We start from the raw sequence: 109,505 nt of genomic DNA on the forward strand, positions 1-109,505 counted from the left end.
CGGGTTCAGCACCTCGCCCCAATAGTTCGTGGGGATGCCGCCCATGTTGTAGTGCACGGTGGGCAGCACCGGGATCGGCTCTTTCGTGAGGTCCACACCGGCAAAGATGCGTGCGGATTCCGAGATGCCCGGCAGGCGCAGGTCCAGCGTCTCCGGCGGCAGGTGGTTGAGGTGCAGATGGATGTGGTCCTTGTTCTCGCCCACGCCACGGCCTTCGCGGATCTCCATCGTCATGCAGCGCGAAACAACGTCGCGCGAGGCGAGGTCTTTATAGGTCGGCGCATAGCGCTCCATGAAGCGCTCGCCCTCGGAGTTGGTGAGGTACCCGCCCTCGCCGCGCGCGCCTTCTGTGATCAGACAGCCCGCGCCGTAGATGCCGGTGGGGTGGAACTGGACGAATTCCATGTCTTGCAACGGCAGACCCGCACGGGCCGCCATGCCGCCGCCGTCGCCGGTGCAGGTATGTGCGGAGGTGGCCGAGAAATAGGCACGGCCATAGCCGCCGGTCGCCAGCACGACCATCTTGGCGCTGAACAGATGCATGGTGCCGTCGTCGAGTTTCCAGCAGAGCACACCTTGGCAGACACCGTCGTCCGACATGATCAGATCGATGGCGAAATATTCGATAAAGAATTCCGCGCTCTGCTTCAGCGACTGGCCGTAGAGCGTGTGCAGGATCGCGTGACCAGTCCGGTCAGCGGCGGCGCAGGTGCGCTGCACGGGCGGGCCTTCGCCGAATTCCGTGGTGTGGCCGCCGAAGGGGCGCTGATAGATCTTGCCCTCTTCGGTGCGCGAGAAGGGCACGCCGTAATGCTCAAGCTCGTAAACCGCCTTGGGCGCTTCGCGGGCGAGGTATTCCATCGCGTCGGTATCGCCCAGCCAGTCCGAGCCCTTGACCGTGTCATACATATGCCACTGCCAGTTGTCGGGGCCCATGTTGCTCAAGGACGCGGCGATGCCACCCTGCGCCGCCACGGTGTGGCTGCGGGTCGGAAATACCTTAGAGATACAGGCCGTGCGCAGCCCCTGCTCCGCCATGCCCAAAGTCGCGCGCAGGCCAGCACCGCCTGCCCCCACCACGACAACGTCATATTCGTGGGTTTCGTATTCATATGCTGCCATTTAATCGGTCTCCCGTTTGGGCGTATTGTTACAGGGCGAGCTTGGCGATGGCGAAAACGCCAACCGCTGCTGCGCCGTAGCTGATGATGGTCATCACGATAAGGGCGACTTTGTTGGCCAGCCCATGGACATAGTCCTCGATCAGCACCTGCACGCCGTCATTGAAATGTTTAAAGCCCACGATCAGCGTCAGCGCCGCCACGATGGCCGGGAAGGGACGCGCGTAATAGGCAAGGATCTCTTCATAGCTGCCGCCGAGCGCACTGCCGAAGGTAAAGACGAACAGCGGGATCAGGACCAACAGCGCCAGCGAGGAGACTTTCATCGCCCAGAAATGCGCGGTGCCGGTTTTCGCCGAGCCAAGGCCGCGGGCGCGTTTGCGATCTGTCATGTATGCCATGGTGTCGCTCCTCAAACGATGATGATGGTCAGGATGGTCAGCACGACCGATCCGATCAGCACGGTCCAGCCCAGCTTTTCCGCGGTGGGGATATCAAGCATGCGGCCCGTGTCCCAGATCAGGTGACGCACGCCAGCCAGCGTGTGATACCACAGGCCCAAGAGCGACAGGGTAAAGACCAGATCACCGAACCAGCTGGTCATGATCCCGTTCACCGTGTCGAAATACTCAAGCGACGTGGCCGCGGCGAGGAACCACCACACGATCAGCAGCGCGGTGATCAGCATCGCGTTGCCGGTGATCCGGGTGAGAATCGACGTCATGGAGGTCAATTGAGGGCGGTAGATCGTCAAATGCGGGGAAAGCGGGCGGTTACCCCGGTTCACATCGGCCATGGCGCGGTCCTTTGTCCTGTGCTTTGTCCTGTGCTTTGCATCTTGATAGCGGTTTTTACAGGACTGTCACGGGGAACTGCGGGGAATCTGCGGGGTTTGGCCGGTGTTTCGGTGGAAAAATGACAGAGTGAGGTGGTCCTGCCCGTTTTTGTGATCACAGCAGATTATCGTGTGATCACAAAACTCCCCCCCCGAACGAAAAAGCGCGCCCCGTTTGGGACGCGCTCCAAAACTCGTATGCCGTGAGGCTTAGGCGAGGCTCTCGTCGATGCCTTTGCAGGCTTCGACCAGACCTTTGACCGCGTTGACGGAGTTGTCGAACATCGCCTGCTCGTCTTTGTTCATCGAAATCTCGACGACACGCTCAACACCGCCTGCGCCGATCACGGTGGGCACGCCCACGTAGAAGCCGTTCAAGCCGTAGGCCCCATCGACATGCGCCGCCGCGGGCAGCACGCGTTTCTGGTCCTTGAGATAGGCTTCGGCCATCTCGATCGCGGAAGTGGCAGGCGCGTAGAAGGCCGAACCGGTCTTCAGCAGGCCCACGATCTCGGCGCCGCCGTCACGGGTGCGCTGCACGATGGCGTCGAGCTTGTCCTGCGTGGTCCAGCCCATCTTGACCAGATCGGGCAGCGGGATACCGGCGACGGTGGAGTAACGCACCAGCGGCACCATCGTGTCGCCGTGGCCGCCCAGAACGAAGGCGGTGACGTCTTTCATCGAGACGTTGAATTCGGTCGCGAGAAAGTGGCGGAAACGCGCGGAGTCGAGCACGCCAGCCATGCCGCAAACCTTGTTGTGCGGCAGGCCCGAGAATTCGCGCAGCGCCCAGACCATCGCATCAAGCGGGTTGGTGATGCAGATCACGAAGGCGTCGGGGGCGTGCTTGGCAATGCCCTCACCCACGGATTTCATAACCTTGAGGTTGATGCCCAGCAGGTCGTCGCGGCTCATGCCCGGCTTGCGGGCGACACCGGCGGTGACGATGCAGACGTCCGCGCCCGCGATGTCGGCGTAGTCTTGCGTGCCCGACATGGTGGCGTCGAACTTGCCCGAGGGGCCCGACGACGCGATATCGAGAGCTTTGCCCTCAGGGGTGCCCTCGGCAATGTCGAACAGGACGACATCGCCCAATTCTTTCAACGCTGCGAGATGGGCGAGAGTGCCGCCGATTTGCCCCGCGCCGATAAGCGCGATTTTGGGTCTGGCCATGGTCATGTCTCCGACAGAGGTTTCATTTGCGCCGGAGATACCGAAATGCACGGTCCCGTGCAAGTTGCAGCATTGGCGGGCGGCTAACCCCTGCCCTCACCACGAAAAAGGCCGCCCCGAAGGGCGGCCAATTGCTGAACCTTTAGGCGAAGAATTAGTCGCCTTGGTACTCAGGCTGCGATTCCAGACGCTCTTCGGTGCTGTCGATGTAGATGCGCACGTCGTCACCTTCCACATTTTGCAGAACCTGAAGTTCGTCAAATGTTACGGCCACCGGCTTTTCACCCAGACCAAGGAAACCGCCCACGTTGATAACAACACGGTCAATCTGGCCGTTGTCGCCGATCAGCAGGGTGTCGATCTCACCCACGGTTTCGTCGTTGGCACCATAGACATAGGAGCCTTCAAGGTCTTCGGCGCTCATCTGCTCAATCATCTCGGCTTCGGCGTTGGCATAGCCTTCACGCTCAACTTCGGGGCGCGGCAGCAGTTCACGCTCAACGGTTTCATCGCCTGTGATCACGGTGGTGTTGGCTTCGGCTTCGTTGACAGCTTCTTCTGTCTCGGCTTCGGCGTTCTCCATCATGGTTTCGGCTTCTTGCGCCATTTCCTCGGATTCGGCCTCTACGTCATTGGCCATCTCTTCGGTCTCGGCTTCAAGGTTCTCGGCCGCGTTCTCGGTGTCTTGCGCCAGTTCCTCGGTCTCGGCCTCTACGTCATTGGCCATTTCCTCGGTCTCGACTTCGACATCGTTCGCCATCTCTTCGGCTTCGGTCTCGCCATTGATGACGGTGACGTTCGCGTCAGTCTCGCTCATGGCGTCGCCTTCCATCCGCTCGCCATCCATCATGGGGCGTTCGAACTCAGGCGCCTGCTCCAACATCTCTTTCGACGTGTTCACAACGAGGAAGCGCTCGCCGCCTTCGTCGTTCAGGATGCGAATCTTGTCCATGGAAATGGAAACGTCACGTTCGCCCATACCAAGGAAGCCGCCGATGCCGAGGATCACGGCAGTCACTTCGCCGTCCTGCGACACGATGATGTCGTTAATCTCGCCAATATCATCCCACTCCTGCTCGGCGCCATCGGCAACGGGGGTGGCCGCGTCAACTTCGGCTTCGGAGTTGTAGATGCGCATGCCGATCAGGTCGGATGCAAGGAAATCAGTCTGCTCTACGGCAACGTTGCCAAAGCCTTCGGAATGCGCGTCAGCAAAGGCTGCGCCGGTCATGGTCAATACGATGGCCGTCGTGCTCAGAAAACGTTTCATTGTAGGTCTCCTTCCAAAAATGAGCGTTGCTTGCTCTTCTGGAACCACAACCCGGATGGCCCTCTCCAGTTCCACGGCGGCACAAATAAATGGCGGGACTTCGCCCAAGCATCGGCAGGCCCCAAACATAGAAAAGGCGGCCCTAGGCCGCCCGCGCTTTCCCGATATAATCCACTCTCAGGCGTCTTCGCCCTTGGCGGGCAACTCCTCCGCCAGCGCCTCGAACCCTTGGCCCGAGGCGACAAGACAGGTGATGCCGTTGACCCCGGTGACCGTGATCGTCCAACTGCCCGTCTGGTCAGAGGCGAAAACCTCAACCACCGCATTATCGCCGCCCAGCCCCATGGACTGGCGCGTCTCGCCATAGCCATCGGCCAGCCGCAGCACCACATGATCGCGCGGCGCGCAATTGCGCGGCGTCTGCGCCTCGGTCGTGGTGGCCAGCACAATCGCCGAAGCGGCGGTGAGCGCCGCGAGGTGAAGAAATTTAACGAAACCTGTCATAGCATCTGCCTTCGCATCGAAAGGCGTGATCCTTGGGGGATGGCAATGCGCCGTCTTTCGCACCGGCCCCAAAGCAGCCTTGGTTGAAATGACTGCATCCGCTGCGCTGAAAACTGCCGCAGATGCGATGCAACGGACAGTGCGCCTCAAGGCTGAAAGACTGGTTAATCCGCCGCGCGGAAATCACCGCAACAGCTTCGCTGCGTCGCGGCATGTTTTGCCTTGAAGTTTTCGCACAAAAATGCCCCTCTGTGCGCAACAATGTTAGGCGGCCAGCGCGCCGCCCTGCCCGAGGAGCCTCTCATGACCGCCACAACCCGCCCCCTGCGTTCCGTTCTCTACATTCCCGGCTCCAAGCCCCGTGCCTTGGACAAGGCCCGCGGATTGGCCTGCGACGCGGTGATCTTCGACCTCGAAGATGCCGTCTCCCCCGACGAAAAGATCGCTGCACGTGAAACATTGGCCGAGGCACTGGCCGAGGGCGGCTACGGCACGCGGATGCGGGTGGTGCGGATCAACGGGCTCGATACCGAATGGGGCGCCGATGACGCCCGCGCCGCCGCCGCAATGAACCCCGATGCGATTCTCTTGCCCAAAGTCGGCTCGCCCGCCGATCTCGAAGCGCTGGCCGAGATCGTGGGCGACATTCCCCTCTGGGCGATGATGGAGACCCCGGGCGCCATGCTGAACGCCGCCGCCATCGCCGGGCACCGCCAGTTGCAGGCCATGGTCATGGGCACCAACGATCTGGCGAAAGACCTGCAAACCCGCTTCCGCCCCGACCGCCTGCCGCTGATCACCGGCCTCGGGCTTTGCCTGCTGGCCGCCAAAGCGCATGGCGTGGCGATCATCGACGGGGTGTATAACGCGTTCAAAGACGAAGACGGGCTGCGCGACGAATGCGCACAGGGCCGCGACATGGGGTTCGACGGCAAAACGCTGATCCACCCCGCACAGCTCGACATCGCCAATGCGGCCTTTACCCCATCAGAGGAAGAAGCCGCCCTCGCCCGCCGCCAGATCGACGCCTATGAAGAGGCGCAGGCCGCAGGTCAGGGCGTGGCGGTCGTCGATGGTAAAATCGTGGAAAATCTCCATGTTGCCACCGCCCGCGAAACACTGGCAAAACTGGCGGCAATTGCAGCCATGAGCCCGGAGCCTTCGCCATGACAATCCTCATCCTCGGCCTGATCCTTTGGATCGGGGCCCATCTCTTCAAACGCCTGATGCCTGCCCAACGGGCGCAGATGGGCACCGCAGGCCGGGGCGCGGTGGCCGCCGCATTGGTCGTGGCGCTGGCCCTCATCATCTGGGGCTATCGCGCAGCGGAATTCATTCCGGTCTGGACCCCGCCCAGCTTCTTCATCCACATCAACAACCTGTTGATGGTACTGGCCTTTTGGGTCTTCGGCTCCAGCGCTGCTAAGGGCGCCAAGGCATGGCCCGCCTATAAAACCCGTCACCCGCAACTGCTGGCGGTGAAAATCTGGGCCACGGCACACCTTCTAGTCAACGGCGATCTCGCCTCCATCCTGCTCTTTGGCACCATGCTCGGCTGGGCGGTGAGCGAGGTGATCCTGATCAACCGCGCCGAGCCGGGCTGGACACCCCGCCCCACGCAGGCCGCGCCACCTATATCCGCCTCATCGTGATCTCCACGATCCTCTTCGTTCTCGTCGCCGGCATTCACACATGGCTCGGCGTCATCCCCTTCCCCATTGATCCCGGAGCCTTCCATGAAAGTTTACCGCTTCCTCTCCGAAGAAGACACATCCGCCTTTTGCCACAAGGTCACCGATGCGCTGAACAAAGGCTGGGAGCTTTACGGCTCCCCCACCCAAACATGGGACCACAAGGCCGGGGTCATGCGCTGCGGCCAGGCCGTGGTGAAAGACGCCCCGGCACCTATTCGCCCGACACCAAATTGGGCGAGCAGTGATGAGCAAGACCAACCGGGGCCGCTTTTTCGAAGACTACAAGCTGGGCGAGGTGCTGCATCACGCGGTGCCCCGCACGGTCGGTGCGGGCGAACGCGCGCTTTATCACGCGCTCTACCCCGCCCGGCACGCGCTCTATTCCGCCGACAGTTTCGCCCAGTCCTGCGGGCTGAAGGCCAGCCCGCTCGACGATATGATCGCCTTTCACATCGTCTTTGGCAAAACCGTGCCGGATGTCTCGCTCAATGCCGTGGCCAATCTGGGCTATGCCCAAGGCCGCTGGCTGCGCTCCGTCTGGCCCGGCGACACGCTGCGCGCGGAAAGCGAGGTCATCGGCCTCAAGCAAAACTCCAACGGCAAGACCGGCGTCGTTTGGGTCCGCACCACAGGGCTGAACCAGAATGACGAAAAGGTGCTCGACTATGTCCGCTGGGTCATGGTCCGCAAAGGCGACCTCGACGCCCCCGCGCCCGAGACCACCCTGCCGGATCTGCCCGATGCGCTGACCGTGGATCAATTGCACATCCCGCAGGGCCTCGACTTTACCAATTACGACTTCGCCCGCGCCGGGGAGCCGCACCGCTGGGGCGACTATGTGGTCGGCGAAAAGATCGACCATGTCGACGGCGTCACGATTGAGGAGGCCGAACACATGATGGCCACGCGCCTGTGGCAGAACACCGCCAAGGTGCATTTCGACACCTCCGCCCGCCCCGATGGCTCGCGGCTGATCTATGGCGGTCATGTGATCTCCATGGCCCGCGCGCTGTCCTTCAACGGGCTGGCCAATGCGCAAATGGTCGTGGGGCTGAACGGCGGCGCCCATGCCAACCCCTGCCTTGCGGGCGATACCGTGCGTGCCTGGACCGAAGTGCTCGACAAGGCCGAGACTGCGGCCCCCGGTGTCGGCGCGCTGCGTCTGCGCCTTGTGGCGACCAAGGGCGGCGCCCCCTTCGAGCTGCGCGATGAGGCCGGAAAATACCGCCCCGAGGTTTTGCTTGACCTCGATTACTGGGCGCTCATGCCGCGCTAAACAGCCGGTCCGCCCCTTCGGTGGGGCGGCCTATCCCCCCTTATTCAAGCAAAAATCAGCCGATTCGGAGCCGCTGAGCGGAAATGTGATCACACGTATTTATCGTGTGATCACAAAACTCATTTTTAGCTGGTCAAACCCGGCTTTCTCCGAAAAAACCCTTACAGGAACGAAAGTCATCCCCATACTACGGGGCAACTGGAACAGAAACGGGACCGTTTTCATGAACATCCACGAATATCAGGCAAAAGCCCTCCTGCGCAGCTATGGCGCCCCTGTCTCCGACGGCCGCGTTGTGCTGAAGGCAGAAGACGCCAAGAACGCAGCCGGCGAAATGGACGGGCCCCTCTGGGTTGTCAAAGCGCAGATTCACGCAGGCGGTCGCGGCAAGGGCAGCTTCAAAGAAGCCGCTGCTGGCGAAAAGGGCGGCGTGCGCCTTGCCAAATCCGTGGAAGAAGCGGCCGAAGAAGCCAAGAAGATGCTGGGCAAAACACTGGTCACGCACCAGACCGGCCCGGCTGGCAAGCAGGTCAACCGCATCTACATCGAAGACGGCTCCGACATTGAGCGTGAGCTGTACCTCGCGCTGCTGGTCGACCGTCAGACCAGCCGCATCTCCTTTGTCTGCTCCACCGAAGGCGGCATGGACATCGAGGAAGTGGCCGAAGCCACGCCCGAGAAGATCCTGAGCTTCTCCGTCGACCCGGCCACCGGCTACCAGCCCTATCACGGCCGCCGCGTTGCCTTCTCGCTGGGTCTTGAGGGCGCCGCCGTCAAGCAATGCGTCAAGCTGATGGGTCAGCTCTACAAAGCCTTCATCGAGAAGGACATGGAGATGCTGGAGATCAACCCGCTGATCGTCATGCCCGGCAACGAGCTCAAGGTGCTCGACGCCAAGGTCGGTTTCGACGGCAACGCCATGTACCGCCAGCCCGACATCGCCAACCTGCGCGACGAGACCGAGGAAGACGCCAAGGAACTCGAAGCCTCCAAGTATGACCTGAACTACATCGCGCTCGACGGTGAGATCGGCTGCATGGTGAACGGCGCGGGCCTTGCGATGGCGACCATGGACATCATCAAGCTTTACGGTGCGGAGCCTGCCAACTTCCTCGACGTGGGCGGTGGTGCGACCAAGGAGAAAGTGACCGAAGCCTTCAAGATCATCACCTCCGATGAGAACGTCAAAGGCATCCTCGTGAACATCTTCGGCGGCATCATGCGCTGTGACGTCATCGCCGAGGGCGTTGTCGCCGCGGTGAAAGAGGTCGGGCTGCAAGTGCCGCTGGTTGTCCGTCTCGAAGGCACCAATGTCGAAGAAGGCAAGGCGATCATCAACAACTCCGGTCTCGACGTCATCGCCGCCGACGACCTGAAAGATGGCGCGCAGAAGATCGTGAAAGCGGTCAAAGGCTAAGCCTTTTTGGCCAATCCCGCAGGGCTTCGCGCCCGCGGGCATGGCCGATACCACCGTTCCCGCCGCCCTGCGGCGGCGGGGGCAGATGCGACGACACCGCGCCGCGCCCACCCGATCACGCAATGAGGTCAGTATGGATCAATCTCCCAAATCCTCCCCCGTTTTGACGGGTATTGCGCTATTGGGGGCGGGCATTCTGATCCGCCAATGGCAACCCGGCGCCCTGCGCCTGCCCGAACCGGTCAACCACCGGCGCCACGACCGCGGGTTCCGCCGCGCCGCGCGGAAATCCCGTGACGGGCTGGCGATGATCCTGCCGTCGAACCTCACCGGCTCCATTGGCCGCAGCCTGATGATCATGGGCGCGGGTCTGCTGACCCTGCGGGTGCTGGACCTGCTGGTCGATCAAGATGAGCAGCTTTACTGATGCCCGTGCTGTCACTCGCCCCTTTACTCAACATGCGGCCAAGCGCGACAGCGCCCCGCGAAAGGCGGGCCTATGACACAGGCGCTTTCCTCTCCCCGCGCGGGCTGGTGGGTGATCCTTGCCCTGATCCTGGCCTTTGCCGCGCAGATGGTCGTTGTGAACGGCCTGCCCGCCGCCACCCAAACCACCCTGCTGGCCGAAGGCGGCTTTTACGAAAGCCTCTCCGTCGTGGGTTACCTCCTTTGCATTCTCGCATTGGTCTGGACCCTGCGCGGCGCGGTGTTGCGGGTCTGGTATCTGCCGCTGGTGCTGGCGGTCATGGCGGCGCGTGAGTTGGACCTCGACAAAATCCTGTTCACCCGCGGCCTGTTCAAAGCCCGGCAGTATACTGGTGAGGGCGTCCCGCTCGGCGAAAGGCTGATCGCCGGGTTGGTCCTTGCGCTGATCGTCACTGCCATCCTGCTGATGCTCTGGCGTCACGCCCGGCCCTATCTCACGGCCCTGTTTCGGGGCCGCGCTTGGGCGGGGGCTGTCCTGCTGGGGATCGGTTTCACCGTCGCTTACAAACTGCTCGACGGCATCGCGCGCAAACTCGCCCCCTTGGGGATCGAGGTCAGCGCCGATGCCGAACGCACCGCCTTCGTCGTCGAGGAGATCGGGGAGCTTGGCATCCCGGTCATGTTCCTCGTCGCCATCCTGCTGTGGCCCGGCCCTGCGCCTGCCACGGCCCATCCCACCAACCGGGCGCACCGCGTCTGACGCCCCCGGGGCCTGCCCCGGGATTAAACATCACCGACCAAGGAAGAAATCATGGCCGTACTAGTCAACGAAAACACCAAAGTCATCTGTCAGGGTCTGACCGGCTCGCAGGGGACGTTCCACACCGAACAGGCCATCGCCTATGGCACCAAGATGGTCGGCGGCGTGACACCGGGCAAAGGCGGTCAAACGCATCTCGACCTGCCGGTCTTCAACTCCGTGCATGAAGCCAAACACGCGACCGAGGCCAATGCCTCCGTGATCTACGTCCCGCCCCCTTCGCCGCCGACTCGATCCTTGAGGCGATCGACGCCGAGATGGAGCTGATCGTCTGCATCACCGAAGGCATCCCGGTGCTCGACATGGCCCGCGTGGCCCGCGCGCTCGAAGGCTCCAAGTCGCGCCTGATCGGGCCGAACTGCCCCGGCGTCATCACGCCCGACGCCTGCAAGATCGGCATCATGCCGGGCCACATCCACCGCCGCGGCTCCGTCGGCGTCGTGTCGCGCTCGGGCACGCTGACCTATGAGGCCGTCAAGCAGACCACCGACATGGGCCTCGGCCAATCCTCTGCCGTGGGCATCGGCGGCGACCCGATCAAAGGGACCGAGCATATCGACGTGCTGGAGATGTTCCTTGCCGATGACGAAACACAGTCGATCATCATGATCGGCGAAATCGGCGGCTCCGCCGAAGAGGAAGCGGCACAGTTCCTCGCCGATGAGAAGAAGAAGGGCCGTTGGAAGCCTACCGCCGGTTTCATCGCGGGCCGCACCGCCCCTCCCGGACGCCGCATGGGCCACGCAGGCGCGATCGTCGCCGGTGGCAAGGGCGACGCGGAGAGCAAGATCGAAGCGATGAAAGAAGCCGGGATCGTGGTCGCCGACAGCCCCGCGACACTGGGCGAAGCGGTCAAAGAAGCGATCGACAAGGGCTGATGCCTGCCGGGCGGGCCACGGCCCGTCCATTGACCCACTCCGCAAAGCACTATGTTTTGCGGGGTCTTGATAAAAACCACCCGGCGCCGCCGACAGCGAAGGAGGGCAAGATGCACATTCAGACCGCGGTCAATCTCTGCCCGTTTTCGCCCGGCGCCGGCCCGCGGGCAAGCGCCCGATCCGGCGGCCCCGCAGGGCCCTGCACCTCCGCCTCCGATACCTATGGCCCCCCGCCCCGGGCCTGACTATAGACCGACCCTGATTCTGACCCTGTCCCGTCTGCCCCGCCGAACAAAGGTGACCCAATGACCGACCAACCCGCCAACGAACAATTCCACGCCTCGTCCTTTATGGAAGGCGACAACGCGGAATATCTTGAGGCGATGTACGCCCGCTATGCCAACGATCCCAACGCGGTTGATGAAGCATGGCAAACGTTCTTTGCGGCGATGGGCGATGACGCCGAAACCGCGCAGGCCGAAGCCGCTGGCCCCTCTTGGGCGCGCCCCGATTGGCCCCCCGCCCCGCAGAGCGAGGTGATGGGCGCGCTGACCGGCGTCTGGCCCGAACCGACCGAGGCGAAAGCCGCAGGCGAGAAGATCAAGAAGAAGGCCGAGGAAAAGGGCGTTCCCGTTTCCGACGATCAAATCCGCGCCGCCGTGCTCGACAGCATCCGCGCGCTCATGCTGATCCGCGCCTACCGCATCCGTGGCCACCTCGCCGCGACGCTCGACCCTCTGGGCATGCGCGACATGGGCGAACAGCCCGAGCTTGACCCCAAGTCCTACGGTTTCACCGATGCCGACATGGACCGCCCGATCTTCATCGACAATGTGCTCGGCCTCGAAGTGGCCACCATGAAGCAGATCGTCGGCATCGTCCGCTCGACCTACTGCGGCACCTTCGCGCTGCAATATATGCATATCTCCGACCCCGAGCAGGCCGGTTGGCTGAAAGAGCGGATCGAAGGCTACGGCAAGGAAATCGCCTTTACCAAGGAAGGCCGCAAGGCGATCCTGAGCAAGCTGGTCGAAGCCGAGGGTTTCGAAAAGTTCTTGCACGTCAAATACATGGGCACCAAGCGTTTCGGCCTTGATGGCGGCGAAAGCCTTGTTCCGGCGATGGAGCAGATCATCAAGCGCGGCGGCCAGTTGGGCGTCAAGGACATCGTCATCGGCATGCCGCACCGGGGCCGCCTCTCGGTCCTTGCTAATGTGATGCAGAAGCCCTACCGCGCGATCTTTAACGAATTCCAAGGCGGCAGCTTCAAGCCTGACGATGTGGATGGCTCGGGCGATGTGAAATACCACCTCGGCGCCTCCTCCGACCGTGAGTTTGACGGCAACTCCGTGCACCTGTCGCTCACCGCGAACCCCTCCCACCTTGAGGCGGTGAACCCCGTGGTGCTGGGCAAGGTCCGCGCCAAGCAGGACCAGCTCAACGACGAGGACCGCACCGCCGTCATGCCCGTGCTGCTGCACGGTGACGCGGCCTTCGCGGGTCAAGGCGTCGTGGCCGAATGTTTCGCGCTTTCGGGCCTCAAGGGCCACAAGACCGGCGGCACCATGCATATCGTGGTGAACAACCAGATCGGCTTTACCACCGCGCCGCATTTCTCGCGCTCCTCCCCCTATCCGACCGACAACGCGCTTGTGGTCGAGGCGCCGATCTTCCACGTCAACGGCGATGACCCCGAAGCCGTGGTCCATGCCGCCCGCGTCGCGACCGAGTTCCGCCAGAAGTTCCACAAGGACGTGGTCATCGACATCTTCTGCTACCGCCGCTTTGGTCACAACGAAGGCGATGAGCCGATGTTCACCAACCCGGTGATGTACAAGAGCGTCAAGAAACAGAAAACCACGCTGAGCCTCTATACCTCGCGTCTGGTGGCCGACGGTCTGATCCCCGAGGGGGAGATCGAAGACATGAAGACCGCCTTCCAGAACCATCTCAATGATGAGTTCGAGGCCGGGAAAGACTACCGTCCGAACAAGGCTGACTGGCTCGACGGCAAATGGTCCGGCATGGACAAAAAGAACAAGTCCTACCAACGCGGCAAAACCGCCATCGCCCCCGAAACGCTGCAAGACGTCGGCAAGGCGATCACCACCGCGCCCGAAGGCTTCCCGCTGCACAAGACCATCGGCCGTCTGCTCGACGCGAAGAAGAAGATGTTCGAAAGCGGTGAGGGCTTCGACTGGGCCACGGCAGAGGCGCTCGCCTTCGGCTCGCTGCTGACCGAGGGCTACAAGGTCCGTCTGTCGGGTCAGGACAGCACCCGCGGCACCTTCAGCCAGCGCCACTCGGCCTTCATCAACCAAGAGAACGAAGACCGCTACTATCCGCTGAACCACATCCGCGAGGGCCAAGCCGACTATGAGGTCATCGACTCGATGCTCAGCGAATATGCGGTGCTGGGTTTCGAGTATGGCTACAGCCTTGCCGAACCCAACGCGCTGACGCTCTGGGAAGCGCAGTTCGGCGACTTCGCCAATGGCGCGCAGATCATGTTCGATCAGTTCATCTCGAGCGGGGAGAGCAAATGGCTGCGGATGTCGGGCCTCGTCTGCCTGATGCCGCATGGCTACGAAGGTCAGGGGCCCGAGCACTCCTCGGCCCGTCTGGAGCGTTTCCTCACCATGTGCGGCGGCGACAACTGGATCGTGGCGAACTGCACCACGCCCGCCAACTACTTCCACATCCTGCGCCGCCAGCTGCACCGCAGCTACCGCAAGCCGCTGATGTTGATGACGCCCAAGTCGCTGCTGCGCCACAAGCTGGCCATCAGCAAGGCCGATGAATTCACCACTGGGTCGAGCTTCCACCGCGTGCTCTGGGATGACGCCGAAAAGGGCAACTCCGACACCAAACTGGTCGCGGATGACAAGATCAAGCGCGTGGTAATGTGTTCGGGCAAGGTCTATTACGACCTGCTGGAAGAGCGTGACGCCCGCGGCATCGACGACATCTACCTCCTGCGCTTTGAGCAGTTCTACCCCTTCCCCGCGCAATCCGCCGTGAAGGAGCTGGAACGTTTCAAAGGGGCCGAGATGATCTGGTGTCAGGAAGAGCCCAAGAACCAAGGTGCATGGTCCTTCATCGAGCCCAATATCGAATGGGTTCTGGGCCGCATCGACGCGAAACATGGCCGCGCCTCCTATGTGGGCCGCGCCACCTCGGCCTCGCCCGCCACGGGTCTGGCCAGCCAGCACAAAGCACAACAAGCCGCCCTCGTTGACGAGGCGCTGACCATCAAAGGAAAGTAAACCATGACAAGCGAAGTACGCGTCCCAACGCTGGGCGAATCCGTCACAGAAGCCACCGTTGCCACATGGTTCAAGAAACCCGGCGATACCGTCGCGGTGGATGAAATGCTCTGCGAGCTGGAAACCGACAAGGTGACGGTCGAGGTGCCCTCCTCCGTCGCCGGCACCCTGAGCGAGATCGTGGCCCAAGAAGGCGACACCGTGGGCGTCGACGCCCTGCTGGCCAATGTCAGCGAAGGCGACAGCGGTTCTGCCGCTGCGCCCAAGGCCAAGGAAGCCGCCGAAGACTCTGGCGCCGCCTCCCAGTCCGACCGTGGCGGCGATGCGCCCAAAGCCATCGACGCAGGCGCTACCGAAGTCGCCGCGCGCGAAGGTCAAAGCATTGACGTGCTGGTGCCCACCTTGGGCGAGTCGGTGACCGAAGCGACCGTGAGCACTTGGTTCAAAAAGGTCGGCGACAAGGTCGAAGCCGATGAGATGCTCTGCGAGTTGGAGACCGACAAAGTTAGCGTCGAAGTCCCCGCCCCCGCCGCAGGCGTGCTGGCCGAGATCTTTGCCGAAGAAGGCAGCACCGTCGAAGCGTCCGCCACGCTGGCCGCGCTGACCACCGGCGCGGGCGCTGCCGCCCCCAAGGGTGAAGACGCGCAATCCGGCGCCGGTGCCGCGCCTGAGACCAAGCCCGCCGATGGCAAGGATGTCGAAGACGCGCCTTCCGCCAAAAAGGCGATGGCCGAAGCGGGCATCAGCCGCGATCAGGTCACAGCTTCGGGCCGTGACGGTCGAGTGATGAAGGAAGACGTGGCCAAAGCCGTGGCCGCAGGCGCCTCCGCGCCGAAAGCCGAGGCGAAGCCGACCGCGCCGCGCGCTGCCTCCGCCCCCGATGACGCCGCCCGCGAAGAGCGCGTCAAGATGACCCGCCTCAAGCAGACCATGGCGCGCCGCCTGAAAGAAGCGCAGAACACCGCCGCGATCCTGACGACCTTCAACGAGGTCGACATGACCGAGGTCATGGCCCTGCGCAACGCCTACAAGGCCGACTTCGAGAAGAAGCACGGCGTGCGGATGGGCTTCATGTCCTTTTTCACCAAGGCCTGCTGCCACGCGCTGAAAGAGATCCCCGAGGTCAACGCCGAGATCGACGGCACCGACGTGATCTACAAGAACTACGTCCATATCGGCGTCGCCGCGGGCACGCCCACGGGCCTCGTGGTGCCGGTGATCAAGGACGCCGACGCGATGTCCTTCGCCGAGATCGAGAAGGCCGTGAACGCCATGGGCAAGAAGGCCCGTGACGGCAAGCTCACCATGGCCGACATGACCGGCGGCACCTTCACCATCTCCAACGGCGGCGTCTACGGCTCGCTGATGACCGCGCCGATCCTGAACCCGCCGCAGTCCGGCATCCTCGGCATGGCGAAGATTCAGGACCGCCCGATGGCGATCAACGGTGAGGTCGTGATCCGTCCGATGATGTATATCTCGCTCAGCTACGACCACCGCCTGATCGACGGCAAGGGCGCTGTGACCTTCCTCGTCCGCGTCAAAGAGATGCTCGAAGATCCGCGCCGCCTGCTGATGGATCTGTGATACTATGGGCGGGGGGCGACCCCCGCCCTATCTACCTGTGGACCCGTGGATTTTCCCACAAAGCGAAAGGACACAGACCATGAGTGAAACCACCCTCCTCGCCGCCTATGGCCTTCTGGTGATGCTGACGATCCTCTTGCAGGTGCTTGGCGCGACCCGGCAACTCTCGATGGGCTACCTGATGTCCTCGCGCGATGAGACGCGCACCACCACCGGCATGACCGCCCGTCTGGGCCGCGCGCTCGACAATTCCGTCGTGGCCATGGCGGTCTTCGCCCCCGCCGTGCTGCTGGTCGAGATCATGGGCCGCAACAACAGCGCCACCTTGCTCGCCGCGCAGGTCTTTCTGCTGGCGCGGATCATCTATCTGATCGTCTATGCACTCGGTGTGCCGACGATCCGCACGCTGGCGTGGCTCGCAGGCTATGCCGCCACCGCCGTTCTCTATTTCCACGCGCTCTGAAAGGCATTCCCATGCAGATGATCTGCCACTTCGACGTCACCGATTTCGCCGCTTGGAAAAACGCATTCGACGCCGATGCCGAGGCGCGGCGCAATGCCGGGCTCTCGGTGCTGCAAATCTGGAAACACGCCGACAGCAGCACCAAAGCCTCTGTCCTGTTGGATGTGAACGACCGCAAAAAGGCCGATGACTGGCTCGCCCGCTCCGATGCGCTGAGCAGCGATGACAAGGGCACCGTGACCAGCTCCACCGCCTATTTCGTGAAATCCGCATGAGCGCCGAGCTGACCGTCCTGACCCTCGCGGCCCTGCTGCAAGGGCTGCAATTCGTGCTCTACGCCGTGCCCGCCAACCGTGAGCTTGGCCCCGGCTACACCATGTCGGCGCGTGACCGTGAGCCGTCGCGCGCGATGAGCGACCGCACCGCCCGTCTGGGCCGCGCATTGGACAACCATTTCGAAGGGCTGATCCTTTTCGGCATCGCCGTGGGCGTGGTGCAGATGTCGGCCCAGAACACCGCCTTCACCGCCGCCTGCGCTTGGGTCTATCTCATCGCCCGGCTGCTTTATGTTCCCGCCTATGCGCTTGGCCTGCGCCCGCATCGGTCGTTCATCTGGATCGTCGGTTTCGCCGCGACCATGCTGATGCTGCTGGCGGCCCTCATTTAACCCTATCCCCAAACACCCGCAGGCAGCGGCGCTTGCACCTGAAACCCGCGCCTCATACCTTGCCTGCACCACCCGACTGCTAAGGAGACCCCCATGTCGAGCTATGATGTCATCGTGATCGGCTCCGGCCCCGGCGGCTATGTCGCCGCCATCCGTTGCGCGCAACTGGGCCTGAAAACCGCCTGTGTCGAAGGCCGTGAGACCCTCGGCGGCACCTGCCTCAACGTGGGCTGCATCCCCTCCAAGGCGCTGCTCCACGCCACGCATATGCTGCATGAGGCCGAGCATAATTTCGAAGAGATGGGTCTGAAGGCGAAAGCGCCGACCGTCGATTGGAAGCAGATGCTGACCTACAAAGACAAGACCATCGAGACCAACACCAAGGGCATCGAATTTCTGTTCAAGAAGAACAAGATCGACTGGCTGAAGGGCTGGGGGTCGATCCCCGAAGCGGGCAAGGTCAAGGTCGGTGATGAGGTCCATGAGGCCAAGAACATCATCATCGCCAGCGGGTCCGAGCCTGCAGGGCTGCCGGGCGTCGAGGTCGATGAGAAAACCGTCGTGACCTCCACCGGCGCGCTGGAACTGGGCAAGATCCCCAAGAAGATGGTGGTAATCGGCGCAGGCGTAATCGGGCTGGAACTGGGCAGCGTCTATGCCCGTCTCGGCACCGAGATTACGGTCGTCGAATATCTCGACGTGATCACCCCCGGCATGGACCCCGAGGTGCAAAAGACCTTCCAGCGCATGCTGAAAAAGCAGGGGCTGAACTTCGTCATGGGCGCTGCCGTGCAGAAGACCGAAGTCGCCAAGGGCAAGGCCACGGTCAGCTACAAGCTGCGCAAGGACGACAGCGAACATGAGATCGAAGCCGATGCCGTGCTCGTCGCCACAGGCCGCAAGCCGGTGGTCAAGGGCATGGGGCTCGACGATCTGGGCATCAAGATGACCGAGCGCGGCCAGATCGCTGTCAACGAGCATTGGGAGACCTCCGTCAAAGGCGTCTATGCCATCGGCGACGTGATCGAAGGCCCGATGCTGGCCCATAAGGCCGAGGACGAAGGCATGGCCGCCGCCGAAGTCATCGCGGGCAAGCATGGCCATGTGAACTACGGCGTGATCCCCGGCGTGATCTACACCCACCCGGAAGTCGCCAGCGTGGGCGAAACCGAGGCGACGCTGAAGGAAGCGGGCCGCGCCTACAAGGTCGGCAAGTTCTCCTTCATGGGCAACGCACGGGCCAAGGCGGTCTTTGCCGGCGACGGTTTCGTCAAGCTCATCGCCGATAAGGAGACCGACCGCATCCTCGGCTGCCACATCATCGGCCCCGGCGCGGGCGATCTGATCCACGAGGTCTGCGTGGCGATGGAATTCGGCGCCTCGGCGCAGGATCTGGCGATGACCTGCCACGCGCACCCGACCTATTCTGAAGCCGTGCGCGAAGCCGCACTGGCCTGCGGCGACGGGCCGATCCACATGTAAGACGACGGGGCGGGCCAAGGGTCCGCCCCTTTTCGTTGCGCAGGCGGCGCTCGCTGCGGCTATCGCGCGTTAACATCCCTGCCCTACAACCTCCCCCGTCGCGACATTCACGGAAGACGAGGCCCCTCGCGGGTCATGTCGATACGTAGAGACATGCAGGGTGACGCCTGCTCTTTCCACCACCCTCGGCGGCGCCGCCACTTTCGAACGGCTTCCTAAATATCCAAGATTGCATCCCGCGAAACCATCGTTTCAGCGGGCACTACAGCATGCCGATAAATTGCGAAGGGCAGCGCCGACCCGCGGGGTGGTGCTGAAAGCGCCGCCCCAGGGGGGCGGGTCGGCGCTGCCCGGCCTGCGGCCGGGCGTGTCATTCCGAGAGGCCTCAGACCAAAAAGGCGAGCGCCCCGCGCCTACCCCGCCTCCGCAGGCCGCCACCCCGCCTCGCGCAGCAGCGCGTCGGAGTGGCTCTCCACCTCCTGCTCCAACCGCGCCATGAAGACGCGCTTGTCCAGCCCCGGCTCGATCGGCTCCAGAAACTCCACCACGGCCAAGCCCGGTCGGCGGTAGAGCCCCCGGCGCGGCCAGAAGTAGCCCGCATTGGTCGCCGCAGGCACGCAGACCTGCCCCAGTTGATCGTAAAGCACCGCCGTGCCGACCTTGTAAGGCGCGCTCAGCCCCGGGGCGACGCGGGTGCCTTGGGAATAGATCACAATCTGCCCCGGCTCCACCCGGCCCGCGTTCACGTCTTCCATCATCTTGGTGATCGCCTGCCCGCGCTTGCCCCGGTTCACGGCGATCATTTGCATCCGCTTGGTGTATTGCCCGATCACCGGCATCCAAAGCACCTCGCGCTTCATGATGAACTTGGCCCGCGGCAGGGCGTGGAAGATCATGATGATATCGAGGAACGATTGATGTTTGGCCGCGATCAGAACCTCACCCTCGGGGATTTGGCCGCGCACTTCGCAGCGCAAGCCGATCAGCCAACGCGCCGTCCACATGGCCCAAGCGGCATAGGCTTTGCAGCCCGCATAGGCGCCGCGTTTGGAAAACATCGCCCAAGGCGCGAAGGCCAGCCCGATCACCGGCATCGCCACGGTCACCTGCACGATATAGAGGATCGAGCGGACCCATTGCAGCAGCTTCATGTCAACTCCCTCAATGTACGCCGGGCGGCGGCCCCGGTGGCGGCAAAGGCGACCGCGCCGACGAGAAGCGGCACCATCAACGGCACGGCCCAATGCCAGCCTTGGAAGCCCAGACCGGTCAGAAATCCGCCTGCCTCGCCCGCGTCAGGCAGCAACACCACCGCGATCATGCCCAAAGCCGTGCCCGCCGCCGCGCCCAGAAGCGCGCGCAGGGTGAAACGGCGGATGAAGGCCCGCGCGATATAATCATCGGTCGCCCCCACAAGCCGCAGCACCGCGATCACCTGCGCATTGGCGGCCAGCGCGGCCTGCGCGGCAAGCGTCACCATCGCAGCCACCGCCGCCCCGATCAGCAGCGTCGAAATCCAGCCCAAGAGGCGCAGGCGGCTCGCTGCCGCCACCAGCGGCGCGCGCCAACGGCTGTGATCGTCAAGCACCGCGCCCGGCACTTCAGCCGACAAGCGCAGGCGCAATCCCACAGGGTCCAACCCCTCGCCTTCCTCGACCACTTCGATCAGGCGCGGCACCGGCAGGTTCTCCATCGCCAATTCCGGGCCGAACCACGGGGCGAGCAACTCTTCCTGTTCCGCATCCGTCAGCGCACGGGCCGAGGCCACGCCCTTGGTCGTCTGCAACACCTTCAAAGCCGCCTCCGTCTGGGCCGCGCGTTGGTCCAGCGGCGCCACGATCCGCACCGTCGCCGACTGCGCCAACTCCTGCCCCCAGACCCGCGCCAACCGGCCCGAGGCCAGCGACAGCGCCAAGGCAAAGACCGCCAGAAAGGCCATCGCCCCCGCGGCGAAAAGGGTCAGTTGCGCGGTGAACCCCGAAGGCGGCACCACGCGGTCGGCCTGCCGGTCGCCTTTGAAAATCGCGCGCAGGGCGCCCAGATCGAAGCGCTTCACAGATCCGCCCCCGCCAGTTGGATGCGCCGGTTCGCGATGCGCAGCACGCGGGCCTGCACATGCGCCTTGGTGGCGCGGATGAGGCCCAGATCATGGGTGGCGATCAACACGGTCTTGCCCATGCGGTTCAACTCGATCAGCAGGCGCAGCAGCCGCTGGGACATCTCCCAGTCGATATTCCCCGTCGGCTCATCGGCGAGGATCACATCGGGCGACATGATCACCGCGCGCGCCAATGCGGCCCGCTGCCGCTCCCCGCCCGAGAGCTCAGGCGGCAGAGCGTCGGCCCGGTTGGTGAGGCCAACCCAAGACATCAATTCTTCCAGATCGGTGCCCCCCGCCTCGGCCCCGCGGCCCGACACATTAAGCGGCAGGGCCACATTCTCGGTCAGCGGGAGGTGGTCGAGGAATTTCACGTCTTGGTGCACCACGCCGACACGGCGGCGCATCAACGCGATGTCATCGCGCCCCAGCCCGCGCACATCTTGCCCGAACATCCGCAGATGCCCCGCCGTGGGCAAAAGCGCCCCGTAGCAGAGCTTCATTAGGGTGGTCTTGCCCGCGCCCGAGGGGCCGGTCAGAAAATGGAACGATCCGGGGGCGAGTTTCAGCGTGATGTCGGACAGCAATTCGCCCCCGCCATAGCTGTAGGCCACATTTTCGAGCTCTATCACGCATCCACCTTAAAAAACTTCGACCTGTTGTGCCTCAGCACCGGAAAGGATTCAATCACTCAGAACCCCAGCACCCTGCCCAGATATCACTTTTCCTACGTTATTCTAGGACATATGCTGCCCGTTACGATCTCAGAGCACCGAACGAACCCAGGAATGACCATGCGGCTGATCTGCCCCAACTGCGACGCGCAATACGAAGTCCCCGACGATGTGATGCCGGCGGCGGGGCGTGATGTGCAATGTTCCAACTGCGGGCAGACCTGGTTCCAGCATCACCCCGACAATGCGCCGGAGGCCGAAGAGGATGATTTCGCCGACGACGTGATGCGGATGAAGCAGCGCGGCTCGGATGAGGACACAGAAGCCGCCGCAGCGGCAAGCCTGCCGGATTTGCAGCCCTTCGGCGATGAAGAGGAAGACGCGCCCTTCGAAGACGATCAAGACGACGACTTTGAAGACGCATTCGACCCCGAGGAGGAAACGCCCCAGCCCGCCCCCGCCGCGCCGGTGCGCCGCCCCCTCGACCCCGCCATCGCCGAGATCCTCCGCCAAGAGGCCGCGGCAGAGCAAGAAGCCCGCCGCCGCCGCCAGTCGGAACCGCTGGAAAGCCAGCCGGACCTCGGCCTAGACGACGCGCCCCAGCCGCAGCGCACGCCCGAGATCGCCGCGGAAGACCATGTGCCCGAGGATGAAGACGCCCGCCGCGCCCATGAGGCCCGGCTGCGCATGGCCAAGATGCGCGGAGAGCCGGTGCCCGAAAGCGAGGTCGACGCCTATGGCAGCGCCTCGCGCCGCGATCTTCTGCCCGATATCGAAGAGATCAATTCGACCCTGCGCCATGACGGGCAAGAGGGCGCGCAGGCCGGGCCCACCCCACCGCCGCGCTCGACCGCCCCGAAAAGCCGCAGAAATCCGGCGGGTTCATGCGGGGGTTCACTATAATGATCGTCTTGGCGGCCCTTCTCGCGGCGGTCTATGTCTACGCGCCCGAGATCGCGCAATCCCTGCCGCAGGCCGATCCCTATCTGTCATCCTATGTGGCATGGATGGACGATGCGCGGCTCTGGCTCGACGGGCAGTTGCAAGACCTGCTGGTCTGGCTCGACACCGTGGCGACCCAGTCGCAGGGTTAATCTCGATCAGAACCGATCCAACAGCCTGTTAAGGTAATCCCGCTCGACCTCGGGCCGCTCCGCCTCGCCCGAGCGGCGGCGGATTTCGTCCAGCAACCGCCGCGCGCGACCTTGATCGTCCGGCCCCTGCGCCAGCGGCGCGTCCGAGCTGTTGGCCCCGCTGCCGCCCTGCTCTCGCCCAAGCGGATCGCGCCCCTCGCCACGCTGATCGCCGCCCTCTGCCGTGCCTTGGCCCGGCTGGCCTGCGCGTTGCTCCTGCTCCATCGCTTCACCGAGGGCGCGCATGCCCTCGCGCAGCGCCTCCATCGCCTGCGCCTGATTGTCGATCGCCTCGGCCAGTTCATCGCGGCGCAGCGCCTCTCCGGCGCGGTCCATCGCCTCTCCCGCGCGGTCCAGCGCGTCGCGGGCCGCGTCCCCCTCAGCCGTGCCCTGCCCGGGCAAACGCCCTTGCTGGCGGCGCAGCGCGTCGCGCAGTGCTTGCTGGCGTCCGGCCAGCCCTTCCTCGCCCCCTTCTTCGCCAGAGGGGCCGCCCTGCCCGCGCTGCCCTTCATGGCTCTCGCCGCGCCCTTGCCCGCCGTTGCGGCCTTCGTTGCCGTCACTCTCCCCCGCGCCGGTGCCGGGGTTGAACTGCTCTTGCAGGTCGCGGAAGGCCTGATCGCTCAGCCCCTGTTGCTCGCGCAGCGTATCCGACAGCCCCTCCATCGCCTGTTCACCGGGCGAATTGCCGCCCTGTCCGGGCTGGCCTTCGGTGACGCGCATGTTCTCCATCATTTCCTGCAACTGGCGCAGCGCCTCGGCGGCTTCGGCCATGCGGCCCTGTTCCATCAACTCCTGAATGCGGTCCATCATGCGCTGCAGATCGTCTTGGGTCATCTGCATCGCCTCGCCCTGCGGCTGCTGGTCTTCGCCCGCGCCCTCTTGCGCCTGCTGTCGCTGGAGTTGCTCAAGGTAGTCTTCGGTGGCGCGGCGCAACTCGTCCATCAACTCGGCGATTTCGGCCTGAGAGGCGCCGTTCTTCATCGCCTCGTTCAACCGATCCTGCGCGCGGCGCATCCGCTCAAGCGCATCGGCCAGCACGCCTTCTTCCAACTCAATCGCCAGCGCCCAAAGGTCTTCGGCCAGCTCGGTCTGCACCTCTTCGTCCAGCCCGTAGCGCGCCCGCAATTCCAACCGCCGGATCACCTGCTTGAGCCGCAGCGCCGTCACCTCCGAGCGCAGATCATCGCCGGGGGCATAACTCACCGCGCGCAGCACCTGCGCAATGCGCGGCGCATTGGCGCGCGACCACAAAAGATCGCGCCGCATCTCGATCACCCCTGCCGCCGCCGGATCGAAAAAACGCCGCCCCGGCAGGGTCAACTGGCTCACCTCGGTCACGGCCTGCTGTTCGGAGGCGTCCAAGACCGAAAGTTGCAGCGACACCGGGAGATTGGCCCATGGGTGTTTCGAGAAATTTTCGATCAACGTCTCTTCGAAATCGCGCCGGTCGCCGCTGATCGGCATGGGCAGCGGCACGACGATCTCAGGCCGCGGCTCGGGGTCGACGGTCAGACCATAGCGCCGGTCGATCGAGGCCAGATCGAGGCTGATCCGCGCTTCCCCGGCTTCGACGCCATAGTCGTCGCGCGCAAGGAACGGCAGGCTCATCTCTCCCAAAGCGGTCACCTCAGGCGGGCCAAGTCGTTCGACCTGCGGCACGGCATCGGGCAAAAGCGTGATCTGCCACGCCCGCGCCCCCGGCCCGTCGATGCTGATCTCACCGCTTTGGCGCAGGGTGAAATCCTGCGCGGGTTCCGAGGATGCCGCCACTTCGCGGCCCGAGACGTTCTCAGCCACCGTCAGCGCGCCCAATTCGCCATAGAGCCGCAGGGTAATTAGCGTGCCCTCAGGCAGCGACAGCACCCCGGCCTCAAGATCGTTGAGGTAGAGCGTCGGCTTGCCGGTATGGCGCGGCGGCTCGGCCCATCCTTCCCAAACGGAGCCGGAGGCGAGCGTGCCGCCCGCCCCGCCGGGGGCCAGATGCGTCACCTCCCCCAACCGCCAGACGGAGCCAAAGACAAGCGCCACGATGAACCCAAGCAGCGCCACATAGCGCAGCGCATAGGGATCGGCCTGCGCGACCCGAAGGTCGCCCTTCACCGGCTCGGCCGCAGCCGCCCGCGCGGCCATGCGCCGCTGATGCGCTTGCCAGACCGCCGCCGAGGCGGCATCGCCCGCGCCAATCACCTGATCGTCCAAGAGCGCGCGAATGGGCCGCCCCGGCAGGCTGGCATCCAAGCGCGCCAGCGCCGCCGCGCGGGACGGCAGGCGGAAACGGCGCAGGGCAAAGAACAGAGTAAAAAGGGCCGCAAGACCGATAGCGGCCAGCACGGCCCAAAGCGCGCCGCCCACCAAAGCATCCTGCGCCCCCATCATCAGCGCCGCCAGCACCGCCAGCACCAGCGCTAACATGGGCCAAAACGCCTGCACCAGCGCCTCGGCCAGCATCCCCGCCCAGGTCAGCCGCAGCGGCCAACGCAAAGCGCGCAGCCCGTCTGTCCTGTCAGTGGATGTCTCCATGCGTCACGCTCCGGTGGCCCGGCGGCGGGATGCCGTCAAAGCCATTCAGGGATGGTATCGCGGTTTATCATTTCGTCAAAGCTTGGCCGTGGGCGGATAACCGCGAATTGATCGCCGTTCACCAGCACCTCGGGGATCAGGGGCCGCGAATTATACTCGCTGCTCATCACCGCGCCGTAAGCCCCGGCAGAGCGGAAGGCCACCAGATCGCCTGAGCCCAGCACCGGCATCATCCGCTGTTTGGCGAAAGTATCACCGGATTCGCAGACCGGGCCCACGATATCGACGGGGCGCGGTTCGGCCCCCGGGGCGGGTTCGTTCAGCGGCACGATGTCATGCCAAGCGTCATACATGGCAGGGCGGATCAGATCGTTCATCGCGGCGTCGAGGATCAGAAAATCGCGGCCCTCGCCGGATTTGAGATAGATCACCTCGCTCACCAGCACACCTGCGTTGCCTGCGATCAAGCGGCCCGGCTCGATCTCGACCTCGCAGCCCAGATGCCCCAGCGTGCGCTGCACCATCGCGCCGTAATCCGTGGGCAGCGGCGGGGCGGAGTTCGACCGCTCGTAAGGGATGCCCAAGCCGCCGCCAAGGTCGAGCCGCCGGATGTCATGGCCATCGGCGCGCAGCACCTCTGTCAGTTCCGCGACCTTGCCATAGGCTTGCTCAAAGGGGGCGAGATCGGTCAACTGGCTGCCGATATGCACGTCGATGCCCATGATCTCGAGCCCCGGCAGCTTGGCCGCCATGGCATAGACTTCGCGGGCGCGGGCGATGGGGATGCCGAACTTATTCTCGCTCTTGCCGGTGGCGATCTTGGCGTGGGTCTTCGCGTCTACATCCGGGTTCACGCGGATGGTGATCGGGGCCACTTTGCCCACTTCGCGCGCCACGACATCCAGCAGGATCATCTCCGGTTCGCTCTCGACGTTGAACTGGCGGATGCCGCCCGTCAGCGCCAGTTCGATCTCTTCCCGGGTCTTGCCAACGCCGGAGAAGACGATCTTATCGCCCGGCACGCCCGCCGCCTTGGCCCGGCGGTATTCCCCGCCCGAAACCACATCCATCCCCGCCCCCGCCTGCGCGAGCGTGCGCAAGACGGCTTGGTTGGAATTGGCCTTCATCGCATAGCAGACCAGATGGTCCATCCCCGACAGCGCATCGTCAAAAAGGTGGAAATGGCGCAGCAGCGTGGCGGTGGAATAGACATAGACAGGCGTGCCCACGGCAGCGGCAATCTCGGCCAGGCTTACGTCTTCGGCGTGCAACACACCGTCTTTATAGAGAAAATGATCCATCTGCGCTTGGCCCCATGTCGTCACCGCTTATCTGATGGGCGCTGTCCGCAGGAAAAGATAGAGCGGCAGGCCACAGCTCACCCCAATACAGAACGTGGCGGGAATGGCAATCAGGCTGAGGAAATTGCGCCGCACGGCCACTTCGGCAATGATCCAGATGGTCAAAGTGACGGCAGCGATGGTCAGATCCCAGACCAGCCCGCTGGCGGCGGCATTGGCGTGCCATGCGTCCACCATGGCGCTCAGGCTCCAGCCTTCGGCGTTGAACCATGTGACGAAGTAATACATCGGATGCACCGCCCCCCAGACCGCGAGGGCGAGGTAGAGCATCCGCAAAAGCGACATCAGAAACTCTTGACCACGCCGACGGTGGCATAGCCCGACAGGCTGATCCCCGGCTCGGTCGGCGGTGTCGGCGCGGCCTGCCGTGGGCTGGGCTGCGGCGGGGTGCAAGCGGCCAAGGCAAGCGCCCCGGCCACCAGTGTGATCTGCAACAGCGGCCTCACGACCCGGCCCCGAGCGAGACGGAGAACGGCCCGCGGCGCAGCCCCACCGCCGTGCCTACCGAGATGCCCGACGAGGACATGGTGATGCTGCTGCTCGCCGTGGGCCGCACCGGTTCACCATCCGCGCCACAGGCGGCAAGGCTCAACAGGGAAAGGGCCGCAAGGAGGCGCTTCACTTCAGGATTTCCTTCCAACGCGCGATCTGGGCACGCACCTGCGCGGGCGCGGTGCCGCCATAAGACATGCGCGAGTTTACCGAATTTTCGACGCCGAGCACATCAAAAACATCCGCCGTGATCTCGGCATGGACCGATTGCATCTGCTCCAGCGTCAGGTCGGGCAGATCGCAGCCCTGCGCCTCGGCCATGGCGACCAGCGTGCCGGTCACCTGATGCGCGTCGCGGAACGGCAGGTTCGGCACGCGCACCAGCCAGTCGGCGAGATCGGTGGCGGTGGAGAAGCCCGAGCCCGCGGCGGCGGCAAGGTTCTCGCGCTCGGCGGTCATGTCGCCCACCATGCCGGTCATCGCGGCCAGCGCCAGCATCAGGTTGTCGGCAGCGTCAAAGACCTGCTCTTTGTCCTCTTGCATGTCCTTGGAATAGGCCAGCGGCAGCCCCTTCATCACCATCATCAGGGCGGTGTTGGCCCCAAAGATGCGGCCCACCTTGGCGCGAATGAGCTCGGCGGCATCGGGGTTCTTTTTCTGCGGCATGATCGACGAGCCGGTCGAGAAGCGATCCGACAGCGCCACGAAGCGGAACTGCGCGGAGGACCAGATCACCAGTTCCTCGGCGAAGCGCGACAGGTGCATGGCGCAGATGCTGGCGGCTGACATGAATTCCAGCGCGAAGTCGCGGTCGCTCACGGCGTCGAGGGAGTTCGCGGCGGGCCGGTCGAAACCAAGCGCCTCTGCCGTCATCTCGCGGTCGATCGGGAAGGAGGTGCCAGCCAATGCGGCGGCGCCCAGCGGGCATTCGTTCATCCGCGCCCGCGCATCGCGGATGCGCGACAGGTCACGGCCAAACATCTCGACATAGGCCATCATGTGATGCCCCCATGTCACGGGCTGCGCGGTTTGCAGATGCGTAAAGCCCGGCATGACCCAATCGGCCCCCGCTTCGGCCTGAGACAAAAGCGCGCGGATCAGGGCTTGCAGCCCCTCATCGGCGGCGTCCAATTGGTCGCGCACCCAGAGTTTGAAATCGGTCGCGACTTGGTCATTGCGGCTGCGGCCCGTGTGCAGGCGGCCTGCGGGCTCTCCGATCAGGTCTTTCAGCCGTGCCTCCACGTTCATGTGGATGTCTTCGAGCGCGGCGGAGAATTCGAACCGGCCCTCTTCGATCTCTGACAAGATTGTGAGAAGCCCTTCCCGTATCGCGTCAGCGTCGTTATCAGTCAGGATGCCTGTGGCTGCCAGCATGGCGGCATGGGCACGCGACCCTTTGATGTCTTGCGCGGCCATCCGTTTGTCGAACCCGATCGAGGCATTGATCGCCTCCATGATCGCATCCGGTCCGGCGGCGAAACGCCCGCCCCACATTTTGTTCGAGGTCGTGTCGGTCATGTTGAATACCCTTGGAGGGACGTATGAAAAATCTTGTGCTCGGCCTCGTTTATACGCTGCTTGTCGCAGGTGCAAACCCCGCCCTTGCCGGAACGGCTGACATCGCGGGGCTGCGCGAAGGGGACATGAAGAAACTCGTGATCCATGACGCGCCGCAGGCGGCCTCTGACGTGACCTTTGAGCGTGAGGACGATGGCGAGGCGATGTCGCTGGCGGATTACGAAGGCAAGGTCGTGTTGGTGAACTTCTGGGCCACATGGTGCGCACCCTGCCGCAAGGAAATGCCGCAGTTGAATGCCCTGCAAAAGGAATTCGGCGGCGATGATTTTCAGGTGCTGACCATCGCCACGGGGCGCAACTCTGAAGAAGGGATCAAACGGTTCTTCGAGGAAGCCGGCGTCGACAGCCTGCCCCGCCACCAAGACCCGAAGCAAAAGCTCGCCAGCCAGATGGGCGTATTCGGCCTGCCGATCAGCGTGATCCTTGACCGTGAGGGGCGCGAGATTGCCCGGTTGCAGGGCGATGCGAAATGGGATTCCGACAGCGCACGGGCGATCATCGCAGCCCTGATCGAAGAAGGCGCCGAGAGCTAAGCGCCTAACGCGGGGTCGGGCCTCCGGGCCCGGCCCTCAGGCCACATGCTGCAGGATCGCCGCCTCCGAAGTGCTGAGATTGCGCCGCGCGAAACCGCCATAGCTGTGCGGGTCCGTCTCAAGCTGCGGATAGGCCGCCAGCAGCCGCGCCCGGTCCTGCGCGCCAAGGCTGGTGAGCGGGGCCGAGGCGGGGTGAAAGCTCTCGGTTTCGACCCCATTGGCCCACATCACCTGATGTTCGGCCAGCAACACATGGACATAGGTCACCTCACGCAGGGACATATCGCTGGCCACGCTGCGGCCGTTGATCAGGTCCTTGGCGGCGACCAGCACTTCGTCGCAGTTGAACAGATCACGGGCCTGAGCGCCTTGCAGCACGATCCGGTGATCGGGCGAGACCAGCAGCGGGGCGTCGGGCTGGGCAATCCCCAAGGCACCGGGGCGGAAGCGCACGGGGCGCAGATGCGGCATGGCATGTAGCCGCGCGCCTGTCATCCGGCGGCTGCCGATCCACTCCAGCGGCTGTGCGCCATTGTCCTTGGTCTGGATCAGATCGCCCTCGCGCAACTCTTCGATCAAGGCGCTGCCCTTGGGGGTCCGGATGCGGGTGCCGGGGTAAAACAGATCACCCCGCCGCGCTCGGGCCGGTCATCGCGCGCGGGGGTCAGGGTGCTGTGCATCACCCAAAGCTCACTGTCGCGCGGGGCAGTTCATCGACGAACATCAGCAGCGGCATCCGCCCCGGGCCTGCGTCGATCAGGGTGACGGTATAGGTCCGCGCGCCATTGGTGGCCATGAAGCTGTCATCGGGCAGCGGGGCCGTGCCCACGGCGCGCCGCGGCGCGGGCGGCAGCATGCCCCCCTCTTCTAGTGCCGCCCCGATCAGGCGCTGCACCTTGCGGGCCGCGCGTTTGCGCAGCCGCTCTGCCCCGTCCGCCATATCCAGCCGCAGCACATCATTCGGCCCATCCACCCGGATGGTATCCCCGCGCCACGCCCAGGCCGAGCCCAGTTCGAGCGACTGCACCGGCGCGGCCTCCAGACCGTCGATCTCTGTTTGCGACCAGCTGATGACAAACGTGCCCCGAAAGCCCGTTTTCATAACTGCTCTGCCTGCCTCGTTTATTATTGCCAGCAGCCTAGCAAAGCCGGGGGCCGCGCGAAAGATGGCGTGAATGTGGCGGCGCAACCTGTTGCAAATTGATCTTTGCCCCTGCCGCACCGGAGAAGCGCCGCGAAACGCTTGTAAATTGTCAGCGTCTTGGTAACGTCAGAGGGGTCAAACAGCCGGAGGCACCGCATGTCGGAAGAAGTACCCCCCACCCCGTCACGCCGGATCGTCTCTTCACGTCACTTGGCCGAGGGCGATGGCTGGGAGGCCTCCGAACTCGAATATGGCATGATCATTGCCTATAACGCCTTCACGCGCTGGATGTCGCGTTGCATGGCGGCAGCGGGCAATGGCGATCTGACGCCGCTGGAAATCCTCGTGCTGCACAACGCCAACCACCGGGGCCGGGAAAAGCGGCTGACGGATATTTGCTTCCTGCTCAACATCGAAGACACGCATACGGTGAACTACGCGCTGCGCAAGCTGGTGAAGGCCGAATTGCTGAGCGCAGAGAAGCGCGGCAAGGAGGTGTTCTATCGCACCTCGCCTGCGGGCGCCGAGCTATGCGAAGCCTATCGCGCGATCCGTCAGGCGTGTTTTCTGGATGGCTTGCCGCGCACCGATATCTCGGGCGAGGAACTGCGCAAGATTGCGGCGCAGCTTCGGGCGATGTCGGGGCAATATGACCAAGCGAGCCGCGCGGCGGCCTCGCTGTAGAGCGCGGGCGCGAGGGCTGCCCCCCGCGCCTGCCAAAGCTTAGATCAGCGCGGCAATGGCGCGCGCGGTGTCGTTCATGCGGTTCGAGAAACCCCATTCATTGTCATACCAGCTCACCACGCGGATCATGCCGCCATCGGTCACCCGCGTCTGATCGGGCGCGAGGGTGGAGGAATGCGGGTCGTGGTTGAAATCGGTCGAGACGAGCGGCGCGGGCTCATAGGCCAGCACGCCTTTCAACGCGCCATCGGCCGCCTGTTGCATGGCGGCGTTCACCGCCTCTGCCGTGGCGGGTTTCTTGGGCATGATGCACAGGTCCACGAGCGAGACATTGGCCGTCGGCACCCGCACGGCGGACCCTTCGAGCACGCCTTTCAGATGCGGGATCACCTCGGAAATCGCGGCGGCGGCGCCGGTCGAGGTGGGCACCATCGACAGGGCGGCGGCACGGCCACGATAGGGGTCGCGGTGCGGGCTGTCATGGGTCGGCTGGTCGCCGGTATAGGCGTGGATCGTGGTCATATAGCCGGTTTCGATCCCGAAAGTATCGTCCAGCACCTTGGCCACGGGGCGAGGCAGTTGGTGGTGCAGGAGGCGTTGGAGACGATCACGTCTTCGCCGGTCAACTCGTCATGGTTGACGCCGTAGACCACGGTGCGGTCCACACCCTTGCCGGGGGCCGAGATCAACACGCGTTTGCTGCCATTCTCCAAATGTTTCGCCGCCGCATCGCGGGCGGTGAAGAAACCGGTGCATTCATAGGCCACATCGACGTCGCCCCAGGGCAGCATCGCCGGATCGCGCTCTGCCGTCATGCGGATGCTCTGGCCCGCCACATGCAGGGTGCCGTCCTTCAATTCCGCATCCACCGGCAGGCGGCCATGGACGGAGTCGTATTTCAGCAGGTGCAGCAGGTTCTCGGCATCGGTCAAATCGTTGATGGCAACGACTTCGATCCCGTCAAAGCCGTTCTCGATCAGCGCGCGCAGCACGCAGCGTCCGATGCGGCCAAAGCCGTTGATGGCGATTTTAGTGGTCATGGTGAGTCCTCCGGTGGCCCGGTTTCGGGCGGATTGGCGCGGTTAGCGCTAACATAGCATTGGGTGTGATGGAGTTCAATTGGCCAGAGGTAGGAAATCGGCACCCGGTTTCAAGGCGCCGATTTTGGGCCTGTTTTCAGCCCGGTTTTACGAATGTGCGCTATGGCGGCGGCGCACGCTGTCGGGCCGCCCCGGCAGGCTGAGCCGCGCGTCGTTGCGCGCTTGGCGTGAGATCACGCGGCCCTTGGCCACGACGCAGAGCCGGTCGGGCCGCAGGCGCAGCGCCTCGATCGGGTTGCCCGCGTCCAGCACCACCAGCGAGGCGGTCGCGCCAACGCGCAGCCCGTAGTCCTGCAAGCCGAGGATCCGCGCGTTCACATTCGTCACCATGTCAAAACAGCGGCGCATCTCCTCGGGCGAGGTCATCTGCGCCACGTGCAGCCCCATGAAGGCCACGTCGAGCATGTCACCCGTGCCCATGGAATACCACGGGTCCATCACGCAGTCCTGCCCCCAGCCGACGTCGATGCCCATGGCCTGCATCTCCTTCACCCGCGTCAGGCCGCGGCGTTTCGGGAAGCTGTCGTGGCGGCCCTGCAGGGTGATGTTGATCAGGGGATTGGGGATCGCGGCGACCTGCGCTTCGGCCATCAGCGGCAGCAGTTTCGAGACGTAGTAATTATCCATCGAATGCATCGAGGTCAGATGCGAGCCAGCCACCCTGCCCTGCAGCCCGAGGCGTTGAGTCTCATAGGCCAGCGTCTCGATGTGGCGCGAATGGGGGTCGTCGGTCTCATCGCAATGCAGGTCGACCATGAGGCCGCGTTCGGCGGCCAACTCGCACAGCGCGGTGACGGAGCGGGCGCCGTCGGCCATGGTGCGTTCGAAATGCGGGATGCCGCCCACCACGTCGACGCCCATGTCGAGGGCACGGATCGTGTTCTCATGCGCCGTGGGGTCGCGGTAGAGCCCGTCTTGCGGGAAGGCGACGAGTTGCAGGTCGATGTAGTCCTTCACCGTTTCGCGCACGTCGAGTAGGGCTTCGACGCCCAAAAGACGGTCGTCGCAGGTGTCGACATGGCTGCGGATCGCCAGAAGGCCGAGCGAGGCGGCCCAGTCGCAATATTCCAGCGCGCGTGCTTTGACTTCGTCTTGGGTCATCACCTCCTTCAACTCGCCCCAGAGGCCGATGCCTTCGAGCAGGGTTCCCGAGGCGTTGATGCGCGGGGTGCCGTAGCTGAGCGTGGCGTCCATGTGGAAATGCGGGTCAACGAAGGGCGGGCTGACGAGGTCGCCGCTGGCGTCGATGGTCTCGCGGGCCTGCGCCGTGGAGAGGTCTTCGATGGCGGCGATGCGGTCGCCCTTGATGCCGATGTCGGTGCGGCGTCCGTCGGGGAGCGTGCCGCCTTTGATGATGAGGTCGAACATGGGTTGGTCCTTTTCATGGCTATGCGGGCAACCACAAAGGGCAGCCCCCGGCCGCGGGTGGGGGTGAAGCCCCCGCCCAGGGGGCGGTCGGGGGCTGTCCGGCCTGCGGCCGGACGGAACGGTTGAAAGGAAGCGCTTCAGTCAGCGCTCACCTTTGTTGAAGGGCACCATCAGCGCCGCTGGCACCTGCGCCCGGCGCGACATGACGACAAGCGCGAGGATCGACAGGATATAGGGCGCCATCAGGAATATCTGGTAGGGAATATCGGCCCCGAGCGGCGTCTGCTGCACGCGGATCTGTAACGCGTCGAAAGCCGCGAACAGCACCGCGCCCAGAAGCGTCTTGCCCGGCTTCCACGAGCCGAAGACCACCAGCGCGATGCAGATCCAGCCGCGGCCGTTGACCATCTCGAAGAAGAAGGAGTTGAAGGCCGACATGGTCAGGAAGGCCCCGCCCACGGCCATCAGCCCGCTGCCGACCATGACCGCGCCGATGCGGATCGCCGAGACGCTGAGCCCCTGCGCCTCGACCGCCGCCGGGTTCTCCCCCGCCGCGCGCAGGGCGAGGCCCATGGGCGTGCGGTAGAGCACCAGCGTGACCACGAGCACCAGCGCGAAGGCCAGATAGGTCAGCGGGGTCTGGTTGAAGAGCGCGGGACCGATCACCGGGATGTCGGACAGAAGCGGGATTTCCAGCGGCTGGAAGGCCTCGATCTTGGGGGGCGAGGTTACCTCGGGCAGCGCCAGACGGTAGCAATAGTATGTGAGCGAGGTTGCCAGAAGCGTGATGCCGAGGCCCACGACATGCTGGCTGAGGCCGAAGGGCACGGTCAGCACACCGTGCACGAGGCCGAAGGACATGCCCGAAAGCATCGCCACCGCCACGCCGAACCACAGCCCGCCGCCGAGGTAGACGGTAAGCCAGCCGGCGAAAGCGCCGACGACCATGATGCCCTCGATGCCAAGGTTCAGCACCCCGGCCCGCTCGCAAATCAGCTCGCCCAAGGCGGCGAAGATCAGCGGCGAGGCGATGCGGATCGCGGCGGTCCAGAAGCTCGCCTGAAGGAGAATGTCGAAAATATCCATCAGTCGCGCCTCACCCGGAATTTCGTGAGCATGATCGCCAGCACCATCGCCAGCAGCGCCAGCGCCAGCATGATGTCGGCGAGGTAGGTGGGCACGCCCGCGGCGCGGCTCATGCTGTCGGCGCCGACGAAGATGCCGGCGACGAAGAGTGCCGCGACCACCACGCCCAAGGGGTTCAAGAGCGCCAGCATGGCGACGATGATGCCGGTGTAGCCAAAGCCCGGCGAGATATCCAAGGTGAGGTTGCCCTTAAGCCCCGCCACCTCGGAAAAGCCCGCCAGCGCGGCAAGGCCGCCCGACAAGAGCGCCGTCTTGATCAGCACGGCATTCACCGGAATGCCCGCGAACCGTGCAGCGGCGGGGTTCAGCCCCACCGCGCGCATCTCGTAGCCCAGCGTGCTGCGGCGCTGGATCACCCAGACGACGAGGGCCGAGATCAGCGCGAGGGCAAAGCCCCAGTGCAGCCGCAGCCCCTCGGCGATGCGCGGCAGACGCGCCTCCCCGATTAGCCGCGCGGACTTGGGCCAGCCGAGGCCCATCGGGTCCTTCAGCGGCCCTTCGAGCAGCATGGAGACCCAGAGCAGCACGACGAAGTTCAGCAGAAGCGTGGTGACCACCTCATCGACGCCGAAGCGGGTTTTGAGGAAGGTCGGCACCAGCAGCACCACGGCCCCGGCGAGCATGGCGGCGACGGCAATCGTCGGCAGGAGCGCGAAGCTGGGCCATGCCAGCGCGCCGGTGCCCAGCACCACGGTGACCACCGCGCCCATGTAAAGCTGCGCCTCGGCGCCGATGTTCCACAGTTTCGCGCGGAAGGCGACGGCGACGGCAAGCCCGGTGAAGATCAGCGGGGTGGCGCGGTTGAGCGTCTCCAGCAGGGCGAACTTCGAGCCGAAGGCGCCCTTGACGATGAGGCCCAGCACCGAGAACGGCTGTGCACCGGCGACCATCGCGAGCAGTGAGGCGATAACCACGGTGGCGAGCAGCGCCAGCGCGGGCAGGCCCAGCGAGCGGGTCCATGTGGGGTTGGCGACGGGTTCAAGCCGCATGGGAGGTCTCCTCGAATCCATCGCCCGCCATCCAGACGCCGAGCTCGGCGGGGGTGAGCGCGCCGCGTGCGAAGGGGGGCGAAAGGCGGCCTTCGGAGATCACGTGGATCACGTCCGACAGCGCCGTGACCTCGTCGAGGTCTTCCGAGATCAGCAGCACCGCCGCGCCGCGGTCGCGGGCGGCCAAGAGTTGTTCGTGCACGTAGGTGAGCGCCCCGATGTCGAGGCCGCGCACCGGTTGGTTGGCCAGCACCACCGAAGGCGCGGTTTCTAGCACCCGGCCCAAGATCAGCTTTTGCATGTTGCCGCCCGACAGAAGGCGGATACGCGTTTCGGGGCCGGGGCAGCGCACGTCGTAGCCCTTGATGATCTTGGCGGCGAAATCGCGGGCGGCGCGCCAGTTCATCCAGCCGTGGCGGGAAAAACCGGGGCGAGAGTAAAGCTCGAGCACCGCGTTCTCGGTGAGGTCGAAATCGGCGATGGTGCCGGTCTTGTGCCGGTCCTCGGGGATGCGGGCGATGCCCGCGCCGATGGCGGCATGGGGCGACCAGCCGCGCGGGGCGTCGCCTTTCACATGAAACGTGCCGGAGGCAGGGCGAATGAGGCCGCCGATGAGGTCCGCAAGCGCCGTCTGCCCGTTGCCGGAAACCCCGGCGAGGCCGGTGATCTGGCCCGCGCGCAGTTCCAGATCGACATTCTTCAGCCCCGGAGCGCTGCCGACGTCCGGGGTGCTGACGCCTTGCAGCGTCACCAGCGCGGCACCCGGATCAGCACGGCGCACAACAGGGGCGGCGACCTCGGAGCCCACCATCATCTGCGCCATCGCGGCGCGGTCGGTCTCGGTGGTCTTGGCTTCGGCTACCAACTTGCCATGTCGCAGCACCACGACGCGCGAGGAGATCGCCATGACCTCGTGCAGCTTGTGCGAGATGAAAATGACCGAAAGGCCAAGGGCGACCGCTTTTCGCATGGTGGCGAAGAGGTCCTCGGTCTCCTGCGGGGTCAGCACGGCGGTCGGCTCGTCGAGGATCAGGATACGCGCCTCGCGGTAGAGGGCTTTCAGGATCTCGACCCGCTGCCGCTCGCCCACGCTGAGGCTGCCGACCTGCGCATCGGGGTCCACGCGCAGACCGTAGTCCTCCATCAGCGCCACGATCTTTTGTCGCGCCTGCGCCCGGCCAAAGCCGGGGCGCCAGATTGAGCGGGTGCCGAGGACGATGTTTTCGAGAACGCTCATGTTGTCCGCGAGCGTGAAATGCTGGTGCACCATGCCGACACCGGCGGCCAGCGCCGCGCGCGGATTGCCGGCAGGCAGGCGTTCGCCGAACACTTCGACATGGCCCTCGTCGGGCGTGTAGTGGCCGAAGAGGATATTCATCAGCGTGGTCTTGCCCGCGCCGTTTTCGCCCAGCAGGGCAATGACCTCGCCCTGCCGCAGATCGAAGGAGATCGCGTCATTGGCGGTGAGCTTGCCAAATCGCTTGGTAATGCCATCGAGGCGCAGGACCACCTGCGCCTCGGGGTTTTGATCGGTCATTTAGTTGGACTTCGGCTCTTCGTCGTTGATCTCGACCGTGAAGGACCCGTCGCGGATCGCCTTCTCGCGCTCCTCGATGAGGTCCATCGCCTCCTGCGGGACCTTGCCCTCGAAGGTGCCCAGAGGCGCCAGCGAGGAGCCGTTCTCGGCCATGAAGGAATAGCGGCCGTAGTCGTCGGCCTTGAACTCGCCCGCCTTCACCGCGGCGATGGCGGCATCGAGCGTCGGCTCGAAATGCCACAGGGCGGAGGCGACGACGGTCTCGGGGTATTCGGCCTGGGTGTCGATCACGTTGCCGATCGCCAGCACGCCCTTCTCCTGCGCCGCGTCCGAGACGCCGAAGCGCTCGGCATAAAGCACGTCGGCGCCCTGCTCGACCATGGCAAAGGCGGTTTCCTTGGCCTTGGGCGGATCGAACCAGGAGCCGATGAAGCTGACCTGGAACTTGATGTCGGGGTTCATCTCGCGCGCACCGGCCATGAAGGCATGCATCAGGCGGTTCACCTCAGGGATCGGGAAGCCGCCGACCATGCCGATGTTGCCGCTCTCGGTCATCGACCCTGCTACGATCCCCGACAGATACGCCGCGTCCTGAATGTAGTTGTCGAAGACCGCGAAATTCGGCAGCGCATCGTCCTGCTTGAAGCTGGAACCCATGAGAAAGGCAACCTCGGGGTAATCGGCGGCGACCTCGCGCGCCTCGGCCTCGGCGCCGAAAACCTCGCCCACGATCAACTGGTTACCGGCCTCGGCATATTCACGCAGCACCCGCGCGTAATCGGTGTTGGAGACATTCTCGGTGAAGGTATATTCAATGTCGCCGCGTTCCTGCGCCGCCTCGGCGGCCTTGTGGATGCGGCTGACCCACTGCTGTTCCACCGGCACGGTATAGACGCCCGCGACCTTGATCGGCTCGGCGGCCAGCGCGCCCTGCGGCAAAAGGCTGGCACCCGCCAGCATGGCCGCCGTGCCCAATAGGAAGCGGCGTGTGAAATTGCGTTGTGTCATTTTTATCCCCCGTTGGTTAGGTATTTTACCGTTTGATAAAATATTTTACCTGTCAAGCTTCTCCTGACCCTAGGTCAGCCCAAGCTTTTCCGAATAGGCGCCTTGTGCTGATTAATGTGGCAGTCAGCAGGCGAAGCGGTAAATAGGGTCGACCCCAAGGATCGGATTCTACGATGAGCCATGTATTGCACCGTAACCTGCGCGCCACGCAACCTGTGATCGTACGCGGAGAAGGAAATTTCCTTATTGATGACAAAGGGAAGCGCTATTTGGACGCCTGTGGCGGTGCGGCTGTATCAAGCCTTGGGCATGACAATGCCGCCGTGCGCGCCGCCGTCGCCGCGCAGATGGACAAGCTCGCCTTTGCCCATACTGGCCTCTTCACCAACGCCCCGGCAGAGGCGCTGGCCGACCATCTGATCGCCCGCGCGCCTGAGGGTACAGGCGAAGGCCGGGTCATGTATCTGGGCAGCGGGTCCGAGGCGATGGAGGCGGCACTGAAGCTCGCCCGGCAGTACCATCTGGAGCGCGGCGACACGGCGCGCGCCAAGATCATCGCGCGCAAGCCCAGCTATCACGGCAATACGCTCGGCGCACTGGCGGTGGGCGGCCATGCCGGGCGCCGCAAGCCCTTTGCCCCGATGTTGATGGAGGTGGAGCATATCGACGCCGCCTATGCCTACCGTCTGCAACGCGACGGCGAGAGCGAGACGGATTTTGCGCGGCGGCTGGCGGATCAGTTGGAGGCGCGGATTGTCGAGCTGGGGCCAGAGACGGTCGCCGCCTTCGTGGCCGAGCCGGTGGTCGGCGCCTCGCTCGGCTCCCAGCCCGCGCCCGAGGGCTATTTCAAACATGTGCGCGAGATCTGCGACCGCCACGGCGTGCTCTTGATCGCCGATGAGGTGATGTGCGGCATGGGGCGCACCGGCAGCCTTTTCGCGCTGGAGCAGGAAGGCATTTGCGCCGATATCACCACCATGGCCAAGGGCCTCGGCGCGGGCTATCAGCCGATCGCGGCGGTGATGGCGCGTCAAAGCGTGATCGAGGCGATCATGGCGGGCAGCGGCAACCTGTGGAACGGGCACACCTATATGTCCCATGCGGTCGCCACGGCGGGCGCGCTGGCGGTGCTGCAAGAGGTCGAGAGCCACGATTTGCTGAGCGCGGTGCGCATCCGGGGGCAGCAGTTGGAAACCGCGCTGCGCGACCGCTTTGGCGAGCATCCTCATGTCGGTGACATTCGCGGGCGCGGGCTGTTCTGGTCCATCGAACTGGTGGCCGAGCGCGACAGCAAGACGCCCTTTGACGTCAGCCGCAACCTTGCGGGCAAGATCCAGCGCGCGGCGATGGAGGCGGGGATGATCTGCTACCCTTCGCAGGGCTGCGCCGATGGCACGGCGGGGGATCACGTTCTGCTGGCCCCGGCCTTCACCTCCCCGCCCGAGGAAATCGAGATGACGGTCGAGATGCTGGGCGCGGCGGTCGACGGGGTGATCGCGGAGGGCTGACCCCTCCGCCTGCCCATTACCGGCCTTTGATCTGGATCGAGAAGTTGCGCCGCGCTCCGGCGGGCGGGCGCGGGAAAGGGGCGGCCTTGCGGATGATGCCAAGCGCCGCCTGATCCAGCGCCGCCGACCCGGAGCTGCGGGCCACGCGGACCCCTGCCAACTGCCCGCCCCCACCGATGGAAAAGGCAATCACAGCCGTCCCGCGGGAGCGGACGCGCGGCTTGCCGACACGGGCGATGCGGCTCATCACCTTGCCGGGATAGTTGCTGGCCGCCGCATTGCCCGCAGGCGCGGCGGCACGCTGGCGGCTGCCGGATTGCGCGGCGTTGCCCGCGCGGCTGGCCGTCTGCGCGCCCTTGGTGTTGTTGCGCTTTGCATTGCCGCGCGTGGTCTGTTTGGGCTTGGGTTTCGGCTGCGGCTTGGGCTTGGCCTTCTTGGCCGCTTCGGCGGCGCGTTCGGGGTCGCGGCGCTGCGGGCGCTGCGACAGGCGCGGCGCGTCATCCTCGGCCTCGGCGGTGAGGGTTTCGACCGGCGGCACCGGGGCGGCAGGCGTGATCGTTGGCGTGGCCTCAGTCGTCTCGGGCGGGGTTTCGACCGGTGTCAGGGCGGGCAAGACCGGCGTCTCTGTCGGCGCGGCGGCGGGCGGAGCCACGGGCATGGGCTCGGCCTCAACCGTCTGCACCGGCTCTGCGACGGGCGCAGGCGTGGGGGTGAGCGTGGGCTCGGGCGCGGGGGTCGGCGGCAGGGCCTCTGCGGTTTCCACCGGTTCGGGTTCGGGGGTTGGGGTGATCTCTTCCACCGGTTCGGCATCCAATGTGCCGACCGCCATATCCTCAAACCGCGTGCCAAGCTGGGCCGCGGCGGGCGCGCCGCCGCCTGCGATCTTGGCGCTGTCGTCGATCTGGGCGAGTTGCGACACGCCCACGACGAGGCTGGCAGCGACGCCGATGGAAAGTGTTTTGACGAGACCGGAACGGGGGATCATTGCAGCGCCCTTTCGGTGACAAGCATGACGCGCGCGGCCCCTGCCCCGCGCAGCTTGCGGGTCAGTTCGACAAGGCGGCGGGCGGGCAGCGCGCGGTCGGGGAGAAGCCGCACGGTGTCGCGCTCTTCTTCGGGCAGCGCGTCGATGAAATCGGCCACGCTGGCGCGGTCTTGGCCTGCGTAGGTCATGCGGCCATCGGCATGGACCACCAGCGCATTGGGCGGGGCGCGGCCCTCAAGCTCGCGGGTTTCGACGAGGTTGAGATCGGAATCGAGCGGCTGCGACAGGGTGCCTGCGACCATGAAGAAGACCAGCATCAGAAAGACGATGTTGATCAACGCGATGGTCGGTTCGCGTTGCGGTTTGGCCTTGGCGATGGGTCGCATGATCAGCCCTCCAGAACCGAGACGCTGAGCCCCGGCAGGGCGCGCAGCGCGATGAGCAGATCGGCCAACGCCTGCGCCTCAACCTCGGCCCCGAGCGAGACCAGAAGCGGCGTGCCCTCCTCAGCCTCGGCCAAGGGGCTGGCGGTCAGCGCCTCAAGCGCCAGCGCATCGCCGTTGAGGCGCAGCCCCTCGGTGGTCAGTTGCAGGAAATAGGGTTTCGCCCCCGTCTCGGCCCCTGCCCCGGATGTCGCTGCGGCCAATTCGATCTCGGCAAATTTTGAGAAGGTCGAGGTCAGCATGAAGAACAACAACAGCAGAAAGATCACGTCGATCAGGGAGGTCATGGAGAGGCGGTTGCGCCGCCGGCGTGGCCTAGCCATGGGCTGGCCGGGGCGCGGCGGCGGCGAAGGGGGTGGCGGCAGGCGCAGCGGCGGGGGCCGCGTTCTGGCCGGGATGCAGCACGGTGAGGATCGCCTTGTCGGCGATGACGCGCTCGTTCTCCATGCGTTGCTCAAGCCAGCTGAGCACCAGCGCGGTCGGCATGGCCACGACAAGCCCCACGGCAGTGGTCAGAAGCGCCACCCAGATGCCACCGGCGAGGATCGACGGGTCCACCTGAGAGCCCGCATCCTGCAAAGCGCGGAAGGCTTCGATCATGCCCAGAACCGTGCCGAAGAGACCCAAGAGCGGGGCAAGCTGCGCCACGGAATCGAGCAGGCGGAAGCCGCGCTCCAGCTTGGCAAAACGCATCTCGGCCTCGGCCTGCAAGCGAGAGGCACCCGCCTCAGGCGCGGACATGGCCAATTCGATCACCGGGCGAGGTAGCTTTTCGACCGGCCCAGCGCCGCGCGGGCGGCGGCGGCATCGCCGCGCTCCCATGCGTTGACCGCTTCGGACAGCGCCCGGTGGCGGCCCACGGCGGCGGCGCGGAACTGCCATGTCTTATAGAGGGCGACCGCAAGGGTCAGCACGGCCACGGCCATCAGGATCACCACCACCGGGCCACCGGTTTCGGCAATGCCCCGCAGCGGGGTCAGCAGCGCGTCAAGTTGATCCATCAGCCCAGCACCTCAATCTCGGTCCGGGTCGCCGGGGCCAGCGCGTTTTCGCAGGTGCCCGCCTCGATCCCCACGCCGTCACAGCTTTGCGCGCCGTTAAAGAGGATGCGGCCAAGGTTTTCGCAGGTGGTCTGCGGCACCACGAACTGACGCACGCGCGGGCGGCCAACGGGCAGTTCGCCGAAATCGAAGAGCGTTAGCCGGTTCACGGTGCCTTCGCGGTCGAACAGCACCGTTTCATAGACCGCCTTGTCGAGCGGGGCGGAAAGCTCGTTGGTGATGAGGAAGGTCAGCTTGCAATTGGCTTCCGTGGTGTCGGCGGCGTTCAGCTCGACCTTGAGCGCGGGCGAGGCGCTGGCCGGGGTTGCGGCGGGCGTCTCAGCGGCGGCGCCTTGGGCGATGGTCAGGGACAGGGCCGCGAGGAACGCGGAACGAAAATGCGGCATGGGGGTGGCTCCCGATGGGTTTGTCTTTGATCACGGCGCAGGTCTGGGGCGCCTGCCACAGCGGGGCAGAATCGTCGCAGCACCTCTTGCGCCAAGCGGAATTTCTGCCTGCTGCCTAGCAAAACCGGGCGACGGTGACAATCCTGACTTTAATACTCGGATTATATCTGCGCAGCGCGGCCCGTTCTGCCAAGCGGGGAACAGTTGCGCCGGGCTGGGGTTGGGCTGCTGAAACCACCACGCGCGGGCGACCGCATCCGCGCAGAGAAGGAGGCCAGAATGACCGACGACAGCCAAAAGATCGCGACCATCGACCCTGCCCATAACGTGGCCCTGTTCACGCCGGACGCGAAAGCACTGGAGCAAGCGGCCTCGGCCGGGATGAAAACGGTGGTGAACTTCCGTGCCTCGGATGAGAAAGGCGGCCTCTCCCCGATGCAGAGCGGCTGGTGGCCGAGAAGCTGGGGTTGAACTACCTGCACCATCCGGTGACGCCAGACGCCCTTGGCCCCGAGACGGTGGATGAATTCCGCAAGTCACTGGACGACCTACCCCAGCCGGTGTTTCTGCACTGCGCTTCGGGCAAACGTGCGGGGGCGATGACCCTGATGGCCCTTGCGGCGGATAAGGGTTGGGACGGCGATACGGCCCTGCAGGAGGGCAAGGCCCGCGGCATCGACCTGACCGAAGAGAAGATCGGTCAGTTGGTCAAATCCTACGCGGATAGCAAAGCGTGAGAGAAGCGCCCGGTTTTGCCGGGCGTTTTACTTTTGCGCGCAGTAGAGGCCATGCAGCGTTTCCAGAACGGCCACGGCCTCCTGCCCCTTGACCCGGTAAAAGATCGTCTGCCCCGCCCGGCGGCTGTCGACCAGACCGGCGTCTTTCAACTTTTTCAACTGCTGCGACATGGTGGATTGCGACAGACCACAGGCCTGCGCCAGATCCCCGACCGAGCGTTCCCCACCGATCAGACGGCACAGGATCTGCAACCGCGCTTCTGACGCTAGCATCGTCATAAGCGCCGCAGCCCCGGCGATATCGCCATCCAGAAAGTCGTCCGTGTTTTTCATATTAGCATCATTGAATATTATGATGACGTAATATATACTGATTTACAGTCTGACACAAGCCAGCCGCTTGGCGGGCCGTAAGGAGTTGAGAGATGGAAACCGAATTCACACCATGGCTGTCGCTGGGCGGCGGCGCGATGATTGGGGTCTCGGCGGTGCTGCTGATGGCCACGAACGGGCGCATCGCGGGGATCAGCGGGCTGACCTCTCGGCTCTTCGCGCGTGACAGCGACGGCGAAGCACGGGGCGTGTCGTTTTTCTTCGTATTGGGTCTTTTGCTCGCGGCGCCGCTTTGGCTGATCACCTCGGGCGGATGGCCGCAGCAATGGGTGCCTTCGAACCCCGTCCTGATGGCGGTGGCCGGGCTGCTCGTCGGCTTTGGCGCGACCTATGGCAATGGCTGCACCTCGGGCCACGGGGTCTGCGGGATCAGCCGAGGCTCTGCGCGGTCGATCGTGGCGACAGTGACATTCATGGCGACGGCATTCGTGACCGTCTTTGTCATGCGCCATGTGATCGGAGGGTGATATGAAACAGTTCTTCGCCCTCCTCTCCGGCCTTTTGTTCGGCATCGGCCTGATCGTTTCCGGCATGGCCGACCCGGCCAAAGTGCTGAACTTCCTCGATGTTTTCGGCACATGGGATCCCAGCCTTGCCTTTGTCATGGGCGGCGCCATCGCGGTAACGGCACCGGGGTTCGCCTGGCTGTTCCGCAGCCGTCAGACCCCCTTTTTCGACCATAAATTCCGCCTTCCCACCCGCAATGATCTTGAGCCGAAACTGCTGACCGGCGCCGCGATTTTCGGCATCGGCTGGGGCTTGGGCGGCTTTTGCCCCGGCCCGGCATTGACCGCCCTGCCCATCGCGGCCAGCGGCACCTTGATCTTTGTCCCCTTCATGCTGGGCGGCATGTGGATCGCCCGGCACAGCCCTGATTTGACCTCTATAACCAAGAAAGGACCAGCCAGATGAGCGACCCTCTCAATTCACCCGTCGTGCGCCACTCCCCTTCGACCGGAGCAGGCAGCCCCGATGTCTGGGGCATCTATGAGCCTGACACCGGCTCGATCCAATACATCTGCGCCGATCCGGCAACGAAGAAGGCCGCGCTGATCGACGTGGTGTGGAACTTCGATCCGAAGAACTACAAGTTCACCACCGAAAGCATGGATCAGGTGCTTGATCTGGTGAAAGAAAACGGCCTTACCGTGGAATGGGTGCTCGACACCCACCCCCATGCGGATCACGTTATGGCCTCGGCCCAGTTGAAAGAGCGGACGGGCGCGCCCAATGCCATCGGCGCGCTGGTGCCTGAGATCGCCAAGATTTGGGCCGATCTTTACAACCTGCCCGATGCCTTTGACCCGGACCGCGATTTTGACCACCTGTTTCAGGAGGGCGAGACCTTCAAGATTGGCGAGCTTGATGCCAAGGTGATGCTGTCGCCCGGGCATACGCTGGGGTCGATCACCTATGTCTGTGGCGATGCGGCTTTTGTGCATGACACGCTGATGCAGCCCGATGCGGGCACCTCGCGGTCGGATTTCCCCGGCGGCACGACTGAAGAGTTGTGGGAGTCGATCCAAGACATCCTCGCCCTGCCCGGCGACACGCGGCTTTACATCGGCCATGACTACGGCACCGATGATCGCGATGAGCCGCAGTGGGAGGCCACGGTGGACGAGCACCGCGCCCACAACATCCACGTCAAGGATGGCACCAAGCGCGAAGATTATATCGAGCGCCGTCAGAAACGCGACGCGACCCTGTCGCTGCCCAACCGCATCCTTGCGGCATTGCAGATCAACCTGCGCGGCGGGCGGCTGCCCCCGGCGGAGGATGATGGCCATCACTACCTGAAACTGCCCGTAAACCGTTTCGACTGAGCCAACCGGGTGGCCCCTCGGGGCCGCCCCTATCTGACGGATCGCCGCCCATGCCTCTCCCTTCGCTTTCGCACTACCTGCCGATCCTCGACTGGGGACGGCGCTATGACCGTGGCCAGTTCACCGGGGATATGATCGCGGCGGTAATCGTGACGATCATGCTGATCCCGCAATCGCTGGCCTATGCTCTACTGGCGGGCATGCCGCCCGAGGCTGGCATCTACGCCTCCATCGCGCCCATCGTGCTCTACGCCATCTTCGGCACCAGCCGGGCGCTGGCGGTGGGGCCGGTGGCCGTGGTCTCGCTGATGACGGCGGCGGCGGTGGGCGAGATCGCGCAGAGCGGCACGGCGGGCTATGTCACGGCGGCGCTGACGCTGGCCTTCCTGTCGGGCGCGATGCTGCTGGCGCTTGGGCTGTTTCGGCTGGGGTTTCTGGCGAATTTTCTGTCGCACCCGGTGATCGCGGGGTTCATCACCGCCTCCGGCATCCTGATCGCCGCCAGCCAGTTGCGGCATATTCTGGGGATCGAGGCCGAGGGGCACACGCTGCCGCAGATCCTGTCCAGCCTTTGGGCGCATCTGGGGGAGGTCAATGTCATCACCCTCGGCTTGGGCGTGGCGGCGACGGGTTTCCTGTTCTGGGTCCGCGGCGGGCTGAAACCGCTGCTGCGGCGCATGGGGCTAGGGCCGCGGATGGCGGATATCGGGACCAAGACCGGGCCGGTGCTGGCGATTGTGGCGATGACGCTGGCGGTCTGGGGCTTCGATCTGGGCGCGCGGGGCGTTTCAATAGTGGGCCAAGTGCCGCAGAGCCTGCCGCCGCTCACCCTGCCCTCCTTTTCGTCCGAGCTCTTGTCGCAACTCTTCGTCCCGGCGCTGCTGATCTCCGTCATCGGCTTTGTCGAGAGCATCAGCGTGGCGCAGACCTTGGCCGCGAAGAAGCGCCAGCGGATCGACCCGGATCAGGAGTTGATCGGCCTCGGCAGCGCCAACCTTGGCGCGGCCTTTACCGGCGGCTTTCCGGTCACCGGAGGCTTCTCGCGCTCGGTGGTGAACTTCGACGCGGGCGCCGAGACCCCCGCCGCGGGCGCCTTCACTGCCGCCGGGCTGGCGCTGGCGGCGCTTTTCCTGACGCCGCTCATCCACTACCTGCCCAAGGCCACGCTGGCCGCCACGATCATCGTCGCGGTGCTGAGCCTCGTCGATTTTTCGATCCTCAAACGCGCATGGGCCTTCAGCCACGCCGATTTCGCCGCCGTCAGCGTGACGATCCTTCTGACGCTGATCTTCGGCGTCGAGGCCGGGGTGAGCGCGGGCGTCGTGACCTCGATCCTCGTGCATCTTTACAAGACCTCGCGCCCGCATATGGCCGTGGTGGGTCGGGTGCCGGGGACCGAACATTTCCGCAACGTGCTGCGTCACGAGGTCGAGACCCAGCCCCATGTGCTGAGCCTGCGGGTGGACGAGAGCCTCTATTTCCCCAACGCGCGGTTCTTGGAGGATCAACTGGCCCAATATGCCGCCGATAAGCCTGACCTGACGGATGTGGTGCTGATGTTCCCGGCGGTGAATGAAATCGACCTTTCGGCGCTGGAATCGCTTGAAGCGATCAATACCCGGCTGAAGGACGCCGACATCCGCCTGCACTTGAGCGAGGTGAAAGGCCCGGTGATGGACCGGCTGAAGCGCAGTCATTTCCTTGACGAGCTGACCGGGGAGGTCTTCCTCAGCCAGCATGAGGCGGCCTGTGCGCTGGCCGAACATCCCCGGTGACGCCGCCGAGAAAAATTCCGGGAACCGCGCGGCCCGCTGCGCGTTTGCCTGCCATGAATAAGACATTTGCCCGCGCCGCCGCCCTATCCGCCAGTATTTTCGCCACCGCTGCCAACGCCGAAGAGGTCGGCAAGGTGGATGTGGATTGGCTGGGCAATGACATCATCGTCGAAGCCGTGGCCGACCCCAAGGTGAAGGGCGTGACCTGCCATCTGGCCTTTTTCGAACGCGGGCTGATCGACCGGCTGCAAAAGGGCAATTGGTTCGAAGACCCGTCGAACTCTTCGATCTCCTGCCGCCAGACCGGCCCGATTGAGATTGGTGACATTGACCGTGGTGACGAGGGCGAAAACGTCTTTAGCGAGCGCCGCTCAATCATCTTCAAGACCTTGAAGGTCAAGCGTATTTTTGACGAAGCGAACAACACGCTGATCTACATCAGCCACAGCCAACGGGTGCAAGACGGCTCGGCCAAGACATCGATGTCGACGGTGCCCCTCTACCAGCCCGGTCAGTAGCCGAAAGCCGAGGATCGCTTAGGCAAAGCCTTGCCATTGGGGCGATCCCGCCTTGTCGGGCGACCTGCCTGCGATATGCTGCGCAAAAGGCAACAACGCAGCGACAGGCAGGTTTTATGAGACATTCACGCAGAACATTCGCATTCGGCCTTGCCGCATTGGGGCTGACCTCGGCCTGTTCGACCGGGGGCGGCACGCTGGGCCCCGCCGCGGCGGCGGGGGTGCCGGACGATCTGCGCCCGGTGCCGAACGCGGGCTATGACGCATGGGTCGGGGCTTTCAAAAACCGCGCCTCGGCGCAGGGTATTTCGGCCAGCACCTTGGCCCGCGGGTTCCGTGGCACGGGCTATCTGCCCGGCGTGGTCAAACGCGACCGCAATCAGACGGAATTCAGTCGCAGCTTGGAAGATTACCTGTCGATCGCCACCTCGGATGAGCGGGTGTCGAAGGGGCGCGCGGCCTTTGCTCGCCACCGCAGCACATTGAACGCGATTGAGGGCCGCTACGGCGTCGCGGCAGAGATCGTCGCGGCGGTCTGGGGGCTCGAGAGCTATTTCGGAGAGCGGCGCGGCAATGTGCCTGTCGTGTCGGCCACCTCGACATTGGCCTATGATGGTCGGCGCGGGCCGTTCTTTGAAAAGCAGTTGATCGCGGCGCTAAAGATCCTGCAAAACGGTGACATCACTGCCGACCGGCTGACCGGGTCTTGGGCCGGGGCCATGGGGCATACGCAGTTCATCCCCACCTCTTACCAAGCCTTCGCGGTGGATTTTACCGGCGACGGGCGGCGTGATATTTGGTCGGAAGACCCCAGCGATGCGCTGGCCTCCACCGCCGCATATCTGTCGCGCAACGGCTGGACGCGGGGGCTGAAATGGGGCGGGGAGTTGGGCAGTCTTCCTGCCAGCGCGGGGTCGGTGATCCAGCCGCAGGCGGGCGGGCCGCAGTTCGTGGTGACCAGCAACTTCCGCGCGTTGAAACGCTACAACAACTCCGACAGCTATGCGATTGGCGTGGGCCATCTGGCGGATCGGATCGCGGGCGGCGGGCCGCTGCGCGGCAGCTTCCCACCCGACGCCAATGGGCTGACCAAGGACGACCGCATCGCGCTACAGCAACGGCTGACCGCGCGGGGCTTCGATACCGATGGCGCGGATGGGGTGATCGGGCCGAACAGCCGCAAGGCGATCAGCGCCTATCAATCCAGCGTCGGCCTGCCCGCGACGGGTGAGCCTTCGGTCGAGTTGCTGCGCCGGTTGCAGTAACCGGGCCTAGCCCAGGCTGATCCCGGCTCGGTCGAGCATCCCTGCCACCTCAGCAAAAGAGGATTGCGGCGGGGTATGTTCGGCCTTGCGCTGGCTCAGGAAGGCTTCGCAAGGTCCGGCAAAAGCGATGGCGCGGTCCAACTCAGGGTTGCTGCCGGCGCGGTAGGCCCCGATGCGGATCAATTCCTCCATATCCGCGTGGGCGGCGAGCGCCTTATGGGCGACGGTGAGCAGCGTATATTCCACATAACTGTGGCAATCCGGCAACGTCCGAGAGACGCTCGCCAGCAGGTCAATCGCCGGGTAGCGGCCCTTTTCGGCGATCTTGCGGTCAAGCACGATATGCCCATCGGTGATCCCGCGCACGGCATCGGCGATGGGGTCGTTCATATCATCGCCATCCACCAAAACGGTGAAAATCGCGGTGATATCCCCCTTGCCCACCGGCCCCGGCCCTGCACGTTCCAGCATCTGTGGAAGCTCGGAGAAAACCGTCGGCGGATAGCCCTTGGCGGTGGGCGGTTCGCGCGAGGCGAGGCCGATTTCGCGCTGCGCCATGGCGAAACGGGTGACACTGTCCATCAGCAAAAGCACATGCTGGCCCTGATCGCGGAAATGTTCGGCCACGGCCATGGCGGTCCAAGCGGCTTGGCGGCGGGTGAGCGGCGGCTCGTCCCCGGTGGCGACGACGAGAACCGCCTTCTCCATCCCCTCGGGGCCGAGGTCGGAGGCGATGAAATCCTGCACCTCGCGTCCGCGTTCGCCGACCAGTGCCATGACCACCACATCGCAGTCGGTATAGCGGGCCAGCATGGCCATCAGCGTCGATTTACCCACACCAGAGCCCGCAAAAATGCCCAAGCGCTGGCCCTGACAAAGCGGCGTGAAAACATCCAGCGCGCGGACATGGGTCGCGAGTTTCGGGCCGATGCGCTTGCGGTCGAAAGCCCCCGGCGGGGCGGCGCGCAGCGGGCGGGGGTCGTTGCCCTCGGGCAGATGCCCTTTTCCGTCGAGCGGCGTGGCCGAGGCGCTGATCACCCGGCCCTTCCAGCTTTCATCGGGGCGGATCACATCGCGGCCAATCGCGACCTCGACCCGGTCGCCCGCCGCCACCCCGCGCCATGAGCCGAAGGGGAGCAATTCGGTGCCGTGACTGCCCAGCCCCACCACCTCGGCATGGACCGGCCCGTCGGAGCCATGCACGATGCAGCGCTCGCCGATGCCCAAGACCCGCTCCAACCCCACGGCGGTTAGGGTGATGCCGGTGATCGCGCGCACTTCGCCGGTGATCTCGGCCTCGCCTGCCTCGCGGGCGAAACTGGTCAGCTCGGAAAAGAGTGTCTGCATGGATAAATTTCCTCTAGGAGCGCGGGGCAATATTTACTATACAAGGATTAAACAGGCTATAGGCAAAAAAATGAACTTGTCTAATCTTTCTATTCTTGGACTCGCGTCGGACCGGATGCAGTGGCTTTCGGCCCGGCAGAAGGTTGTTTCTGAAAACGTCGCCAATGCCTCGACCCCGAACTACAAGGCGCGCGACGTATCGTCCTTTGAATCGATGCTCAGCGGAGAGTTGTCGCGCGATACCGGGCTGGTGACCACACATGACAAACACTTCACCGGTGTCGCCCATGGCACGCCCGGCGTGCGCGAAGTGACGGATGGCCACGCCAAGGGCACCACTTTGGATGGCAATACCGTGAACCTTGAAGAACAGGCCGTGAAGGCCGCCGAGATCGGCGATCACTACAGGTTGGCCGCACAGCTTTACCGCAAAAGCTATGACATGCTGACCATGGCCGTCACCGGAAACAGGTAAGGAAAGCCCATGGATCCGCTTCAGTCCATCGCCAAAATCGCCGCCAGCGGGATGACCGCGCAGACCGCGCGTTTGCGGGTGATCTCGGAAAACGTGGCCAATGCCGATTCAACGGGCACCACGCCCGGCGCCGATCCGTTCCGGCGCAAGACCATCAGTTTCTCAGAGTTGATCGACCGCAATGGCGGCGGCTCCTTGGTGGAGGTCGACCGTATCGGGCGCGACCAATCCCCCTTTCGCCGCGATTATGACCCGGCGCATCCTGCGGCGGATGAAACCGGCTATGTCAAACGCCCCAATGTCGATCCGATCATCGAGATGGCCAACATGCGCGAAGCCTCGCGCAACTACGAGGCCAATATGAACATGTTCGAGTCAGGCCGCCGGATGCGCGGTCAGATGCTCGACCTGCTGAAGTGAGGCTGACCTGAGATGAGCGATCCCGCCTCCCTGATCTCGACCGCCGCGGTTCGCGGTGCCTATCGCACCTCGCAATCGCTGACGGCGCAAAAGGGCGAAGCCATCGCCGAAGAGGCAGGCGCCAGCGCCAATAGTTTCACCAATATGGTGCAGCAAGCCTCGGAAAGCGCGCTGGAAACGGTGCGCGAGGGCGAAGCCGTGGCCCAAGCCGGGCTGCGCGGTGAGGCGGATACCCAGCAGGTGGTCGAAGCCATGCTGGCGATGGAATCCACCGTCAAAGTGGCCGTGTCTGTGCGCGACCGCTTTGTCGAAGCCTATCAGGAAATTCTGCGGATGCCGATCTAGGCCATGACCGAAACCCAGACCTATGACATCATCTCTGCTACCGTCTGGGCCGTGCTTCTGGCCTCGGGTCCGGTGTTGGGGGTGGCGCTGGCAATTGGTCTGGTGATCGCGTTCTTCCAAGCGCTCACGCAGATTCAGGAAATGACGCTGACCTTCGTGCCCAAGATCGTGATGATCTTTGTCACCCTACTGGCGGCGACGCCATTTATGTATGCCACGCTGAAGAACCTGTCGGATACGATTTTCGACCTCGTGCAGAACGGTGGGCTGTGAGGGTGTTTTGGCATATGGCCCGCGCGGCACTTTTGGGCGCCGCGCTCGCCTCCCCCACCCTCGCGCAAGGCTGGGGGTCTTTCTATGAGCCGTCGCGCAAGGACAAGGTGACGCAGACCGCGCGCACGCTTGCCGCCAAGGGCGGGCCAGAGGGGGTCTGCATCCGCGAGATCCTCGCCGCCCAAACCCGGCATGGCATCCCCGACAATCTGCTGCTGGCCATCGGCCTGCAAGAGGCGGGCACCCGCCGCAACGGGCATTTCACGGTCTGGCCCTATGCGGTCAACGCCGCGGGCGAAGGGCGGCTGTTCGACAGCCGCACTGCCGCGCTGGATTGGATTGCAGAGCGGCAGGCGAGCGGCATCCGCTCTATCGACGTGGGCTGTATGCAGATCAACTTGCGCTGGCACCCGGATGCCTTTGACAGCCCCGCCCAAGGGTTCGATCCGCGGGTGAATGTGGATTACGCGGCGCGCTTTCTCAAGCGGTTGCACCGGCGCACAGGCAGTTGGCTACAGGCGGCGGGGTCGTATCATTCCTTTGAGCCGGAATACCGCGACACCTACCTCGACCGGCTGCAAAAGAACATTTCCGCCGCCAATGCGCGGCTGCCGGAGTTTCAGGCGCTGGCCAGTGCCAGCCCGGCGGCGGCCCCTGCCCGCCCGCGCAAAACGGCGCGGCGCGAGGCGGGCCGCTATGACAGGCTGACGGCCAAGGCTACATGGGGCGCACAGATCGGCGGGGCGGCGAACGCGCGGCGCTCGCTTTACTCGGCGCATGAGATGCAGCCGGTCCTGCCGCAGTTTACCACCGTCCCGGCGGAGGATGCGGGATGAGCGCGAAACCCAATACCCTTCTGCCGCAACTCAGCATGTTTGGCGCCAATAAGGACGTGAGCTTTGCCGTTGGCATGGCGTTGGTGCTGGCGGTGCTGTTCCTGCCGCTGCCGCCGATCCTGCTGGATTTCGGGCTGGCGCTGTCGCTGTCGCTCTCGGTGCTGATCTTCATGGTGGCGCTTTGGATCCCCTCCCCCTTGCAGTTCAACTCTTTCCCGACGCTGCTGCTCGTCACCACCATGCTAAGGCTGTCGCTCAACGTGGCCTCGACCCGGCTGATCCTCAGCGAAGGCCATGCGGGGATGCATGCGGCGGGGATGTGATTCAAGGGTTCTCCAAGTTCATCGTGGCGGGGAATTTCGTCATCGGCGTGGTGATCTTTGCCATCCTCGTGATCATCAACTTCGTCGTGATTACAAAGGGGTCGACCCGCATCGCCGAGGTCGCCGCGCGGTTCTCGCTGGATGCGATGCCGGGCAAGCAGATGGCGATCGACGCCGATATGGGCGCGGGGCTGATCGACGAGGATGAGGCCCGCCGCCGCCGCAAGGAGCTTGAGGACGAAAGCGCTTTCTTCGGCGCGATGGACGGTGCCTCGAAATTCGTGCGCGGTGATGCGGTCGCGGGGCTGATCATCACGCTGATCAATGTGATCGGCGGCATCCTCATCGGCGTTGTGCAGCGCGGCATGGGCGTGGGCGATGCCTTCAACGTCTTTACCTCGCTAACCATCGGCGACGGGCTGGTGAGCCAAATTCCGGCGCTTGTCGTCTCGCTCGCCGCCGGTCTGATCGTGACCAAGGGCGGCACGCGGGGGGCGGCCAATGAGGCGGTGTTCGATCAGCTTTCAAACTTCCCCAAGGCGCTTTACATGGCGGCTCTGCTGCTGTTCGGCATCGGTCTTTTGCCCGGCTTCCCGCTGCTGGTCTTTGCCCTTCTGGCCGCGGCCATGGTGGGCTTGGGGCTGGTGATCCAGCGCGGCGCGGCAGAGGCGGCAGAGGCCAAGGCGAAGGCCGATGCCGAGGCGCAGAAAAAGCAGGAGATGCCGGAGGTCGACAACAATCCGATGCATCTGGATGAGCTGCGGCTGGTGCTGGGCGAAGGGTTGGTGGCGCTGGCCAACCGCCCCGACGCGGTACTGCCGAGCAAGATCAAATCCCTGCGCAAGCATTTTGCCGAGGAATTCGGCTTTCCCATGCCCTCGGTGCGGATCAAGGATGACGTGAGCCTGCCGATCAACAGCTACGCCTTCCAAATCCACGGCGTCGACGCGGCCAAGGGTGACATCCGCGCCAATCAGATGATGGTCATCAACCCCGAAGGCGCGCCGCTGCAACTGCCGGGTGAGGCCACGCGCGAGCCGACCTTTGGGCTGGATGCGCTTTGGGTCGACAGCAAGGTCGCCGATCAGGCCGAGGCGCAGGGCTATACGGTGGTGGACCCGGAAAGCGTGATCACCACCCATCTGACCGAAGTCGTCAAAGAGAACATGTCGGAACTGCTGACCTATGGCGCAGCGAAGGAGGCGATCGAGGGGTTGGACCGGAACTATCAAAAGCTGGTCAACGATCTGCCTGTCCCCTCCCCCGCGATTCTGGTGCAGCAGGTCTTGCAGGAACTGCTGCTTGAACGCGTCTCGATCCGCAATCTGCCGCTGATCGTCGAGGCGATGGCCGAGGCGACGCGCCAGACCTCCAAGCCCGCGCTGGTGCTGGAGAATGTGCGCCGCCGCCTGTCGAGCCAGATTTGCCAAGGGCTGGCCGATGGGCAGGGCTTCGTGCCGGTCATCACCCTATCGCCCTCATGGGAGGCGGAGTTCATCGAGGCGGTCAAGATCGTGGGCGAGGACCGCACCTTTGTCATGTCGCCCAAACGGGTGCAGGAATTCGTGCTGCAAGCGCGCCAGCAGATCCAGCGCTTCGCCTCAGAGGACAGTTGGCCCGCGCTGATGGTCAACCCCGAGGCGCGGTCCTATGTGCGCTCCATGCTGGAACGGGTCAGCCCGATGACGCCGGTGATCTCCAACGCCGAGATCCATCGCAAGGTATCCCTGCGGACCGTCGCCACCATCGGGGGCTAGGGATGGACCTCTCGGCCCTCCTGACCGATGCCCTGATGGGGTATTTCGTCGTTTTTGCCCGGATCGGCAGCGCGCTTGTGTTCATGCCGGGGTTCGGGGAGACCTCGGTGCCGATGCGGCATCGGTTGTTCTTTGGTCTGATCCTGAGCGCCGCGCTCTATCCCGTGACCGGCCTCGGCCCCGTCGCCGAGGATCGCCCCGGTGCCCTGTTGTTGATCTTTGGCTCTGAGATCACCGTGGGGCTTTGGATCGGGCTGGTCGCGCGCACGCTGCTTTCGGCGCTGCAATTCGCGGGCTATCAGATGGCACTGATGTCGGGGCTGGCCAACGCTTTGGCCCCGAACATCGGCGCCTTCGAGGGGGCGACCTCTATGGCGGCGATGCTGCTGATCGGGGCCACGGCGCTGATCTTCATCACCGACCTGCACCACCTCATCATTGAATCGCTGCTGATGTCCTATCAGGTCTTCGTGCCCGGCACCTTTATGCTGGCCGATCTGACCGACCAATTCGCGCGGGCGACGCAGGTGAGCCTCTACCTCGGCCTGTCAATCGCAGCCCCCTTCTATGTCGCCGGTCTGGTGCTGAACGTCGGGATGGGGCTGGCCAACCGCATGATGGCGAGCCTTCAGGTCTTCTTTATCGCCCAGCCCCTGCTGATCGCCGCCGGGCTGGCCTTGATGGTGCTGGCGGTTCCGACCATGATGCGCGGGTTTCTTGAGCCTTTCGCGAATTGGCTCACCACCTACGGATTCTAGCCCATGTCGGAAGAGGACAAGAGCAGTAAGACCGAAGAGCCGACGGAGAAAAAGCTCCGAGACGCGCGCAAGAAAGGCGACGTGCCGCAATCGCGTGAGACCGGCACGGCGATGCTGGTCTTTGCCCTGCTGATGATCCTGATCTTCGTGCTGCCCGCCTCGATCGACGGTATCGTGGCGGCGCTGCAAAGCCCCCTTTTGGGGGCGGGTGTCACCGCCATCGGCACCGGCGGCACTGGTGTTGCAGAAGCGGGCCAGGTGTTGAAATCGCTCGGCTTTACGCTGGGGCTGGCGATGATGCCGGTGGTGGGGATCATGGTGCTGGCAGCCCTTTTCGGCGTGTTAATCCAAGGCGAGACTGTCGTCTCGGCCGAGCGGATCAAACCGAAGTTCTCCAAGCTGAACCCGCTGTCGGGGTTCAAACGGCTGTTCTCGGCCGAGGCTTTTGTCGAATTTGCCAAGAATACGGCCAAGGTGCTGGTGATCGGTTTCATCACCGTCTGGGCCGTGCGTGACATCGCGCAGTCACTGGGCCAGACGCAGGCTTTCATCCCCGAGACGCTGCTGCAAGCGACCCTGCAAAAGGTGCGCTGGATTTTTCTGGTCACCACCGTGCTTCTGGTGCCCATCGCCATCGCCGACATCATCTGGAAGCGGGCGCAGTGGAAAAAGAAACAGATGATGAGCCTCAAGGAAATCCGCGACGAGCATAAGGACAGCGAGGGTGATCCGCAGATCAAGGGCCGCCGCGCCGAATTGCGCCGCGCCCGCGCCCGTCAGCGCATCGCGCAGGCCATCCCCAATGCCAGCGTGATCCTGACCAACCCGACCCATTACGCCGTGGCGCTGAAATATGAACAGGGCGTCGATGATGTGCCGGTCTGCGTGGCCAAAGGGGCCGATGTCATGGCCCACCGCATCCGCGAGTTGGCCAAGGAACACGACATTCCGATGATCGAGAACCGTCCGTTGGCCCGCGCCCTCCACGCGGCGGTAGAGGTCGACGACCACATTCCGATGGAACATTGGCAAGCCGTGGCCGAGATCATCGGCTTTGTCATGGACCTGCGCCGCAACGTGCGCCGCAAGCCCCCTGCGGGGTCGTCGATCCGCGAAGAGTGATGCGCGTGCTTAGCGCAGGCGCAGCCCTTCGAGATTGCGGTCGGCGGGGAGTTTGGAGCGTTCCAGCAGGATTTTCGTGATCAACCGCGCCCGGACAAGGCTGAACGATCCCATGATCTGCGCCGCGTCCCGTTCGGGCATGGCACCGATGACCTGCACGGCGGTCTCCACGTCGATCTCATCCATGATGCCCGCCGCCACCTGCGGCTTCATGTTCCGGTAAAGTTCGACCAGTTTGGTCATGTCCTGATTGTTCGCCTCTTCGATCACCTTGAGCTGCGCGCCGATCTCGTCGCGCAGGCTGGCGAGGCGGGTCTGTTCGGCCTTGAGGCTCTGTTCGGCCAGCGCAAGCTTGGCTTCACGGTCGGCAATCGTGTCGCGTTGCTCTTTCAGCAGCGCCCGCTCTTCGGCGATGGCTTCGGCAATCAGATGGCTCGGCTCGCACATGCCGCTCTCGCCCGGGGCGCTGGCGTCATAGCTGGGTGGCGCGGGGGCGGCGGCAAGCTCAACAGGGACCGGGGGCGTGTCATCGGGGGTTTCGGCGATGGCCATCATCGGCATGAACTCAACCGTGAGTTTGAGCACACCAGCCACGCCAAGGCCAAAAAGCGCGATCTTGGGCAGGGAAATACGGCTCATTCCTTACGCTCCTTGGTGATGTCGAAAAAGGTGCGGACCAGTTCGGACTTGCCCTGTACCGCCGCTTGGCCCCGGACCTGCGCACGGCCCTTGAGCCGCGCGGCGCGCATCTGGGCCGGGTTCTGGCCCGCCGGGGCAGGCTCGGGCGCGGCTTGACGGGGCGCCGTGGCCTCGCGTTGCACCGGCGGCTCGGGGCGCTGTACCTTGGTGCTGAGGTCACGCAGGTCTTCGACCGATTTCGCCGATTGATCGACCGCGTTGGAAAAGGCCCCGACCATCGGCTCCATCTCTTTCAGGGTCGCCATCAAGGCGCGAACGCGGCGGTCGAGGATAAAGGCATAGACCAGCGTGCCGACCAGCAGCACGATGATGAGGATATCAATCAAGGCCGGCATCATCGTCGCTGTCCTCCTGATTTTCCTTAGGGAGCAGGGATTGGATCACCCGCAGCGCCAAGGCGCCATTGCTGCGCTGGCCAAAGGCCGCTTGAAACATCGGCTGGGCGTTCACCATGCCGACCACGGGGGTATCGACGGTCATGCCCAGATCGATCACCTGACCGGGCTTCCATTCCAGCACCTCATGCAGCGGGATCGTCACCTGCTGTAGCACGCCGGTGATGGTGACCGTGGTACTGGAGATCTGGCTGTTCATATCCTTGCGCGCGTTGCTGTCGGTGGGCGAGCGCCCGCCAAGGAAAGGCTGCGCAAGCTGGGCGCTGACCTCATCCAGCGTGCCATAGGGCAAGACCAGCGCCATATGGCCGCTGCGGTCTTCGAATTGCATATGCAAGCGGACCAGCACCGTCGCCGTGCGCGGCGCGGCCAGCATGACCGACCGGGGGTTGGATTCGAGCGATTGAATGTCGAATTGCACCGGGCTGACATCCTGCAGGCAATGCGCCAAACCTTTGAGCGATAGTTCCGCCAGCCTGCGGCCCAGTTTCTGCTCAATCGCGGTCAAACCGCGGGGTTTCCACTGCTGGCTGGTGGCGCGGCGGCCACCCAGCATGATCTCGAGCACCGAAAACAGCAGGTCAGGCTCGACCACACAGGCGATCTGGCTGCCCCAGCTTTCCGCATTGGCAATGGCGATGAGCGAGGGCGACTGGATGCTCTCCATCGCGTCCTCATAGGGCATGTATTCGAGCGAGCTCAGCTCGATCTCGGGGGCGACGGTGCAATAGGATTTGAGGTCGGGCACCAGCGCCAGCAGCAGACGGTCGATGATGATCTCAAGCGTGGGCAGGCGCTGGAAGCTTTCCCGCGCCTGACGGATCATCGTCTCTTCGAGGCTCAGCGCATCGGGGGAGGCCGCTATCGTCATTGCACCACCATATCGGCAATCAGGATTTCATGCGGCGCGTCGGTGTGCCCCACCGCCCGCGCCCGGCGCAGCAGTTCGGTCTTTAGCATCGCCAGCCCATAGCTGCCCGACAGATCGCTGACATGCAACTGGCGCAGGAAATCTTGGAAACTGTCGCGCAGGTAAATCTCACGCGCGACCAGACGCTCTGCGCCCTCGGCGGTTTCGTCATAGACCATCAGCATGTTGAGCTTGAGAAAGCGGCTGGTCTGCCCGCCCTGCGGGCCGGTGTCGGTGACGTTCACGATGATCTCAGGAAAAGGCATGACCGGCATTTTGACTTCGGTCTTGGGCTTTGCGCCGTGGCCGTCTTCGCCGCCCTTCTCGCCGTGATCGCTCTCAGCCGTCTCAACGGTCTCTTCGGCGGTTTCCTCCCCCCCAGCCCGGCCATTTCAAGCAACCCCGAAGGCCCGATGGCCAGCGTGACCCCACCCAGACCCGCAAGAAGGCAGAGCAAGACGACAGCAAGGATAGCGAGAGGTTTTTTCATTCTTTCACTCTTAATCGGATCCCGCGCGAAGCGCCACATGCAAGAACAAATACATATTCAAACAAGCTTTATTGCAACAGAAACCTGTTTATTTTTCGGATCGGCCAAGTATAAATCGATATATGCTTGCATAGTGAGGGCCGAGTGGAGAATGCTCGGGCCATACAACCGAGTGAGGGGCCGTGAATCAGATCGTTGAAAACCTTAAGGATTTGGGTCCAAAGCGGCTGGCTCTTCTTGGCGGCATCGGTCTGGCGATCACCGCGGCCATCTTCATCGGCGCGCGGACCATCCTCGCCCCTACCTATGTCCCGGTTTACAGCCAGTTAAGCCCCGGCACCGCCTCGCAGATGATGCAGACGCTGGAACAGGCGGGGCTGACGGTCGATCTGTCGCGCAACGGCGATACCATCTCGGTCGCCGAGACCGACATCGCCCGCGCCCGCATGGCGTTGGCCGATGCAGGGCTGCCCGGCGAAGGCGTCCCGGGGTGGGAGATTTTCGACAATATGTCCGGCATGGGGATGAACTCCTTCATGCAAAAGGTGAACCGCCTGCGCGCGCTGGAAGGGGAGCTTGCCCGGTCGATCCAGACGATCAGCGGCATCAAAGCCGCGCGGGTGCATCTGGTGCTGCCCGAACGCGCCGCCTTTTCGCGCAGCCGAGCCGAGGCCAGCGGCTCGGTCATCGTGCGGTCGCAGGCCAATACCAGCATGACGCGCCGTCAGGCGCAGGCGATCCAAGCGCTGGTCGCCTCAGCCGTGGCGGATTTGGAAGCGCAGAACGTGACCGTCCTCTCGGCCTCCGGCGAGACGATCCTGGCCAAGGATGAGGGCGGCAGCTCCGACTTCTCGCTGCAGGGGCAGCGCAGCATGATCGAAGAGCAACTGGCGCAAAAGGTTGAATCGATCCTCAACGCCCGGGTTGGGCCGGGCAATGCCCGCGTGCGGGTCAGCGTCGATCTGACCACCGAGCGCGAAGTGCGTGTCTCGCGCAGCTTCGATCCCGCCCAGCAGGTCGCCCGGTCGATCGAGACCCGCGTGCGCAACTCGAATGAGACTGACCCGGCGGCGGCCACGGTGGATGTGGCCAACAACATTCCCGATGAGCTGCGCGACGATGCGGGCGGGGCGGCAGGCCAGTCCACCCGTTCGGAAAACGATGAGATCATCAACTACGAGATCGGCTCGGTTCAGAGCGAATTGGTGCGCGAGCCGGGCGATATTGAGCGTATCTCGGTCGCGGTGCTGGTCAACGGCAGCTACGGCACCCTGCCCGATGGCTCCGAAGGCTATATCGAGCGCAGCCCCGAGGAGATGGCGCGTCTGACGCAGCTGGTCAGCACGGCCATCGGCTTTGATCAGGCCCGGGGCGATCAGGTGCAGGTCGACAGTCTGCAATTCCTCGATTTCGATTCCGAGTTCAGCAACCCCGCCAGCCGTGGCTTGGGCGCGGTGCTGGCCGATAACGCCATGACCATCCTGCGCTCGCTCTTCGCCTTGGCGCTGGTGGCGATCATCATGGTGCTGGGCGCCCGCCCCCTGCGCATGGTGCTGGATGCCACCCTGCCCCAGCCCGCGCTGGCCGGTGCCGGGGCCGATGCGGCGCTGCTGGACGGCCCCGAGGAAGACAACGCGCCCAAGGCGCTGACCGGCGGCACCCAGAAAGAGACGCCGCAAAACCGCCTGCCCACCCCGGCGGGGGCGCAGACCGGTGCGGTGCTTGGCCCGATGGATGAAATGCCCCGCGACATGGTGCATCTCGCCTCGGTCGAGGGGGCGGTTCAGCACAGCCAATTGCGCGCCGTGGCCGAGCTGGCCGAGGACAACACTGATGACGCCCTGCGCGTTCTGGGCGAATGGCTGTCGGAAGGGGATGATTTGTGATCACGAGCCTCAAGCTTCAGAACTTCGACGAAGACGGCAAGAGCAAGCCGCAAGACCCGGCGCTGCCCACCCCGGAAGAGATCGAAGCGAAAATCAAGAAGGCCCATAAGCAGGGCCATATCGAAGGCTATCTGGCCGGGGCCGATGCGGGCCGCGCCGAGATGCATCAGACCATGCAGGCCGAACATGCCGCCATGGCCGAAAAGCTCGCGCAGGAACTGGCGCGGCTGGCACAGGCGATGCAGGCCCATCAAGAAGCGCTGATGGCGCAGATCGTGGGCTTTACCCTGCAAACCTGCGAGATCGTCCTGCCCGAGGTGATCGAACGGCTTTCAACCGCGCGGGTGAAAAAGACCGTGACCCAATCGCTGAAAATGGCCATCGGGTCGAGCCATATCAAAGTGCGCCTGTCGCCCGCCACGCTGGATCAGATCGGCCCCGAGCTGCGGCAACGGGCGGTCTATTACAAATGCGACAGGGTGCTGGACCTGCGGGCCGATCCCGAACTGCCCGATGGCGATGCGCGCATGGAATGGGACCACGGCAACCTTGATTACGGGTTCAAAAAGATTTGCGACCGCCTGCTCGCCGAATTGCGCGACACCCATGCGCGGGCGCTGAAAGCACAAAAGGAGAAGGACGGAAATGGACAAGCCTGACCTGCAATCCCCCCAAGACGACAACAACGCCACAGACGGCAAAGCGCCTGACGCCACGCCAGAGCAGCCGCGCGCCGATGCCTTTGGCAACGCCGCCAGCGCGGGCGGCGATGATGCGGGCGTCTTCCCGCAGCTTGACACCGAAGACTCGCGCAACGCGCTGGCCCCCCGCCCCGATGCGGGCGGCGCGGGCATCAACGCGATGCTGAACGTCGGCCTCGATGTGCAGATCGTGCTGGGCCAAGCCCGTATGCCGATTTCGCGCCTGCTGGAACTCACCCGCGGCTCTATCGTGGAGTTGAACCGCAAGATCGGTGCACCGGTGGACCTTATGGTCTCGGACCGTCTGGTGGCGCGCGGTGATCTCGTGAAGGTCGGTGAAGACCGGCTTGGCGTCTCCCTGACCCAGATCGTCAAGGACTATGTCCCTGACTGACCGCCCCTCTCTGCGCAGCTATGCGTCGGGCCGGATGGGCCTTGCCCTGCTGGTGCTTCTCGCCAGCGGCGGCATGGCCGTGGCCCAAGATGGCGGATTTCTCAGCACGCTTTCGGATGTGATTGGTGACACCGCGCCGGGCAGTGATGAGAACGCCAATCTTTCGGGGCGGATCGTCCAGTTCATCGCGCTGGTCACCGTGCTCAGCATCGCGCCGGGGCTTTTGGTGGTGATGACCAGCTTCACCCGCTTTGTCATTGTCCTGTCGATGCTGCGCTCGGCCCTTGGGCTGAACCAGACCCCGCCCAATATCGTGCTGACCTCGCTGGCGCTGTTCATGACCTTCTTCGTCATGCAGCCGGTGTTTGAGGACGCCTATGAGGCCGGGGTTGAGCCGCTGTTGGAAAACGCCATCGCCGAGGAACAGGCGCTGGAGCGGATCGCCGCGCCCTTCAAGACCTTCATGTATGTCAACACGCGGCCCGAAGACTACGCCCTGTTCCTGCGCATCGCGCCTGCGGATGAGGAGGCCGAAGAAAGCCCCCTGCCCGCCTCGGCGGAAGAGGCCACTTTCCGCCATCTGGTGCCCGCCTTCATGATCTCGGAACTGCGCCGCGCCTTTACCATCGGTTTTCTGATCTACCTGCCCTTCGTCGCCATCGACCTTATCGTCGCCTCGGTCTTGATGAGCGCGGGCATGATGATGCTGCCCCCGGTACTCATCTCCTTGCCGTTCAAGGTGATTTTCTTTGTGCTGATCGACGGTTGGTACATGCTGGCCGGGTCTCTGATCGAAAGCTATGTGCCGCTTGCCGGTGGCTGACCTGCTCTGAAAGGATTTCTCCATGTCGACCAATGCCCTTTCCAAATCCCGCAGAAAGCCCATCACGGTGGAGGATCTGAACGGTCCGACCAAGGCGGCCATCACCTTTCTCTGCCTCGGCGAGCAGACCGGATCGAAACTGATGCAAAAGCTTGGCACCGCCGAGATCGAGCGTATCACCAGCGCCATGAGCCGCCTTGGCCCGATCCCGGCAGAGGTGGTGGAACATGTGCTCAAAGAGTTCACCCAAAAGGTCGTCAGCGGCACCGGTTCGGTCGTGGGGTCGCTGTCGACGGCGGAATCCATGCTGCGCAAATTCATGCCCGAAGAGCAGGTGAGCAGCATCATGGAAGGCCTCAAGAACAGCGAGCGGGAGAACGCCATGTGGCGCGGCTTTGGTGCGCTGGATGAGACGGTGATCGCCAATTACCTCAAGGGCGAGCATGACCAAACCGCCGCGGCGATCCTCAACAACGTCGACACCGGCGTAGCCGCCAAGGTGCTGCCGCTGCTGGGTCCTGAGCGGATGCAGGACATCGCCGAGCGCATGATCGCGATGGAGGCCGTGCCATTGCATATGATGCAGCAGATCGAAGAGACGCTGAAACAGGATATCCTGTCGAATGCGATGCATACCAATTCGGTCGAGACGCATCAGCGCATGGCGGATCTGTTCAACCAGTTGGATGTGCAGGCCTTTGATGAGCTTTCCGGCGCGCTGGACGCGCGTATTCCGGACGCTTTCCAAGCCATCAAACAGCGCATGTTCGTCTTTGACGACCTGTTCAAACTGCCGATGCAGGACTTGGCGCAGGTAATGCGCGGGCTCGATGGGGCGACCCTACCGATGGCGATGCGCGGCGCCAAGAAAGAGCAGCGCGATCACCTGATGGAATGCCTGCCGCAACGCTCGCGTCAGATGCTGATGGACGAGATGGCCGCCACCGGCCCGGTCCGGGGCCGCGACGTGCGCGCGGCACAGGCCGCCATGGTGGAATATGCTAAGAGCCTTGCCGATCAAGGGGTGATCGAATTGCCCTCGGCCGCCGATGACGACGAATTCATCGAGTAAAGGGGGTCAGCGGTAGACGCTCGACGCGCTATAGCCGCCGGTGATCGTGGGGATGTCGATGGTCGCTGCCGTAAAGCTGCCGCCCTGCCCGATCGAGACAGCCCCCTGCATCAGCGAAAGCACCGTGCTCGACGACGAAGAGACACCTTCGACCGCATCGTAAATCGCCGAGAACCGCGAGACGAGCTTGTCGACCTCCGCCGGGTCTTGCAGCTTTTCGATGTCGAACTTCTGCTCAAAAAGCGCGATCTGACGGTCGAGATCGACTTGAATCGCCTCATCCGGCACACCAAGGGCGCGGCGCATGAATTTGCCGAGGTCTTCGTCCTTCAGCACGTCGAGCCATGAGTCGATCTCAGCGGCCTTAGCTTTAAACTCCAAGGCGATCCGCGCGCCTTCGTTGTCCTCTCCGGCCTCGTTCAGCACGAAACGTTCTTTGAAACGCTCGATCATCTCGGCCTGCCAATCGACCTTATCAAGGTTCTCGCTGCTGCCCCTCCGGGCGTGAAGCCCAAAGTGAGATACATGTCGCGAATCTTGGGGTCGCTGAGGCGGTTCACCAGCGCGGAACTGTCGGTGATATCGCTTTCCAACGTCTTGCGGATCATCGCCTTGCCAAAGATCTGATCTTCGAGGTCGAAGGCCCGCATGACGAAAGTATAGACTTCCGTATCGGCAATCAGTTCCTGCGGGGAAGAGATGCTGCCGATACGCTCTTCAAAGGCTTCGATCTGCCGGGCGTTCAGGGCGTTGCTGGCGGCAAGGTCGAGCTGTTTGTCGCGCGTTGCGTCAAACAGTTTGACCGCCACCTGCGTGCCCATGCCGCCCAGCGAAATCATGCGTGCGCGGCCTCATGGCTAGAGGCGGGCGGCACCGGGCGAAGCTGCATGAGTTCGGTCTCGTATTTGAGCACCGCGCGCAGCTCGCTCATTGCTTTGTAGAAATCGGCCATGGAGACGAAATTCGCCGCTTCCATGATCCGGGCGCGCATGTCTGCGCCAAAGCAACAGGCCAGATCGGCCAAGCCCTGCTGGATCATCGGCATGATTTGGTCGCGGGTGTCGGGACGGATCAGCGCAGTCTGCACCAAGAAGTAGACCTTGGAGACGGGCGTGGATTCCGCGTCCGGCTTCAGCAGATCGGATTCGCGCACGATGTCGGCGCGATTCTCGACCGTCAGCGCTTGGCGGCGGTCGCCGTTGCGGATGACGCAGCCGTTCACGACCACACGTTCGCGGGGGCGGAGGGTGAGTTTCAGCATCTTACACCTCCTGCATCTGCGGGGCGGCCTGCCCGGCCAGACCGGCGGCGATATTGCCGTTGATCTCGACAAGACCCGCCAAACGGCCTTCGCCTGCCATCAGCGCGGTGCTATGACGGTCCACCCAAAGCGCGATGGAAATGAGCGAGGCTTTCAGCCCGTCAGGCATCTTGTTTTCCGGCTCAGACAGGTCAAAGCGCAGAGCCGACCAGAACCGTTGATTTTCATAGATCGCGTCGCGCAGACCGGAGGCGAGGATGTTCAACCGCTCGCTCTTGTCGTCTGTCGCATCAAAGCCCTGGCCCTTCTCGGCAAGGTCATGTGTGACGCGGCTCAGGATGCGGCGCTCGATCTGCCGCGGGGTTTCGCTTTCGCGAATTGTTCGTTTGTATGCTGCCAGCCCCATAGGAATTCTTCCTTGTTTTTATCGTTTGCTGCCTGCCAACCGCAAATTCTGAGGCGGTTGGATCGGGGCGAGAGCACTAGGCTCTGGCCCCGAAAACCCTAATCCTTAACGGAACAGGCTCAGGATGTTCTGCGGTGCCTGGTTTGCGATCGACAGGGACTGCGATGCCAGCTGCTGCTGAACCTGAAGCGCCTGAAGACGGGCGGCTTCTTCTTCCATGTTGGCGTCAACCATCGCGCCAACGCCGGAGTCGAGGTTGTCGGAGAGCTTGGTCAGGAACTCTTGCTGGTTTTCGATAGATTTTTCAGCAACGCCCAAAGTGGTTTCTGCCGAGACCGAACGAGCCAGCAGACCTTGAGCCTCTTCCAGCGTATTCTCCAGATATGTTTGCTTTGCGGCATCTGTCGTCAGCGCGTCGTAGTTCGTCTTCAAGTTATCCGAGATAGCTTTGAATTCGTTATGGATTTCTTTCAGATCCACACCCGAAACTGTCATGTTCGTGGTGGCAAAGGTGTCGTTCAAACGGCTAATGCCGGTTACAACGGTAAGGCTGCGTTCACCATTGGTCGTTGCAGCATCGGTGGTGATAGCACCGGTCGTGCCGTCAACAACCGCAGTTGTCGCGATGGTGTCGCCTGCTGCTACCAGATCGTCACCGTTAAAAGTTGATTGGCTGATAGAAGTGCCCATTTGCTTAACGATTTCGGCCAGTTCGGTCGAGATGTCGTCAATAGTGGCATCGCCACTCTGCGCAAAGGCCACACGCTCCGAGAATTGGTTGGCCAAGTCTTTTACGCTTTCCGCGCCCACACGCGCCGTGGCCAGCGAGTTCTTGGTCAGGGTCAGGCTCTCGTTTACGGCTTTGGTCATGCCGCTGTCGCCCTTCATCGTTTCGGAGATGGCGAAGTATGCGGCGTTGTCTTTGGCCGAGCCGACCTTCAGGCCGGTCGAGATACGGTCCTGCGTTTGATTCAGACTCGAATTGACGCTCCGCAGAGTCGACAGAGCGTTCATTGCGGATGTGTTTGTGTTGATCGAAGACATATTCTTATTCCAGACTATTCTAGTTCGTTATGTCGTCTTTCTGACAACTGCGGGGCGAACCCGCTTGATTACGTTTTTACGCGAAAAACTGGCAACATTGAGGCAATTCAGAAACTTTTGTCCACGGTTGTCATCAGTGTTGCGCGGTTGTCACGTTTCGCACCGCTTCGGCCGTAAATGCCTGCAATGCTGTGCTTTTCCCGGATTTGGGAAACCTGTGAGATCATCTCTGACGCGGCTTGGCGGGCCAATTGCAGGTGGTGATGATCGCGCGCGATCAGATCTTTCAGATCGCGCAATTTATCTTTGCTGACCGCCTCGGGATCTTGGCTGAGTTGCTCTTCCAGCACGGCGGTGAGTCGGGCCTTTTCGCTGGCGAATTCGACCAGTTGATTGAACGCCCCGCCCTCGACTGCGGCGATTTCGCGGCGCAGCAGATTGCCCAAAGCGTCAACGGCGGCGAGTGCTTTGCGCGGATCGCTCATCGGTTGGCCCCCGTTTGATAGCGCTGCATGGCGGTCTCAATTGTGCGGGCGATTCCGGTGCTGTTCTGCTCGGCGATGCTTTCGCCAATCGCGTTGGACAGAAAGCTGCGCCAAGTCTCTTCGGCATGCCCCCGCCGAAGCTGCCGATGTCCACGGTCGAGAGCATTTCATCGACCATTTGCCCGAGGAACATGGCCTCGAACTCCTGCGCCTTTTCGGCGGTGACGGCATCGGCCTGCGGTGCTGCCGGTTTGGCCGCCGGGGTCGGCGCGGGGATTGGGAAAGATGCGAATTCCAAGACCTGCCCCTAGATGATCTCAAGGTCGGCATGCAGAGCGCCCGCCGCCTTGATGGCTTGAAGGATTGAAATCGTCTCGGTCGCGCCGACGCCGATGGCGTTCAGCCCATCGACCAGCCGTTGCAGGCTGACTGACCCGTCGATGACGGCGAATTTCGCGTCTTTCTCTTCCACGCCGACCGAAGAGTTCGGGACCACTACGGTGGTCCCGCCGATGGACAGCGATTCGGGCTGGCTGACGTTGAAATCATCGCGGACGGTGACGGTCAGCCCGCCTTGGCTAACCGCGACGCGGTCTATGCGGACATTGGCGCCGATGACGATGGTGCCTGAACGCGCGTCGATCACCACTTTGGCGGCCTGATCAGGCTGGACTTGCAGCGGTTCGATCAGGGCCATCGTCTCCATCAGCGATCCCTTGCCGTAGGCCGACACGGTGATGGTGCGCGAATCGATGGCCTTGGCGACCGGACCCATGGCTTGGTTGATCGCGGCCTCGACCCGCTGTGCGGTGACGAAATCGGCGTTGCGCAGGGCCAGTTTGATGCTGTTCATTTCGCTAAAGTCGAAGTCAACCTCACGCTCGACGATGGCGCCATTGTCGATCCGCGCGCCCGTGGGCACGCCTTCGACGATGGAGGCGTTCAGCCCCTGTGCGGCGAAGCCGGCGACGGCGATCGGGCCTTGGGCCACGGCGTAGATCTCACCATCGGCCGCGGTCAGCGGGGTGACGATCAGCGTGCCGCCGCGCAGCGATGACGCATCACCCAAGGAGGAGACCACCACGTCGATGGTGCTACCGGCCCGCGCGAAGGGCGGCAGGGAGGCGGTGACCATGACGGCGGCGGTATTGGCCGTGCGCATCTGATCTTCGGTCAGGTTGCCGATGCCGAGCCGCTCTAGCATGCCTTCGATGGCGCGTTCGGTGAAAGGCGCGTTGCGCAGGCTGTCGCCCGTGCCGTTCAGCCCCACGACCAGCCCGTAGCCGACCAATTGGTTCGACCGCACTCCCTCGACGGTGACGATATCCTTGATCCGCACCTGTGCTGCCGCCGGCGCGGCGAGCGCGAAGGTGAGGCCGATCAGCAAGAGTTTAAACAAGGCGTTCATGGGGCGGTTCCGGTTAGAGGTAGTTCAGGAAGGACAGGCGCGAGAGCCGCGCGGTGATGGCAAAGCTGGAGTCGAGTTGGTTTTGCAATTGGGTCAGACGGGTGGCCGTGTCATATTGGTCAACCCCTTCGAGGTTCATCACCTCCCCATCCAGAAACAGCGCCCGGCTTTCTTGGGCCGCGATCGTATCAGCGAGCTGTGCGCGTTTCAGGCCGGTCTGGGTTTCTAGATCGGTCAGCCCTTCGAGCCCCGCGCCGATGGCGCTGCGGGCCTCGGTTAGCCACGCATCGCGGGCGGCCTCATCGGGGATGTCGCTGGGGTTCACCGCGCTCAGCATGGCCAGACCGCGGATCAGATCGCGGATTGCCGGGTCATTGGCTTGGGCGGTTTGGGTGAGGGTTTGCGTCTCTGAGGTGCGCGAGGTCAGCGGCGGATTGCCCGACGGCGCGCCGTTGTAAAAGGTGTTCTCGAAATTATGGTTGAAGAACACCGAACTGTCGCCAAAGCCCGCCTTGAGGTCATCGATGGCGCGCTGCACATCCGCCACATCGGTCAGAGGGCCGCCGATCATGTGATCCACCGCAATGGCCGGGGATTCGCCGGTGCGCGGGTTGATCTCATCCCACGCTTGCAGCGGGTTGGTGTCGCTGCGGGTGCCGGACATCAGGAAACCGGAACTGTCGCTGACCGCCGCACGTTCCAACACCCGGTCAAGCGCCGTGCGCGCCGCCTGCGACAGATAGGTCGTCGAAAGCCCGCCCGCGCTGTCGGCGGTGAAGGCTTGCTCAAGCACCTCTTGGCCCACGTCGCGCATAGCCCCGAGCGATGTTTCCACGGCGAGGAAACGGCGGTCCAAAAGCGCATTGGAGGTCAGGAAACCATCGTTGCGGGTGATCTGCATGCGAATGGCGATGGCATCGGCAGAGCGGTGGCCCAGATCGTCATAGGGGTTGGCCTTCAGCCCGGTCGTCACCTCTTTGGACACATCCGAGATCTCAGCGGCAAGGCGGCTGGTCTGTTCGCGCTGGCGCAGGCTTTGCAAAGCGGTGGAGACGGTGCGGGAAATCTCGGTCATCCTATCCTCACACGCTGGCCAAAAGGGTGTCGAGCATATCGCTCAGACTGGTAAGCACCTGCGAATTCGCGCCGTAGGCCTGTTCGATCTCCAGCAGCTTTTGCAGTTCGGTATCGACGTTCACGCCCTCGATGCTGCTGCGGTTGTCCTCGAAGGTGATGAGCCGCACGCGCGCCGTCTCGGCCTGCCCATCTGCCCCCACCCGCAGCACGTTTTGTTGGCTGACCAGATCGGCGGCGTAATCCCCCAAACGCGCATTGGTGCTGAGGCCCGTGGCCGCGTCAAAAGCCATGCCCGTCTCAAGCACGTCGACAAAGGCGTTCAACTGCGTGGTGTCGCCCGGCTCGCCGGGGAATGTGGCACCGGCACCGTCGCGCAGCCGCCAAAGCGCACCGCCCTTGTCGGGCTGGACGCTGTCATTGAGCGCAAGCCGCCCGGCCAGCCCGTCCAACTGCGCCGGATCGAAAGCCCCGCCTGCATCAGTGAAAAGCCCCGGCTGCCCGGCCCCGACGGAGGCATCTGCGGCCTCGAAACTCTGCACCAGCCCGCGGGCGAGTTCATCCAATTGCAGCTTCATCTGCGGCAGGTCATTGGCGATCAACCCGCTCAGCCCCGCAAGGCGGCCACTGTCGGACCCGCGCGCGGTGGCGCTGTTTGGCGTGATGTCGATGTCCCCGGCCATCAGCCGCCCCGTCTCGGGGTTGGCGTTCAGCCGCACGGCGGTTTCGCCATGGACCAATTCCGTGCCGCCGGTGGTGTGCAGCGTCAGCGTTCCATCCGCTTCCCAACGGCTTTGGAAATCCATCTGACTGCCCAAAGCATCAAGGCGGCGGTTCATCTCATCCATCAGCCCGCTGGTGCCGGTGGGATCGGTCCCGGCAAGGGCCAGACGTTCGTTCAACGCGGCGATATCCGAGAGCGCCGCATTCACCTCGGCCACGCTCGCCACAAGGCTGTCACCGGCCTGCGCGCGGCTGGCCTCAAGCCCGATGGCGGCCTCGTTGATGCTGTGCACCAAGGTCTCGCTGCGCGACAAAAGGTCGTTCTGGGCGGCGGGGTCGGAGGGGTTGTTGGCCAGAAGGTCGAGCCCCGCCTGAAACTCCGCCAGACGAGCGGCAGGGGAGACTTCATCGCCCGGCTCACCCAGGGTGATCAGATAGCTGCCGAGTATCTCACTGGTGGCAGAGGCGCGGCCCAATTCAGCCGAAGCATTCCGCGACATGCCTGCAAGGCGTTCATCCACCTGCCGCGCGATGCGCAGCTCCACCGTGCCACTTTGTCCGTTGGTCGTGACCTGCGCGGCCTCGCGCCGGACGTAGCCTTCGGTTTGCGCATTGGCGATATTGCCCGCAACAAGGTTGGCGCGACCCTCTGTCGTGCTCAGCCCGCTGCGGGCAATGCTAAAGGCAGATGAGATGCTCATTCATGCACCGGGTTAGCGTTTGATGCTTAGCGTTTCACTCAGCATCTCATCGCTGGTGGTGATGATCTTGGCGCTGGAGGAATAGGCCCGCTGCGTCTGGATCAGGTCGGTCAGCTCTTCCGCGATATCCACGTTGGAGCCTTCGAGCGCCCCGCTGTTGATGCTGCCCAGACCGTTCAACATCGGGTTGCCGATGCTCACCGCGCCGGAATCGCGGGTCGCCACATAGGCGTTGCCGTCGACCGATCGCATCTGGTCGGGGTTGGCGACATTGGCAAGCGGCACTTGGAACAGCGCGCGGCGCTGACCATTGTCGAAGACGCCGTAAAGGATGCCGCTGTCGCTCATCTCGGCCCGCTCAAGGCTGCCGGTCTCGGTGCCGTCATCCGAAAAGGCCGGGGGCGTGTAGTCGCCCGAGAATTGGGTCATCCCTCAAAGGTGCCGGGCGCGCCGAAGTCGATCTCAAGCGGTTGGGGGGTGCCGCCGTTGTTAATTTGCAACGTCACCACGCCGGTCGCGGGATCAATCGGGAGGGTGCCGGGCGTGTAGCTCGCCGGGCTGCCTGCATTGACGCCGCTGTCGGTGAAATTCACCATCGCATCGCCGTAGTTGTTGCCCGCCTCATCGCTGATGTTAACAGTCCATTCATTGGCCGTGGCCCCCGGTGTCCAAGACAGGTTCAGCGCATCGCTGCCGCCCAGTTGGTTCACATAGCGCAGGGTGGATTCAAAGGCCGTGCCGGTGGTGCCAGCGCCGGTCTCCTGTGCGGGGACATTGCCCGAAACGCCAACGCGGGTGCTGGGCGTGCCTTGGACCTGATAGCTCGCCACATTGACGGTGCTGAGGTCATTGTAGCTGGTGCTGCTGACACTGCCCGTGGCGCCGCTGGCATCCGTGGGAAAGCCCGAGAGGAAATAGCCCGCCGAGTTGCGCAGGTTGCCGTCCTGATCCGGGGTGAAGGAACCGGCGCGGGTCAGGTAGTAGTTGGATTCGACAGGATCGTTGGGGTTGCGCGAGACGACGAAGAAGCCGTCACCCTGCACCGCCAAGTCGGTCGAGCGCCCCGTGCCCATGATATTGCCATTGGCCGAGATATCGGCGCGCACATCCGTCAGCACCCCCGCCTGCGTCGACCCGGTGTTCTGCGTCACGAATTCCGAGAAGGTCCGCCGGTAGCCAACCGTATTGGCGTTGGCGATGTTGCTCGAGATGTTCTGGACGCGGGAGGAGTTGGCCTGCAACCCGCTGACCCCGATCTGAAGGGCGCTTGTAATGCTCATGACTTGATCCTGCTCGTTCTTGTTATTCTTGATTTATACATGAGAAAGCCGATTCTGCATGGCCAAAGCAAGAATAAAATTTGTATTTGATATTTATGTCACTGACTTTCCTTGACGTCCGTCACCTTGGTCACGGCATCTAGGATACGATCCGCGCTCTCCATGCTCAGCCGCATCACGTCTGATCCCAGCGGCCCCTCTTCGGCGGCGCGCGCGCCCAGCCCCGTGGCTATCTCGGCCCAGCCGGGCAGGTCGGCCAGCGCGGGGAAGGCCGTGGCGGCCCTTGCGACCGTGGCACTGTCGCCCGCCTGATAGGCGGCGAGGGTCAGGCGGGTGGCATCGGCAAAGGCAAACTGCTGGGGGTGCGCCTCCCACATCTCAAGATAGGCGTGCCGTGCAGCGCCCCATTTGCCGGTCTCGTAGAGGGCCACCGCGCGGCTGCGGCGCAGGTCCATGTCTTGGGCGCGCAGGCGCAGGGCGGCGAGTTCATCCGACCGGCCCGCCTGCGCCAAGGCTTCGACCAAAAGCGCTTCGGCCTCGGCGCCCTGATCGTCGGCATAGCCGCTGAGCAGGTCAACTGCCGCATCCGCCTGCCCACCTGCCAAAAGCGCACGCGCCTCGCCGCGCCGCAAGCGCGCCATAAGGCTGGCATCGGGGGCAGTCGCCCCGCCCCGCTCCAAAGTCTGGGCCATTTCGCGCAGGGCGCGATACTCCCGCGCAGCGAGGGCGGTCATCCCGGTATCCAGCAGGCGTTGCGGCACGGCCATGGCATGGCCAACAAAGCCCGGATCGAAACGCCAGCGGGCGCTGATACGGGTGTGCCCTTCAAGGAAAGGCCCGAGGTCGATCTCCCCCGCCGCCCCCTCGGCATAGAAGGCACCGTAGATCGCCCGCGCCTGTGCACGCAGCGCCCCGGCCTCCTCTTCAGGGGCGGTGCGCAGCAAATTATGCAGCGCCCACAACGCGGTATCGGTGTCGCCCTGCTCTGCGGCAACCTCTGCCAAAAGCTGCGCGCCTTCGCGCCCGAGGGCATCCCCGCTCCACATCCAGCGCCCGGTTTTCAATAGCGACAGCGCGTCTTGTCCCGGCAGGGTCTCGGTCTCGCGCCCCATCCGGACCAAGGCCAGTCGCGCCCGCTGCGCATAGGCATCGCGGCCCTGTGCGGCTTGGGCATAGCCATCGAAAGCCATCAAAAGATCGCCCGACACCTCGGAGGCGCGGGCCAGAAGGTAGCGATAGGCGGGGCCATCGCGCAGCTCGGCATGGTCGGGGAATTGCGCGGCCAAAGCCTGCGCCACTTCCCAATCCTCGGCCTCCAGTGCCGCTTCGAGCAGATCGGGCAGAACGGCGGCTTGAATGGCTGGCGACAGGTCGGCGAGGCTTTCCAAAGTGCGCGGCATCAAGCGCGCCGCCTCAGCCACCGCGCCCAGCCGGGCAAAGGCCGCCGCCCGCAGGGCCTGCCCCTGCCCCAGCCGACGGACCATGACACCGCCTGCCCCAGATCGCCACCCGCGCCCCCATCGAGCAGGGCGAGCGCGAGGCTCAGGGTCCGGTGCCGCCGCGCGGCATCGCCGGAGAGGGTTTCGCCATCGAGCGCTTCCAGAAAGCCCGCCGCCTCGGGGCGCATCATCCAAGCAAGGTGCAATTCCGCCAGCCCCAGCAACACCTCGGTCCGCGCAGGATCCTCCGGCGCGGAGACCTCTGCCAGCCGCGTCATCAATGCTTCGCGCGTGGCGAGAAAGTCCTGCTCCCCCTGCTCAGCCAAGGACAAAGGCGCAAAGACAGCACCCCCTCCGCCGTCGCGGGCGGAGCCAAGAGCAAAGACAGGCCAAGAACAATGTTGTGCAGATGCTTCATTATATGAATAGATGCACTTTATTCTTGTAAAGATCCATTCTTTATTTCACACTGATCTTCATAATGTCACGCCATCCTTGCCCAAACTGAGGCCCGTTATGACGGAAACCAGCCATATCAGCATGTCGCTGGCGACTTCCCTCCAGCGCCAGCTCGACATCACCGCCAACAATATCGCCAACGCCAGCACCGCGGGCTACAAGGGCGAACATGTGGTGTTCGAGGCGCTATTGCAGGACAACACTGCGCTTGGCGACGATCAGGCGGCTTTCGTCAGCGATACCGGCTCCTACATCGACACCCGCCCCGGCGCGCTGTCGCAAACCGGCAACCCGCTGGACGTGGCGCTGCATGGTGAGGGGTGGTTCAGCTATCAAACCGCCGACGGGCAACAGGCCTTTGGCCGCGACGGCAGCTTTGCGATCGACCCTGAGGGCAATCTGACGCTCCTGTCGGGGGCCAAAGTGCTCGACGCGGGCGGTGCGCCGATCCAACTGCCCCCTGCGGGCATGGGCGATATCAACATTTCCGAAGATGGCACCATTTCGGGCAGTGAGACCGGCCCGCTGGGCCGGATCGGCGTCTTCGATATTCCTGAGATTCAAAGCTACAAACGGCTTGGTGGCGGCATGCTTGTCGCACCTGAGGGGGCCGCCAAACCGGGCGTGGCCGAAGCCGTGCAGGTGCGCCAAGGCACGCTGGAGCTGAGCAACGTGAACCCGGTGCGCGAGATGACGCGGCTGATCGACGTGCAGCGCGCTTATGAGCGCACCAATACCATGATGGGCAATGCGGACGACCTGCGCCGCGACTCGCTCAAACGGATCGCGCAGGCGGTCTGACCCGGCATCCGTAGAACGGAAGGAACGAGACAATGAAGGCACTCAGCATCGCCGCGACCGGCATGATGGCGCAGCAGACCAATGTCGATGTGATCTCGAACAACATCGCCAACGCGAACACCACCGGGTTCAAGGCCAGCCGCGCCGCCTTTCAAGACCTGATCTATCAATCCATGCAGCGCGAGGGCGCCGTCACCTCAGAGGCCGGATCGACCCGCCCCGTGGGCATCGACATCGGCATGGGCGTGCAGACCGCCGGCACCGTGCGGCTGAACACTCAAGGCGGCATGGTGGCCACGGAAAACCAACTTAACGTCGCCATTGACGGGCGCGGCTATTTCTCGGTCACGCTGCCGGATGGCGGCACCGCCTATACGCGCGACGGGTCATTCCAACTCTCCCCGAGGGCGAGATCGTGACGATGCAGGGCTACCGCGTCGAGCCGGGCATGGTCGTGCCCGAGAACACGACGGCGGTCGAGATCAACGAACAGGGCGTCGTCATGGCCTATGTTGAGAATGATCCCGTGCCGGTGGAACTGGGCCAATTCAACCTGACCACCTTCGTTAACGAGCCGGGGATGCGTCCGGTGGGCAACAACTTCCTGCTGGCGACCGAAGCCTCAGGCGAGGCGCAGGTGGTGAACCCCGGCGATCCGGGCGCGGGGATGATCCGTCAGGGCTATCTTGAGGCGTCCAACGTGAATGTCATCCAGCAAATCACCGATCTGATCTCGGCGCAGCGCGCCTATGAGATGAACTCCAAATCCATCGAGACCGCAGACCAGATGCTCTCGGCTGCGAACCAAATCCGCTAATGCGACGGCTCGCCGCCCTCTTCCTTGGCCTGATGGCGCTGACGGGCCCTGCCCTCTCGGCGCCCATCGGCGTATTGGTCGAGGAACGCGCGCGGGTGGACTACGCCGACAGCCTGCCGCAAGAGGGCGCCTTCGAGATCACGGTCAAGGACGCCCCCGCAGACGAGGTGCTGACGCTGGCCGAGTTTTGGATGGACCCGCGCAGCGGCAAGTTTCTGACCAATGCGGTGCTTGAGACGGGCGAGGTGCAGCGCATCGCGGGCTATGCCCTTGTCACCATGCCGGTCCCTGTGCCCATCACCCGCCTGCTGCCCGATGACATCATCATGGAAGACGACCTGACCGTGATGCGCCTGCCCGTGGGCCGGATCGGCGCCTACGTGATGACGGATATGGAAGAGGTCGTCGGCAAACAGGTGCGCCGCGTGCTGACGCCGGGGCGGCCCATTCAGACGCAATCCATCATCCAGCCGCTGGTCATCAACCGGGGCGAGCGGGTGGAGATCTATTTCAGCGACGGGCTTCTGGCCCTCTCCTCACCCGGGCGCGCGCTTGATGATGCGCATGAGGGGCAGGAAATCCGTATCGTGAACCTTGTCAGCAACAAAACGGTCACCGGCATCGCCACCGGTGAAGGGACCGTGGAGATCCTACGATGACCACCGCTTTCGCGCGCCCCTCTGTCTTGATGTTCGGCGCCGCCCTTGCCCTGTCCGCCTGCGATACCGCCGATCATTTCGACCGCGATCCGCAGCCCTCCCCGATTGTGGTGGATGGCCAAGCCATCCCCGAGGTCGCCCGCGTTCAAGTGCCGATGCCCGCCGTCGCGATGGAGCCGCCCCGGCGCGGCAGTGCCAAAGCCTCGCTCTTTACCGCGCGCAGCCAGCCGCTGTTTTCCGACCAGCGCGCCGATGACATCGGCGATATCGTTACGGTCGTGATCTCCATCGACGACCGTGCACAACTGCGCAATTCGACGGACCGTGAGCGCGAGGGGGCAAGCTCGGTCGGATTCCCGACATTCTTTGGCTATGGCGCGAAAATTGCCGCAATTCTGCCCGGAATCAGCGCCGCCGATCTGCCGAGCGGCGATATCGTCGAGGTCGGATCGGCCTCGGAGGCCAGCGGGTCGGGTGCCATTTCGCGCAATGAACGGATCGAGCTGAAAGTCGCCGCTTTGGTGATCGACAAGCTGCCAAACGGCACGCTCGTCGTCGCGGGACGTCAAGAAATATTGGTTAATCAGGAGCTGCGCGAGCTGCGCATGGCCGGGATCGTGCGCCCTGCCGACATCCGCGATGACAATACCATTTCTTACGACAAGATCGCCGAGGCCCGCATCGCCTATGGCGGCAGAGGCACGCTGTCGCGCGCGCAAGAGCGCAGCTACGGCGAAGACGCGATGGATGTGATCCTGCCCTATTAATTCCTGACTTGGTCACAAAGTGAGACCATTGCCGTCGCAATCGACCGTTAAACCTGACGAAAGCTCAGGAAAGGTCGAACATGAAAAAGGCAGCAATCGCATTCGTAGCACTCCCCTTGCTTTGCATGGGTGCGGGCTATGGCGCCGGTCTGGCCCTCGCCCCTGCCCCAGCCGAAGCGGCGGGGACAAAGAGTGATGAAAAGACCGCTTATGACGCAAAGGAGACGGCAAAGGACGCCGCCCATGCGCCCGAGAAAGACGCCCATGGCAATAAAGGTGAGAAATCCGCCAAGGGCGATGATCACGCGCCGATGGACGGTTATGAACTGGCCAAGGACCGCACGGTGGTGCGCCTTGGGCAGATGACGATCCCGGTCGAGAAGACCAACAGCGTCTCTTATGTGGTCGCGGATTTCGCGCTCAAGATGGGGTCATTGGAATTGGCCGAACGCTACCGCCGCGTGGAAGACGCGACGCGGATGCGCGATTCGCTCTTGCAGGCGATGAACCTAGCCGCCGAAAGCGCCGTGCTGCGCGGCGTGGCGATCGACAGCGAAGCCCTGTCGCGGCTGCTGCGGGATCTGATCAGCAAAGAGCATAAGGGCGTCGATGATGTGATGTTCGTATCGCTTTACAAACAAGACGTGGCGCGGCTCTGACACGCGCCACAGCGCAGGTTTAGAGAACCGAACGCACCACGTTCGACAGCACGGATTCCCCGTTATCCAGCTCCAACTCCGGCCCGTAGGCGGTGAAGTTCACCCGCGTCACCTCGGACCGGGTCAGCGGGGTGACACCCACATCGTTGCCCTCGGCATCCGTCGCCGTGATCTCAACCCGGAAGGTATCGGGCGGCACCGGCAGGCCCACGGAATCGAGGCGGTTCCACTCCACGTCGATCACCTCCCCTTCGGCGGTGGAGGGGCCGGGCATCTCGCGGATCAGGGTGCCGTCTTCGGAGAAGATCCGAACGGTCACCTCCTCCGCCCCGGCGTTGAGCTGATAGCTCAGCGGGAATTCATCTTCGGTCATGCGCACTTGGGTCGAGGGCACCAGCACGTCGCGCCCGATCAATTGCAGGTCCGACATTGCGCCCACGGTGGAAAGCATGGTCGAGATTTGCTCAAGGCTCGCGTTGGTGGCGATGCTCTGCTCCACTTGGGTCAACTGCGCCAATTGCGAGACGAACTGCGTCGAATCCACCGGGTTCAGCGGGTCTTGGTTCGAAATCTGCGCCGTCAGCAGGGTGAGAAAGCTGTTGTAGCTTTCCTGAAGCTCAGCGGATGAGGTCGCCGCCGCCGAAGTGTTGGCGGTGCTCAGGGTGCTTGCTGTGGTCGCGTCGATCATGGTCTCGCCTTTCAGGTGAGGATATCTAGCTGCCCGGCGCCGAGGCGGGGGCTGGAGGTCTGGGCCGTGGGCGCGGCGTCACCGCCCTGCGCATCATCGGCCTGTGCTGTGGTCTGGGTGAACGCAGGGCCCTGTTGTTGCCCGCCGTTGCGGCCCCGGTCGCCGAAAGTCTGGAAATCGAGATCCGCATTCTCGGCGCTGATGCCGCGCGATTGCAGCGCGTCCAGCAGTTGCTCACGGTCTTGCCGCAGCATGTTCAGGACCGAGGCGCTTTCGGTGGTCATGGCGATCTGCATGCGCCCTGCCTCACTGCGCACCACCTCGATCTCGATCTCACCCATACCGTAGGGGGAGAGCGAGAAACGCAGCTTGTTGTCCGCCGTATCAAGGCTGCGGATCTGTTGGCTGACGTGCTGGCGAAGCTGTTCTTCCGGCGCGGCGGCAGGGTTCGGCGCAGGGGCCGGCGTGGGCTGGGCCGGGCTGAGGCGTAGCCCCTCGCTCTGCGGTGCCTGCGGCGCGGTCAAAGCGGCGACCTCGCGCAGGACGGCCTCTGCCGCCGGGGCATTTGTGCCGGGCTGGGCTACCTTGGCGGCATCTACAGCGGCGCTGAAACGCTCGGCGGCAGCGGTGAGGCGCGGGTCTGCGGCTTCAATGCTCAAGTCCACCTTGGGGGCTGCGGTCGTGCTGTTCTCGGCCTTGGCGGCTAGGGGCGGTTCTGTCGCCCCCACGGTGGCGGCTCTCGGGGCCGGTCCCTCACTCGGCATGACGGCTTTGAGCCTGCTCTGTTCGATGCTGCCTTCGGCCTGCAACACCGGCGCGGCCCCTTCGGAGGCCATCACGCGCGCCCCCTGCTGGGCCTGCCCCATGGCCATACGTCCCACAACCGGCAGCGCGGCCGAGGCGATGCTCAATTGGCTCGCCGGGGTGGGCAGGCGCAGGGCACCGGCGATCCTCTCCTCCAAAGCAGCCTCAAGGCTGGGGTCATCCACATTCGCCACCGCCTCCAGCGCGCCGAGGTTTTCGGGCGGCGCTTCGCCCAAGGCTTCGGCAAATGCCGCGAGGGCGGCTTTCGGGGTGATCGGCTGGCTGGTCTCCTCCAACCCGGCGAGGGTGTGATCCATCAGGGCCATCAGCCCCTCTGCCGTCTCAAGGTCGATGTCCTCGGGCAGCGGATCGGGGGCGACTTCCGCCTCTGGCGCGGTGGCTTGCAGGTCTTGGACCTGCGCCTCCGACACGCCCCCCTGCCCGGCCAACCCCTGCATCAGGGCGGCGAAGCCTTCGGCGGCCCCCTTCCCCGAGGGCTGCCCGAGACCTGCGGCATTCGGCACCGCAGGTGCTGCCTGAAGTTGAGCGATCATCTGACGTCCTCCAACTTGGGATCCACGGCGGGATTCCGAAGGCTCTTGTAGGATCAGGAGATCCGCACGTTCCCGCGCTGATCTTCAAAAGCGCGGCGTGCGCTGCGGGCCTCGACGAGGGCTTTGAGCCGCAGGGTCCACTGGTTAAGGGTCACGGGCGTCTCTGTCCCGGTCAGCGCACGCAGCGAAAGCTGCGCGCCCTCAGCAGGGGCTGCAAAGACCGAATGACTGTCAACCGGACGGCCCCAGTACTGCCCCAGAACCGCGCTTAGCCCCATGCGGAAGGCCGCAGGTTCAAGCCCCAGCTTGAGCAGCTCATCCGCCTCGGCGGCGTGATGGTAGGCCTGCCCCAAAGCATGCAGAACGCTGTCTTCGTCCATCATCGGGAACAGGCCGCGCCCGATGATCCCGATCAGCACTTCGCCCACCAGCGCACCGGCGGCTTGGGAGATATTGGTGAAATTGTCGCTTTTGCGAATAACGACGAGCGAGCCATAAGGCACATCGGCGTCGAGTTCTTCGGCAAGGATATCGCCAAGGCAAATGCCCGGGATCGGTTCGATGCAATCTGGCATTGCCACCGGATGACCGGCCCAATCCTGCATCTCGAAGACCGAAGCTTGAACCGGAATCAGCGCCCGGATCAGCATGTTGAAATGACGGCCATCGGCCGATGAATCCATGTGGCAGGCACCCTTCCAGATGCCACCTATAAGTGAGTTTACCTGCATTTCCGCCTCGTTCAGGACGTTCTGTCCATGGTTTATCCGGGCGATTTTTAAAGGTTTTTTGGGTGCCCGGTGCTCGATTATTACATAAGGTCTAGATCGCAAGACCTTGACCGTCAACAATTTTACAAGACCGTGCCATTTTTTTGGGAATCAGCGGCAGGGATGTCGCACTTTTGCCTAGGATGGAGATTTCGCACAACCGGGCCGATAGAGCCTTGAAAACAAGGTCTACTCGGCTTGATAGACCAAGCGAATCGAGATCCGCCGGTTTTCCGGCGCCAGGGGATCGACCGTGTTGATCGGTTGCGTGTCGGCCACACCCGACACCCGCATAAAGCGCGCGCCTGCGATACCTGCGGCCATCAGCGTGCGGCGCGTGGCATTGGCGCGGTCTGCCGAAAGCTCCCAATTCGTATAGCCATTGTTCGCGCCAAAGGCGGCGGCATCGGTATGGCCCACAATCTCGACCGGCTGGTTCTGTTCGGCAATCACATCGCCGATGGCCAGCAGCAGCTCGCGGGTCTTCGAGGTCACCTCGGCACTGCCCCGGGCAAAGAGCGACCGCTCATCCTGATCGAGCACCTGAACCGTCAGCGCCCCGTTCGATTTCTCCAATCGGACATTGCGCGCCAGATCGTTCAAAGCGCTGTCCGAGGTGATCCGCTCGGCGATGTCCTCGGCCATGCGGTCGATCTCGGACTGGCGGCGCTCGGATGCCTCGATCGCGGCGAGAGTGGCGGGATCGGCTGGCGCCGCAGGTTCGGGCGCTTCGGCATATTCCACGACCACGGCGGCAGGCTTGTCACGCAGGCGGCTGTCGAAGACCATCATCGGATTGTCGCGGCCAAAGGTCGGCTTTTGGACATTGCCGGTGTTGTCGACCGCCCCGGTCATCACCCCTGCGGCCATCAACGGGCGCAGGTCCGCCGCCGCATCCGAAGAGGATCCGCCGTCCGACACCGTGGGGGTAAAGTAATTGGCCAGCCCGCGCAGCTTTTCCTCATCCGAGGCGGCGAGGATCCACAGCAGCAGGAAAAACGCCATCATCGCGGTCATGAAGTCCGCATAGGCCACCTTCCAACCGCCGCCATGGTGGGCGTGGCCGCCCTCCGCGTCGTAGCGCTTGATGATGATCATCGCGTTCTTCTTGTCAGCCATCACGCGGCCTCCCGATTACGCAAGACCGGGCACGGGGGCCAGATCAGGAAAGCTCTGCGTTGTTGTCCGATTTGTCGCGGCTGTATTTGCCCAGTCCTGCGCGTTTGGCGTATTCGGCCTTGCGCTTGGAATAGCTCGGCGCGACCAGCGGCGTGTCGGCAGGCAGATTGAACATCACGCGGTATTCCGCTTCGGTCAGCCCATGTTCGGCCCCGAGGTGACGTTTCAGCATTTTGAACCCCTTGCCGCAGCACAGGCAAAAGATCGTGTCTTCGGTCATCGGCTGCTCGCCCGGTGCGGCGGTCATGCCCTGCGCCTTGGGCGCGACGGGGGCCACGGCGGCGGCGGGGATATTGGCCAATGCGGTGGCGGGGGCCTCAGCGGGGGTCGCGCGCAGACGCTCGACCAAGGTCAGGATATCGTCGATGGTCACGTCGCTGCGGCTGGCGAACCCCGAAACGATGGTCGCAATCGCGGTATCGCTCAGATTCTGCTTGGGGGGTACATTAGGCATGAAGCAACTTCCTTGTTAAGTTAATCTTGCCTTCTGCAAGGTTCGCGAAGCATTCAAAGAGCGCTTCGCAAGAGACGCAGCAAAGATAAAAAATTCTTCGCCGTTTATTCTTATCACGATTCGAATTGTATTTGGAACCCGCGCAAGCATTGGCAAGCACTTTTTCGCCATATCGTGCGGAATGCATCACGGCTCCATCTGCGCGACGGTCTTGAAGATCGCGCTTTTCGGGGCCGGATCGGGGCCGCGTCATTTCCGGTGGTCTGGGCGATGATCGTGCTGAACAGACCGGTCACCCCCAGCCCTGCCACCGCGATCAGCGGCACATGCAGGGACTTCCATAGGCTCTTGCGGGGTGCGGGCGGCTGCGGCGCCAATGCGGCGGGGTCGAGCAACTCAGGCTCGGGCGCCGGGGGCACCTCGATCGGCGCGCCGAACTCGACAAAGATGCCGCGCGGCATGACCGCAACCTTCACTTCGCGCCGCGCGCAGCTGTCGCTAAAGCCTGCAGGGAAGAGTTCAGCCGGGATATCGATCACCATATCATCCTTGGGCCGCCACTCTGCCGCCAGCGTGTCACGGGGGATATAAACCGATGCGAAATCATCCCGAAAGGCGATGTCACGCACCAAGGTCGGCACCATGGGCAGCGGCTGCTCCGGGTTGGAGGCGATTCGCATCCGCCCCCCGGCGAGCCACATCTCAAGACGGACGTAGAAACACTCCCCCGGCTGCACCTCGGCAGAGGGCATATAGCCTTCGGGCGGGCCGGAGCGCAGCTTGCGGCGCTTGCGGTTGCCGATGGGAAAGATCTTGTTGGTGCTGACGCGCTGAAACTGGTCCAATTCGGGCCGCTGGCGCATCAACTCGTCGAAATCCAGCCCCTCTTCGCGGGCGAAATTGTAGTTGATCAGATAATCCGCCGCCGTTTCCTCAAGCGTTTTGCTGTCCTGAATGGCCTTCAACAGCGCATTTTCCTCAGAGAACAACAACCTACGGCAGGGGTGGCCCTCAACCTCGGGGCTGACGGCAAAGCTTCCCACGGGACGGTCGAGGATATCCGCCACCCGGTCGAAAACTGCATGTTCTTCGTCATTGTGAAAGACCACGAACTCGCAAAGACCGGCGGCATCCATGCACAACAGCAGCCGCATCTCTTCGGGCCAGCCCGGCACGAGCACCGAAAGCTCGGAAGGATCGACGAAATAGGCGAAGGCATCGGGCTCTTGCAGAGCGTCGACATCACCCTTCAACTCTTCTTTGACCGAAAAACCACTATTCATCATAGAAACCCAAGTTCTTTCCTAGATAATACTTGTATAGGCCCATTCACTCAAGGATAAAGTAAGAATAGTTTCTTTTTGGAGGCGTGTGCAGCAATGACACTCTTGCTTGGTCTTGTAATGGTCTTCGGTCTGGTCTTTGGCGGTTTCATGCTGTCGGGGGCAATATGGACATCGTCCTGCACGCCCTTCCCTACGAGGGCATGATGATCGGCGGCGCCTCTCTGGGGGCCTTCGTGATCGCCAACTCCTTCTCGGTGGTCAAATCATCGCTGGCCGGGGTAATGCGGGTGATCAAGGGGCCGCGCTGGAAGGCGGCGGATTACAACGATCTGCTGGCGCTGATGTTCGAACTGGCACGTCTTTATAAGACCAAGGGCATCGTCGCGATGGACGAGCATATCGAAAACCCCGAGGCCAGCCCGATCTTTCAGCGCTACCCCAAGCTGATGAAAGACCATTTCCTGACCGACCTCATCGCCGATAGCTTTCGCATGATGTCGATGCAATTCGACGACCGTTTCCAGATGGAAGACGTGTTGAACCGCAAGATTAAAAAGCACCACCACGAGGCGCTGGTCTCGGCCCGCGCGATCCAAAGCATGGCTGACGGCCTGCCCGCCATCGGCATCGTCGCGGCGGTTCTGGGGGTGATCAAAACCATGTCGTCGATCGACAAGCCGCCAGAGATCCTTGGCGCGATGATCGGCGGTGCCTTGGTCGGCACTTTCCTTGGGGTTTTCCTTGCCTATTGTATGGTCCAGCCGATCGCAGGCCGGTTGGAGCAGATCGAGGAAGAAGACGGCGCGATGTATACGGTGATCCGAGATGTCATCGTGGCCATCGTGGCGGGCCACCCGCCCAGCATCTGCATCGAATTGGGCCGCGGCAACATTCCCACGACGAAACAGCCGAACTTCTCTGCCGTGGAGGCCTCGCAGCGCGAACTGCCTGCGGTATGATGCGCCCCCTGCCCCTGATCGTGCTGATCGCGCTCCTTGCCGGGCCGGGGCTGGCGGCGGGACCGGCCAAGGAGAAGGACGCGGAAGAGGTCGACAAGACCGCCGAAGCAGAGGCCCGGCTGCCCAATTCCATGCGCCGCCACGGTGTCATCGGCCATGTCCCCCGATGGAGGGGCTGCCGCTGCTCGACGCCGCGGTGCTGGAACGGATGCGCGAGCGGCTCATCGTTCTGTCACAGGGCGCAGAGCAGTGAAGCCGAAGCGCGGCGACGGGCTGGCTGTTTTGTCACGGCTAAAACGCTTTGAGATGGAGAATGTCGCGCTGGAGATGGCCGAGGTCAACCGCGCGCTGACCCAGATCGAAAAAGAACGCCACAGCCTGATGGAACAGCTCAACGACCGCGGCGATCCTGATGCGGTGGAATCGACGCGCGTGGTCTCGGCCTTTATCCGCAACGTCTCGGAAACCATCCACCGCAAGGAAACCGAGGCCGAGCGGCTGCGCGCCGACAGCGCGGGCATCCACGACAGGCTGAACGGGCTTTTCGCCGAGGCCAAGCGCATCGATCTGATCCGCAACCGCCGCGCCGAGGCCCGCAGGCAAGCCCTGCAAGAGGCCGAAACCGCCGCCCAAGCCGAAGGCTTTCTGTCGATCTGGCTGGACGATCAACGATAATTACACGGCCATATCCAATTGCGGGAACTATTGTAGCAAATTCCCCTAAATAGCGAATACCGGACAAGAAAAAACCGCAATTCGATTCCATCAAAGCCCCATTGAAAATGCCGCCCTGGGGAGGGGGCGCCGAGGCCAACGCGTTTGTATTCCGGCTTCGGTATAGTTTGAGAGGATTTACGATGAAGCGAAGAGGATTTTTCACCGCCGCCGCGATCGGTGCCGCGTCTTTGAGCGTCAGCCCGCTCTGCGCACAATCGGCGGAGGTGACCCTTGCCGAGGTGCGCGCCCTGTTCCAAAGCCGCGACCTTGGTGCGCGCCGGATGGTGCAGGACAGCCTGAAACACGAGGGCTATTACAAGGGGGCCATCGACGGCGCATGGGGGCCGGGGACCGAAGCCGCCTTTCGCGCGCTCATGGCCTCCGACCGCTACCAACGCCACGCGCCGACATGGACGTTTGCCCATGAGGTTCAGGTCAGCGAAACGATGTTCTTCCTGACTTCCGACGCCTATATGTGACTGCGCCCGGGGCCCCTTTCGGGCCTCGGCCTTACCCCGCCTCCGCGACCGCCAGTTCGGCCATACGCAGCGCGGCGTCGCGGTTTGCCGCCACGGCGATGAACCGCGCGTTGTGACAGAACTTGGCCCCCGGCACGCCGCTTGCGGCCTCCAAATCGGCATCCGTTAGCCCGGCCCAAGCCTCGGGCAGATCGGCGCGGGCCTCAAAGCTATCGCCGCTTTTGCGGATCGTGGTCAGGGCCCAATCCTCTCCGCGCGGGTGCACGACGAAGAGCAGGTGATCGGCTGCGGCCTTTTCCACCGCCGAGCGGAAGGGCATGCCCGTGGGCAGTTCCAAGACGCGCCCGCTGCCTGCCGCCTCAATCGCCTGCATCACCATCGCCTCGGCCCGGCGTTTGGCGGCCTTGCCCTTGATCGCGGCCTCCACAAAGGCCTGCGCGACCGGCAGGGCGGCCATGAAGGCGCGGTCGTCGGCATCCTCACCACGTTCGTCGAAAACGGGCTTCAGCGTCTCCAAGAGCACCGGCAGGGTCATGCCCGCCAGCGGCCCCGCGACCGAGGGTTCAAGCGCGCCATTGTCGATCAGGTCGACCGGCAGCACGAAGCCCTGATCGAAACTATGGTGGATATCCTCCACATCCGCCTCGGGCACGTCAAAGCTGCGCAGATAGTCGCGGCCATAGTGCTGCCAGATCAGCCCGAAAGAGCTGTAGGGCTGACCATCCTCGCGCAGCGGTCCCGGGCGCTGGTGGTGGTCAAAGATCAGCGCTTCGGCGTCATAGTCGCGGCCCACGTCATAGATGATCCGCCCCGCGCCGGGGGTGATCCACGCGGCATCGCGGCTGCGCATCAGCACCGCCTCTGGGTAGAGCCGGGTCAGGATGACGGAGGATAAAAGCTCATCCGCGTGAAAGCCGCCCGAATGGGTGACGAGATGGGTGATGGTCATGGGGCTGGCTCCGCTGCGGCTGGGGAAATCGGTCAATGGTGGCTTGCGCCCCCATACTGCGCGGTGCGGGCCAAGTGCAAGCCGCCCGCCCTAGCGCGACAGCGCGACCAGCGTGGCCGAGACGGGGTCGAGGATGAAGGCCCCCACCTGCGCCCGGGCCTGCGCCAACCCATCGCGCCGTTCCGGCATCAACTGCACGAGGGAAGCAAAGCGGTTATGGTGGGTGCCGTCCACCGCGCCGATGGCCGAGATATCGACTAGCAAGACGCCATAGCGTTTGGCCAGCGCCTGCACCGCCGGGGAGCTGGCACTTGTGCGCCCGATCCGAGGCCGCGCCCCGGCAAGCCCCGCCGAAATGCGCAACGCTCGGTCGTCCGGCGCCACAAGGATGGCCATGGGCGGATCAAGCGGCCCGATCACCTCAACCTGTTTGCGAAAGACATCCACGTCGATGTCGGGCGCTGCGAGGACCACATCGCTCAACCGGGCGATCACCGCATCCTGCCCCGACAGGCGCAACTGCCGCAGCGCCTCCACCACCAGCCAGCCGCCCATGCTGTGGCCGAAAAGCGTGATCTCGCCCACGTCGGGATCGGCGGCGAGGGTGCCGAGCATGGCGGCCAGTTCATCGCGCGAATAGAGCGCCGCGTCCTTGTCCGCGACATAGCCCACCACCGTCCCCGCAGAGGGCCAAGCAAACAGGATCGGCTGTTCGGGCAAATGCCCATCCGCCGTCACCTGCGCCAAACGAAATAGCGATTCCGGGAAGGTCTGGTTGTAGCCGTGGACAAAGACCACCACGTCCTGCCGCCCCCGGCCAGAGCGGTGGATATCGAGCCCCGGCAGCGGATCGCGCGCCGTCACCGCAAAGCTGCGGCTCGGGTCTGGCTTCTCATCGGGCCATTCGATCTTGCTGGCCTCATGGTCTGGCGGGATGGCGATGGTGAACCGCTCGTAATCCAGCGCCCGCGCGCGGGCGTCGGTATAGGTGCCGGTCTGCGGATCGCGCCCGCGGGTCGAGGCCACGGTGATCGCCAAACTCTGCGCAGCTTCGGCCTCGGGCACCACGGTCAGAGTCTCCCCGCCCGGGCGCGGTGCGCAGGCCGACAGCAAGACCACCGCAACCGCGCAGAGCGTATGTAGCCCCCGGCCCCCAATCCCATGTCCCTGCATAACGCCCCCCGGCCCTTCGTTCGGCGCAGTTCTAGCCCAATTGGCCCATAAAGTCATAGACGAAAGGCCCCTGCGACTGCGACGAAACAGCCCCGCTTCTAACCTACGGCAGCCCCCTCTATCTGCCTGCCTCTGCCGCCAGCAGCCTGCGGCCCGTGTCGAGCACCCCGTCGACGATGTCATTGGCAATCGCCGCGCTCAGCGCCGCGCCATCGCGGGCAGTGAGGCCGGCCAGCACCTCTTTGTGGCGGTCGATCTGATAGTATTCCGCCACCTCGGTAATGACCTGCCGCTGAAACGGACCAAGTTGCAGCCAAATGCTTTCGATCATCGGCAAGGACGCCTGCGCGGGGTTCACGGAGTAAAGCATCCGGTGGAAGGCTTGATTCAGCAGCGTCAGTTGATCCGCGTTCCGCTCGGCCACAAAACGGTCCATGCTGCCGTCGATCTCGGTCAGGCGGTCGATCACGATGTCCGAGATATAGGGCAAGGCGCGCAGGGCGGCGTGGGTCTCAACCGCGATGCGCAGGGCGACCAGCTCCTCAAACCGCTCAGGGGTCATCAGCGGCACGGTCAAGCGGCGGTTGTCCTTGATCTGGATGGCATGTTCAGAACTCAGCCGCCGCACCGCCTCGCGCACCGGGGTCGGGCTGAGGCCGAGCCGCTCCGCAATGCCGCGCATGGTCAGCGAGGTGCCGGGCGTGATCGCGCCCAGCATGATCGCATTGCGCAGCCGTTCATAGACATATTCCTGCGTCGTCCCGCCCGGAATTTCGGGGATTTCGGGAATGTTGAGCGCATCGTTATCGGTGTCGATCATCTGGCCGCCTTTGGTCTTTCGCCGCCGACCATACGCGTGGGGCCAATTGACAGACAAGCGGATAGTGATATGACATTCCAACAAATGGTATCACATTTTCTGGTTCGATATCGAAAGGAACCCCATGTCCGAGAGCAAAGCCGAAGCGTGGCTGGCGCAACATCCCGAGATCGAATCGATCTTTGCCTGCGTTTGTGACCTCAACGGCACCATGCGCGGCAAACGGGTGCCCGCCGATCAGGTGTCCAAAGTCGTCGAAGGCGGGCTGCGCCTGCCGCTGTCCATCGTCGGCATGGATATCTGGGGCGAGGATGTCGAAAACAGCGAGTTGGTGTTCGAGACCGGGGATTCCGACGGGCTGTGCGATTTCACCGGGCGCCCCTTGATGCCCATCACATGGACCACGCGCCCCACGGCGCTGGCCATGCTCTGGATGCGTCAGGAAAACGGCAAGCCCTTCCCCGGCGATCCGCGCCGCGCGCTGGCCGAGGTGGCCGCGCGGTTCAAGGCGCGCGGGTTGACCCCGGTGGTCGCCACGGAACTGGAGTTCTACCTCTTCGACCCGACCGAGGATCACCCGCAGGCCCCCTGCTCTCCGGTCACGGGCAAACGGCTGGATTCCGACGGTGCGCTATCGCTGGACGAATTGCAGCATTTCGATGAGTTCCTGAACGAGGTCTATGACGCCTGCGAATTGCAGGGCATCCCGGCGGATGCCGCCATTTCGGAAAACGGGGCGGGGCAGTTCGAAATCAACATGCGCCATGTGGACGATCCGTTGCGCGCCGCCGATGACGCGGTGCTGTTCAAACGTCTGGTGCGCGGCATCGCCCGCAAACATGGCTTTGCCGCCACCTTCATGGCCAAACCCTATGGTGATCTGGCGGGCAGCGGCTTTCACGTTCACTTCTCCTTGGTGGATGAAAACGGCGTCAATGTCTTCGACAATGGCGGGGAGGAAGGCACGGCCCTAATGCTCAACGCCGTCGCCGGACTGCTGGCCACAATGCAGCAAAACACGCTGACCTTCGCGCCGCATGAAAACTCCTACCGTCGCCTGCTGCCGGGCGCCCATGCGCCGACCAATGTCGCTTGGGGCTATGAGAACCGCACCGCGGCGATCCGCATCCCGGGCGGCGACCCCAAGGCCCGCCGCATCGAGCATCGCGTCGCCGGGGCCGACGCCAACCCCTATCTGGTGCTCACCAGCATCCTGGGCGGCGCGCTGTTGGGGATCGAGCAAGACATGCAGCCCGTGGCCCCGATCACCGGCGATGCCTATACGATGAAACTCGACAACCTGCCGCTCGACTGGGCCACGGCCATCGACGCCTTCCGCAAGGGGCCGGATGTGCCCGGCCTGTTCTCTGCCCGGTTGCAGACCATGATGGTCGAATGCAAGACGCAGGAACTACGCAAATTCGCGCGGCAAGTGACCCATTTCGAATATGACACCTATCTGGAGATCGTCTGATGTCGCGCCATCCCTACGCCGGAGACGGCAGCCATACGTCAAGCTACTACGCCGCCTCGGCCAACCCTGCCCCGCGCGCCCCGAATTGCAGGGCGATCACGAGATTGATGTCTGCATCGTCGGCGCGGGCTACAGCGGACTGTCGACCGGTCTGCATCTGGCCGAAAAGGGCTATAAGGTCGCCATTATCGAAGGCGCGCGCGTGGGCTGGGGGGCCTCGGGGCGCAATGGCGGGCAGATCGTCAACGGGCTGAACGCCAGCCTCCAAACGATCAAGCGCCGCTATGGGCAGGACACCGCGACCTTTGTCGCCGGCCTCGTGCAAGAGGGTGGCGAGATCATCCGCGAGCGGGTCCGCACCTATGACATCCAATGCGACCTCAAGGACAAGAACATCTTCACCGGGCTCACCACGGCGCATATGCGCGAGTTGGAGGAGCGGCAAAAGCTCTGGCAAAGCTACGGCATCGACAATCAAGAGATGCTGGACAAGGAACAACTGCGCGCCCACGTCAATTCCGACCTCTACGAAGGCGGGCTGATCGACCATTCGGGCGGCCATATGCACCCCCTGAACCTCGCCCTCGGCGAAGCGGCGGCCTTTGAGAAGAACGGCGGCACGATCTATGAGATGTCCCCCGTCACCCATGTCGATCACGAGGCTGCCCGCCCCGTGGTCCGCACGGCCAAGGGGACGATGACCTGCAAGACACTGGTGCTCTGCGGCAATGCCTACCTCGGCCATGTGGTGCCCACACTGGCCCCGCGTGTGATGCCCGTCTCGACCCAAGTGATGGCCACCGAACCGCTGAGCGAGGCGCAGGCCCAAGCGCTGCTGCCCACCGATGCTTGCGTCGAAGACATTCGCTATATCCTCGACTACTACCGCCTGTCGGGTGACAAACGGATGCTCTTTGGCGGCGGCACCGTCTATGGCGGCGCGGACCCGCGCGACATCAAGGCCAAGCTCAAACGCAATATGGACAAGGTCTTCCCCCAGTTGAAAGACGTGAAGATCGACTATGCCTGGAGCGGGAATTTCGCCCTCTCTTTCAGCCGCGTGCCGCAGATGGGCCGGATCGGTGACAACACCTATTTCGCCCATGGCTACAGCGGTCACGGCGTGACCGGATCGCATACCTTCGGGCGCATCCTTTCCGAGGCGATCGACGGCGACCTCACCCGCTTTGACGTCTTCGCCAATGTGCCATGGTTCCCCTTCCCCGGCGGGCGCATGTTCCGCGTGCCCTATTCGGTCGTGGGGTCGTGGTGGTACGGGCTGCGCGACCGTTTGGGTGTCTGAAACCTTTTGACAGGGCTGGGGGTTTCTTCACAGTGGCGGGCAACGCGCACGTCATGAGTGGAAGGACCCCCATGCCCGATCAAAAGCCCGCCTCCGTGATCGTCTTCGACGTCAACGAGACCCTGCTCGACATCACCACGTTAGAGCCGCTCTTCACGCGCCTCTTCGGCGACGCCTCGGTGCTGCGCGAATGGTTTGCCGAGCTGATCCTCTATTCCCAAACCATGACCCTCTCGGGCCGCTACGCGCCCTTCGGCGCGCTGGCGGGGGCGTCTTGCGGATGGTCGGCGCGAATAAGGACGTGGCGGTGACGGATGAGGACGTGGCCGAGTTGAAATCCCGCATCGGCTCCATGCCCGCCCACGCGGATGTCGCCCCTGCCCTGCGCAGGCTGGAAGAGGCGGGGTTTCGGCTGGTCACGCTGACCAATTCGCCCCCGTCCCCCGCGCCGACCCCGCTGGAGAAAGCCGGGATCGCCGATTTCTTCGAGCGGAGCTTTAGCATCGACGCGGTCGCAAAGTTCAAACCCCATCCAGCGACTTACCAAATGGTGGCCGAGGCGCTTGATCTGCAAACCGATGATCTCTGCATGGTGGCCTGCCATCTGTGGGACACCATCGGCGCGCAGGCGGCGGGCTGTCAGGGGGCCTTCCTCACCCGGCCCAATAACAACCTGATCGAGGTGCAAGAGGTGCCGCAGCCGCATTACCTATCGGACAATCTGGCGGATTTGGCCGAGCAGATCATCGCCGCGAACGGGCGCTGATCCTCAGCCGCCCATGCGCCGCGCCAGCCGCGTTTCAAGCTGGACCATGGCGTCATAGATCAGCACCGCAAACAGGCCGACCGCCAGCCCGCCCTGCACCACAAATGCGGTGTTATTGGTCAAAAGCCCCGCGATAATCACCTCCCCCAAGGTCCGTGCTGCCACGGTCGAGCCGATGGTCGCCGTCCCAAGCGCGATGACCACCGACAGCCGAATGCCCGTCAGGGTCACCGGCAGGGCCAGCGGCAGTTCCACCCGCCAGAGCCGCTGCCAGCGGCTGAGCCCGATGCCGCGCGCGGCCTCCATCGTGGCGGGCGGCAGGTTGGTGAGGCCCGTAACCGCATTCTCGAAGATCGGCAGCAGGCCATAGAGAAATAGCGCCACCAACGTCGGCCCCGCCCCGAAACCCAAGGCCGGAACGGCCAGCGCCAGCACCGCCACGGGCGGGAAGGTCTGGCCCATATTTGTGATGGTGCGCGACAGCGGGCGGAAGGCCGCGCCCGCCGGACGGGTCACGAGGACCGCCAGCGTCACCGCCACCACCGTCGCCGCAGCCGAAGCCATGGCTACCAGCGCCAGATGGCTCAGCGAGAGCGACAGAAGAGAGGCGCGGGTGTAGATCACCGGACCATTCTCCGGAGCCAAGGGCGCCAGCAGCGGGGTGAACCACTCAGGCTGCAGGACCAACGCCAACAGCACCGCCACCAGAAGCGGCCGCAGGAACCAGCCGATCCTCATGCGTGCTGCCCGGCCCGGGCGCGGATTGCGTCGAGGGTCACCCGGCCCATCGGCACCCCGTCTTTCGCCACCGGCACCGCCGCGCGCCCCGTCCACAAGCAGGCCGAGAGCGCGTCGCGCAGGCTCGCATCGTCGGGCAGCGCTTCGCCTTCGGCGCTGCCCTCTTCCACCAATTGGGCGACGGGGATCAATGAAAGAAGCCGCAGGGGCCGCTCCACATCGCCGACCATATCCGCGACGAAATCGGTCGCGGGTGTCGCGATGATCTCGGCAGGGGTGCCGTGTTGCACCAGACGCCCCCCGTCCATGACCGCCACCCGGTCGCCCAGCCGGATCGCCTCTTCCATGTCGTGGGTCACCAGCATGATGGTCGACCCCAGCCGCTGCTGGATGTGCCGCAGGTCTTCCTGCGCGCGGGTGCGAATGATCGGATCGAGCGCGCCAAAGGGTTCGTCCATCAGCAACAAATCGGGCCTTGAGGCCAAGGCCCGCGCAACGCCGACCCGCTGCTGCTGCCCGCCTGACAGTTCCGCCGGATAACGGTCGCGGAATTGCGCGGGGTCCATCGAGAAAAGCGCAAGCAGCTCATCCACCCGCGCCGCGATCTTCTCGCGCGGCCAGCCCAGCAATTGCGGCACCGCGCCGATGTTGCGCCCCACCTTATGATGCGGGAACAGCCCGTGGCCCTGAATGGCATAGCCGATGCGCCGCCGCAGGATATGCGGCTTGACCGAAAGGGTGGAGTCGCCATTGATCCGCACCTCGCCCGAGGTCGGTTCCTCCAACCGGTTGATCATCCGCAACAGCGTGGTCTTGCCTGAGCCTGAGGTGCCGACGATCACCGTGATCGTGCCCGTCTCCACCGTCATCGACACGGAATCCACCGCACGAATGTCGCCATAGGTCTTGGTGATGCGGTCGATCTCGATCATGCGCTGTCCTTTGGGGTCTTGCGGGTCAGTTCGACCAATATGTCCATCACGATGGCCGCCGTCAGGGCCAGCACCACGGTCGGCAGGGCACCCAGCAGGATCAGGTCGGTCGCCGTTTGGTTCAGCCCCTGGAAGACGAATGTCCCGAAGCCCCCGCCGCCGATCAGCCCGGCGATGACGGCCAGCCCGATGTTCTGCACCAAGACGATGCGCAGCCCGGTGAGGATGATCGGCAGGCCCAGCGGCAGTTCCACCCGCAACAGCCGTTGCAGCGGCGTCATCCCCATGCCCCGCGCGGCCTCAAGCGCCGCCGGAGGGGCCGAGCCCAGCCCCGCCACTGTATTGCCGACCACAGGCAGCAGCGAATAGAGCACCAGCGCCAGAAAGGCGGGCGCAAAGCCGATGCCCGCGATGCCAAGCGCACGCGCGCCGGGCAAATTGGCCCCCACCCAGCCGAGGATTGGGATCATCAGCCCGAACATGGCAAGCGAGGGGATGGTTTGCAAAAAGCTCAACACCGGCAACGTGGCCCCGCGCAACCCGGCAAGCCGGTGGCAGAGCACGCCAAGCGGGAAACCGATCACCGCCGCCGCGGCGAGAGAGCCGAAGGCCAGCCCAAGATGGCGGAGGAACTCCCGGCCAAAGGCATCGGCCCGGCTGGCGTATTCCTGCATCACCGAAAGCTCCGACAGCGCCCCCGACCACAGGATCGCGCCAAGCACCGCAAGCACGCCCGCCAGCACGGCCCCGCGCATCAGCGGCCCCGGCGCCATCGCGGCGAGCGCATCTGCCATGAGCAGCATGAAAACGACCAGCAAGCACCAGAAGCCCACCGAGGGCGAGACACGGGCATAATCACCCGCCTCGGCCAGCAGGCCGGAGGCGCCTTGGGTCAACAGCCACAACAGCCCGCCCAAGCCCAAAGCCGCCCCGGCAATACGCAGGCCATTGCGGCCCGCAGGCAGCCCCATCAGCAGCCCCGCCCCGATCGCCGCAAGCCCCGGCAGCACCACCGGCAGGCTGGCCACGCCCCATGCCATCACCCCTTCGCCCGCCACGATCCGGTTGGCGGCAAGGGTCATGAAAGGCACGCAAAGTGCTGCCGCGCCCAGCACAGCGAACAAAAGCCCCGGCGCAGAAATCCCTGCGCCGGGGCCAATTATTGTGCGGGCGGCGGAGATCAGTCCAGCACCCCGGTCTCGGTCAGATAGGAGCGTGCCACGGCTTCCGCCGGCTCCCCGCCGACTTGAATCCGACCGTTCAGCTTTTGCAGCGTCGCCATGTCGAGCCCGGAGAAGATCGGGTTCAGCACTTCGGCGATCTGGGGTATTCCTCCAACACCTCGGCGCGGACGATGGGGGCGGGTTCATAGACCGGCTGCACGCCCTTGTCGTCTTCCATCACCACCAGGCCCGTGGCCCCCACGCCGCCATCGGTGCCGTAAACCATCGCCGCGTTCACGCCCGATGTGCCACGCGCCGCCGCCTGAATGGTCGCAGCCGTGTCGCCGCCCGACAGGATCACGGTCTGATCTTGGGTCAGTTCGAAACCATAGGTCTCTTGCATCGCGGGCAAGACAGCCGGAGAGGACACGAATTCGGTCGAGGCGGCGAGCTTCACCTCACCGCCCTCGGCCACCCATGCGCCGAAATCGGACATGGTGGTGAGGTCATTTTCCTCGGCCACCGGGCCGGTCACGGCGATGGCCCAGGTGTTGTTGGCCGGTGCGGAGTCGAGCCATGTGACGTTATTCTCACCGCCGTCCAATTCCTTGGCACGGGCATGGGCCTTGGCCGCGTCTTTCCAGACATCGCTTTCCGCTTCGTTAAAGAAGAAGGCCGCGTTGCCGGTGTATTCGGGGTAAATGTCGATCTGGTCCGACAGGATCGCTTCGCGCACGACCTGCGTGCCGCCCAGTTGCAGACGCCGCTCTACCGGCAGACCCGCATCTTCGAGCGCCAGTGCGATGACGTTGCCCAACAGGCCGCCTTCGGTGTCGATCTTCGACGATACGGTGATCTCAGCCGAGGCGGCAGAGGCCAGAGTGGCGGCAAGGCCAGCGACGACGGCAGTGGAAAGAATGCGGGGACCCATGGGCGAGAACTCCTTGAAACAATGGCCTGACACGGCGACATGCCGTTTGAAAACGGTAAAGTAGCTGGCGATTTCGCGAAACCAAGGCGGGATTGCACAGCGGCGCGGAATTTTTACCGCCCCAAGTACGACAAAGGGCGCGCCCGGAGTGACCGGACGCGCCCTTTGCCTTGCCGCCACGCGCCGGTCAGGCGGCGCGGGCGGCCTCCGCCTCACGCGCGGCGCTGCGCTTGAAGAAAAGGAAGTAGAGCACCGGTGCCGCGATCAGCGTCAGGACAGAGGCAAAGGCCAGCCCGCCCATGATCGTCGCCGCCATCGACTGGAAGAAGGCATCCGACAACAGCGGCAGCATCCCCAGAATGGTCGTCGCGGCGGCAAGGAAGACCGGGCGCAAACGCGAGGTCGAGGCGGTGACGATAGCCTCTTTCAGGTCCAGCGTCGGATCGGCGGCACGGGTGAGGTCGATCTCTTCGACCAGCACGATGCCGTTCTTGATCAACATCCCCGAGAGCGACAAGAGCCCCAGAAGCGCGGTAAAGGTGAAGGGCAGCCCCGTCCCCAAAAGCGCCAGACTGACCCCGTTCACCGCCATCGGCACCAAGAGCCAGATGATGATCGGCTGTTTCAGCGCGTTGAACAGCAGGACCGAGATCAAAACCATGATGATGATGCTGAAGGGCAATTGCTTGCCCAAGGCGGCCTGCGCCTCGCCCGCGCTTTCCAATTCGCCCCCCCATTCCATGGCATAGCCTTCGGGAATTTCCATCGCCTCGATGGTTTCCTGCACCTCGGCCTGCACCTGCGCCGCCGTGACGCCGCGCGGGATATCCGCGCCCACGGTGATCACATCGGCCCGGTCGCGGCGGTAGAGCAGCGTGTCCTGCGGCTCGAACCGGAAACCGTCGATCACCTGCTCCATCGGGACGAGCGCATTGGTGTTTTGGGCATAGATCACATGGTCCGTCAGCGCCAAATCGGCATCCTGCGGGGCGCGGATCACGATGGGGATCTGACGATCCCGCTCGCGGAAGGTGCCGCCGCTGGTGCCTTCGGTGGCGAATTTGAGGGTCTCCGTGATCTCGGTCCGCGAGATGCCAGCGTCCTGCGCGCGTTCTTCGGCATAGATCGGACGCAGCACCAGTTCACGCTCGCGCCAGTCCTGACGCGGGGTGATGATATTGTCCGACGCCGCCTGCATCCGGTCCATCGCCTCATCCGCCAGATCGCGCAGCACATTGGGATCGCGGCCCGAGAAGCGCACCTCGATCGGGGCACCGCCGCCGGGGCCAAAGGCCAAGCGCTTGGCCCGGAACTCCCCTTGCGGAACCGCATCTGCGGCGAAAGCCTCAAGCGCGTTCATCTCGTCTTGGATCACCTCAAGCGAAGACACCCGGACGATCAGATGCCCATAGCTGGGGTTGGGGTCTTCGGCCTGATAGGTCAGCATGAAACGCGCCGCCCCCTGCCCCGCGTAGGAGGTCACGTCTTCGACATTGTCCCGCGCCACCAGCCAGTCTTCGAGCACGGCCAGATCGTTGGAGGTCTGATGGATCGACGACCCTTGGGGCAGTTTGTAATGCACGAAGTAAAGCGGCGTGTTGCTGTCGGGGAAGAACTGCTGCTTGATCTGACCAAAGAGGGCATAGCACACCGCCGTCCCGGCAATCAGCGCCACGATCACCAGCCAGCGCAGCTTGAGCGAGGCACGCAGCACGGCGGCATAGCTCTTGAAGATCGCCCCATCATAGCCGCCAGCCCCTCCTTCGACGCCACGTTTGAAAAAATAGTGCCCCAAAAGCGGCGTGGCGGTGATGGCCAACACCCAAGAGAGCAGCAGCGAAATCGCGATCACGGCAAAGAGCGAGAAGAGGAATTCGCCCGTGGCATCGGGGCTCAGCCCGATCCCGGCAAAGGCCATGATGCCGATAACGGTCGCCCCCAAAAGCGGGATCTGCGTCTTGCTCGCCGCCTCGGTCGCCGCTTCGCGTGAGCTTTTGCCCTGCTGCATGGAGATCTGCATCCCCTCGGCCACAACGATGGCGTTGTCGACCAGCATCCCCATCGCGATGATCAACGCCCCGAGTGAGATACGTTCCATCTCAATCGCGCCGAGCGCCATGAAAAAGAGTGTCCCAACCACCGTCAGCAACAGGGTAGAGCCCACGACCACCGCCGCGCGCCAGCCCATGAAGACGGCCAGCACGGCCACAACGATGGCGACCGACATGGCGAGGTTCAGCAAAAAGGCGTTCGACGCCTCTTCGACCACCGCGTGCTGGCGGTAGATGGACTCGATCGAGATGCCCAAGGGCAGCGTTTCGCGCAGCTGCGCAAGCTTGTCGTCCACCCGTTTGCCGATATCGACGATATTCTCGGTCGCGATCCCGGCCACCCCGAGAGTAAAGGCCTCCTGCCCGTTGTGGCGGATCACCAGATCGGGGTTCGCCTCCCGGGTGCGGTAGATGTTGGTCACATCGGCAAGGTTGATCACCTGACCGCCAACCCCCACCGACAGGGCGGCGATCTCGGACACGCTGTCAGAGCCTTCGGGCCGCTGGATCAGGGTGCGCCCGTCCGCGTCTTGAATGGCGCCGCCGTCGACGATCTCATTCGCGCTTGATACCGCGCCAACAATGGCCGAGGGCGGAATGCCAAGCGTGGTGCTCAGCGCAAGCTGCGGTTCGACATAGATGACCTCGTTGGGCAGGCCCGAAAGCGCCACATCCGACACACCATCGACCAGCAGCAATTCGCGCCGCAGATAGCTGGAGAGCTCGTTGACCTCGGCGTCGGAATAGCCCTCAGCCGTGACGGCGTAGTAAAGCCCGTAAACATCGCCGAAACCGTCGTTCACATAGGGCTGTGTCGCCCCGCTTGGCAGGGCTGCCTCATTCACGCGGTTGCGCAGTTTGGTCCAGATTTCCGGCAGTTCCGACCCATCGAAGGTGTCCTGCATGTTGACCGTGATCCACGACAGACCGGGCTGGTTCATGGATTCGACGTCCTTGATCTCGGACATCTTCTGGATTTGCGATTCCAGCGGTTCGGTGACCTCAAGCGCGACCTCTTCGGCAGAGGCACCGGGGTATTGGGTCACCACCACCGCCGTTTTGATGGTAAAGGCCGGGTCTTCGAGACGGCCAAGGGTGGCAAAGCCCCAGATGCCGCCCAAAAGACAGGTCAGCATGATGATCCAAGTATAGATCGGGCGGTTGATCGACAGACGTGCGATATCCATGCGCTCAGTCTCCGAAACCGACGAAGCGGCGCACGGCGGCACCGTCTTCAAGCTGGCTTGCGCCGCTCACCACGATCTCTTGCCCATCGGAAAGCCCGGCTTCGACTTTGACATCGCCGCGCGCGGTGGGGGTGATCTCAACCGCGGTGCGGGTCACGGTGCCTTCCCGCGCGCCGGTGGGGTCAAAGACCATGACATAGGTGCCACGGTCATTGCCGACCACGATGGCGGTATCTGGCACGATGATGCTCGACCCGCCGATGTTCAGCGTGGCGCGCACCTCGACCGAGGCGCCGGGCAGCGGCACGAAATCTTCGGGCAATTCCGCCCCAAGGGTGATGCTATAGGTCTGGCCGACATCCGCCGTCTCGGCGTTGTATTCGCGTATTTGCATCGGGTAGGTATTGGCGTTGGCCGGGAACTTGGCCATGAACCGCACGCTGGGGTCGCGCCCTGCGCGCAGGAACAGGGTTTCGGGCACGTCGATCTCGACCCGCAACTCGGACATGTCATGCAGGCGCACCACCGGCGTGCCCGCGCTGACGGTCGAGTAATTAGGCACCAACCGCGAGGCGACAATCGCATCGAAGGGCGCATGGAGGGTTGCGTTCTCAAGGTCGCGCTCGGCGTTGCGCACGGCGATATCGTTGACCGTAACGGCGGTTTCCGCATCTTGCAGATTGACCTCGGCCACCGAAGACCCGGCGAGCTTTTGATAACGCTCCATCGTCCGGCGCGCCTGCGCGTCATTGGCCTGCGCCTGCTCTAGCGCCAGTTGAAACGGCTCCAGATCCATCCGGGCGACGACCGTGTCCTCACTGACCGTGGCCCCCTCTTCGACCGGGAATTCCTCGATCTGACCGCCGACTTGAAAGGCAAGGTCCACGGTTTCACGTGCAACCACCTTGCCAAAGAACACGCGCTCAACCTCGGCGTCGCTGACCTTGACCGTTTGCAGCTTTACCACCGGCATTTCGGCGGCAGCCACCATCGGCGCGGCGACACCGGCGGCCAAGGCCAGCGCAAATCCCAACACCCGCCCCGCGCCGGTCCCGCGCGTCGTCTCAACAAGCCATTTGGCCATGGTCAGTCTTCCTTATGTATAGCATCCGGCACGGGCCCAAGGGCGGCGGTCAGACTAAGTTGTTTGAGGGTGCGCAGCTGCGCGAGAAAGTGGTCACGGTCCAGCGCATGCATGCCAGCGGCTTTGGCGGAACGTTGGATGAAATCGGCCAGCGCTTCGACACTCAAGCCATTGCGGGTGATCGACGCCTCATAGGGCATCAGCACGTCGTAGATCACGCTGCTGAAACGCCCGGCGGAACATTGCAGCGCCTCCTGGCTGACAGCATTGGCCCCGGCGATGAAATCCTGCGCATTGGGCATCGCCTGCATCGTGTCATAGCCGCGCACCACCATCCGATCAAAGATCAGATCAAGCTGCGCCGCCAGATCGGTGGCATTGGGCATCTCTTCGGCGATCTCTTCCAGCGCCAATTCTGTGTAGCGCCCAATCAGCCCGCGCAGAATGTCATCCTTGTTGCGAAACCGATTGTAGAGGGTCTGGCGCGAGACACCCGCCTCTTCGCAGAGATCACCCATGCTGGTGCGCTTGACCCCATAGCGGGAAAAGACATGCAGCGCAGCGTCAAGCACGGTCTTTTCGAGTTCGGTCATGCGGGCTCCTTAACATGGGTCAAGGCGCAATTGGACATTTGAACCAAATATGTCAACCTGTAAATCGGCGACCATGCAGCCCGCGCAGATCACAATCGCGTTTCGCGCATGGAGCGCGCTTTAGGGCGCGGAAATCAGACTGCCGAGATAGAGCGTGAGCGGCAGGGTGAAAAAGCTGAGCAGCGTCTGCGTGGTGATGATCGCGGCCATCAAGGGCGCATCGCCGCGCATCTCACGCGCCAGCGTATAGCTGGCCACCCCCGTCGGCAGCGCCGCGAAGATCAGCGCGATTTGCAGCGTCAGCGGCGCAGGGTTCAGCACCAGTGCGGCCAACAAGACCGCCAGCGGGTTCACCAGATGTTTGCCGATGATCGACAGGCCGATGACCGAGACCGAGCCCGACAACCCGCGCAGCCGCAGGTTGGCGCCGACGCAAAGCAGCATGATCGGCAGCGCCGCATCCCCCAAAATGCGCGCGCTTTCATGCAAGACGGGCACATGGTGCAGCCCCGCGAAGTTAAAGAGCACGCCTGCCAGAATGCCCAAGATCAGCGGGTTCTTGACCAAGCCTTTGAGGATGGATTTGCCGCCGCCGCCCAACTGCCGGGTCATCAGCGTCACCACTGTCACATTCACCACCGGCACCAGCAGGGCCGAACCGAGAACGGCAATCTGTAGCCCCGCCGTGCCAAAGACGGCTTCGGCAATCGCGAGGCCGATGAATGTGTTGAACCTTGCGCTGCCCTGCATCAGCGAACTGCCCTGCGGCGCGGCATAGGCCCGACCGAACAGCCAGCCGCAAAAGATCGCTGCAAAGAACCCGGCGTAGAGCAGCAGGGCATAGTCGCCCAAGCCACCGCTGAGGTCCGCCGCCGAGATCTTGGCAAAGAACAGCGCGGGCATCAGCACCCAATAGACCAGCCGGTCATTCAGGTTCCAGAACTTGGTCGAAGGGATACCGCCCCGGCGCAGGCCATAGCCCATGAGGATCAGCGCGAAGACCGGCGCGATGGCCAGAAAGATAGTAAACATATTAACCGCCCGGAAGGATCGCGCGGACCCTAGGCGCGGCTTGGCCCAGATGCAACAGGGAGCGTTGCCTCAAACGGGCGGCCCCGGCCCCAAAGGGCCGGGACATGGATCAATCACGGATCAATCGCTGCCGTGCACTGCGATTTGGGCGTCGGGTGCGGGGCGGAACTTCCACTGCACCGCAAAGATCACCGCCGCCACTGCGATGCCGATGAGGTCGGTCATCAGACCACCCGCGATCATGCAAAGCGCCGCGAGGATCAAGCCCAGCCGGATGAACCAAGCCGCCCCGCTGCCCGCGAACCAGCCCTGCATGCCCGAAGACAGCAGATAGACCCCGAAGATTGCCGTGACACCGGCGCGGATCACCTCGAACCACGTGCCGTCCATCAGGATCGCGCCGTTGTAGAAGAACATGAAGGGCACGATGAAGGCCGAGATGCCGATCTTGAAGGAGGCCACCGAAGTCTCCATCGGGTTGGCGCCCGAAATCCCCGCCGCGGCATAGCTCGCCAGCGCCACGGGGGGCGTGATGGCCGAGACGACGGCGAAGTAGAAGACAAAGAAATGCGCCGTCAGCAGCGGAATGCCCAGTTGCACCAGACCGGGCGCCACGACCGAAGCCGCCACCGCATAGGCCGCCGTGGTGGGCATGCCCATGCCGAGCAGAATGGCGATACACATGGCAAAGAACAGGGCGAGGAATTGGCTCGCCTCTGCCAGCCCCAGCAGCACGGAAGAGAAACGCGCGCCGACACCGGTCAGGCTGATGACACCCACGATGATGCCCGCACAGGCGCAGACCGCGATGATCTGGATCGACATGATCCCGGCCAGGTCAAAGGCTTTGACGATGCTGCGCGGCCCCATGCGGAAGGGCGTGAACCACGACACCACCGCCGCTGCCGCCGTCGCCAGCGTGCCCGCGCGGATGATCGAATAGCCCATGAACAGCGCATAGATCAGGATGATGATCGGGATGAACAGAAACACCCGGCGCAGCATGTCCTTGAGCTTGGGCAGTTCCTCGGAACGCATCCCGCGCATGCCCAGCTTGGCCGCTTCGAAATCCACCATGAAGTAGATCGACACGAAGTAGAGCACCGCCGGGATGATCGCCGCCACGGCGATATCGGTGTAGGGGATGCCCGTGATCTCGGCCATGATGAAGGCACCCGCCCCCATGATCGGCGGCATGATCTGCCCCCCGGTCGAGGCGGCGGCTTCGACCGCGCCTGCGGTCCGGGCCGGGTAGCCCACCTTTTTCATCAGCGGAATGGTCAGCGAGCCTGTCGCCACCACATTGCCCGCCGAGGTGCCATTGATCATCCCCATAAGACCCGAGGCAAAGATCGCGACCTTGGCTGGCCCCCGCGCGAGCGGCCCGCCGCGGCAAAGGCGAAGTTGACGAAATAGTCCCCCACTTTCGATGCCTGAAGGAAGGCCGCGAAGATGATGAAGAGGATGATATAGGTCGATGACACCGCCGTGGTCGGCCCCAGAATGCCCGCATCGGTGTAGACTTGGCTAAAGAAGCGGGTCCACTGGATGTTGGGCGCGTTCAGGAAGCCCGGCAGCATGTCCCCGACGAAGACATAGACCAGAAAGACACCCGAGATCACGATGAGCGCAAGCCCCGCCACGCGGCGCGTCAGCTCCATGATCAGCGCGGTGCCTGCAACTGCGGCGATAGAGATGCCGATGGGCGCAAAGGGCGTGCCCGTCGAGTTGCGCATCAAGGTGCCGTACATGGTGATCAGGTAAATCGCCACGGCCACCCCGCAGATGGACAGCAACAGGTCCGCAGGCGAAACCTGCCCCCGCTCGCGTCCGCGCAGCCAACCCACGACGATGCCGATGGCCGTCGCCGCCACCAGCGGCAGGCCATAGTGATAGATTTCAAGGGTCTTGAACTCGGGGCTCATGCCGTTCCACTGGGTGCCGCCAGCGATCTGGCTGGCGATGCTCCAAGCGGTCCAGATCGAATAAAGCGCAGGGATCATCGCAGCCCATGCCACGAAATCCAGCGGATGACGGCCCTGCCCCTTGCCTTCATCCACAAAGGCGCGGGCGGAATAGAGGGTAAAGCCAAGGATCAACGCACCCGCGATGTGCACGATGCGGAAATTCCACGTCTCCATCGGGAAGGTCGGCAAAAGCGGGATGCGGATGCCGGTCAGCTCTCCGATCGACATGCCGTTGAGCGCCGCCATGTGAAAGAAGGCATAGATCGCCGACATGGCCGCAACGACCAGATAGGTCCGCCCGGTGAATATGCGGCGATTGCTTTCTACCGGTTCGTCATCGACCCCTTCGGCGACAATCGGGCCCTGCGGGTCGGCGGCGCTATGCTGGTCTGTCATGGAGGCTTCCTTTCCCGATATCTGCGCGGGATCTGTCCCGACAATCAGGCGGGATGATGGCAAGATGCCGCCCCGATTAGGGACGGCATGCAAGTTTGTCTAGGCGTTCGCTTAGTTGCCGTAGATCATATCGTCGGAAATATCGGCATCCGCGTTCTCTTTAAACCAAGCTGCCGCACCGGGATGCCATTTCAAAACGGTGTTCTTCTCCCAGTTCTCAGGCAGGGTCGAAGCCGCCGCTTTGTGAATGCCCTTCATCCGCTCATTGTCGGACATGACGACATCCACAGCCGCTTTGACGAAGGATTCCGGCAGATCGCAGTTGGCAATCGCGAAGTTCCACATGGAGACCGAACGCGCGCCCTCTTCCAGCGTGGTGTAGGTGCTGGCGTCGATGGTGAACTCGGACACCGGGAACTCTTCGAGCAGTTTGGCCTGCTCTTCCTCGGTGAACTCGATGATGTTCACATCCGTCTGAACCTCAAGCTGGCTGACCGCAGGCACCGGCACACCGGCAGCAAAGGCGATCACGTCCAGCAGACCGTCCTGCAACTGCCCGCCCAGATCGGTCCAACCGCCGTTGCGACGCTCATACTCGACGCCGAGCGTGTCCATCATGCGCGGAAAATAGGTGTCTGAGGTGGAGCCCGCCGGGCCAAAGCCGATCTTGGCACCCGCCGGAATGTCAGCGACCGAAGAGATGCCCGAGGACGACAGCGCGGTCACGGAGAAAGGTGTCTGATACATCGGGAACATCGCGCAGGCTTGGGTCATTTCAAGACCGGGGGCGATGGGGTTGGTGCCGGCCAGCGATTCCGCCGCCGGGCCCATTGTGGTCATGCCGAAGGCCGCCTCGCCGGTGTGGACCAGCGCCATGTTCTGCATCGGGCCGCCGGTGACTTCGCCACCGCCGGTCAGGCCCAGTTCCTTGGCCACAAGGTTCGCCCAGCCCGAGCCATAGGCGAAGTAGGTGCCGCCTTGGCTGGCCGTGCCCACGGTGAAGCTGCTCGGCCAGTCGGATTTATCCATGTCCTGAGCGGCGGCAGCGCCTGCCAGAATGGTGCTTGCGGCGAGGATTGCGGTGAATTTCATGTCTCTCTCCCTTGGTTGCTCTTAACGGGCGTCGGCACAGGGTGCCGCGCGCCGCCGCTGTATTCAGCTTGTTCGGCCAATTAACTGTACTCCGGCAGGCAGAGGCAAGTCCGAATTTGCCGCAAAATGCGAGATGCGAAAGAAAGAGACCGCCTGCCGTTGGGTCAATGGCGTTTTCCCTTTCGGTCCCCGCCTGAGAGCCAGAGATGCCCCATGGAGAGAATCACATGGCGAAAGGCTGCCCCGCGCCGCACCCGGTCAGAAGCTGTGCCAGACCCCGACTTTGACCTTGGTCACAGCGTTGGTGAATTCATGCGAAAGGCCCAGTTCCAGAAAGCTGTTTTCCGAGACCTTGATCACATGCGACGGCGCAAAGGCCAATGTCTCATCCCCGTCTGACGGGGCCGCGAACTCCAGCTTGAAAATCGACAGATTGCCATTGTCATGGTTGATGCCGAAGCTGCTGTCGATCTTGCCCAGTGTTTCGCCGTCTTCGTAAATGGCAAAGGTGCTTTCCACCCCCAGCCAGCCGCTGCCCCAAGCCCCCGATACCGGACGCCCCCAAGACAGGCCGGGACGCAGGGCCGCCACCGCGCTGCCATCCCGTTCGGCCCAGCCAAGACCGACTTCGGCGGCGAAAACATTGTCCCCACCCGAGAGTTCAAGCGGATAGCGCAGAAAGGCGATGGCGCTGACTTGCCCCGCGCTTTGGCTCTTGCCGATGTCGAGGCCGAAGGTCAGTTTCTCGGTCACCCCGTATTCGTAGTAAAACGCGCCGAAATCGCCAAAGTCGGGGCCATCTGCGGTGGTCTCATAGGACAGGGAGACAAAGCTTTTGTCTTCGCCCCGCGGCCAAGCCGCCGATGCCACATCACTTGCCGGGAGGGCGATGGTACCGATGGCCGAGAAGACAACAAGCCGGGGCAAGAACCGCCGCGGGAGGTCAGAAGGCATTTTCGCTGTTTTGCGCATGGTAAGTTCCGCGTGTTCAGAGCCGCGAGAGGCTGAGGGATGAGGTATTAAACGATCGACCGAATGAAATCCGCGAGCTTCAGCGGTTTGAACGGTTTGTGCAGAATGTGGTCTGCCCCGAGGTCGCGAAACTTCCTCTCCGACTCGGGCGAGGTTTTGGCGGTGCACATGACGATCTTCGTGTCGTCCAAATTCGCATTGGCCCGCGCACAGCGCAGTACCTCCATACCATCGGGGGCGGCATCATCACATCCAGCATGATTACGTCAAAAGACTGCCTCTCCATCGTGGCAATCGCGTCGAGCCCGGTCCCCGCGAAGGTCGGTTCAATGTCATCCTCGGTCATGATCGCAAACTCGATCAACTCGCGGATGTCATCTTCGTCATCGACGAACAACACTCTCATACCGATGCCCCCTGCTTGGGCGCGGCGCCTGTATCCCGGGCGAAACGCACATAGAACGTGGTGCCGGGGTTCTCATCGCCGTCCTCTTCCGAGCGTGTCTCAAAGCTCACATCGCCACCTTGTCGCAACACCAACTCCCGCGTGATGGCCAGCCCCAGCCCCGTCCCATTCGCTTGGTTTTCGCGAGAGTGCACAGGGTCAGCGAACCTTTTGAACATACGATCATGGGCGGCTCTTGGGATGCCCGGCCCCGCATCGCAGACATAGAACGTGACCCATTGGTCGTCCACCTCGGCACCGATTTTTACCGTACCGCCGCGCGGGGTATATTTTACCGCGTTGGAAATGAGGTTGGAGAAGATTTGCTGCATGCGCACGGTATCGACCCGCACATAGGCCTCCTGCGCCGCATCGGGGCCTCTGTGAATGTCGAGTTGCACGTCGCGGTTCACCCCATAGCCGGTGTTGGCCGCGATGGCTTCCGACAGCACTTCCGACACCGCGACCCGCTCGGTCTGGATGCTAAGTTGGCGCTGGTCGATCGCCTGAAGGGTCAAGATATCGTTGACCAGTACCAACAGCCGGTCGGCATTTCGGGTGGCCATCGACAACAGCTTGCCCGCGTTCTTTGGCATGCTGTCGCCAAAGCGGTCATGCAGGATTTCGAGCGATCCGGCCAGCGAGGTGAGCGGCGTGCGCAGTTCGTGATTGACCGAGGTGACAAAGGCCGTGCGCGCCGCCACCAGACGCTCTTCGGCAGAGATGTCCTGAAGCACGTTATAGGCGATGTAATCCCCATGCAGATGCAGCTTCATCACCCGGCATTGCACCGCCACATTCTCGTTCTCGGCGGTGGTGATCTGAATGCGGTGAACGGCCACGTCTTCGTCCATCTGCGAAAAGGGCGGGACCATCCCGCGGAGCTTTTGCACGGCTTCGATGTCTGAGGACACACCCATCAACGCACGCGCCTTGCGGTTGGAGCGGTGCAGCTTGTTGTTGTCGTTATAGACGATCAGCCCGTCGCCGACATTCTCAAAGATCGCGTCAAATTCGCTCTGCGCCACGCGGATCCGTTCGCGGTGCCGTTCGGAAGTGCGCAGGGCCTGCGCCAATTGGGTCGACTGCCGCCGCGCGCGGATCGCCGCATTGATCACCGTCAGGAACAGGATCGTGGCAAGCCCCACGAAAACCAATGTGCGCTGCCAGTAATTTTGCAGCACCGCCCGTTTGCTGCGCGTCACGTCGATATAGAGGTCCAGCGCCGGAATCTCCTTCCGGGCGCGGAACACGGGCGTATCGGGGTCGCGCGGAGGCCGCCCCGAAACAAAGGCCCGCTCTCCGTTGGAGGTTACCACCTCGACATACATGTCCTGTTGCATCCCATCTATCGCCAGCAATTGCGAGTAGTAATCCTCGCCCAGCGAAGAGGCCAAGACCCCGCGTGACCGGCCATCCATCCCGATCAAGGGCCATGCAATCGGGGTCAGACGCCGCCCCGTGGCCCGCGACACGATGGGCACCCCGACCGTGTATTCATCCACATCAAGGCCAATCGCAGCCTGAAAATAGGCCCGGTCCCCAAGGTACTGCCCCATCAGGGGTTTGGCCGTGGCCCAAAGCACGATCCCATCGGCGCCGATCAGCACAAGCGCATCGACCTGCTCGGTCTCCTGCACGGCGGCATTCATCAGATCGCCGTATTGCGCCTCAAACTGCGCGGGGTCGCTCAGGCGCGCGGTCGACAGCTCATCAATCAGCCCCCACATCCGTACATTCGCAACCGAAAGTGAGGCATCGACCGCCTGCTCGTAAAGCTCCGCGAAATGCTCAAGCTCCACCTCGGCCCGGGTTGTGGCGCGGTTGTAGTCGGACCAGGTCAGAGCCGCGAGCCCGACGAAATAGGTCACAACGACCGTTGCGATCAGCCCCCAGAAGAGCGTTTGCGCGCGCGAAGAGGGTTCCGCATCGGCTTTGTTGGTGGGCTCAGTGCTGACCATTCTAGGCTTGGTGTCCTATGTCATTGGCGGCAAGGCAGATGCTGCCCGGCGCGCTTGTTATTCCAGCACTTTCGACGCCTTGAATGCCCCGCGCAAGCGAGGTGGCGACAGCCGCGTCCGAGGGCGGCACGACACAGGCGCTGACGCTCAAGGGCCGCGAGGTCCAGCCTTCTTTCACGGTGGCCGAGGCCTCAGCCACGGCTGAGATAAACTGCTGCGCCCGCGCTTCAAGCTGGGCGCGATCCGCCTGGAGCGCGCCATAGACGAAAAGGTCATCCTCCCAATGGGCGAACCCGTCTTGCGCGGGAATTTCGACCTTGCCGAAAAGCCCGGCCACGAGGCGCTGAAGCTCTTGCCGCTGCGCGCGCGCCGCATCGGATTGATCACGGTCGCCATCAATACGAAAGACGATCAGGCCGAGGTCTTTTTGCATCGC

General features: G+C 63.7%; 114 protein-coding genes and 11 pseudogenes (2 of these 125 cut by a window edge). 55 read left to right on the top strand and 70 right to left on the bottom strand.

Annotated features, from left to right (window positions below):
* From sdhA to CUR85_RS03345, 6 genes are all read right to left on the bottom strand, one after another.
* Window positions 1–1,122, bottom strand: partial view of a succinate dehydrogenase flavoprotein subunit gene (sdhA, locus tag CUR85_RS03320; RefSeq protein ID WP_067261894.1) — the 5' portion only. It extends 684 nt beyond the left edge of the window; only the first 1,122 of its 1,806 coding nucleotides appear in the window; the start codon lies at window positions 1,120–1,122; the stop codon falls past the left edge of the window.
* Window positions 1,123–1,150: 28 nt separating this feature from the next.
* Window positions 1,151–1,522, bottom strand: a complete 372-nt coding sequence (sdhD, locus tag CUR85_RS03325) for a succinate dehydrogenase, hydrophobic membrane anchor protein (protein WP_067261896.1) — start codon at window positions 1,520–1,522, stop codon at window positions 1,151–1,153.
* 11 nt (window positions 1,523–1,533) lie between these two features.
* On the bottom strand, window positions 1,534–1,917 hold the full coding sequence (sdhC, locus tag CUR85_RS03330; protein ID WP_067261898.1) for a succinate dehydrogenase, cytochrome b556 subunit: 384 nt from the start codon (window positions 1,915–1,917) through the stop codon (window positions 1,534–1,536).
* Between the two features lie 249 nt (window positions 1,918–2,166).
* On the bottom strand, window positions 2,167–3,129 hold the full coding sequence (mdh, locus tag CUR85_RS03335; RefSeq protein WP_067261933.1) for a malate dehydrogenase: 963 nt from the start codon (window positions 3,127–3,129) through the stop codon (window positions 2,167–2,169).
* 154 nt (window positions 3,130–3,283) lie between these two features.
* Window positions 3,284–4,399, bottom strand: a complete 1,116-nt coding sequence (locus tag CUR85_RS03340; protein ID WP_067261900.1) for a PRC-barrel domain-containing protein — start codon at window positions 4,397–4,399, stop codon at window positions 3,284–3,286.
* 177 nt (window positions 4,400–4,576) lie between these two features.
* A complete protein-coding gene (locus CUR85_RS03345; protein ID WP_067261901.1) occupies window positions 4,577–4,903 on the bottom strand; it encodes a hypothetical protein in 327 nt (108 codons plus the stop codon).
* A gap of 303 nt (window positions 4,904–5,206) precedes the next feature.
* Between CUR85_RS03345 and CUR85_RS03350 the strand changes: the two genes are divergently transcribed.
* The 14 genes and pseudogenes from CUR85_RS03350 to lpdA all read left to right on the top strand — a co-directional run bounded on the left by CUR85_RS03350 (window position 5,207) and on the right by lpdA (window position 18,879).
* Complete coding sequence (locus CUR85_RS03350; RefSeq protein WP_067261903.1) at window positions 5,207–6,073, top strand: HpcH/HpaI aldolase/citrate lyase family protein; 867 nt, start codon at window positions 5,207–5,209, stop codon at window positions 6,071–6,073.
* Window positions 6,070–6,620 (top strand): annotated as a pseudogene (locus CUR85_RS03355) (NnrU family protein); the annotation flags it as partial. The gene CUR85_RS03350 and the pseudogene CUR85_RS03355, both read left to right, overlap by 4 nt.
* A 19-nt stretch (window positions 6,621–6,639) precedes the next feature.
* Window positions 6,640–6,842, top strand: a pseudogene (locus tag CUR85_RS03360) (DUF1737 domain-containing protein).
* Window positions 6,842–7,873 (top strand): MaoC family dehydratase, encoded by a 1,032-nt coding sequence (locus CUR85_RS03365; protein WP_067261908.1) that lies wholly within the window; start codon window positions 6,842–6,844, stop codon window positions 7,871–7,873. Before CUR85_RS03360 ends, CUR85_RS03365 begins: the two are co-directional and overlap by 1 nt.
* A gap of 223 nt (window positions 7,874–8,096) precedes the next feature.
* Complete coding sequence (gene sucC, locus CUR85_RS03370) at window positions 8,097–9,290, top strand: ADP-forming succinate--CoA ligase subunit beta (protein WP_067261910.1); 1,194 nt, start codon at window positions 8,097–8,099, stop codon at window positions 9,288–9,290.
* A 40-nt stretch (window positions 9,291–9,330) separates the two neighbouring features.
* Window positions 9,331–9,717 carry a hypothetical protein gene (locus CUR85_RS03375; protein ID WP_280321688.1) on the top strand — a complete coding sequence of 129 codons (387 nt, stop codon included), beginning with the start codon at window positions 9,331–9,333 and terminating at the stop codon, window positions 9,715–9,717.
* Window positions 9,718–9,789: 72 nt separating this feature from the next.
* Window positions 9,790–10,476 carry a hypothetical protein gene (locus tag CUR85_RS03380; RefSeq protein ID WP_067261913.1) on the top strand — a complete coding sequence of 229 codons (687 nt, stop codon included), beginning with the start codon at window positions 9,790–9,792 and terminating at the stop codon, window positions 10,474–10,476.
* A gap of 51 nt (window positions 10,477–10,527) precedes the next feature.
* A pseudogene (gene sucD, locus CUR85_RS03385) lies at window positions 10,528–11,414 on the top strand (succinate--CoA ligase subunit alpha).
* 305 nt (window positions 11,415–11,719) lie between these two features.
* Window positions 11,720–14,680, top strand: a complete 2,961-nt coding sequence (locus tag CUR85_RS03390; RefSeq protein ID WP_067261918.1) for a 2-oxoglutarate dehydrogenase E1 component — start codon at window positions 11,720–11,722, stop codon at window positions 14,678–14,680.
* Window positions 14,681–14,683: 3 nt separating this feature from the next.
* Window positions 14,684–16,267 carry a 2-oxoglutarate dehydrogenase complex dihydrolipoyllysine-residue succinyltransferase gene (gene odhB / locus CUR85_RS03395; protein ID WP_280321691.1) on the top strand — a complete coding sequence of 528 codons (1,584 nt, stop codon included), beginning with the start codon at window positions 14,684–14,686 and terminating at the stop codon, window positions 16,265–16,267.
* Between the two features lie 79 nt (window positions 16,268–16,346).
* Window positions 16,347–16,730, top strand: coding sequence for an MAPEG family protein (locus CUR85_RS03400; protein ID WP_067261921.1), 384 nt, complete (start codon window positions 16,347–16,349; stop codon window positions 16,728–16,730).
* Between the two features lie 11 nt (window positions 16,731–16,741).
* Window positions 16,742–17,005 (top strand): hypothetical protein, encoded by a 264-nt coding sequence (locus CUR85_RS03405; RefSeq protein ID WP_067261923.1) that lies wholly within the window; start codon window positions 16,742–16,744, stop codon window positions 17,003–17,005.
* Complete coding sequence (locus CUR85_RS03410; protein WP_067261925.1) at window positions 17,002–17,397, top strand: MAPEG family protein; 396 nt, start codon at window positions 17,002–17,004, stop codon at window positions 17,395–17,397. The genes CUR85_RS03405 and CUR85_RS03410 overlap by 4 nt, the downstream gene beginning before the upstream one ends.
* A 93-nt stretch (window positions 17,398–17,490) precedes the next feature.
* Complete coding sequence (gene lpdA, locus CUR85_RS03415; protein WP_067261927.1) at window positions 17,491–18,879, top strand: dihydrolipoyl dehydrogenase; 1,389 nt, start codon at window positions 17,491–17,493, stop codon at window positions 18,877–18,879.
* A 413-nt stretch (window positions 18,880–19,292) separates the two neighbouring features.
* Here the strand turns inward: lpdA and CUR85_RS03420 are convergent, their stop codons facing one another.
* From CUR85_RS03420 to CUR85_RS03430, 3 genes are read right to left on the bottom strand one after another with little or no spacing between them, the layout of a single operon-like run.
* On the bottom strand, window positions 19,293–20,030 hold the full coding sequence (locus CUR85_RS03420; protein ID WP_067261928.1) for a lysophospholipid acyltransferase family protein: 738 nt from the start codon (window positions 20,028–20,030) through the stop codon (window positions 19,293–19,295).
* Window positions 20,027–20,935 (bottom strand): cell division protein FtsX, encoded by a 909-nt coding sequence (locus CUR85_RS03425; protein WP_067261930.1) that lies wholly within the window; start codon window positions 20,933–20,935, stop codon window positions 20,027–20,029. The genes CUR85_RS03420 and CUR85_RS03425 overlap by 4 nt, the downstream gene beginning before the upstream one ends.
* A complete protein-coding gene (locus CUR85_RS03430) occupies window positions 20,932–21,609 on the bottom strand; it encodes a cell division ATP-binding protein FtsE (RefSeq protein WP_067261931.1) in 678 nt (225 codons plus the stop codon). Before CUR85_RS03430 ends, CUR85_RS03425 begins: the two co-directional genes overlap by 4 nt.
* A 162-nt stretch (window positions 21,610–21,771) precedes the next feature.
* Between CUR85_RS03430 and CUR85_RS03435 the strand changes: the two genes are divergently transcribed.
* Both CUR85_RS03435 and CUR85_RS03440 read left to right on the top strand, forming a co-directional pair.
* A complete protein-coding gene (locus tag CUR85_RS03435) occupies window positions 21,772–22,554 on the top strand; it encodes a zinc-ribbon domain-containing protein (protein ID WP_280321703.1) in 783 nt (260 codons plus the stop codon).
* Entirely contained in the window at window positions 22,554–22,745 is a 192-nt protein-coding gene (locus tag CUR85_RS03440; RefSeq protein ID WP_280321705.1) for a hypothetical protein, read from the top strand. Before CUR85_RS03435 ends, CUR85_RS03440 begins: the two co-directional genes overlap by 1 nt.
* A 6-nt stretch (window positions 22,746–22,751) precedes the next feature.
* Here the strand turns inward: CUR85_RS03440 and CUR85_RS03445 are convergent, their stop codons facing one another.
* From CUR85_RS03445 to argH, 6 genes are read right to left on the bottom strand one after another with little or no spacing between them, the layout of a single operon-like run.
* Window positions 22,752–25,304, bottom strand: coding sequence for a DUF4175 domain-containing protein (locus CUR85_RS03445; protein WP_067262177.1), 2,553 nt, complete (start codon window positions 25,302–25,304; stop codon window positions 22,752–22,754).
* Between the two features lie 35 nt (window positions 25,305–25,339).
* The gene (lysA, locus tag CUR85_RS03450; protein ID WP_067262175.1) at window positions 25,340–26,605 is read right to left on the bottom strand and encodes a diaminopimelate decarboxylase; all 1,266 of its coding nucleotides are present in this window, start codon (window positions 26,603–26,605) and stop codon (window positions 25,340–25,342) included.
* Window positions 26,606–26,632: 27 nt separating this feature from the next.
* Window positions 26,633–26,950 (bottom strand): DUF2834 domain-containing protein, encoded by a 318-nt coding sequence (locus CUR85_RS03455; protein WP_067262174.1) that lies wholly within the window; start codon window positions 26,948–26,950, stop codon window positions 26,633–26,635.
* Entirely contained in the window at window positions 26,950–27,099 is a 150-nt protein-coding gene (locus tag CUR85_RS03460) for a hypothetical protein (RefSeq protein ID WP_156505620.1), read from the bottom strand. Before CUR85_RS03460 ends, CUR85_RS03455 begins: the two co-directional genes overlap by 1 nt.
* 8 nt (window positions 27,100–27,107) lie before the next feature.
* Complete coding sequence (locus CUR85_RS03465) at window positions 27,108–27,287, bottom strand: hypothetical protein (protein WP_067262173.1); 180 nt, start codon at window positions 27,285–27,287, stop codon at window positions 27,108–27,110.
* Window positions 27,284–28,675, bottom strand: a complete 1,392-nt coding sequence (gene argH / locus CUR85_RS03470; protein WP_067262166.1) for an argininosuccinate lyase — start codon at window positions 28,673–28,675, stop codon at window positions 27,284–27,286. The genes CUR85_RS03465 and argH overlap by 4 nt, the downstream gene beginning before the upstream one ends.
* A gap of 23 nt (window positions 28,676–28,698) precedes the next feature.
* Between argH and CUR85_RS03475 the strand changes: the two genes are divergently transcribed.
* Window positions 28,699–29,268 carry a TlpA family protein disulfide reductase gene (locus tag CUR85_RS03475; protein WP_067262164.1) on the top strand — a complete coding sequence of 190 codons (570 nt, stop codon included), beginning with the start codon at window positions 28,699–28,701 and terminating at the stop codon, window positions 29,266–29,268.
* 36 nt (window positions 29,269–29,304) lie between these two features.
* Here the strand turns inward: CUR85_RS03475 and CUR85_RS03480 are convergent.
* A pseudogene (locus tag CUR85_RS03480) lies at window positions 29,305–30,370 on the bottom strand (Hint domain-containing protein).
* A 198-nt stretch (window positions 30,371–30,568) separates the two neighbouring features.
* Here CUR85_RS03480 and CUR85_RS03485 point away from each other — a divergent pair.
* Window positions 30,569–31,096 (top strand): winged helix DNA-binding protein, encoded by a 528-nt coding sequence (locus CUR85_RS03485; RefSeq protein ID WP_067262160.1) that lies wholly within the window; start codon window positions 30,569–30,571, stop codon window positions 31,094–31,096.
* 39 nt (window positions 31,097–31,135) lie between these two features.
* Here CUR85_RS03485 and gap read toward each other — a convergent pair.
* The 6 genes and pseudogenes from gap to CUR85_RS03515 form a co-directional block, all read right to left on the bottom strand.
* Window positions 31,136–32,136: pseudogene (gene gap / locus CUR85_RS03490) on the bottom strand (type I glyceraldehyde-3-phosphate dehydrogenase).
* A gap of 147 nt (window positions 32,137–32,283) precedes the next feature.
* Window positions 32,284–33,564 carry an amidohydrolase family protein gene (locus CUR85_RS03495; RefSeq protein ID WP_067262156.1) on the bottom strand — a complete coding sequence of 427 codons (1,281 nt, stop codon included), beginning with the start codon at window positions 33,562–33,564 and terminating at the stop codon, window positions 32,284–32,286.
* A 141-nt stretch (window positions 33,565–33,705) separates the two neighbouring features.
* Window positions 33,706–34,650 (bottom strand): ABC transporter permease, encoded by a 945-nt coding sequence (locus tag CUR85_RS03500; RefSeq protein WP_067262155.1) that lies wholly within the window; start codon window positions 34,648–34,650, stop codon window positions 33,706–33,708.
* Window positions 34,650–35,699, bottom strand: coding sequence for an ABC transporter permease (locus CUR85_RS03505; RefSeq protein ID WP_067262148.1), 1,050 nt, complete (start codon window positions 35,697–35,699; stop codon window positions 34,650–34,652). Before CUR85_RS03505 ends, CUR85_RS03500 begins: the two co-directional genes overlap by 1 nt.
* The gene (locus tag CUR85_RS03510; RefSeq protein WP_067262145.1) at window positions 35,689–37,236 is read right to left on the bottom strand and encodes an ABC transporter ATP-binding protein; all 1,548 of its coding nucleotides are present in this window, start codon (window positions 37,234–37,236) and stop codon (window positions 35,689–35,691) included. The genes CUR85_RS03505 and CUR85_RS03510 overlap by 11 nt, the downstream gene beginning before the upstream one ends.
* On the bottom strand, window positions 37,237–38,244 hold the full coding sequence (locus CUR85_RS03515; protein WP_067262144.1) for a BMP family protein: 1,008 nt from the start codon (window positions 38,242–38,244) through the stop codon (window positions 37,237–37,239).
* 173 nt (window positions 38,245–38,417) lie between these two features.
* Between CUR85_RS03515 and CUR85_RS03520 the strand changes: the two genes are divergently transcribed.
* Window positions 38,418–39,752: an aspartate aminotransferase family protein gene (locus CUR85_RS03520; RefSeq protein WP_067262143.1), complete on the top strand. Its 1,335-nt coding sequence runs from the start codon at window positions 38,418–38,420 to the stop codon at window positions 39,750–39,752.
* A 16-nt stretch (window positions 39,753–39,768) separates the two neighbouring features.
* Here CUR85_RS03520 and tolA read toward each other — a convergent pair whose 3' ends face one another.
* From tolA to CUR85_RS03545, 5 genes and pseudogenes are all read right to left on the bottom strand, one after another.
* Window positions 39,769–40,737, bottom strand: a complete 969-nt coding sequence (gene tolA / locus CUR85_RS03525; protein ID WP_136720411.1) for a cell envelope integrity protein TolA — start codon at window positions 40,735–40,737, stop codon at window positions 39,769–39,771.
* Window positions 40,734–41,123: an ExbD/TolR family protein gene (locus CUR85_RS03530; RefSeq protein WP_067264882.1), complete on the bottom strand. Its 390-nt coding sequence runs from the start codon at window positions 41,121–41,123 to the stop codon at window positions 40,734–40,736. Before CUR85_RS03530 ends, tolA begins: the two co-directional genes overlap by 4 nt.
* A gap of 2 nt (window positions 41,124–41,125) precedes the next feature.
* Window positions 41,126–41,467, bottom strand: coding sequence for a biopolymer transporter ExbD (locus tag CUR85_RS03535; RefSeq protein ID WP_067264880.1), 342 nt, complete (start codon window positions 41,465–41,467; stop codon window positions 41,126–41,128).
* A 28-nt stretch (window positions 41,468–41,495) separates the two neighbouring features.
* Window positions 41,496–42,181, bottom strand: a pseudogene (locus tag CUR85_RS03540) (MotA/TolQ/ExbB proton channel family protein).
* Window positions 42,181–42,627, bottom strand: a complete 447-nt coding sequence (locus CUR85_RS03545; protein WP_136720410.1) for a hypothetical protein — start codon at window positions 42,625–42,627, stop codon at window positions 42,181–42,183. The pseudogene CUR85_RS03540 and the gene CUR85_RS03545 overlap by 1 nt, the downstream one beginning before the upstream one ends.
* A 279-nt stretch (window positions 42,628–42,906) precedes the next feature.
* Between CUR85_RS03545 and CUR85_RS03550 the strand changes: the two genes are divergently transcribed.
* Entirely contained in the window at window positions 42,907–43,098 is a 192-nt protein-coding gene (locus CUR85_RS03550; protein WP_280321728.1) for a hypothetical protein, read from the top strand.
* A complete protein-coding gene (locus CUR85_RS03555) occupies window positions 43,077–43,364 on the top strand; it encodes a protein tyrosine phosphatase family protein (protein WP_280321730.1) in 288 nt (95 codons plus the stop codon). Before CUR85_RS03550 ends, CUR85_RS03555 begins: the two co-directional genes overlap by 22 nt.
* A 27-nt stretch (window positions 43,365–43,391) precedes the next feature.
* Here CUR85_RS03555 and CUR85_RS03560 read toward each other — a convergent pair whose 3' ends face one another.
* Window positions 43,392–43,697 carry an ArsR/SmtB family transcription factor gene (locus CUR85_RS03560; RefSeq protein WP_067261016.1) on the bottom strand — a complete coding sequence of 102 codons (306 nt, stop codon included), beginning with the start codon at window positions 43,695–43,697 and terminating at the stop codon, window positions 43,392–43,394.
* Window positions 43,698–43,789: 92 nt separating this feature from the next.
* Between CUR85_RS03560 and CUR85_RS03565 the strand changes: the two genes are divergently transcribed.
* The 6 genes from CUR85_RS03565 to CUR85_RS03590 all read left to right on the top strand — a co-directional run bounded on the left by CUR85_RS03565 (window position 43,790) and on the right by CUR85_RS03590 (window position 49,141).
* Window positions 43,790–44,224, top strand: coding sequence for a YeeE/YedE family protein (locus CUR85_RS03565; RefSeq protein WP_067261018.1), 435 nt, complete (start codon window positions 43,790–43,792; stop codon window positions 44,222–44,224).
* A 1-nt stretch (window position 44,225) separates the two neighbouring features.
* Window positions 44,226–44,669, top strand: coding sequence for a YeeE/YedE family protein (locus CUR85_RS03570; RefSeq protein WP_067261020.1), 444 nt, complete (start codon window positions 44,226–44,228; stop codon window positions 44,667–44,669).
* Complete coding sequence (locus CUR85_RS03575; RefSeq protein ID WP_067261021.1) at window positions 44,666–45,583, top strand: MBL fold metallo-hydrolase; 918 nt, start codon at window positions 44,666–44,668, stop codon at window positions 45,581–45,583. Before CUR85_RS03570 ends, CUR85_RS03575 begins: the two co-directional genes overlap by 4 nt.
* A gap of 50 nt (window positions 45,584–45,633) precedes the next feature.
* Window positions 45,634–47,358 (top strand): SulP family inorganic anion transporter, encoded by a 1,725-nt coding sequence (locus CUR85_RS03580; protein WP_067261023.1) that lies wholly within the window; start codon window positions 45,634–45,636, stop codon window positions 47,356–47,358.
* Window positions 47,359–47,411: 53 nt separating this feature from the next.
* Window positions 47,412–47,876: a CreA family protein gene (locus CUR85_RS03585; RefSeq protein WP_067261025.1), complete on the top strand. Its 465-nt coding sequence runs from the start codon at window positions 47,412–47,414 to the stop codon at window positions 47,874–47,876.
* A 116-nt stretch (window positions 47,877–47,992) separates the two neighbouring features.
* Complete coding sequence (locus CUR85_RS03590; protein ID WP_067261026.1) at window positions 47,993–49,141, top strand: lytic murein transglycosylase; 1,149 nt, start codon at window positions 47,993–47,995, stop codon at window positions 49,139–49,141.
* 6 nt (window positions 49,142–49,147) lie between these two features.
* Here CUR85_RS03590 and CUR85_RS03595 read toward each other — a convergent pair whose 3' ends face one another.
* On the bottom strand, window positions 49,148–50,488 hold the full coding sequence (locus tag CUR85_RS03595; protein WP_280321740.1) for a FliI/YscN family ATPase: 1,341 nt from the start codon (window positions 50,486–50,488) through the stop codon (window positions 49,148–49,150).
* Window positions 50,489–50,558: 70 nt separating this feature from the next.
* On the opposite strand from CUR85_RS03595, the gene flgB reads away from it, so the two are divergent.
* The 9 genes from flgB to flhB are packed head-to-tail and all read left to right on the top strand — an operon-like array spanning window position 50,559 to window position 56,797.
* Window positions 50,559–50,963: a flagellar basal body rod protein FlgB gene (gene flgB, locus CUR85_RS03600; protein ID WP_067261029.1), complete on the top strand. Its 405-nt coding sequence runs from the start codon at window positions 50,559–50,561 to the stop codon at window positions 50,961–50,963.
* Window positions 50,964–50,972: 9 nt separating this feature from the next.
* The gene (flgC, locus tag CUR85_RS03605) at window positions 50,973–51,383 is read left to right on the top strand and encodes a flagellar basal body rod protein FlgC (RefSeq protein ID WP_067261031.1); all 411 of its coding nucleotides are present in this window, start codon (window positions 50,973–50,975) and stop codon (window positions 51,381–51,383) included.
* Between the two features lie 12 nt (window positions 51,384–51,395).
* Window positions 51,396–51,728 (top strand): flagellar hook-basal body complex protein FliE, encoded by a 333-nt coding sequence (gene fliE / locus CUR85_RS03610; protein ID WP_067261033.1) that lies wholly within the window; start codon window positions 51,396–51,398, stop codon window positions 51,726–51,728.
* Between the two features lie 3 nt (window positions 51,729–51,731).
* Window positions 51,732–52,001 (top strand): flagellar biosynthesis protein FliQ, encoded by a 270-nt coding sequence (gene fliQ, locus CUR85_RS03615; RefSeq protein WP_067261035.1) that lies wholly within the window; start codon window positions 51,732–51,734, stop codon window positions 51,999–52,001.
* 14 nt (window positions 52,002–52,015) lie between these two features.
* Window positions 52,016–52,837, top strand: a complete 822-nt coding sequence (locus CUR85_RS03620; protein WP_231886261.1) for a lytic transglycosylase domain-containing protein — start codon at window positions 52,016–52,018, stop codon at window positions 52,835–52,837.
* Entirely contained in the window at window positions 52,834–53,160 is a 327-nt protein-coding gene (locus CUR85_RS20045) for an FHIPEP family type III secretion protein (RefSeq protein ID WP_343245402.1), read from the top strand. Before CUR85_RS03620 ends, CUR85_RS20045 begins: the two co-directional genes overlap by 4 nt.
* A complete protein-coding gene (locus CUR85_RS03625; protein WP_343245403.1) occupies window positions 53,157–54,917 on the top strand; it encodes a flagellar biosynthesis protein FlhA in 1,761 nt (586 codons plus the stop codon). The genes CUR85_RS20045 and CUR85_RS03625 overlap by 4 nt, the downstream gene beginning before the upstream one ends.
* A 2-nt stretch (window positions 54,918–54,919) precedes the next feature.
* Window positions 54,920–55,675, top strand: a complete 756-nt coding sequence (locus CUR85_RS03630; protein WP_067261040.1) for a flagellar biosynthetic protein FliR — start codon at window positions 54,920–54,922, stop codon at window positions 55,673–55,675.
* Window positions 55,676–55,678: 3 nt separating this feature from the next.
* Window positions 55,679–56,797, top strand: a complete 1,119-nt coding sequence (flhB, locus tag CUR85_RS03635; protein WP_067261042.1) for a flagellar biosynthesis protein FlhB — start codon at window positions 55,679–55,681, stop codon at window positions 56,795–56,797.
* Window positions 56,798–56,806: 9 nt separating this feature from the next.
* On the opposite strand, the gene CUR85_RS03640 is transcribed toward flhB, so the two are convergent.
* From CUR85_RS03640 to CUR85_RS03655, 4 genes are read right to left on the bottom strand one after another with little or no spacing between them, the layout of a single operon-like run.
* Complete coding sequence (locus CUR85_RS03640) at window positions 56,807–57,436, bottom strand: MotE family protein (RefSeq protein WP_067261044.1); 630 nt, start codon at window positions 57,434–57,436, stop codon at window positions 56,807–56,809.
* A complete protein-coding gene (locus CUR85_RS03645; RefSeq protein WP_082851920.1) occupies window positions 57,433–57,834 on the bottom strand; it encodes a hypothetical protein in 402 nt (133 codons plus the stop codon). Before CUR85_RS03645 ends, CUR85_RS03640 begins: the two co-directional genes overlap by 4 nt.
* Window positions 57,815–58,762, bottom strand: a complete 948-nt coding sequence (locus tag CUR85_RS03650; protein ID WP_067261046.1) for a flagellar motor switch protein FliM — start codon at window positions 58,760–58,762, stop codon at window positions 57,815–57,817. The genes CUR85_RS03645 and CUR85_RS03650 overlap by 20 nt, the downstream gene beginning before the upstream one ends.
* On the bottom strand, window positions 58,759–59,067 hold the full coding sequence (locus CUR85_RS03655) for a flagellar basal body-associated FliL family protein (RefSeq protein ID WP_280321755.1): 309 nt from the start codon (window positions 59,065–59,067) through the stop codon (window positions 58,759–58,761). Before CUR85_RS03655 ends, CUR85_RS03650 begins: the two co-directional genes overlap by 4 nt.
* 406 nt (window positions 59,068–59,473) lie before the next feature.
* Between CUR85_RS03655 and fliF the strand changes: the two genes are divergently transcribed.
* The 5 genes from fliF to CUR85_RS03680 are packed head-to-tail and all read left to right on the top strand — an operon-like array spanning window position 59,474 to window position 64,167.
* Window positions 59,474–61,177, top strand: a complete 1,704-nt coding sequence (gene fliF / locus CUR85_RS03660) for a flagellar basal-body MS-ring/collar protein FliF (protein WP_082852070.1) — start codon at window positions 59,474–59,476, stop codon at window positions 61,175–61,177.
* On the top strand, window positions 61,174–61,836 hold the full coding sequence (locus CUR85_RS03665; RefSeq protein ID WP_136720409.1) for a FliH/SctL family protein: 663 nt from the start codon (window positions 61,174–61,176) through the stop codon (window positions 61,834–61,836). Before fliF ends, CUR85_RS03665 begins: the two co-directional genes overlap by 4 nt.
* Complete coding sequence (locus tag CUR85_RS03670) at window positions 61,823–62,272, top strand: FliM/FliN family flagellar motor switch protein (protein WP_082851984.1); 450 nt, start codon at window positions 61,823–61,825, stop codon at window positions 62,270–62,272. Before CUR85_RS03665 ends, CUR85_RS03670 begins: the two co-directional genes overlap by 14 nt.
* Window positions 62,259–63,095 carry a flagellar type III secretion system pore protein FliP gene (gene fliP, locus CUR85_RS03675; protein ID WP_067262357.1) on the top strand — a complete coding sequence of 279 codons (837 nt, stop codon included), beginning with the start codon at window positions 62,259–62,261 and terminating at the stop codon, window positions 63,093–63,095. Before CUR85_RS03670 ends, fliP begins: the two co-directional genes overlap by 14 nt.
* Before the next feature lie 22 nt (window positions 63,096–63,117).
* On the top strand, window positions 63,118–64,167 hold the full coding sequence (locus CUR85_RS03680) for a flagellar motor switch protein FliG (RefSeq protein ID WP_067262359.1): 1,050 nt from the start codon (window positions 63,118–63,120) through the stop codon (window positions 64,165–64,167).
* Window positions 64,168–64,173: 6 nt separating this feature from the next.
* On the opposite strand, the gene CUR85_RS03685 is transcribed toward CUR85_RS03680, so the two are convergent.
* The 6 genes from CUR85_RS03685 to CUR85_RS03710 form a co-directional block, all read right to left on the bottom strand.
* Window positions 64,174–64,620, bottom strand: coding sequence for a DUF1217 domain-containing protein (locus CUR85_RS03685; protein ID WP_280321763.1), 447 nt, complete (start codon window positions 64,618–64,620; stop codon window positions 64,174–64,176).
* Window positions 64,617–65,006 carry a DUF1217 domain-containing protein gene (locus CUR85_RS03690; RefSeq protein ID WP_280321765.1) on the bottom strand — a complete coding sequence of 130 codons (390 nt, stop codon included), beginning with the start codon at window positions 65,004–65,006 and terminating at the stop codon, window positions 64,617–64,619. The genes CUR85_RS03685 and CUR85_RS03690 overlap by 4 nt, the downstream gene beginning before the upstream one ends.
* Complete coding sequence (locus CUR85_RS03695) at window positions 65,003–65,428, bottom strand: flagellar biosynthesis repressor FlbT (protein WP_067262365.1); 426 nt, start codon at window positions 65,426–65,428, stop codon at window positions 65,003–65,005. Before CUR85_RS03695 ends, CUR85_RS03690 begins: the two co-directional genes overlap by 4 nt.
* A gap of 1 nt (window position 65,429) precedes the next feature.
* Entirely contained in the window at window positions 65,430–65,834 is a 405-nt protein-coding gene (gene flaF, locus CUR85_RS03700; protein ID WP_067262368.1) for a flagellar biosynthesis regulator FlaF, read from the bottom strand.
* A 105-nt stretch (window positions 65,835–65,939) separates the two neighbouring features.
* Complete coding sequence (locus CUR85_RS03705; RefSeq protein ID WP_067262370.1) at window positions 65,940–66,878, bottom strand: flagellin N-terminal helical domain-containing protein; 939 nt, start codon at window positions 66,876–66,878, stop codon at window positions 65,940–65,942.
* 107 nt (window positions 66,879–66,985) lie between these two features.
* Window positions 66,986–67,324 carry a hypothetical protein gene (locus CUR85_RS03710; RefSeq protein WP_156505629.1) on the bottom strand — a complete coding sequence of 113 codons (339 nt, stop codon included), beginning with the start codon at window positions 67,322–67,324 and terminating at the stop codon, window positions 66,986–66,988.
* Window positions 67,325–67,488: 164 nt separating this feature from the next.
* Between CUR85_RS03710 and CUR85_RS03715 the strand changes: the two genes are divergently transcribed.
* On the top strand, window positions 67,489–67,674 hold the full coding sequence (locus CUR85_RS03715) for a hypothetical protein (protein ID WP_280321771.1): 186 nt from the start codon (window positions 67,489–67,491) through the stop codon (window positions 67,672–67,674).
* Here CUR85_RS03715 and CUR85_RS03720 read toward each other — a convergent pair.
* From CUR85_RS03720 to CUR85_RS03750, 7 genes are all read right to left on the bottom strand, one after another.
* On the bottom strand, window positions 67,671–68,771 hold the full coding sequence (locus CUR85_RS03720; RefSeq protein WP_067262378.1) for a flagellar basal body P-ring protein FlgI: 1,101 nt from the start codon (window positions 68,769–68,771) through the stop codon (window positions 67,671–67,673). The genes CUR85_RS03715 and CUR85_RS03720 overlap by 4 nt on opposite strands.
* Window positions 68,772–68,784: 13 nt before the next feature.
* Window positions 68,785–69,846 (bottom strand): flagellin, encoded by a 1,062-nt coding sequence (locus CUR85_RS03725; protein ID WP_067262380.1) that lies wholly within the window; start codon window positions 69,844–69,846, stop codon window positions 68,785–68,787.
* A gap of 7 nt (window positions 69,847–69,853) precedes the next feature.
* Window positions 69,854–71,269, bottom strand: a complete 1,416-nt coding sequence (gene flgK, locus CUR85_RS03730; protein ID WP_067262382.1) for a flagellar hook-associated protein FlgK — start codon at window positions 71,267–71,269, stop codon at window positions 69,854–69,856.
* Between the two features lie 12 nt (window positions 71,270–71,281).
* Window positions 71,282–71,698, bottom strand: a complete 417-nt coding sequence (locus CUR85_RS03735; RefSeq protein ID WP_280321774.1) for a flagellar hook-basal body complex protein — start codon at window positions 71,696–71,698, stop codon at window positions 71,282–71,284.
* Window positions 71,695–72,549 (bottom strand): flagellar hook-basal body complex protein, encoded by an 855-nt coding sequence (locus tag CUR85_RS03740; RefSeq protein WP_280321776.1) that lies wholly within the window; start codon window positions 72,547–72,549, stop codon window positions 71,695–71,697. Before CUR85_RS03740 ends, CUR85_RS03735 begins: the two co-directional genes overlap by 4 nt.
* A gap of 98 nt (window positions 72,550–72,647) precedes the next feature.
* Window positions 72,648–74,033: a hypothetical protein gene (locus CUR85_RS03745; protein ID WP_280321778.1), complete on the bottom strand. Its 1,386-nt coding sequence runs from the start codon at window positions 74,031–74,033 to the stop codon at window positions 72,648–72,650.
* On the bottom strand, window positions 73,949–74,314 hold the full coding sequence (locus CUR85_RS03750) for a hypothetical protein (protein ID WP_280321780.1): 366 nt from the start codon (window positions 74,312–74,314) through the stop codon (window positions 73,949–73,951). Before CUR85_RS03750 ends, CUR85_RS03745 begins: the two co-directional genes overlap by 85 nt.
* A 190-nt stretch (window positions 74,315–74,504) precedes the next feature.
* On the opposite strand from CUR85_RS03750, the gene flgF reads away from it, so the two are divergent.
* The 5 genes and pseudogenes from flgF (at window position 74,505) to CUR85_RS03775 (ending at window position 78,150) form a co-directional block, all read left to right on the top strand.
* The gene (flgF, locus tag CUR85_RS03755) at window positions 74,505–75,248 is read left to right on the top strand and encodes a flagellar basal-body rod protein FlgF (protein ID WP_067262389.1); all 744 of its coding nucleotides are present in this window, start codon (window positions 74,505–74,507) and stop codon (window positions 75,246–75,248) included.
* 32 nt (window positions 75,249–75,280) lie between these two features.
* Window positions 75,281–76,065: pseudogene (gene flgG, locus CUR85_RS03760) on the top strand (flagellar basal-body rod protein FlgG).
* Window positions 76,065–76,724 (top strand): flagellar basal body P-ring formation chaperone FlgA, encoded by a 660-nt coding sequence (gene flgA / locus CUR85_RS03765; protein ID WP_067262393.1) that lies wholly within the window; start codon window positions 76,065–76,067, stop codon window positions 76,722–76,724. The pseudogene flgG and the gene flgA overlap by 1 nt, the downstream one beginning before the upstream one ends.
* Window positions 76,721–77,491 (top strand): flagellar basal body L-ring protein FlgH, encoded by a 771-nt coding sequence (locus CUR85_RS03770; protein ID WP_067262396.1) that lies wholly within the window; start codon window positions 76,721–76,723, stop codon window positions 77,489–77,491. Before flgA ends, CUR85_RS03770 begins: the two co-directional genes overlap by 4 nt.
* Window positions 77,492–77,571: 80 nt before the next feature.
* Window positions 77,572–78,150: a hypothetical protein gene (locus tag CUR85_RS03775; RefSeq protein ID WP_136720408.1), complete on the top strand. Its 579-nt coding sequence runs from the start codon at window positions 77,572–77,574 to the stop codon at window positions 78,148–78,150.
* A gap of 19 nt (window positions 78,151–78,169) precedes the next feature.
* On the opposite strand, the gene CUR85_RS03780 is transcribed toward CUR85_RS03775, so the two are convergent.
* The 6 genes from CUR85_RS03780 to CUR85_RS03805 all read right to left on the bottom strand — a co-directional run bounded on the left by CUR85_RS03780 (window position 78,170) and on the right by CUR85_RS03805 (window position 83,885).
* Entirely contained in the window at window positions 78,170–78,838 is a 669-nt protein-coding gene (locus tag CUR85_RS03780; RefSeq protein WP_067262400.1) for a flagellar hook assembly protein FlgD, read from the bottom strand.
* 11 nt (window positions 78,839–78,849) lie between these two features.
* Window positions 78,850–80,196: a flagellar hook-length control protein FliK gene (locus CUR85_RS03785; RefSeq protein WP_067262403.1), complete on the bottom strand. Its 1,347-nt coding sequence runs from the start codon at window positions 80,194–80,196 to the stop codon at window positions 78,850–78,852.
* Window positions 80,197–80,249: 53 nt separating this feature from the next.
* Window positions 80,250–80,879 carry a hypothetical protein gene (locus tag CUR85_RS03790; protein WP_067262405.1) on the bottom strand — a complete coding sequence of 210 codons (630 nt, stop codon included), beginning with the start codon at window positions 80,877–80,879 and terminating at the stop codon, window positions 80,250–80,252.
* Between the two features lie 276 nt (window positions 80,880–81,155).
* Window positions 81,156–82,085 (bottom strand): flagellar motor protein MotB, encoded by a 930-nt coding sequence (locus CUR85_RS03795; protein WP_067262407.1) that lies wholly within the window; start codon window positions 82,083–82,085, stop codon window positions 81,156–81,158.
* Window positions 82,086–82,128: 43 nt separating this feature from the next.
* Complete coding sequence (locus CUR85_RS03800; RefSeq protein ID WP_067262409.1) at window positions 82,129–82,599, bottom strand: Ros/MucR family transcriptional regulator; 471 nt, start codon at window positions 82,597–82,599, stop codon at window positions 82,129–82,131.
* A 113-nt stretch (window positions 82,600–82,712) separates the two neighbouring features.
* Window positions 82,713–83,885, bottom strand: a complete 1,173-nt coding sequence (locus CUR85_RS03805) for a hypothetical protein (RefSeq protein WP_280321790.1) — start codon at window positions 83,883–83,885, stop codon at window positions 82,713–82,715.
* Between the two features lie 93 nt (window positions 83,886–83,978).
* Between CUR85_RS03805 and motA the strand changes: the two are divergent.
* From motA to CUR85_RS03825, 4 genes and pseudogenes are all read left to right on the top strand, one after another.
* A pseudogene (gene motA / locus CUR85_RS03810) lies at window positions 83,979–84,844 on the top strand (flagellar motor stator protein MotA).
* The gene (locus CUR85_RS03815) at window positions 84,841–85,149 is read left to right on the top strand and encodes a hypothetical protein (RefSeq protein ID WP_280321792.1); all 309 of its coding nucleotides are present in this window, start codon (window positions 84,841–84,843) and stop codon (window positions 85,147–85,149) included. The pseudogene motA and the gene CUR85_RS03815 overlap by 4 nt, the downstream one beginning before the upstream one ends.
* A complete protein-coding gene (locus CUR85_RS03820; protein ID WP_067262420.1) occupies window positions 85,094–85,519 on the top strand; it encodes a hypothetical protein in 426 nt (141 codons plus the stop codon). Before CUR85_RS03815 ends, CUR85_RS03820 begins: the two co-directional genes overlap by 56 nt.
* Window positions 85,520–85,701: 182 nt before the next feature.
* Window positions 85,702–86,040, top strand: a complete 339-nt coding sequence (locus CUR85_RS03825; RefSeq protein WP_067262423.1) for a peptidoglycan-binding domain-containing protein — start codon at window positions 85,702–85,704, stop codon at window positions 86,038–86,040.
* Window positions 86,041–86,071: 31 nt separating this feature from the next.
* Here the strand turns inward: CUR85_RS03825 and CUR85_RS03830 are convergent, their stop codons facing one another.
* The 3 genes from CUR85_RS03830 to CUR85_RS03840 form a co-directional block, all read right to left on the bottom strand.
* On the bottom strand, window positions 86,072–86,989 hold the full coding sequence (locus CUR85_RS03830; RefSeq protein ID WP_067262424.1) for an MYG1 family protein: 918 nt from the start codon (window positions 86,987–86,989) through the stop codon (window positions 86,072–86,074).
* A 90-nt stretch (window positions 86,990–87,079) separates the two neighbouring features.
* The gene (locus tag CUR85_RS03835) at window positions 87,080–88,162 is read right to left on the bottom strand and encodes an alpha/beta hydrolase (protein WP_067262427.1); all 1,083 of its coding nucleotides are present in this window, start codon (window positions 88,160–88,162) and stop codon (window positions 87,080–87,082) included.
* A 118-nt stretch (window positions 88,163–88,280) separates the two neighbouring features.
* Window positions 88,281–88,982 carry a GntR family transcriptional regulator gene (locus tag CUR85_RS03840; RefSeq protein ID WP_067262429.1) on the bottom strand — a complete coding sequence of 234 codons (702 nt, stop codon included), beginning with the start codon at window positions 88,980–88,982 and terminating at the stop codon, window positions 88,281–88,283.
* Between the two features lie 124 nt (window positions 88,983–89,106).
* On the opposite strand from CUR85_RS03840, the gene CUR85_RS03845 reads away from it, so the two are divergent.
* From CUR85_RS03845 to CUR85_RS03860, 4 genes are all read left to right on the top strand, one after another.
* Window positions 89,107–90,456, top strand: a complete 1,350-nt coding sequence (locus CUR85_RS03845; RefSeq protein ID WP_067262431.1) for a glutamine synthetase family protein — start codon at window positions 89,107–89,109, stop codon at window positions 90,454–90,456.
* Between the two features lie 85 nt (window positions 90,457–90,541).
* Window positions 90,542–91,759 carry an NAD(P)/FAD-dependent oxidoreductase gene (locus CUR85_RS03850; protein WP_280321800.1) on the top strand — a complete coding sequence of 406 codons (1,218 nt, stop codon included), beginning with the start codon at window positions 90,542–90,544 and terminating at the stop codon, window positions 91,757–91,759.
* A 71-nt stretch (window positions 91,760–91,830) separates the two neighbouring features.
* Window positions 91,831–92,070: an HAD family hydrolase gene (locus CUR85_RS03855; protein WP_280321802.1), complete on the top strand. Its 240-nt coding sequence runs from the start codon at window positions 91,831–91,833 to the stop codon at window positions 92,068–92,070.
* Window positions 92,040–92,525: an HAD-IA family hydrolase gene (locus CUR85_RS03860; RefSeq protein WP_280321804.1), complete on the top strand. Its 486-nt coding sequence runs from the start codon at window positions 92,040–92,042 to the stop codon at window positions 92,523–92,525. Before CUR85_RS03855 ends, CUR85_RS03860 begins: the two co-directional genes overlap by 31 nt.
* A 3-nt stretch (window positions 92,526–92,528) precedes the next feature.
* On the opposite strand, the gene CUR85_RS03865 is transcribed toward CUR85_RS03860, so the two are convergent.
* The 15 genes and pseudogenes from CUR85_RS03865 to CUR85_RS03930 form a co-directional block, all read right to left on the bottom strand.
* A complete protein-coding gene (locus CUR85_RS03865; RefSeq protein WP_067262438.1) occupies window positions 92,529–93,263 on the bottom strand; it encodes an ABC transporter permease in 735 nt (244 codons plus the stop codon).
* On the bottom strand, window positions 93,260–94,195 hold the full coding sequence (locus tag CUR85_RS03870; protein ID WP_067262440.1) for an ABC transporter ATP-binding protein: 936 nt from the start codon (window positions 94,193–94,195) through the stop codon (window positions 93,260–93,262). Before CUR85_RS03870 ends, CUR85_RS03865 begins: the two co-directional genes overlap by 4 nt.
* Window positions 94,192–95,310 carry an ABC transporter permease gene (locus tag CUR85_RS03875; RefSeq protein ID WP_280322859.1) on the bottom strand — a complete coding sequence of 373 codons (1,119 nt, stop codon included), beginning with the start codon at window positions 95,308–95,310 and terminating at the stop codon, window positions 94,192–94,194. Before CUR85_RS03875 ends, CUR85_RS03870 begins: the two co-directional genes overlap by 4 nt.
* 65 nt (window positions 95,311–95,375) lie before the next feature.
* Window positions 95,376–96,289, bottom strand: a pseudogene (osmF, locus tag CUR85_RS03880) (glycine betaine ABC transporter substrate-binding protein OsmF).
* Window positions 96,290–96,476: 187 nt separating this feature from the next.
* Window positions 96,477–99,527 carry an efflux RND transporter permease subunit gene (locus tag CUR85_RS03885; protein ID WP_067268053.1) on the bottom strand — a complete coding sequence of 1,017 codons (3,051 nt, stop codon included), beginning with the start codon at window positions 99,525–99,527 and terminating at the stop codon, window positions 96,477–96,479.
* 4 nt (window positions 99,528–99,531) lie between these two features.
* A complete protein-coding gene (locus CUR85_RS03890; protein ID WP_082852162.1) occupies window positions 99,532–100,611 on the bottom strand; it encodes an efflux RND transporter periplasmic adaptor subunit in 1,080 nt (359 codons plus the stop codon).
* A 2-nt stretch (window positions 100,612–100,613) separates the two neighbouring features.
* Window positions 100,614–101,204, bottom strand: a complete 591-nt coding sequence (locus tag CUR85_RS03895) for a TetR/AcrR family transcriptional regulator (RefSeq protein ID WP_067268055.1) — start codon at window positions 101,202–101,204, stop codon at window positions 100,614–100,616.
* Between the two features lie 120 nt (window positions 101,205–101,324).
* Window positions 101,325–102,236, bottom strand: coding sequence for an AEC family transporter (locus tag CUR85_RS03900; RefSeq protein ID WP_067268057.1), 912 nt, complete (start codon window positions 102,234–102,236; stop codon window positions 101,325–101,327).
* 120 nt (window positions 102,237–102,356) lie between these two features.
* Window positions 102,357–104,599, bottom strand: a pseudogene (locus tag CUR85_RS03905) (TRAP transporter permease).
* 111 nt (window positions 104,600–104,710) lie between these two features.
* Window positions 104,711–105,691, bottom strand: a complete 981-nt coding sequence (locus tag CUR85_RS03910) for a TAXI family TRAP transporter solute-binding subunit (RefSeq protein ID WP_067268061.1) — start codon at window positions 105,689–105,691, stop codon at window positions 104,711–104,713.
* A 258-nt stretch (window positions 105,692–105,949) separates the two neighbouring features.
* Complete coding sequence (locus tag CUR85_RS03915; protein WP_067268063.1) at window positions 105,950–106,645, bottom strand: hypothetical protein; 696 nt, start codon at window positions 106,643–106,645, stop codon at window positions 105,950–105,952.
* A gap of 65 nt (window positions 106,646–106,710) precedes the next feature.
* Entirely contained in the window at window positions 106,711–106,890 is a 180-nt protein-coding gene (locus CUR85_RS03920; protein WP_280321814.1) for a response regulator, read from the bottom strand.
* A gap of 23 nt (window positions 106,891–106,913) precedes the next feature.
* Window positions 106,914–107,069 (bottom strand): annotated as a pseudogene (locus CUR85_RS20505) (response regulator); the annotation flags it as partial.
* Window positions 107,066–109,069, bottom strand: a complete 2,004-nt coding sequence (locus tag CUR85_RS03925; RefSeq protein WP_067268067.1) for an ATP-binding protein — start codon at window positions 109,067–109,069, stop codon at window positions 107,066–107,068. The gene CUR85_RS03925 and the pseudogene CUR85_RS20505, both read right to left, overlap by 4 nt.
* Before the next feature lies 1 nt (window position 109,070).
* On the bottom strand, window positions 109,071–109,505 hold the final stretch of the coding sequence (locus tag CUR85_RS03930; protein ID WP_067268069.1) for a response regulator. 516 nt of this gene lie beyond the right edge of the window; the window shows 435 of its 951 coding nt (coding positions 517–951); its start codon lies beyond the right edge, outside the window; the stop codon is at window positions 109,071–109,073.

The organism is Sulfitobacter faviae, assembly GCF_029870955.1.
GTDB lineage: Bacteria > Pseudomonadota > Alphaproteobacteria > Rhodobacterales > Rhodobacteraceae > Sulfitobacter > Sulfitobacter faviae.

What these genes read in the sequence shown, in the direction of transcription:
- sdhD (WP_067261896.1), bottom strand. Translation starts at nt 1,522, where the DNA reads ATGGCATACATGACAGATCGCAAACGCGCCCGCGGCCTTGGCTCGGCG.
- sdhC (WP_067261898.1), bottom strand. Translation starts at nt 1,917, where the DNA reads ATGGCCGATGTGAACCGGGGTAACCGCCCGCTTTCCCCGCATTTGACG.
- mdh (WP_067261933.1), bottom strand. Translation starts at nt 3,129, where the DNA reads ATGGCCAGACCCAAAATCGCGCTTATCGGCGCGGGGCAAATCGGCGGC.
- CUR85_RS03340 (WP_067261900.1), bottom strand. Translation starts at nt 4,399, where the DNA reads ATGAAACGTTTTCTGAGCACGACGGCCATCGTATTGACCATGACCGGC.
- CUR85_RS03345 (WP_067261901.1), bottom strand. Translation starts at nt 4,903, where the DNA reads ATGACAGGTTTCGTTAAATTTCTTCACCTCGCGGCGCTCACCGCCGCT.
- CUR85_RS03350 (WP_067261903.1), top strand. Translation starts at nt 5,207, where the DNA reads ATGACCGCCACAACCCGCCCCCTGCGTTCCGTTCTCTACATTCCCGGC.
- CUR85_RS03365 (WP_067261908.1), top strand. Translation starts at nt 6,842, where the DNA reads ATGAGCAAGACCAACCGGGGCCGCTTTTTCGAAGACTACAAGCTGGGC.
- sucC (WP_067261910.1), top strand. Translation starts at nt 8,097, where the DNA reads ATGAACATCCACGAATATCAGGCAAAAGCCCTCCTGCGCAGCTATGGC.
- CUR85_RS03375 (WP_280321688.1), top strand. Translation starts at nt 9,331, where the DNA reads ATGGCCGATACCACCGTTCCCGCCGCCCTGCGGCGGCGGGGGCAGATG.
- CUR85_RS03380 (WP_067261913.1), top strand. Translation starts at nt 9,790, where the DNA reads ATGACACAGGCGCTTTCCTCTCCCCGCGCGGGCTGGTGGGTGATCCTT.
- CUR85_RS03390 (WP_067261918.1), top strand. Translation starts at nt 11,720, where the DNA reads ATGACCGACCAACCCGCCAACGAACAATTCCACGCCTCGTCCTTTATG.
- odhB (WP_280321691.1), top strand. Translation starts at nt 14,684, where the DNA reads ATGACAAGCGAAGTACGCGTCCCAACGCTGGGCGAATCCGTCACAGAA.
- CUR85_RS03400 (WP_067261921.1), top strand. Translation starts at nt 16,347, where the DNA reads ATGAGTGAAACCACCCTCCTCGCCGCCTATGGCCTTCTGGTGATGCTG.
- CUR85_RS03405 (WP_067261923.1), top strand. Translation starts at nt 16,742, where the DNA reads ATGCAGATGATCTGCCACTTCGACGTCACCGATTTCGCCGCTTGGAAA.
- CUR85_RS03410 (WP_067261925.1), top strand. Translation starts at nt 17,002, where the DNA reads ATGAGCGCCGAGCTGACCGTCCTGACCCTCGCGGCCCTGCTGCAAGGG.
- lpdA (WP_067261927.1), top strand. Translation starts at nt 17,491, where the DNA reads ATGTCGAGCTATGATGTCATCGTGATCGGCTCCGGCCCCGGCGGCTAT.
- CUR85_RS03420 (WP_067261928.1), bottom strand. Translation starts at nt 20,030, where the DNA reads ATGAAGCTGCTGCAATGGGTCCGCTCGATCCTCTATATCGTGCAGGTG.
- CUR85_RS03435 (WP_280321703.1), top strand. Translation starts at nt 21,772, where the DNA reads ATGCGGCTGATCTGCCCCAACTGCGACGCGCAATACGAAGTCCCCGAC.
- CUR85_RS03440 (WP_280321705.1), top strand. Translation starts at nt 22,554, where the DNA reads ATGATCGTCTTGGCGGCCCTTCTCGCGGCGGTCTATGTCTACGCGCCC.
- CUR85_RS03445 (WP_067262177.1), bottom strand. Translation starts at nt 25,304, where the DNA reads ATGGAGACATCCACTGACAGGACAGACGGGCTGCGCGCTTTGCGTTGG.
- lysA (WP_067262175.1), bottom strand. Translation starts at nt 26,605, where the DNA reads ATGGATCATTTTCTCTATAAAGACGGTGTGTTGCACGCCGAAGACGTA.
- CUR85_RS03455 (WP_067262174.1), bottom strand. Translation starts at nt 26,950, where the DNA reads ATGTCGCTTTTGCGGATGCTCTACCTCGCCCTCGCGGTCTGGGGGGCG.
- argH (WP_067262166.1), bottom strand. Translation starts at nt 28,675, where the DNA reads ATGACCGACACGACCTCGAACAAAATGTGGGGCGGGCGTTTCGCCGCC.
- CUR85_RS03475 (WP_067262164.1), top strand. Translation starts at nt 28,699, where the DNA reads ATGAAAAATCTTGTGCTCGGCCTCGTTTATACGCTGCTTGTCGCAGGT.
- CUR85_RS03485 (WP_067262160.1), top strand. Translation starts at nt 30,569, where the DNA reads ATGTCGGAAGAAGTACCCCCCACCCCGTCACGCCGGATCGTCTCTTCA.
- CUR85_RS03495 (WP_067262156.1), bottom strand. Translation starts at nt 33,564, where the DNA reads ATGTTCGACCTCATCATCAAAGGCGGCACGCTCCCCGACGGACGCCGC.
- CUR85_RS03500 (WP_067262155.1), bottom strand. Translation starts at nt 34,650, where the DNA reads ATGGATATTTTCGACATTCTCCTTCAGGCGAGCTTCTGGACCGCCGCG.
- CUR85_RS03505 (WP_067262148.1), bottom strand. Translation starts at nt 35,699, where the DNA reads ATGCGGCTTGAACCCGTCGCCAACCCCACATGGACCCGCTCGCTGGGC.
- CUR85_RS03510 (WP_067262145.1), bottom strand. Translation starts at nt 37,236, where the DNA reads ATGACCGATCAAAACCCCGAGGCGCAGGTGGTCCTGCGCCTCGATGGC.
- CUR85_RS03515 (WP_067262144.1), bottom strand. Translation starts at nt 38,244, where the DNA reads ATGACACAACGCAATTTCACACGCCGCTTCCTATTGGGCACGGCGGCC.
- CUR85_RS03520 (WP_067262143.1), top strand. Translation starts at nt 38,418, where the DNA reads ATGAGCCATGTATTGCACCGTAACCTGCGCGCCACGCAACCTGTGATC.
- tolA (WP_136720411.1), bottom strand. Translation starts at nt 40,737, where the DNA reads ATGATCCCCCGTTCCGGTCTCGTCAAAACACTTTCCATCGGCGTCGCT.
- CUR85_RS03530 (WP_067264882.1), bottom strand. Translation starts at nt 41,123, where the DNA reads ATGCGACCCATCGCCAAGGCCAAACCGCAACGCGAACCGACCATCGCG.
- CUR85_RS03535 (WP_067264880.1), bottom strand. Translation starts at nt 41,467, where the DNA reads ATGACCTCCCTGATCGACGTGATCTTTCTGCTGTTGTTGTTCTTCATG.
- CUR85_RS03545 (WP_136720410.1), bottom strand. Translation starts at nt 42,627, where the DNA reads ATGCCGCATTTTCGTTCCGCGTTCCTCGCGGCCCTGTCCCTGACCATC.
- CUR85_RS03550 (WP_280321728.1), top strand. Translation starts at nt 42,907, where the DNA reads ATGACCGACGACAGCCAAAAGATCGCGACCATCGACCCTGCCCATAAC.
- CUR85_RS03560 (WP_067261016.1), bottom strand. Translation starts at nt 43,697, where the DNA reads ATGAAAAACACGGACGACTTTCTGGATGGCGATATCGCCGGGGCTGCG.
- CUR85_RS03565 (WP_067261018.1), top strand. Translation starts at nt 43,790, where the DNA reads ATGGAAACCGAATTCACACCATGGCTGTCGCTGGGCGGCGGCGCGATG.
- CUR85_RS03570 (WP_067261020.1), top strand. Translation starts at nt 44,226, where the DNA reads ATGAAACAGTTCTTCGCCCTCCTCTCCGGCCTTTTGTTCGGCATCGGC.
- CUR85_RS03575 (WP_067261021.1), top strand. Translation starts at nt 44,666, where the DNA reads ATGAGCGACCCTCTCAATTCACCCGTCGTGCGCCACTCCCCTTCGACC.
- CUR85_RS03580 (WP_067261023.1), top strand. Translation starts at nt 45,634, where the DNA reads ATGCCTCTCCCTTCGCTTTCGCACTACCTGCCGATCCTCGACTGGGGA.
- CUR85_RS03585 (WP_067261025.1), top strand. Translation starts at nt 47,412, where the DNA reads ATGAATAAGACATTTGCCCGCGCCGCCGCCCTATCCGCCAGTATTTTC.
- CUR85_RS03590 (WP_067261026.1), top strand. Translation starts at nt 47,993, where the DNA reads ATGAGACATTCACGCAGAACATTCGCATTCGGCCTTGCCGCATTGGGG.
- CUR85_RS03595 (WP_280321740.1), bottom strand. Translation starts at nt 50,488, where the DNA reads ATGCAGACACTCTTTTCCGAGCTGACCAGTTTCGCCCGCGAGGCAGGC.
- flgB (WP_067261029.1), top strand. Translation starts at nt 50,559, where the DNA reads ATGAACTTGTCTAATCTTTCTATTCTTGGACTCGCGTCGGACCGGATG.
- flgC (WP_067261031.1), top strand. Translation starts at nt 50,973, where the DNA reads ATGGATCCGCTTCAGTCCATCGCCAAAATCGCCGCCAGCGGGATGACC.
- fliE (WP_067261033.1), top strand. Translation starts at nt 51,396, where the DNA reads ATGAGCGATCCCGCCTCCCTGATCTCGACCGCCGCGGTTCGCGGTGCC.
- fliQ (WP_067261035.1), top strand. Translation starts at nt 51,732, where the DNA reads ATGACCGAAACCCAGACCTATGACATCATCTCTGCTACCGTCTGGGCC.
- CUR85_RS03620 (WP_231886261.1), top strand. Translation starts at nt 52,016, where the DNA reads ATGGCCCGCGCGGCACTTTTGGGCGCCGCGCTCGCCTCCCCCACCCTC.
- CUR85_RS20045 (WP_343245402.1), top strand. Translation starts at nt 52,834, where the DNA reads ATGAGCGCGAAACCCAATACCCTTCTGCCGCAACTCAGCATGTTTGGC.
- CUR85_RS03630 (WP_067261040.1), top strand. Translation starts at nt 54,920, where the DNA reads ATGGACCTCTCGGCCCTCCTGACCGATGCCCTGATGGGGTATTTCGTC.
- flhB (WP_067261042.1), top strand. Translation starts at nt 55,679, where the DNA reads ATGTCGGAAGAGGACAAGAGCAGTAAGACCGAAGAGCCGACGGAGAAA.
- CUR85_RS03640 (WP_067261044.1), bottom strand. Translation starts at nt 57,436, where the DNA reads ATGAGCCGTATTTCCCTGCCCAAGATCGCGCTTTTTGGCCTTGGCGTG.
- CUR85_RS03645 (WP_082851920.1), bottom strand. Translation starts at nt 57,834, where the DNA reads ATGATGCCGGCCTTGATTGATATCCTCATCATCGTGCTGCTGGTCGGC.
- CUR85_RS03650 (WP_067261046.1), bottom strand. Translation starts at nt 58,762, where the DNA reads ATGACGATAGCGGCCTCCCCCGATGCGCTGAGCCTCGAAGAGACGATG.
- CUR85_RS03655 (WP_280321755.1), bottom strand. Translation starts at nt 59,067, where the DNA reads ATGCCTTTTCCTGAGATCATCGTGAACGTCACCGACACCGGCCCGCAG.
- CUR85_RS03670 (WP_082851984.1), top strand. Translation starts at nt 61,823, where the DNA reads ATGGACAAGCCTGACCTGCAATCCCCCCAAGACGACAACAACGCCACA.
- fliP (WP_067262357.1), top strand. Translation starts at nt 62,259, where the DNA reads ATGTCCCTGACTGACCGCCCCTCTCTGCGCAGCTATGCGTCGGGCCGG.
- CUR85_RS03680 (WP_067262359.1), top strand. Translation starts at nt 63,118, where the DNA reads ATGTCGACCAATGCCCTTTCCAAATCCCGCAGAAAGCCCATCACGGTG.
- CUR85_RS03685 (WP_280321763.1), bottom strand. Translation starts at nt 64,620, where the DNA reads ATGATCGAGCGTTTCAAAGAACGTTTCGTGCTGAACGAGGCCGGAGAG.
- CUR85_RS03690 (WP_280321765.1), bottom strand. Translation starts at nt 65,006, where the DNA reads ATGATTTCGCTGGGCGGCATGGGCACGCAGGTGGCGGTCAAACTGTTT.
- CUR85_RS03695 (WP_067262365.1), bottom strand. Translation starts at nt 65,428, where the DNA reads ATGCTGAAACTCACCCTCCGCCCCCGCGAACGTGTGGTCGTGAACGGC.
- flaF (WP_067262368.1), bottom strand. Translation starts at nt 65,834, where the DNA reads ATGGGGCTGGCAGCATACAAACGAACAATTCGCGAAAGCGAAACCCCG.
- CUR85_RS03705 (WP_067262370.1), bottom strand. Translation starts at nt 66,878, where the DNA reads ATGTCTTCGATCAACACAAACACATCCGCAATGAACGCTCTGTCGACT.
- CUR85_RS03715 (WP_280321771.1), top strand. Translation starts at nt 67,489, where the DNA reads ATGCCCCCGCCGAAGCTGCCGATGTCCACGGTCGAGAGCATTTCATCG.
- CUR85_RS03720 (WP_067262378.1), bottom strand. Translation starts at nt 68,771, where the DNA reads ATGAACGCCTTGTTTAAACTCTTGCTGATCGGCCTCACCTTCGCGCTC.
- CUR85_RS03725 (WP_067262380.1), bottom strand. Translation starts at nt 69,846, where the DNA reads ATGACCGAGATTTCCCGCACCGTCTCCACCGCTTTGCAAAGCCTGCGC.
- flgK (WP_067262382.1), bottom strand. Translation starts at nt 71,269, where the DNA reads ATGAGCATCTCATCTGCCTTTAGCATTGCCCGCAGCGGGCTGAGCACG.
- CUR85_RS03735 (WP_280321774.1), bottom strand. Translation starts at nt 71,698, where the DNA reads ATGACCCAATTCTCGGGCGACTACACGCCCCCGGCCTTTTCGGATGAC.
- CUR85_RS03740 (WP_280321776.1), bottom strand. Translation starts at nt 72,549, where the DNA reads ATGAGCATTACAAGCGCCCTTCAGATCGGGGTCAGCGGGTTGCAGGCC.
- CUR85_RS03745 (WP_280321778.1), bottom strand. Translation starts at nt 74,033, where the DNA reads ATGGTCCGTCGGCTGGGGCAGGGGCAGGCCCTGCGGGCGGCGGCCTTT.
- flgF (WP_067262389.1), top strand. Translation starts at nt 74,505, where the DNA reads ATGACGGAAACCAGCCATATCAGCATGTCGCTGGCGACTTCCCTCCAG.
- flgA (WP_067262393.1), top strand. Translation starts at nt 76,065, where the DNA reads ATGCGACGGCTCGCCGCCCTCTTCCTTGGCCTGATGGCGCTGACGGGC.
- CUR85_RS03770 (WP_067262396.1), top strand. Translation starts at nt 76,721, where the DNA reads ATGACCACCGCTTTCGCGCGCCCCTCTGTCTTGATGTTCGGCGCCGCC.
- CUR85_RS03775 (WP_136720408.1), top strand. Translation starts at nt 77,572, where the DNA reads ATGAAAAAGGCAGCAATCGCATTCGTAGCACTCCCCTTGCTTTGCATG.
- CUR85_RS03780 (WP_067262400.1), bottom strand. Translation starts at nt 78,838, where the DNA reads ATGATCGACGCGACCACAGCAAGCACCCTGAGCACCGCCAACACTTCG.
- CUR85_RS03785 (WP_067262403.1), bottom strand. Translation starts at nt 80,196, where the DNA reads ATGATCGCTCAACTTCAGGCAGCACCTGCGGTGCCGAATGCCGCAGGT.
- CUR85_RS03790 (WP_067262405.1), bottom strand. Translation starts at nt 80,879, where the DNA reads ATGGATTCATCGGCCGATGGCCGTCATTTCAACATGCTGATCCGGGCG.
- CUR85_RS03795 (WP_067262407.1), bottom strand. Translation starts at nt 82,085, where the DNA reads ATGGCTGACAAGAAGAACGCGATGATCATCATCAAGCGCTACGACGCG.
- CUR85_RS03800 (WP_067262409.1), bottom strand. Translation starts at nt 82,599, where the DNA reads ATGCCTAATGTACCCCCCAAGCAGAATCTGAGCGATACCGCGATTGCG.
- CUR85_RS03805 (WP_280321790.1), bottom strand. Translation starts at nt 83,885, where the DNA reads ATGATGAATAGTGGTTTTTCGGTCAAAGAAGAGTTGAAGGGTGATGTC.
- CUR85_RS03815 (WP_280321792.1), top strand. Translation starts at nt 84,841, where the DNA reads ATGATGCGCCCCCTGCCCCTGATCGTGCTGATCGCGCTCCTTGCCGGG.
- CUR85_RS03825 (WP_067262423.1), top strand. Translation starts at nt 85,702, where the DNA reads ATGAAGCGAAGAGGATTTTTCACCGCCGCCGCGATCGGTGCCGCGTCT.
- CUR85_RS03830 (WP_067262424.1), bottom strand. Translation starts at nt 86,989, where the DNA reads ATGACCATCACCCATCTCGTCACCCATTCGGGCGGCTTTCACGCGGAT.
- CUR85_RS03835 (WP_067262427.1), bottom strand. Translation starts at nt 88,162, where the DNA reads ATGCAGGGACATGGGATTGGGGGCCGGGGGCTACATACGCTCTGCGCG.
- CUR85_RS03840 (WP_067262429.1), bottom strand. Translation starts at nt 88,982, where the DNA reads ATGATCGACACCGATAACGATGCGCTCAACATTCCCGAAATCCCCGAA.
- CUR85_RS03845 (WP_067262431.1), top strand. Translation starts at nt 89,107, where the DNA reads ATGTCCGAGAGCAAAGCCGAAGCGTGGCTGGCGCAACATCCCGAGATC.
- CUR85_RS03855 (WP_280321802.1), top strand. Translation starts at nt 91,831, where the DNA reads ATGCCCGATCAAAAGCCCGCCTCCGTGATCGTCTTCGACGTCAACGAG.
- CUR85_RS03860 (WP_280321804.1), top strand. Translation starts at nt 92,040, where the DNA reads ATGGTCGGCGCGAATAAGGACGTGGCGGTGACGGATGAGGACGTGGCC.
- CUR85_RS03865 (WP_067262438.1), bottom strand. Translation starts at nt 93,263, where the DNA reads ATGAGGATCGGCTGGTTCCTGCGGCCGCTTCTGGTGGCGGTGCTGTTG.
- CUR85_RS03870 (WP_067262440.1), bottom strand. Translation starts at nt 94,195, where the DNA reads ATGATCGAGATCGACCGCATCACCAAGACCTATGGCGACATTCGTGCG.
- CUR85_RS03885 (WP_067268053.1), bottom strand. Translation starts at nt 99,527, where the DNA reads ATGGATATCGCACGTCTGTCGATCAACCGCCCGATCTATACTTGGATC.
- CUR85_RS03890 (WP_082852162.1), bottom strand. Translation starts at nt 100,611, where the DNA reads ATGGCCAAATGGCTTGTTGAGACGACGCGCGGGACCGGCGCGGGGCGG.
- CUR85_RS03895 (WP_067268055.1), bottom strand. Translation starts at nt 101,204, where the DNA reads ATGACCGAACTCGAAAAGACCGTGCTTGACGCTGCGCTGCATGTCTTT.
- CUR85_RS03900 (WP_067268057.1), bottom strand. Translation starts at nt 102,236, where the DNA reads ATGTTTACTATCTTTCTGGCCATCGCGCCGGTCTTCGCGCTGATCCTC.
- CUR85_RS03910 (WP_067268061.1), bottom strand. Translation starts at nt 105,691, where the DNA reads ATGAAATTCACCGCAATCCTCGCCGCAAGCACCATTCTGGCAGGCGCT.
- CUR85_RS03915 (WP_067268063.1), bottom strand. Translation starts at nt 106,645, where the DNA reads ATGCCTTCTGACCTCCCGCGGCGGTTCTTGCCCCGGCTTGTTGTCTTC.
- CUR85_RS03920 (WP_280321814.1), bottom strand. Translation starts at nt 106,890, where the DNA reads ATGGAGGTACTGCGCTGTGCGCGGGCCAATGCGAATTTGGACGACACG.
- CUR85_RS03925 (WP_067268067.1), bottom strand. Translation starts at nt 109,069, where the DNA reads ATGGTCAGCACTGAGCCCACCAACAAAGCCGATGCGGAACCCTCTTCG.